Raw genomic sequence first — 109,723 nt, 5'->3', positions numbered from 1 at the left:
GCCAGGGCGGCATGGACAGCTGCCGCGACGCTCCGGGAGAAAGAACGGTCAAGCCAGCCCGGCCTCACGCGCCAGCGCCAGCGCGTCCTCGGCATCGCCGATATCGGACGGCGTCACCGGCGGCGGGTCGAGTTCGCCGAAGGGCTTCAGCCCATAGGGCGAGACCAGTCCGGGCCGCAGTGGATATTCGGCCGTCGCCTCCGCGATTGCCTTCTGCCCCTCCTCGCTCACCATGAAAGCGAGGAATTGCTGCCCGGCCTCCTGCTTCTTGCTCGACTTCAGCATGCCGGCAGCCGCTACCATGATCAGCGCACCGGGGTCCTGATGGCCGATGAAATGCAGCGCCGATTTCATCTTGTCCTCGCCCGTCTCGCGAGCGACCGAATACCAGTAGTAATTGTTGACCAGCGCGACCGGGATCTCGCCCTTCTCGACCGCGAGCATTGCCCCGGAGTCGGAATTGTACGAGACGCCGAAATCCTTCAGGCCCTTCAGCCAGGCCAGAGCCGCGTCGCGCCCCTTCATGATCGAGATCGCCGCGATCTGCGCCTGGAACGCCCCGCTCGTCGGCGCATAGGCGAACTTGCCCTTCCACGCCTCCGCGGCGAAATCGAGCACGGACGCAGGAAGTTCGCTCTCCGTGATCATTGCTTTGTTGAAGGCGACGCTCGGGCACGCGCGGTCGGCGCGAGCCATGTGCCGTCTTTGGCCACATAGGCGGGCGGGATCTCTTTCAGTGTATCAGGCGAGATCGGCGCGAGCAGGCCCTTCTCGGCCAGCGCGACGGCGGGCGGGCTCTCCTCGGAATAGAACAGGTCGGCGGGCGACCGCGCGCCCTCCTCCATGATTTGGTTGGCAAGCTGCGCGCTCGATCCGCGCCGGATGACGATCTCGATCCCGGTCGCCTCAGTGAAGGCGTCGGCGATCGCATCAGTCGGCGGCGCGTGCTGGCCGCTATAGAGCGCCAAAGTCGTGGTTTCCTGCGCGATCGCAGGCATCGGAAAACCGAAACGTCCCATGGCGGCCGTCCCGGCGAGCAGAGTCCCGCCTTTGAGAACGTCGCGACGAACCAGAGTGTTCATTGGAATTACTCCAAACAACCTTGCATTTGTTGTCTGTCGTGACACTCCGAAGGGATGAAACTGTCAACGCAACTTTAGTTCCGGCAAGAAGCTCAGCTTAGACTGCATCTAAACTGACAGATCGGCCTCATGGCGCAACCGGAAGAGACCGTCGCCTAGCGCGACAGACCCTTCTCGGCGAGGTCGTTCAGGTATTTTTCCCAGAGCCGCTCGCGATGGTCTGCCAGATTGCGCAGGTACGACCAGCTGTAGATGCCGGTCGAATGGCCGTCGCTGAAGGTGAGCTTCACAGCGTATGAGCCGATCGGCTCGACGGCCGTGATCGCCACGTTCTTCTTGCCGCTGACGAGCTGTTTCTGGTCGGGCGTATGCCCCTGCACTTCCGCGCTCGGGCTCTCGACCCGCAGATATTCCGCCTCGAGCTCGTCGCTGCGGCCGTCGTCATAGGTCACCGCAAGCGTGTGGCGGTCGCGGCCGAGGCGGATTTCGGTCGGCCAGAACTGTGTATCGGACATGATTTCGAATCTATTTCAGAAGACGCACGGCCTCGGTGGGGATCGCGCTTTCGTCCTGAGATAGAGCATCGAGGAAGGTTCTGCACCACCACGAGACGTCGTGGTCTCGGATTTTCGGGAACATGCTCTGGAAGCGTTCCCGCCGCGCCTCCACCGGCATCGAGATCGCGCGGCCGATCGCATTCGCCGTCGCCTCGATATCGTAGGGATTGACGATCAGCGCGCCGTCGAGCTCCCGCGCCGCGCCGGCAAAGCGCGACAGGACCAGGACGCCGGGATCGTTCGGATCCTGCGCGGCGATATATTCCTTGGCGACGAGGTTCATGCCGTCGCGCAGCGGCGTCACCAGACCGGCCTTCGCGATACGGTAGAGCCCCGCGAGCGCATTCCGGTTCATCGTCTTGTTCACATAGCGGATCGGCGTCCAGTCGACGTCGCCGAGAGCGCCGTTGACGCGTCCGGTCAGTTCCGCGACGTCACGCTGCATGGTCGCGTATTCCGGCACGTCCGAGCGCGATTTCGGCGTGATCTGCAGCAGCGTCACCTGTCCCTTAGCGCTCGGGCTCATCTCGCAGAAGCGTGAGAACGCCTCGATGCGCTGGCCGATGCCCTTGGAATAATCGAGGCGGTCGACGCCGATCACGAGGTCGCAATCGTGCAGGCTCTCGCGCGTCCGTTTGACGATCGGGTTCTTGGCGCCCTCGACCGCCATCTCGACGAAGCTTTCCGTGTCGATGCCGATCGGGAACGCGCCCGCCTGGAAGCGATGGCCGTAGCTCTCGAACCAGCCATTGCCGAGCGCGCGGCCGAAGCCTTCGCGCACCATGCAGCCGGTGAAGTTCTCGACGTCGTAGCTCGTCTGGAAGCCGACGAGATCGTAGGCGGCAAGCCCGCGCATGATCGTGTCCGCCACCGGCAGTGTCGACAGCACGTCAGCGGGCGGCCACGGGATGTGGTGGAAATAGCCAATCCGGTTCTTCACGCCCATGTGGCGGAGTTCTGCGGCGAGCGGGATCAGGTGGTAGTCGTGGACCCAGACGAGGTCGTCGGGGCGGATCAGCGGCGCGAGCAGCCTGGCGAAGGAGCGGTTGACGCGGAAATAGCCGGCCATGTCCTTGCGCGAGAAATCGGTCAGATCGAGCCGGTAATGGCAGAGCGGCCAAAGCGCCCGGTTGGCGAAGCCGGTATAATATTCGTCGACGTCGCGCCGGTTCAGGTCCGCGACCGCATAGGTGACATTACCGAAATCGCGGATTTCCAGCCATTCGATCTCGCGGTCGGTCGAGGTCTTGCCGGACCAGCCGAACCACAGGCCACCATGGCTCCTCAACGCCGCCTCCAGGGCGACGGCTAGACCACCGGCGGCGGCGGTGCCGCCCTTTGCTGACGGAACCGGTACGCGGTTCGATACGACCACCAAACGAGCCAAGGACGTCCCTCTCAACCTGTCGCGGAGCCCCCGGCTCCGCGTACGCCTACACTGTTACACTTTCCAGAACGCTCGCGAGCCAGGCCCGCACCGCCGTTGGATCGAGCAGCCGTGCGGAAGCCTCCGTCGGCCGCGTGTCCCGCCCCACCCTGATCGAAACGCCGCCGCGCGCATTTGCCGTCCGGAACGCCGCCTCGTCCGTCCAGTCGTCGCCGATCACCAGAGGCAGCCGTCCGGCATAGGGCGCGTCCTCCATGAAGAGCTCGATCGCGCGCCCCTTGTCGACACCGTGCGGACGGATTTCGACGACCATCTTGCCCGGCTGCACTTCGAGTCCGGTCTCCTGCGTCTCGACGAGAAGACGGACATGCGCCTCGACCTCGTCGCCGAGCTCCGGCGCCTGCCGATAGTGCACGGCGACAGCACGCGCTTTCCGCTCCAGCAGAAGACCGGGATTGGCGTCGACGAAGACCTGCAGTTCGCTGATGATGCCGGGTAGCGCGGGGCTTATCGGCGTACCCTTGCGGCTGCCGTCGGGCATTCGCAGTTCCGCGCCATGAACGCCCGCGACCGGGAAACAGATCGGGGCGAAGAATTCGTCGACCTTCCTGATCTCGCGGCCGGTGACGAGCGCCAGGGCCCCGCCAGCTTGCTCGCGCAGCGTATCCAGCATGCCCGGCAGGTCGGGCGGGATCCGCACCGCATCAGGACTCGGTGCGATGTCGAGCAGGGTCCCGTCGATATCGAGGAAAAGCGCCCAGCGCGACAGGTCGCGCGGTACGGCAGGCAAAGGCATATCGCTTGGCGGCGCCGACGGGCGCGTCATGTCCTCGGCAAGATCCATCTTCATGCCTTCCGAACGCGCGGGAACCGGATTCGGCTCCTTGAACCGTTCGGGAATGTTCCGATGGACCGCCGATTAGCGCAAGGAATTCCTTGCCCTTATTCGATAACTATCCGCGGGGCGGCCCGCAGGCCCGAGCCGGCATCGAGGCCGGTCCACACCATGTCGGCGATCGCCGAATACGCCTTGGCATGCTCTCCGTCGGGCTCTACGGCAACGACCGGGGTACCGGCGTCCGAGAGCTCGCGGATGCGCGAATGCAGCGGGATTTCGCCGAGGAAGCGCACGCCCAACCGCTCCGCTTCGAGTTCGGCGCCGCCATGGCCGAACAGATCCGTGCGGGTACCGCAGTTCGGGCAGCAGAAATAGCTCATATTCTCGATGACGCCGAGGATCGGCACATCGACCTTGCGGAACATGCCGACGCCGCGTCGCGCATCGGCAAGCGCGATGTCCTGGGGCGTGGAGACGATGACGGCGCCGGACAGCCGGGTCTGCTGCGCCATTGTCAGCTGCGCATCGCCGGTGCCGGGCGGCATGTCGACCACGAGCACGTCGAGCTTGCCCCAATTCACGTCGCGCAGCATCTGGGTGATCGCGCTCATCACCATCGGGCCGCGCCAGACCATCGCGGTGTCGGTGTCGATCAGGAAGCCGATCGACATCACCTTGATGCCGTAGGTCTCGATCGGCTGGATGATCTTGTCCTTGAGATCGGGCTTGCGGTTCACGCCGAACAGCAGCGGCGCCGACGGGCCATAGACGTCGGCGTCGAGGAGGCCGACCTTCAGGCCCTTGCCGGAAAGCGCGAGAGCGAGGTTCGCGGCGGTCGTCGATTTGCCGACGCCGCCCTTGCCGGAGGCCACTGCGATGATATGGCGAACATCGAGGCTCGCGCCCGCCTTCTGCTGCTGCGCCGGAGCATGCGAATGGCCGTGCGCCTGCTGCGGCGCCGGGCCACCGGCCCGCTCCGCGCTGAGCGCGACCAGAACCTGTTTGACGCCCGGCAGCGATTTTACCGCCGCTTCAGCGGCCGCCCGCACGCCTTCGAGCGTGGTGGCCCGCTCCGGCGTCGTCGTGATGAAGAAACTGACCCGTTCGCCGGCGATCGCGATTCCGGAAAGCTGGGAAGAATCCGCTAGACTGCCCGCCCCGTCCGGTGCCGGAACGGCTTTCAATGCGCGGATTACGTCGTCCTTCGTGACTGCCATGGGACCCTCTGCGAACGCGCGGCACCATAGTGCGCGTTTGGAATCGGTCAATTGTTGGCGTGATCAGCTTCGTGCAAGCCTGCAACGCAATATTGCGTGATCCACCAAAGTGACGAAAACTGAACGGACGGACGCATGATTTCGGCATGCAGGAGGACGTCATGAAGATCGTCGCCGCGCTCGTCGCCATGGCAATGGTCGCCCTAACCTCCGCGGCTCATGCCGACGACCATAGACCGCTGCGCATCGGCTCCGAGGGCGCCTATCCTCCGTTCAATTCGCTGGACGCTAACGGCCGGCTTCAGGGATTCGACATCGATGTCGCCAACGCCCTCTGCGCCCAGATGAACAGGACCTGCGAATTCGTCCAGGAAGACTGGGACAGCATTATCCCGGCGTTGATCGCCAACAAATACGACATGATCGCCGCGGCAATGTCGATCACCGACGAGCGCAGAAAATGGGTGGCCTTCTCGAAGCCCTATGCCCGCTCGGCCATCAGCTTCGCAACACGCCGCATCGCCAATATCCGCGACATCACGCCTGCTGCGATGAAGGGCCGGGTCATCGGCGCACAGGCGAACACCGTCAGCGACCGTTACCTGACCGCTGTCTACGAGCCCGCCGGCGCGATCATCAGGCGGTATCAGACCCAGCAGGAAGCGCAGCTCGAGCTCTCCTCCGGCCGGATCGACGTCATCGCCGCCGGAAAGCTGTTCCTTTACGACTGGCTGACGACCAAGCAGGGCGGATGCTGCGTCTTCGCGGGAGACGCGACCACAGACGGGAAATATACCGGTGAAGGCATCGCGATCGCCGTCCGCAACGACGACAAGGATCTGCTGAACAAATTGAACGCCGCCATGGATGCGATCGTCGCCAATGGCACCTTCAAGAAAATCAACGACAAGTACTACCCGTTCAGCGTGTACTGAACCGCATTACTTGTTGTCCCGGCGCCGTATCTCGATTTTCGCCCGCTCTTCGGCCGGCGAGGCCGCTATCGCCCTCGCCGTCGCGCCATGGATCATCGTCTGCAGGTCCGTGGAACGCGCCCGGAGGTCGGCGTAAGCCTTGTCCAGCGCAGCGGCATCAAAAGGCTCGGCCCGCATCGCCATGCGCACCTCGCGACGGGCCTGACGCACTGCATCGATCGCCGAACGGATCGATGAATCGTCCGCGCGGAGCTCCGCATCCATCTTCTCGCGGATCGCCGGCGGCGGATGACCGACGGCAGCGATCGCGAAGATCCGTCCGAGCCACGGTTCCGGCTCCCAGAAAACCCAGCGGGTCAGCACGAAGCCTGCGATGAACAGATTGATCAGCAGCGAAACCGCAAGCACGCCGAGAACGAGCGACGACCGGCGTACCATCAAAGCCCTCCGATAAGGCTGGGTTCATCGACGCTGAGCGCCGCGAGATCGGTTTCGTCCGCCTGCGCCTCGACGACGCCCGCGGTCCAGGCGCCCAGACCAAACATCAGGCAGGCCGCGACGAGCCCGGCCGCCGCTATGCTGCGCGGGGCAAAGGTTTTCCGCCAGTTCGCGTGTGCCTTCCGTGCCGGAAGGCCAGCGATGATCCGGCCGATCTGGGGAGCCGGAAGCGGCCTTGCCTCGATGACACGACGCAGCAGCGCGTCGACGCGGTCGCCCTGGGCGAGCAGCGTCCGGGCTTCGACGCTATCGTCGAGGAGAGCCCGTGCCGCGTCCGTTCGGCCGGCCGGCCATTTCCGGAGATCGGCTCCGTGAAGATCGAGCCAATGCTCGAACTCGTTCAGTGCCATCCGATCGCTCATCGTACGTCTCCTTCGCGAGCGACGAGCTTCGCCCGCAATGTCCTTCGGCCGCGCACAAGAAGTGATTCCACGGCCTTTTCGCTGACGCCGAGAACGATCCCGATCTCGGCGTTCGATTTCTCGCCATCCGCCGACAGCAACAGCGCCGCCCGCTGGCGCTCGGGCAGTGCCTGAAGGTCCTCCATCACGGCGCCGAGCTCCCGGTCGGCTTCGACACGCTGGTCGGAACCGGCCTCGTCGCTTGCAGGCTCCTCGACATCGGCGAACGGCAGCCAGCGCCTGAGCTTCGCGCGCCGCTGGCGGTCGATGCAAAGGTTGACCACGACCCGGTGCAGCCAGGTCGAGAAACTCGCCTCCCCTGGCCGCCATCGCGGCAGCGCGCGCCACGCGCGATAGAAGGCGTCCTGGACCACGTCGTCGGCGTCGTTCCTCGATCCGAGGAAGGACGCCGCCAGTGCATGTGCGCGATCGGCATGGCGGCGCACGAGATGGTTGAACGCGGCCTCATCGCCCGTGCTCGCGGCGGCGATGAGATCGTCGTCGCTCGTCTCGTTGCGCTGCATTTCAACCCGGTCTGCCGATCCTGAAACACGGTGTTACCCGCGATTGCCGTGCCGAGACCAGAGGGTCTTCTGGGCTTCCTCACGAGTCACGCGTCCGTCGCCGTTGATGTCGAACTCCTTGAACAGCCGGTCGGTGCTGGCCTCGACGTCGGCGCGGCTGACCTCGCCTTCCCGCCGAAGTTCCGCCATCAACCCGCGCATCGGCGTCATCGGTCCGCGATCGGCCTTGCGTCCAGGCTCCTCGTCATCGCCACCGCGCCATTCGCTGCGTTCCCAGTGATGATGCCGCGGATGCTCGCCGCGCTCGTCCCAGCCGAAGCGCTCGCGTCGGTCGCGCATCGCCTTGCGGGCGGCGTCGATCTCGCTCTGGTCAAGCTTGCCGTCGTGATTAGTGTCGAGCTTGTCGAAACGCGCTTCGGGACCGGCCAGGAACTCGTCCCGGCTGACCTCGCCGTTGCCGTCGCTGTCGCGACCCATGAGGCCGGCGTGCTTGCGCCATTCCTGACGCATTTCGCGGCGGCTCTCGCGGACTTCCTTGCGATCCAGGAAGCCGTCCTTGTTCTCGTCGGTCGCGTCGATCCGCTGTGCGCGGAAGGCATCGAATTCGGCCTTGTCGACCACGCCGTCCTTGTTGGCGTCGAGCTTGTCGAACATCCGCTCGACGAATTTGCCGCCGCGCCCCTCGCCGGCCTTTTCCGCCGACACGGGAGCGACCGCGCCCGCCGCGACAGGCAGCGCCAGGAGACCCACAATCGCGGTCCCGATCAGAAGCCGCTTCGAAACAGTCTTCATCGTCCGAAACTCCAATACGCGTGAACTAATCCTTGTACGCGCGACGGAGCCGAGCCCTGCGCTCTAAATCTTGGACGTTCGGCTTAAGCAAAAGCTCACCATGTCGGTCAGCCAGCTCTTAAGGTTTTCAATTCCATATGGGGCTAGGGAAAACGCTCAGGATTGCATTCGCTTGTCGCATACCGACCAGATCGACGAAGACGACATGGGACCGGCCCTGCTGGCCGCGGACGACGCTGCCTGGACGGTCAATGAAATCCGCCGCCGTCTGACCGAGGAAACCAGCGACGAAGCCGTGCAGGCGCGCGAGAAGCGCCGCTACACCTCCCAGAAGGTCCGCGAAGCCCGCGAGAAGCTGACCTCGTCTACCGGAACGCGCCCCGAATTCGACCTCGAACTCGCCCGCCTCTACGCCGAGAACCGGTCCTCCGCGGCCTTGTCGATCCTCGCCCTCGAACTGGCGATCGCCGGCGCTCTGACGCTGTGGCTGCCGATGTTCACGGTCGCGACCTGGATCGTGTCGGTACTTTGCTCGCACGGCCTGATGATGTTCTATGCGCACCGCTTCCTGAAAAGCGGCGTGCCGGCGACCTCGCTCAATTCCTGGCGTCGTCGCTTCGTCATGGCCGAGTTCCTCCACGCCACGTCGTTCTCGACGGTCGTCCTGCCGCTCATGCTGATCGGCAGCATCAGCGCGAATGTATTCATCGTCTTTTCGATGCTGCTCGCGACCGCCGTGCAGGTCGTGCTGTCGGCCAGCCTCTCCTCGATTGTCTATGCCGGCTCGATACCAATCACCGTCGCGATCGGCTGCCTGTTCGCGATGATGCCCGACCGCGAGCTTCAGGCCGTCGCCCTCGTCGCGCCGCTCGCCCAGGTCTTCCTCGTCCTGCTCGGCAAGAGGCTGTTCCGCTCGTCGCTGATGACGCTGCATTACCGCGCCGAGAAGGACGCGCTGATCGCGGAGCTGGAACAGGCCAAGCTCAACTCCGACGAGGCTCGCCGCCGCGCCGAGACCGCCAATGTGGCGAAGTCCCGCTTCCTCGCCACGATGAGCCACGAACTCCGCACCCCGCTCAATGCCATCCTCGGCTTCTCCGAGGTGCTCAAGAGCGAGGTCTTCGGCGCGCATACGAACCCGACCTACAAGGAATATGCCGGCGACATCCATTCCAGCGGCGAGCATCTCCTGACGCTCATCAACGAGCTTCTGGATCTGTCGCGCATCGAGGCCGGTCGCTACGAGCTGAACGAGGAGGCGATCAACCTCGCTCACGTCGTCGAGGACTGCCACCACCTCCTCAAGCTGCGCGCGAAGAATCGCGGCATCCATATCCGCGACGCCTTCGCATCCGGCCTGGCTTTGCTTTGGGCTGACGAGCGCGCCGTCCGCCAGATCACGCTCAATCTGCTGTCGAACGCGATCAAGTTCACACCGCAGGGCGGAGAAATCACGCTGCGCGTCGGCTCGACGCCGGATGGCAGCCAGTTCCTCTCGGTCAAGGATTCCGGTCCGGGAATTCCGGAGAGCGAGATCCCTGTCGTCCTGTCCTCGTTCGGCCAGGGAACGCTCGCGATCAAGACCGCCGAACAGGGCGCCGGCCTCGGCCTGCCGATCGTCCAGGGGCTCGTCGATCTGCATGGCGGCACCTTCGAGCTGAAGAGCAAGCTCCGCGAAGGCACGGAAGTCATCGTCACCTTCCCGCCTACCCGGGTGATGACCGCGCTGGCTCCCCTGTCTGAGCAGGACCAGGCCTATTTCCGCCGCCGCGCCTGATCCCGACCCTCTACGGTCGCAGGAGATAAGGTAATCATCGGCAGTTGCATCAGCGGATCGCCGACCTATCCTGCCGCATCCGAACAAACCGTGGTTGGTCCATGAACATCTACTGGCTCGGCTTCGGCGTCGTCGTCGCCGGCATTATCTTCCTCGTTCTGGGAGACAGTCTCTTCGGCCTCGGTCCGGTGGACGCCTCGAAGATCGCCGGCGTCGTCGCCATGGGCGCGCTCCTCGTCGTCTTCCTGCCCGTGCTAACTCGACGCTACGGAGCGGGAGAAGGCGGCAAGCCATTGATTCATCTGCTGATCTGGCTCGCTATCATTGCCCTCGTCGCGGTTGTCTACCGTTTCCGTGAGACGCTCGGGATCGATGTCGGCTGATCAGCTGACCCAGTCGACGATGCTCTCGATCAGGAATCGTCCGCCAAGGATGACCATGAACAGGCCGAGAGCAACCTCGAGCTGACGCCTGCTGAACGCATGCGCGATCCGCACGCCGAGTGGCGCGGTCAGCATGCTCACCGGAGCAATCAGGAGCGCACCGATCGCCGAGACATAGCCGATCGAAAGCGGCGGCAGTTCCGCCATTTCCGGCCAGCCAGCGACCATGAAGCCGATCGCGCCCGGGATCGACACCAGGACGCCGACGCCGGCTCCCGTCCCGACCGACTGATGGATGGAGCGGCCGTGGATCGCATAGACCAGATTGACGATGCCGCCGCCGCCGATGCCGATCAGCGAGGCCAGGAGGCCGATGCCGAGGCCATATCCCGACATTGCGGCCCGGCCGGGAAGATCCTCGGTCATCTGAATCTTCTTCGACCCGAGCAGAAGCATCTGCGAGCCGAACAGGACGCCGAACAGGCCGAAGACGAGCTTCAGTGCTTCCGACGAGACGAACGCGGCGACCAGGGTGCCAAGGATCACGCCGCCGAGAATCGGGAGAATCCAGTTCCGGAGCGTCGCCATATCCACCGATCCCCTTGCCTTGTGGCTCAGGAAGGACCGGATCGAGGTCGGGATGATCACGGCGAGCGAGGTGCCGACGCACAGATGCATCTTGATGTCGTCGTCGACACCGATGACACCGAACAGGTGATAAAGCACCGGCACGATGATGAGGCCGCCGCCAACCCCGAGCAGGCCCGAGAAGATGCCGGTGAAGGCGCCACCCACGAGGAGAACGAGGGCGAGGCGAAGCAATTCGTCGTGGGGGATTCCGAACATGGCCGCGGCTTTGTCGCCCGCCGCTCACGCCGCCGCAAGAATTGAATTCAGTTTTCCGCTATGCGGCCTCGGTCGCCCGTTCGTCGCGAACCATGCTCAGCGCCTCGCGCAGCACCTGCACGCCTGCGCCGGGCTTATGCGCGTTTTCGGCCAGATGACGGCGATAGGCCCGCGCGCCCGGAACGTTCTGGAATAGGCCGAGCATATGGCGCGTCACGTTCGAGAGCTTTCCGCCCTCCGCGATATGGCGCTCGATATAGGGGACCATCAGTTCCGCGGCTTCACTCGCATTTCCGACCGGATTCTCTTCGCCGAACAGGCGGCTGTCGACGTCGAGCATGAGACCGGGGTTGTGGTAGGCGGCACGACCCAGCATGACGCCGTCGAGATGACGAAGATGCTCTTCCGACTGGTCGAGATCGACGACGCCTCCGTTGATGGTGATCGGAAGCTTGGGCAGGCGGGCTTTAAGGCGATAGACCAGCCCGTAGTCGAGCGGCGGCACATCGCGGTTTTCCTTAGGCGAAAGCCCTTTAAGCCAGGCCTTGCGGGCATGCACGATCACCGCGTCGGCACCGGCCGCGACGACGGTGTCGACCAGAGCGTTCAGCGACACTTCCGGATCCTGGTCGTCGACGCCGATCCGGCACTTCACCGTCACCGGAACCGACGCGCTCCGCTTCATCGCAGCGACGAGTTCACCGACCAGGGCGGGCTCGCGCATCAGGCAGGCGCCGAACCGCCCGTCCTGCACACGGTCCGAGGGGCACCCGACATTGAGGTTCACCTCGGCATAGCCGAAGCCTTCCGAGATCTTCGTCGCCTCGGCGAGCTGCCAGGCGTCGGAACCGCCAAGCTGAACAGCGACCGGCTGCTCCTCACTCGCAAAGCCGAGCAGGCGATCGCGCGGACCGTGGATCACGGCCGGAGCTGTCACCATTTCGGTATAGAGGCGCGCACGGCGCGACATCACGCGATGGAAGAACCGGCAATGCCGGTCCGTCCAGTCCATCATCGGCGCAACGGAAAAGCGCAGGTTTCGGGTGGTCAACCTCGTCATGCGCGCTTTTCTATGCGCAGAGGCTCCGTCCGTCGAGCCGCGTGGGGAATTTGGGGTGAACGAAACAAAGCCGATGGCGCGAAAGAGCCATGCCTACAAGACGGTGCAATCTCCCGTCGGCGCGCTCACGCTAGTCGCGACGGATAACGGTCTGGCCGCGATCCTCTGGGAGCACGACAACCCCAAGAGAGTGCCCCTGAACATCGTCGGAGAGAGCGAAGACCACCCAGTGCTGCTTGAGGTCGAGAACCAGCTTGCGAACTATTTCGCCGGAAAGCGAAGGTACTTCGATCTGCCGCTCGACTTCGCCGGCACCGAATTCCAGAAGAAGGTCTGGGCCGCTTTGCTCGCCATACCGTTCGGCGAGACGCGCTCCTACGCACGGATCGCCGAAGAGATCGGCCATCCGAAGGCCGCCCGCGCAGTCGGAGCGGCGAACGGCCGGAATCCCATCTCGATCGTCGTGCCCTGCCATCGCCTTATCGGATCGGCGGGAGGGCTAACTGGGTTCGCAGGCGGCTTAGACGCAAAGAGGCATCTGCTCGACCTCGAAGCAGGCAAACCCGGATGGGCGTTCCCTTCTCTTCAGAACCCAAACGAAGGCTGAGCTGACGACGGCTGGTCTAGGCGAACACCTTCCAGTTCCAGCATCCTCGCCTTTGCCGTCGAGCCGCCTGGCGCCGAGAAACCGCCGATCTTGCCTCCGGCCGCCAACACCCTGTGGCAGGGGATGATCAGCGGAATCGGATTCTTGGCCATGGCCTGACCTACATCCCGCGCGGCCTCGGGTCCGGCGCCAAGCTCCTTCGCCAGCGTTCCGTATGTGGTCGTACACCCCCAGCCGACCTGCCGGACTGCGGCATAGATCTGCCTGAAGAAGCCGTCCTGATCTTCGAGGTCGACTCGGACCGATGCGAAATCGATCTGCTCACCGTCGAAATAGCGCCTCACAGCGGCGATTGCGTCGGCCACGTCCGGCGGGGGCGCACCGGGCTTCGCGCCCGGCGTGCGGCGCAGCAGAAGTCGTTCGGTTCCCTCGGCACTTCGGGTCGGCAGTTGAGAACGGGTGATACCGGCACTGTTCCAGGCGATGCCGCAGAAGCCGCCGGCGGCTTCGAAAATGACGTATTGCGCGATCTCAGCCATCATCTGACCTGCTTATTGCCTTTCGGACAGGAGATCGTCGGCGCGACGCCGAATTCCCACCCGATTCCGATGATCCTTAATTCCGACACTCAGCCGAGGGTTGTCCGTCCTGCATTTCGCGGCCTATGTAAGGTAAACCAATTGCCTGCCGATCAGGAGTAAGTATGCGTTCAGAGGAGCCCCGTGCCGTCCGCCTCGCCGATTATCGCGCCCCGGACTTCCTGATCGACACGGTCCATCTCGACGTCAATTTGGCCGGCCCCGAAACACTCGTCGTATCGCGACTCCGGCTTCGCCCGAACCCGGCAGGCCGCGCTGGCGTACCCCTCGTGCTCGACGGCGATGCTCTCAGATTGTCAGGCACGCCGCTTCTCGACGGCGCCGAGCTCGATGCCGCCAGCTATGCCGCCACCCCGACGGCATTCACGCTTCACGAGCCGCCGGCCGATGCGTTCGAGCTGACGCTGACGACGAAGCTCGACCCGGCCGCGAACACCCAATTGATGGGCCTTTACCGTTCGGGCAGCGCCTATTGCACGCAGTGCGAGGCCGAAGGCTTCCGCCGCATCACCTATTTCCTCGACCGGCCGGACGTCCTGTCCGTCTATACGGTCCGCATCGAGGCCGACCGCGCCGAAGCTCCCGTCCTTCTCGCCAATGGCAATCCGGTCGAAAGCGGCGATCTCGACGGCAACCGCCATTTCGCGGTCTGGCACGACCCCTTCCCGAAGCCCTGCTATCTGTTCGCGCTGGTCGGCGGCGATCTTGCCGTGATCAAGGACGACTTCCGCACCGCCTCCGGCAGGCATGTCGACCTCGCGATCTATGTCGAGCACGGTAAGGAGGAACGCGCCGCCTATGCGATGGACGCGCTCAAGCGCTCGATGCGCTGGGACGAACAGGCCTTTGGACGGGAATACGATCTCGACGTGTTCAACATCGTGGCCGTGTCCGACTTCAACATGGGCGCGATGGAGAACAAGGGCCTCAACGTCTTCAACGACAAATACGTCCTGGCCTCCAGCGAGACCGCGACCGACGCCGATTATGCCGGCATCGAGAGCGTCATCGCGCACGAATATTTCCACAATTGGACCGGCAACCGCATCACCTGCCGCGACTGGTTCCAGCTCTGCCTGAAGGAAGGCCTGACCGTCTTCCGCGACCAGGAATTCACGCAGGACATGCGCTCCCGCCCGGTCGAGCGCATCTCGGACGTGCGCGGCCTGCGCTCGGTGCAGTTCCCCGAGGATGCCGGCCCCTTCGCCCACCCGGTGCGTCCGGACACCTATCGCGAGATCAACAACTTCTATACGGCGACCGTCTACGAGAAGGGCGCCGAAGTTATCCGCATGCTGAAGACCCTGATCGGGGTGGACGCCTTCCGGCGCGGCATGGACCTCTATTTCGCCCGTCACGACGGCGAAGCCGCGACAATCGAGCAGTTCATCGCCTGCTTCGCCGAGGCCTCGGGCCACGACCTCAAGCAATTCCTGCTCTGGTATTCGCAGGCCGGCACACCGGAGGTCATCGTGACCGAACACTGGGATGCGAGCAGCGGTACGTACGCGCTCGATATCCGTCAGCATATACCGGCGACGCCGGGTCAGACCGACAAGAAGCCGATGGTCATCCCGCTCGCATTCGGGCTGCTGGGCTCCGACGGCAATGATGTCGACCTCGGCTCCGACGGTCGGGTCAAGCGGGAAGGCCTGATCGTACTGACCAGCGGCGAACATCGCTTCGAATTCAGGGGCTTGAAGGAACGGCCCGTTCCCTCGCTGAATCGAAACTTCTCGTCGCCGATCCAGCTCAAGATCGACCTATCGGACAACGACCTCCTGTTCGCGGCCCGTCACGACGGCGACCAGTTCAATTGCTGGCAGGCGATGCAGAGCGCCATGACGCGGCTGCTCGTGACCTCCGCCAAGGAGATCCGCGAGGGCGGCAAGCCGCTCGGCGAACCGCGCATCGCCGAGGCCATCGCAAGCGTGCTCAATGCCAACGATCGCGACGACGCCTTTGCGGCGCAGTTCTCGATCCTGCCGACCGAGACCGACCTGACGCGCGAGATCGGCACCAACGTCGATCCTGACGCGATCTACGCTGCCCGGCGCGGCCTGAAGGAGGCGATCTCGGCCCAGATCCAGCCGAGTCTGCTTGCCTGCTACTCAGGGCTTGCCGATCAGGGATCCTATACGCCCGACGCGAAGAGCGCCGGTCGCCGGTCGCTGCGCGGCGTCGCTCTGGACTTGCTCGTGGTCGGCGGCGGCGATGAGGCGATCGCGCTCGCCGAGCGTCAATACGCCGACGCGACGAACATGACGGACCGGATGTCGGCACTCGCCTCGCTGTCCCAGGTCGACCACCCTGTCCGCGAACGCGCCTTCTCCGACTTCGCCGAGCGCTTCGCGAACGAGCCTCTCGTCCTCGACAAATGGTTCGCGCTGCAGGCCGCGATTCCGGAGCGCGGCACGCTCGATCGCGTACGCGGACTGATGAACCATCCGGCCTTCAGCATGGGCAATCCGAACCGTATCCGCTCGCTGGTCGGCGGCTTCGCTTCCGGCAATCCCACCCAGTTCAACCGGCCGGACGGCGCGGGCTACGAATTCCTGGCGGATGTCGTGCTCGAGCTCGATCCGAAGAATCCGCAGGTCGCTGCCCGCCTTCTCGGCGCGTTCCGCAGCTGGAAGACGCTCGAAAACGGCCGCCGCGCGCTCGCCGAACAGGCGCTCCGAAGGATCAATGCCGTCAGCCCGCTATCGGCCGATGTGTCGGACCTCGTGACGCGGGCGCTCGCATAAATGTGTCCCGACTCAAGTAGTTGATCTGATTCTGCTTTCTGCCGCTGGTTAAAAAATGGTATTTTTTCGGCAGCGGTGCACTGGACAAATCAGTGTGCGAGGATTCAAATCCACTTAACCCGAAGCAATCGTTAGCGTTCCTGCCGGGTTGAATCATTTGATTTGAATCTCTGGGGGCAGGGATATGGCGCGTACTCACGCGGCCGGGGGATCGGCGCGTCCGTACACGATTAAAGGTCTGGCGCAGTCTATTGCCTGTCCGACCTATCGACGACTGATCACGGGCGAACCGATCGTCCGGATGTCGGTCCCGATACTGATCTGTGTCTTCCTGTTCGCGGTCGGCGGCGGAAATCTGCTTCATCTCCTGCAGATGCGCGACCGCACGCTTGCCGGCATGGCCGAAATGCTCGATCTCGTCGCCGGCCGTATCGCCCGTGATCTTCAGACCCTCGCCCCGGAGGCCGGTCCCGGCGCGGCTGGCGCCGCCGCGGCCGCCTATATCCGGAGTGATCTGCCTCAGGAGGTGTCGTCCCACGGCCGTGGCTTCCTGCTTGCCGAGCCGGACGGCCGCATCGTGGCGGCGACAGGCACCGGTCTCGGCTCGGTCGGCGGCGACCTCACGACCGCACTCGGTCCGAACCAGATCCTGACGACGTTCGGCGATCGCGCCGGCGTCATGCGCATCTCGACCCCGAACGGCGACATGCTCGCGACCGTTCGCAATCTTGGCGAGCCCTTTGGCCAGTTGGCCGTCGTCCAGCCCGTCTCCGAAGCGCTCGCCGAATGGCAGCACGATGCGCGGATGACGACCGGCTTCCTCGTCATCACCGCTGCGGTCCTGGCAATGCTCGGCGGCGCCTTCCATTGGCAGGCCTCGCGCGCACGCCGCGCCGATCTGATCTACGAACATGTCCAGCAGCGGGTGGACACCGCCCTCTCCCGCGGTCGCTCCGGCCTGTTCGACTGGGACCTCGCACGCGGCCGCATCTTCTGGTCGCGCTCGATGTACGAACTCGTCGGCATGGAGCCGCAGGACAATCTGATCTCCTTTGGCACGTTTCAGACGATCATCCATCCGGACGACATCGATCTGTACGCACTCGCCGACGAGTTGCTGCGCGGCGACACAAACGTCATCGACCAGGCGTTCCGCGTCCGCCACGAAGACGGCTCCTGGGTCTGGCTTCGCGCCCGCGCCGAGGTCGTCCGCCAGATCGAACACGAGCCGCGCGTGATCGGCATCTGCGTCGACGTCACCGAGGAACGCCAGCTCGCGGAGCGCACCGCGACCGCCGATGTCCGCCTGCGCGACGCCGTCGAGACTATTTCGGAAGCCTTCGTCCTGTGGGATTCCGAAAGCCGCCTGGTCCTCTGCAATTCGAAGTTCCAGCAGCTCTATCAACTGCCCGACGGCGCCATTTCTCCCGGCACACCCTACGAGATGGTCATCTCGAATGGCCGTGCTCCCCTCGTCCGCACCCAGGTCCGTCCGGAGGGCCGGCCGGAGGAAGGCGCGCGTACATACGAGGCGCAGATCGAGGATGGCCGCTGGCTGCACATCAACGAGCGCCGAACCAAGGACGGCGGCTTCGTCTCGGTCGGCACCGACATCACCTCGCTGAAGCGTCACGAGGAAAAGCTGCTCGATACCGAGCGCCAGCACATGGCGACCATTTCCGACCTCCGGAAATCGCGCCAGATCCTCGAACTCCAGACCCAGCAGCTCGCAGAGCTTGCCGACAAGTACGCCGAGCAGAAGGCCGAGGCCGAAACAGCCAACCAGGCCAAGTCCGAATTCCTTGCCAATATGAGCCACGAGCTGCGCACGCCGCTCAACGCCGTCATCGGCTTCTCGGAGATCATGACCTCCGGTGCCTTCGGCCCGCTCGGCTCGCCGAAATACGAGGAATATTGCCGCGATATCGGCGACAGCGGGCAGTACCTGCTCGACGTCATCAACGACATCCTGGAGATGGCCCGCATCGAACAGGGCCACCGCAGCCTGCGCATCGAGGAAGTCGATCTCGATGCGACCGTGCTGGATGCCCTCCGCGTCATCACCCCGCTCTCCGAGGAGAAGGGCCTCGCACTCCGCGCCGAAGCAGCGACCGGCATCGTCGCCCGCGCCGACCGCCGCGCGCTCAAGCAGATTCTGCTCAACCTCGTTTCGAACGCCGTGAAGTTCACCCCACCCGGCGGTCGCGTCGCGGTCCGTCTCCGCCAGGTCGGCGGAGCGGTGAACATCTATGTTGAGGACACCGGCATCGGCATTGCCAGGGAGGCGCTCGCCCGCCTGGGTCGTCCGTTCGAGCAGGTCGAGAACCAGTTCACCAAGACCCACAAGGGATCAGGCCTCGGCCTTGCCATCGCCCGCTCGCTGGTCGAACTGCACGAAGGCTCGATGCGCATCCGCTCGACGCCGGGCGTCGGCACCGTCGTCCTCGTCCGCCTGCCGCTTCGCGACATCGAACTCGCCGAGGCCGAGGACGTCCGGGCCGCGAGCTAGAGTCTAGGCCCGTATCACGTCCTCAAGCACTGCCCGCACGCTTTTCTGCACGTCGAGCAGTTCGGCGTTTAGCGCAGGAAAATCGGGCGCGGCGGCCGCTCTCGCCAGAAGATTGGCGACGCCACGCGGCGGATCGGCGGGGTCGAACCTGCCGGTCAGGCAGAGCCGCAGGATTTGGGTCAGGTTGTGCTGGAGTATTGTCGCGCGGTTCAGCACTTCCCATTGCCCGTCGCTGAGCAGTCCGGCCTCGAGCGCATTCCGCAACACGGTCGCCGTCGACGTGCTGAGCAGGCCTGGATGCTCGTGGGCGTGAACGAGCTGAAGATACTGGGCGATGAATTCGAGATCGATCAGCCCGCCCGCCGCGAACTTGATGTCCCACGGATTGCCGTCACCCTTCTCGGACGACAGCCGCTTGCGCATATCCGCGACATCGGCCGTCGTCTTTGCGAGATCGTGAGGCTGGGTAAGAACGTTGACGATCACCGTCTCGATCGTCTCCCGGAACTCGTGCGGGCCCGACACCGCACGGCCGCGCGTCAGCGCCATGTGTTCCCATGTCCACGCCTCGGAAATCTGGTAGTCGCTGAATGCCTTGAGCCGCGTCGCCAGCGGACCCGCTTTGCCCGACGGCCGCAGCCGAAGATCGACCTCGTAGAGCGTCCCCTCCGCCGTCGGTGCGGAGAGTGCCGCGATCAGGCGCTGGGTCAGGCGAGCGTAATATTGGCTCGGCGGGAGCCCGCGCGGCCCATCTGACACATCGGCATCGTCCGGATGCTCGTAGATCAGGATCACGTCGAGATCGGAAGCCGCGGTCATTTCGCGGCCGCCCAATTTGCCCATCGCCAGCACCGAGGATCGCCCGCCGGGCACGCGTCCGTGCGCCTGCGCCATTTCCTCTTCGGCTGCCTCATGAAGGCGCTCGATCAGCACATCGGCAAGGCGCGCGAACGCCCAGCCGGCCGCGTCGGCGCCGACGACACCCGACAGCACCCGCATGCCGATCAGAACCCGCTGCTCCTGCCCGAAGATGCGGGCGCTGTCGAGAATGTCCTCGTAGGAGCGGGCATCTCGCAGCAAATGATCGAGCCGCGCCTTGAGCTCCTCTCGACTCGGCAAACGCGAGAAGAAGGCCGGTTCGAGAACGGCGTCGAGGACGTGCGGATGCTTGCCGACGATCTGCGCGATGCGAGGCGCGGTGCCGAGCGCGTCGGCGATCAGGCCCAGGAAGCCCGGATTGTTGCGCAGGATCGCGAAGAACTGGACGCCGCCCGAAAGCTGGCTGAGCACCCGGTCGAAGGACCTGAGCGCCCCATTTGGGTCCGACGTGTTCGCGAACGTGTCGAGTAGAGACGGCACGAGCTCGGTCAGAAGCTCGCGCGCTCTCGCCGAGCGTGTCGCGGGCACCCGCCCGTGATGCCAGCCTCGCACTAGCGACGAGACCTGTACGGGATCCTTGAACCCCATCGCTTGCAGGGTCCCGAGCGTCTCCTGGTCATCCTCATCGCCGGTGAAGACGAGGCTCCCGGCAGCAACGTCGAGCGCCGGCGCATCCTCGAACAGCCGCGCGTAATGCCCCTGCACGATCTCGAGCTGCCTCCGAAGTTCGTCGGCAAAGGCATCGCGGTTCTCGAACCCGGCGAAGCGCGCGAAGTCCGCCATTTTCTGATCGTCGGACGGCAGTGAATGCGTCTGTTCGTCCCGCACCATCTGCAGCCGGTGCTCGATCGTCCGCAGGAAACGGTACGCGTGGACCAGTTCGTCCCGTGCCTTGTCGTCGATCCAGTTGAGATCGACCAGCCTGTCCAGCGTCTCCTCGGTCGAACGCGACCGTAAAGCGGGATTTCTGCCACCAGCTACAAGCTGTTGAGTTTGAACAAAAAATTCGATCTCACGGATGCCGCCGCGGCCGAGCTTCACATTGTGCCCTTCAACCGCGATCACGCCGTGCCCGCGATGCACATGGATCTGCCGCTTCATCGCATGAACGTCGGCAATGGCGGCGTAATCGAGATATTTGCGCCAGATGAAGGGCGTCAGTTCCGCCAGGAATTCGTCGCCCGCCGCGATATCGCCGGCGCATGTCCGCGCCTTGATCATCGCCGCGCGTTCCCAGTTCTGGCCGACGCTCTCATAATAGCTGAGAGCTGCCGCGGTCGAGATCGCCACCGCCGTCGAGCCGGGGTCCGGCCGCAGCCGGAGATCGGTCCGGAACACGTAACCGTCCTGGGTCCGCTCCTGCATGATTCGGACGAGACGCTGGACGATCTTCACGAAGAACTGCACCGGCTCGACATCGTCCGCCAGCGGCGCCGTATCCCGATCGAACAGGACGATCAGATCGATGTCGGAAGAATAGTTCAGTTCCCGCGCGCCGTGCTTGCCCATGGCCAGGACGAACAGGCCGCAGCCCTTCTCCGGCTCGGCGGGATCGATCCTGATCTTTCCGCGCTCGGCTTCCGCCCGCAGCAGGAATGTCAGCGAGGACGAGATCGCGGTGTCAGCGAGGTCGGTCAGCGCGCCGGTCACTTCCGGCACGGTCCAGACCCGACCGAGATCGGCAAGGCCGGTCAGCAGCGCCATCTCCTGCTTCGCCTTGCGCAGGCGCCGCATCAATTCGGCTTCGTCGGCAACCCCCTCGGCGGCGCCGCGCGCTACGGCCAGTATGCGGTCGCGCGAACTTCCCGGCTCGTCATTCAGAAGACGCCGAAGCCGCTCGGGATCGGACGATGCCAATTGCCAGAGATAAGGAGAACCCTCCGCAACGCCGGCAAGCAGCGTCTCCGCCGGCGTACCGGGTTTCAGCAGATCGGCGAGTTCAGGATGGTCTTCGATCAGCCCGGCGGTCTTCGAACGGCCCGTCTCGCCCGAAAGCGGGCTCGGCCTCACTTCGCTGGCAAGCGAGCCGCTCAAGCAGCACCATTGTCGGTCAGGCGCGGCAATTCCATCGTCACCCGCAAACCGGGGCGGTTGTCGGAAAGAACGAGCTTGCCGCCGTGCTGGATCGCAACCGCATTGGCGAGGCTGAGTCCCAGCCCCGAGCCGGGCCGCGACCGGCTCGATTCAAGCCGCACGAAACGCTCGAGCGCACGCTCGCGGTCCTCCGCCGGAATTCCGGGGCCGCGATCGGCTACAATAAACCTCACCACGTTCCGCTCGCCCTCCACCGCAACCTCGACCGGCCCACCCTTTCCGTCGTCGCCCGTCGAATACTTCAACGCATTGTCGACGAGGTTGGCCAGCGCCTGGCCGAGCAATTCGCGATTGCCGCGCACCCTGGCACCGGCCACCGCACTCACTTTCAGCTCGACTTCGGCGTCCTCGGCCAACGGCTCGTAAAGCTCCGCCACGCTCTCGATCAGTTCCGCCGCATCGACCGGCGCCATGATGTCGACCGCTGTATCGGATTCGGTGCGCGCGATCAGCAGCATGGTGTTGAACGTGCGGATCAGGTCGTCGGATTCGTCGATCACCTGGTCGAGTGTTGCGCGGAACTCCTCCTCGGTCTTCGCCGTGCGCAGCGCCTCCTCCGCGCGATTCCTCAAGCGGGTGAGCGGTGTCTTGAGATCGTGGGCGACATTGTCGGTCACCTGCCGGAGTTCGACCATCAAACCGCCTATCCTGTCGAGCATCTGGTTGGTCGCGGTCGCCAGCCGGTCGAACTCGTCGCCCGTGCCCGCCATCGGCAGGCGCCGCGACAGATTGCCGGCCATGATCGTGCGGCTGGTTTCCGTCATCTCGTCGAGGCGGACGAGAACGCGGCGGGCGACGACGAGGCCGCCCGCAAGCCCGACCAGGGTCACGAGCGCCAGCCCGCCGAGGATCTGTCCCGCCAGCACCTCGGCGAAACGCCGGCGCTCGGCCAGATCGCGGCCGACGAGAAGCCGGAAACCGTTCGGCAGCACGCTCACCTTCACATGCGCGGACGCGTTCGATCGCTGATCATTCAAGGGACCGTATTCGGTCTCGCGGGATCCCGTCTTGTCGATGATGCCGGGAGGCAGGGAGCCGATATTGCCGATCAGCGGCTCGCCGTTCGGAGCCGTGACGAGATAGAGAAACGAGCCGGGCTGTCGGGCCCGCGCCTCGATATCGCGCAGAAGCCCGAGAAAGCCCGAGGAGTCGTAGCGGGTGATGAGATTCGAGGTCTCGGCGTCCACCGTCGAGGCGATCTGCGCCTGAATCACGCGGCCCGACTGCCAGACGACGTAACCCAGACCCAGCACCGCCGCGACCACGAACACGGCAAGCAGGCCGGCGGCGAGCTTGAACGCGGTGGTTCGGAACAGCTTACCGAGCGCCGTCACGGATCATGTATCCGGCGCCGCGCACCGTGTGCAGCAGCGGCCTGTCGAAGCCCTTGTCGATCTTTGAGCGCAGCCGCGAGACATGGACGTCGATGACGTTGGTCTGCGGGTCGAAGTGATAATCCCAGACATTCTCGAGCAGCATGGTGCGTGTCACCACCTGCCCGGCATGACGCATCAGATATTCGAGCAGCCGGAATTCGCGCGCCTGCAGCACGATGTCCTTGCCGCCGCGCTTTACGCTGTGCGCCAGTCGGTCGAGTTCGAGATCGCCGACCCGGTATACGGTCTCGGTCGCCGCAGTCGCGGGTCGCCGTCCGAGCGCCTCGATCCGCGCGAGGAGTTCGGTGAAGGCATACGGTTTCGGAAGATAGTCGTCGCCACCCGCGCGAAGGCCCACGACGCGATCGTCAACCTGTCCGAGGGCCGAGAGGATCAGGGCCGGCGTCTGCAGGCCATTCTTGCGCAATCGCCCGATCATCGACAGGCCGTCGAGCTTCGGCAGCATGCGGTCGACGACCAGCACGTCGTAATTGCCGTCGCCGGCCATGACCTGGCCAAGCTCGCCGTCGGCGGCGTGGTCGGCAACGTGACCGGCCTCCCGCAACGCCCTTACGAGATAGGCGGCGGCGTCCTTGTCATCTTCGACGAGAAGAATGCGCATAGCGCTTCATACACGAAGGGTGTCCGCCGCTGGAAGGTCGGCGGACACCCCGGTTGTCGAGAGGCCGAGATCAGCCCTTCTTGGTGGGGATCGCGACGTAGCGGGTGTTCTGGCCCGACTTCACGCGAAGCAGAACCGAACGCGTACCCTTGTCGCGAGCCTTGTTGACCGCGTCACCGACCTCGCGCGGCGTCGACACCTTGGTGCCGGCCACCTCGAGAATGGTGTCGCCCTGCTTCAGCTTGTCCGCGAGCGGACCACCCTCGTCGACATCGGCCACGGTCACGCCGTCGCCGTCATCGGAGCGCTGGAGCTGGACGCCGAGATCGGCCAGCGAGGTCGGCTTCACCTGCTCCTGCTGGGCATCATCGTCGTCATTGCTCGCCTGCTTCGGCTCGTCCGGCAGGGTGCCGAGCTCGACCGAGATCGTCTTCTCGCCGCCATCGCGCCAGACCTTCAGGTCCGCCTTCGAACCCGGCTTCATGCCGGCGATCGTACGGGACAGCTCCTTCGCGTCCTCGATATCCTTGCCGTTGACCTGCTGGATCACGTCGCCCGCCTTGATGCCGGCCTTGGTGCCGGGGCTGCCCGGCTGCGGCTCGACGACCATGGCGCCGCGGCCTTCCTTGAGGCCGACGGATTCGGCGATGTCGTCCGTCACCGGCTGGATCTGGACGCCGAGCCAGCCGCGCGTCACCGCGCCGTTGGTGCGGAGATCGTTGATGACGTTCTGCGCGACTTCCGACGGCACGGCGAAGGCGATGCCGACATTGCCGCCCGACGGCGAGTAGATCGCGGTGTTCACGCCGACCACTTCGCCCTTCAGGTTGAAGGTCGGGCCGCCGGAATTGCCACGGTTCACCGCCGCGTCGATCTGCAGGAAGTCGTCATACGGACCCGCGCCGATATCGCGGCCACGAGCCGAAACGATGCCCGCCGTCACCGAGCCGCCGAGACCGAACGGATTGCCGATCGCGACGACCCAGTCGCCGACGCGCGGCGAACCGGTGCCGAACGAGACGAACTTGTGGTCCTTGACCGCGTCGGTCTTCAGCAGAGCGAGGTCGGTGCGCGGATCGGTGCCGATCACCTTGGCCGACAAGGTCTTGCCGTCATCGGTCACCACCTCGACCTCGGTCGCGTTCTCTACCACGTGGTTGTTCGTCACGATGTAGCCGTCAGCCGTGATGAAGAAGCCCGATCCCTGCGCCGCGCCATACTGGTGGCCACGGCGTCCCTGCGGGCCCTGACCGTCGCCGCCGTCCGGACGCAGGCCGTATTCGTCGAAGAAGCGGCGGAGCGGATGGCCTTCCGGCAGGTCCTTGAAGAAGCCCGGGAGCTGGTTGTTCTGCGCTACCGGCGTATCGGTCTTCACGCGGACAGACACCACCGCCGGCTTCACCGTCTCGACGATGTTGGCGAACGAAATCTGATCCTGCTGCGGAGAAGTCTGCTGCAGGTTGTTCTCGCGGCTGAGATTCTGGACCTGGGTGATCTGCGCCGAGGCCGGCTGCGTGCCGGCGAAGAAGGTCTCGCCGGCGATGAAGCCGGTGATGCCGAGCGCGACCGCCGAACCGAGAAGCACGCTCTTGTAGCGGGTCAGGCCGGAGCGCTTGGCGCTGTTGTCGTCAGTCTGCATGGATACGTTCCTCTACGAAATTTCGGGCGGGTTCTGACCGCTTCGTCGAGGAAGATGGTGCGGACCGCCTTACCGCTCCATGTCGTCCGCATGAAATGTTCGTAAGGTTTGGACAAATCGCACCTGTCTCGGGAGTTCTCGGGCGTTTCCTGCCTTCGGGCGCTCTTCGCTTCCTCGGTCTCGATCGACCGGCCCAACGGGCGAAACTGGTTCGTCTGTCGACAACGTGACGGCGGGTCGCTGGAAAGCGCACTTCGGAGCGCCACGATGAATAAGGATCGCTCGGGGGCTCTGATTAGGGGAGGCTTTGATGTCAGACTTAGATCGCCGCTCAGCAATCACGCTTGGTCTCGCGGGTGTGTCCGGTATCCTTGCCGGTGCCGCTGCCGCGCAGACATACGCGCCAACGGAGGGCAAGGAATTGGCCCCCGGCGTTCGGCAAGTGGACCTTGGCGAGGTAGAAGCCCACCTGCCCACGTACAAAAGTGTGAAGTTGAGAGACATTGTCTTCCAGCCCGGAGCCAAGCTCTCCGTCCGCGAGATGTCTAATGACATGGTCTGCCACATGACCGAGGGCGAGCTCAGGATCAAGCAGGGAGATCATGACTTCACCGTCAAGAAGAACGATGTCTACGCCTGCACGACAGGCATCTCCGAAGAAGACGTCGCCGGGAGCACAGTGGCAATCATGCGAGTCATCGACCTCCTGCCCAGTTAATCGAGGCTAGGCAGCGCCAGTCAGCCGCGGCTGAGACTGAACGCCGAGCCCTTGGCGGCGCCAACATGCGCTTAACAGTTTGAGTATGAAACAGAATCGACGATTCTTGGCCCGACATGCTAACTGTCGTTATCCAGCATCGTTCGCCTTCAGGGCCTCCAGTCGGCGCTTCTCGTCTTCGCTCAAAGTCTGATCCGCCACGGCGTTCCGCCGACGGAAATTCAACACGACCGCGAAGCCACCGATCACTAACACCAGCACCGGCACCGCCCAGAGCAATGCGGTCTGTTCGTTAAGCCTCGGCTTCAGCAGGACGAAGTCGCCATAGCGCGCGACCAGGAAGTCCTTGATTGCGTCGGGGCTGTCTCCGGCAGCCACCCGTTCCCGCACCAGAATGCGGAGATCCTTCGCGAGCGGCGCGTCGGAATCAAGGATCGACTGGTTCTGGCAGACCATGCAGCGAAGCTCGGAGAACAGTGCCTCGGCCTTCGCCTCCTGAGTCGCGTCGGGCAATTGTTCGCCCGGGTCCATCGCCAGAGCAGGACCCGCGATAAACAGCAGTATGGCGAGCAGCGCCGCGCGCACAATCATTCCGCCGGAACGGCCACTGCCGCCCGCCGCGCCGGCCTCGGCGCGCCCACGCGGTAGCGCCGGTCGGTCAGGGACAGCATCCCGCCGAACGCCATCAGCACCGGCCCAAGCCAGATCAGGAGCACGAGCGGCTTCCACTGCGCCCGCACCGCTACGGCCGAGCCATCCGGCGCGACTTCGCCGAGAGAAACGTAGAGCTGCGAGAAACCGAAGGTCGCGAGCGCCGCTTCCGTGGTCGTCATCTGCCGCGTCCGGAACGTGCGCTTGGCAGGCTCCATCATGGTCTGCACCAGCCCGTCCTTCCGCACCGCGAAGCGCGCGACCACGTCCTGGTGGTTCGGCGCCTCCCGCAGGAAGATGTCGTCAAGCGTCAGAGAACGGCCGGCGATCTCGATCGGCTTTCCCTTGCCGACCATGTCGATATGCTCCTCGCTCCAGGCCGTCGCGGCGACAATGCCAAGGAGCGCCACGCCAAGTCCCGCATGCGCGAGCGCCCCGCCCCAGGCCGAACGTGGGAGGCCGGAGGCGCGGCGAAGCGAATTGCCGAGGGGAACGCGGAACAGCGCGGTGCGCTCGACGAGTTCAGCGAACGAGCCGACGATGACGAAGATCGCCAGCCCCGCGACCGGCGCCGCCAGAACCGATCCCTGCCCCGCCATGAACGCCGCTGCGGCTGCCGCAAGCGCCGCCAGTCCGGCGGCGATCCACAGTCGCTGCACCGCCCAGACGAGATCGCCGCGCTTCCAGGCCAGCAGAGGTCCGAACGGCACGGCGCATAGCAGCGCCACCGCGAGCGGCCCGAAGGTCGCGTTGAAGTAAGGCGCGCCGACCGAAATCTTGTTGCCGTTCAGTGCCTCGAGCGCGAGCGGATAGAGCGTTCCAACAAGCACCGTCGCGGTCGCCGCCGTCAGCAGGAGATTGTTGAGGACGAGAGCACCTTCCCGCGACACCGGCGCGAACAGTCCGCCCTGCTTCAGGTCCCTCGCCCGAAGCGCGAACAGGGCGAGCGACCCGCCGACGAAGACGGCGAGGATGATGAGGATGAAAAGCCCGCGCATCGGATCGACGGCGAAGGCATGGACCGAGGTCAGAACGCCGGAGCGGACGAGGAACGTGCCGAGAAGGGACAGCGAGAAGGTCAGGATGGCGAGCAGCACCGTCCAGACCTTCAGCGCCTCGCGCTTCTCCATCACCAGCGCCGAATGCAGCAGCGCCGTTCCGGCAAGCCAGGGCATCAGCGAGGCATTCTCGACCGGGTCCCAGAACCAGAACCCGCCCCAGCCGAGCTCGTAATAGGCCCAGTAGGAGCCCATCGCGATGCCGAGCGTGAGGAACAGCCAGGCCGTCAGCGTCCACGGTCGCACCCATCGCGCCCAGGCCGCATCGATCCGGCCCTCGATCAGCGCGGCCACCGCGAACGAAAAGGCGACCGAGAAGCCGACATAGCCGACATAGAGAAGCGGCGGATGGATCGCGAGACCGGGATCCTGCAGCAGCGGGTTGAGGTCCTTGCCCTCGAATGGCGCGGGATCGACGCGAGCGAACGGGTTGGAGGCGATCAGGAGAAACAGCAGGAACGCCGTCGCGATCCACGCCTGCACCGCCAGCACATTGGCCTTCAGCGTCCTCGGCAGGTTACCGCCGAACAGCGAAACGGCCGCGCCGACGAGAACGAGGATGAGGACCCAGAGCAGCATCGAGCCCTCATGATTTCCCCAGACGCCGCTGATCTTGTAGATGAGCGGCTTCGCCGAATGCGAATTGTCGACGACGTTGACGACCGAGAAATCGGACGAGACATAGGCCGCCGTCAGCGCGCCGAAGGCGAGGCTGACGAAGGCAAGCTGCCCGATCGCCGTGCCGTCGGCGGTGCTCATCAGGACATTGTCGTTCCGCCTCGCACCCCAGAGCGGCACCACGCTCTGGATCAGCGCCAGAGCCAGCGCCAGGACGAGGGCGAAATGTCCGGCCTCGGCGATCACGAGCCCGGCCCCTTCCAGGTACCGTTGGCCTTCAGCGCGTCGGCCACCTCTTTCGGCATATAGCTCTCGTCGTGCTTGGCCAGCACGCTGTCGGCCTTGAACGTGCCGTCGGCGGCAAGCGTGCCCTCGACAACGACGCCCTGCTTCTCCCGGAAGAGATCGGGGAGCAGCCCGGTATAGTTCACCGTCACGGCCTTGCTGCCGTCGGTCACGCCGAAGCGCACATTGGCGCCTTCGCGCAGAACGCTGCCCTCGGCCACCAGCCCGCCGAGCCGAAGCCTCGTGCCGGGAGCCGGCGGATGCTCGACCACCTGCGTCGGCCCGGTGAAGAAGACGATGGTGTCGTTCAGCGCCGACAGGACGAGCCCCATCGCGATCGCCAGCACGACGCCGGCAACCCCGATCAGGACAAGTCGTCTTCCCTTGCGCGTCACGCGGGTCCGTCCCTCAATCCGAGCCCAAGCATCAGATCGTCTATGCGCCGCACCGCGGCCGCATCGTCCTTCAGCGCGGCACGTGCACTGGCCGCCGCGGCCTTGGCTCGGTCGGCATCGCCGAGCATGGCCCAGGCGCGCACCAGCCGAAGCTGGCCGCCGAGATCGCCGGGCGTCTCCTTCAAGCGGGCTTCGAGCCCTTCGACCATGCCGCGTATCGTCGCGAGCCGGTTTTCCGGTGTCGCAGCCGCGAGCGCCTGCGGATCGACGGCAGGGGCACGGCCCTCCTCGCCAAGCGCGGTTTCCGCCAACGCCTGCCTTGCGACCTCGATCCACGGTGCGTTCGGCGGCGCTTCCGTGACAAGCTCGCGATAGATCGTCGCCGCGCCGACCCGGTCTCCGGACTGGTCGGCGGCGCGGCCCAGATAGAAGCGCGCAAGCGGCATGCCCTGGTCGAGCGCAAGGGCGCGCTGGAATGCCGCCTTCGCCTCCGGCGTCACCATGCCCTCGGCGCTCATCGTCAACGCCTCGCCGAGGCCTGCCTCTCGACCCGCAGTGGGGCCGAGCAGCCGAATCGCATTCGAATAGGCCTTCACCGCATCCTGCGGACGGTCGGTGCGCAGATAAACCGGCGCGATCGCCTCCCAGCCCTGCCCGTCATCCGGGCGCTTCTGAAGCTCGGCCTCGACGCGGCCGATCAGCACCGCGATGTCCTGTTGGTCGGCAGGGGCCGAAAGCCGTGCCGACAGCGGCTGGTCCGGGAGGTCCGGACGGCCGAGTTCCATATAGGCGACGGCGGACACCAGCGGCAGGACGAACAGGGCGATGATCGCGACCACCCGGCGACGTCCCTTGCCGCCTTCCGGGGCAACGGCCTTGGCGCGTTCTGCGGCGGCCAACAGGCGGCGCGACAGCTCCACGCTCGCCGCTTCCGCCTCCTTGTCGCCGATCATTCCACGCACCCGGTCGCGCTCGACCTCGTCGAGCTGGTCGCGATAGACCGCGAGGTCGCTTCCCTCTCCCGCGAGGCGGCGGCGCGACAACGGCCACAGCACCGCCATCACGGCGCCGGCCAGCATGATGATGAACACCAGACCCAAACTCATGCGCGCTTCCTACCACACACCTCGCCGATAGAGCACGGCGCACGGTTGTTTCACTTTCCCGCGCCCAGCGCGCTCGCTAGTCTCCGCCGCACCGCCGCTCCGAATCGAAATCCCACCGATGCGACGTCCCACCCGCCGCTATTCCATCCTGTCGCTTCTGAAGGAAGCGCGGCACGGCCATTCCGGCTGGGTCGAGGCATGGCGTAAGGCCGAACCGCGATCCTCTTACGACGTCGTCATCGTCGGCGCAGGCGGCCACGGCATCGCGACCGCCTATTACCTGGCGAAGCTGCACGGAATTCACAACGTCGCGGTACTGGAAAAGGGCTGGCTCGGCGGCGGCAATACGGCGCGCAACACCGGTATCATCCGCTCGAACTATCTCCGCCGCGAGAGCATGGCGCTCTACGGCCTGTCGCATTCGCTGTTCGAGCACCTGTCGCAGGAACTCGACTTCAACGTCATGTTCACGCCGCGCGGGCTGGTCGAGCTGGCTCACACCCGACAGGAACTGGCCGAGCTGTCGCGCATCGCCGACGCCAACCGCCATTTCGGGATCAAGAGCTGGATGATCCCGACCAGCGAGGTCCACTCGCTGCTGCCGTCGCTCGATCAGGGCTCGCACAAGCGCTTCCCGCTTCTTGGTGCGCTCTACCAACCACGCGGCGGCTTCGCCCGTCATGATGCGGTCGCCTGGGCCTATGCCCGCATGGCCTCCCAGCTCGGCGTCGACATCGTCGAGAATTGCGGCGTCGAGAGCATCATCGCAGACGGCGAGCGTATCGTGGGTGTGCAGACCTCCAGAGGCCGGATAGACGCCGGCACGATCATGGTCGCGGCGGCCGGCGAGAGCCCGCCTCTGCTCGCTCCGCTCGGCGTCAATCTGCCGATCGAGCCCGTGACGCTTCAAGCCTTCGTTTCCGAACCGCTGAAGCCGTTCCTCAATCCCGTCGTCATGTCGGGTGCGGTCCACGGCTATATCAGCCAGACCGCCAAGGGCGAGCTCGTCATCGGCGGAGGCACCGATGCTTATCCAAGCCATTCTCGGCGCGGCGCCTGGCCGCCGATCGAGGACACCGTCGCGGCCATGCTCGAACTCTTCCCCTTCCTCTCCCGCGTCCGACTGATGCGCCATTGGGGCGGCAGCGTCGACATCACGCCCGACCGCTCGCCGCTCATCGGGCCTGCCGGTCCGTCCGGTCTCTATGTCAATTGCGGCTGGGGCACCGGCGGCTTCAAGGCCATTCCGGGCTCCGGATTCGTGACCGCCTCGATGCTCGCCACAGGCAAGGTGCCGCCGATCGCCGTCCCGTTCGGGCTGGAGCGCTTCGCCGCCGGCCGAATGATCGACGAGAGCGCCGCATCGGGAGTGATCCATTGAGCGGAGCCCTCCCATGCTGATGATCCGCTGCCCGGTCTGCGGCATCGCCGCCGACGAGACGGAATTCACCTCGGGCGGCCTCTACGGCCGTTTGGAGGAGACCGAGAACCGGGTCATTCCGCGCGACGTCGTGCGCGAATGGTGGCTTTGCGCGCGCGGCTGCGGCACTTGGTTCGGCATGGCCCGCCACGTCGTCAATCAGCGCGTGACCGCCACATGGGCGGCGGGCGACGAACCTTGGGACGGGCGGCACTGATGGCCAGGGCCCGTCGCAATCTCCGCGTGCCGGAAAAGGAAGGCTCAAACATCGGCCGCCTGATCGACCGCACGCAGCCGATCTCCTTCACCTTCAACGGCCGGGCGATGAAGGGCTTTGCGGGCGACACCGTTGCCTCGGCGCTGATCGCGAACGACGTCCGGCGGCTGACGAGCAGCTTCAAATATCATCGCCCGCGCGGCGTGCTCGGCATCGGCTCCGACGATCCGAACGCGATCGTCGAGATCGGCGTGGGCGACCGCCGCACGCCGAACCTCAACGCGACCCAGGTTCTGCTCGCACCTGATATGCGCATCGCCAGTCAGAACGTCTGGCCCTCGCCGCGTCTCGACCTCGGCGGACTGATCGGACGGCTGAAGCCGCTGATGCCGCCGAGCTTCCAATACAAGACCTTCAAATGGCCGGTTCCGACATGGCGCGTCTACGAGAAGGCGCTCCGTACTCTCGGCGGCATCGGCACCGTCCCGGGCGCGGCCGACCCCGACCGCTACGAGCACATCCACGTCGATGCCGACGTCCTGATCGTCGGCGGCGGCCTTGCCGGCATCGCGGCTGCGGAAGCCGCCTCGGCCGCCGACCTCAAGGTCGTGCTCGTCGAGGAAACACACCGCCTCGGCGGCATCGCCGACGGCTATGACGGCCGCGTGGACGGCAAGCCGCTGCTCGACTGGGTCCAGAACAAGGTCAGGAATCTCGCGGCGTCGCGCGACGTCCACATCCTCACCAATGCCGGCGTCGCGGGCCTCTACGACCATGGCCTCGCGATCATCCACGAACGGCTTGATCCGAACGCGTCCGTCGAACCGGAGAACGCTCCGCGCGAGCGCATCTGGAAACTCCGTACCAAGGCCGTGATCCTCGCGACCGGCGCGCACGAGAAGCCGCTCGTCTTCCCGGACAATGACCGGCCCGGGATCATGCTGGCGACCGCCGCCCGCCTCTATCTCCGCCGCTATGGCGTCCTGCCCGGACAGCGCGTCGTGATCGCGACCACCGGCGACGAAGGCTATCGCACCGCCGCCGATCTTGCGGCCGGAGGCGCGGAAATCGTCCGCGTCGTCGACCTTCGCCTCGATCCCGACGGCTCGCTCTTCCACATCATGAAGGCGCGAGGCACGCCGCTCGCTGTCGGCTCGGCTCCGGTCGGCACGACCAAGGGCAAGAAGGGCGAACTCGCCGGCGTCACCATCGCCAACCGCCTGACGCTCGACGGCCCGGCTCTGCGCTCGCACGCCGACGCCGACACCCTGCTCGTCTCCGGCGGTTGGGGCCCCGCGCCCTTCCTCGCCGGCCATCTCGGTGCCCGGCTTGTCTTCGATGAGGAACTCGGCGGCTTCCGGCCGGGCGAGCTTCCCGGCGGTCTGTTCGTGGCCGGCGCGGCGAACGGCAAGTTCCATGCAGCCGAGGTCCTGGAAGACGGCTGGCGCGCCGGCTCAATCGCGGTCGAGCACGTGCTCGGTTCGTCCTGGTCGTCCGTCGTGCCGTCGCACTCGATCGAGGTCACCGCCGACGACGATGCCGAGCCGGTCGGCATGCTGCCCGACGTCGCCACGGCCGCCGAACGCGCCACCGCCTTCGTCGATCTCCAGAACGACGTCACGATCGGCGATCTCGATATCGCGATCCGGGAAGGCTATTCCGCGCCGGAACATCTGAAGCGCTACACGACGCTCGGCCAAGGCGTGGACCAGGGCAAGCTCGCCGTCGCCAACGCGGCGATGGTGATGGCCAAGGCCCTGCCGAATGCGACGCCCGCGCACACGACCTTCCGCCCACCATGGACACCGATCACCTTCGGCGCCATCGCGGGTACCAGGCGCGGCGTCCTGTTCAAGCCGGTGCGCGAGACGCCCCTCACCGCATTGACCTCCGATGCGCTGCGCGAGCCACTCGGTCTCTGGCGTCCGCCCGCGGTCTTCCCGCGTCCCGGCGAAAGCCGTGAGGAAGCGGTCCGCCGCGAGGCCCGCAGCGTCCGCAATGGCGTCGGTCTGTTCGACGCGACGCTCGGCGTGAAGATCGCCGTGCAAGGACCAGACGCCGCTCAGTTCCTCGATCGCATGAGCGCGACCAACCTGGCCGATCTGGAAGTCGGCCGCTCGCGCTTCGCCCTCTTCCTCGACAATGACGGCTTCGTCCTTGAGGACGCGGTCATCGCCCGCGCCGAGAACGACCGCTTCATCGTCTCCGCCGGTATTGGTCGAGCCGACAATCTCTGTGCCTGGTTCGAGCGCTGGCGCCAGCGCGAATGGCCGGACCTCAATCTGTTCATCACCGACGAGACCGAACGTTGGGGCCAGCTTCTGCTCGCCGGCCCGCGCGTGCCCGAACTCCTCGCCGCCGCGTCCTCGGATATCGACATCGCGGGCTTCGAAACCGACTCCTATGCGGAGGGCGAATTCATGGGCACGACCGCCCGCGCGCTCGCCACCCGCTACACCGCGACCCCGGAAGTCGAGATCGCCGTCCCTGCCGGGCACCTGCCCTCGCTATGGGAACAGATCACCGAGGCAGGCAAGCCGCTCGGCATCACCCATTTCGGCACCGACACGCTGCACCGTCTCCGGCTCGAAGGCGGAGCGTTCGACCTCGATCACGAGACCGACGGCTCGGTCACGCCCTACGACCTCGGCCTCGGCGATCTCGTGAAGGTCGACAAGCCGTTCTTCGTCGGCAAGGAAGGCCTCGAACGCCCCGGCATGACGCGCTCCAGCCGCCGCCATCTGGTCGGCGTGCTGACCGAGGATCCGAGCTTCGTGCCGCCGCCCGGCGCCCATCTCGTCCTCGATCCCGATCACGCGCCGCCGCGCCGCGTCGTTGGCCACGTCACTTCGTCCGGTTATTCGCCGACGCTTCGCCGGTCGCTCGCGCTCGCCCTCATCTCGGCAGGCGAACGCCATATCGGCGACCGCGTCTTCATCGTCTCCTCGGGAGAGGGCTTGCCGGCGATCATCTCCTCGACAGCCTTTTTCTCGAATGGGGAGCCGACATGAACCGCCTCTCCTGGACCGACAGCCTCGCCGCTCCGCGCTCGCTCGCGACCCGCAGCGACCTTTCAGTGGCGATCATCGAGGACCCGGGCGTCCTCGACCTGCAATTCCCTGACGGCGAATATATCTGGCGTACGGCCAATGCCGCGCTTGACGTCGAGCTTCCCCGCGATCCGTGGCAGACCGTCTGGATCGACGGCATGCGCTATGTCTGGACCGGCCCCGGCCGCTGGCGCGTCATCGGCCCCCGCCACCGCATCGGCGATCTGATCGATCGCCTCCGGCATGCCGACCATCGCGGCGCCGTCACCGAACTCACCGGCGCCCTCTCCTGCTTCCGCATCGCCGGCTCCGGTGCGGCCGAACTTCTGATGCGGGTCTGCCCGCTGGCGCTCGGCCCGATCAACCGCGACGAGGCGCGCGGCACCTCGATCTCGGGTGTTCCCGCCCTCATCGTGCGCGAGGCGAGCTCGGTCGGATCGTGGCTGATCCTGCCGGCGCGCTCCTATGCCGAATATGTCGGCCTGTCGCTGGTGGAAGCGGCCCGCACGCCGGAGCGGCTGAGACTGTTCGAACCGGCGAGCCCGCCGCCTGTTTAGGGACGCGCCTAGGCCGAGCGAAGCTGGTTCGCGTTGCGGCTTTCCTGGCTCGCGACCTCCACGGCCTTCTGCAGCTGCGCCGCATAGTCCGCGTTGAAGATCTTCGCCGCCACGCTGACAATCGCGCCGAGGCGCGCCTTCAGCGCCGCCTTCGCGGACGGCTCCGCGCCGCGCATGCGCTCGATCAGCAGCGTCGGACCGGTGTCGAGGATTTCGCGCGCATCGCTATAGGCGCGGCTCGACAGCGCGTTGAGCGCGGTCTCCTCGGCGAAGGTGCGGGTGATGACGAGCAGATCGATATCGGCTTCGAGGCGCGACATCTCATAGCTGTCCGGAACGGCCAGCGCCTCGGAGCCCCGAGGACGGACGAGCGAGCGGATGCGCGGGCCGATATCCTGCAGATCGCCGCGGATCGTCTCGGCCATCTCCTTGCGGAGTGCCGACAGCCGCTTCGCGTGCGTGCATTCCTGCGGCATCTCGATTTCGCTCGAGAGCGCGCGCGCCGTCGCGCCGAAATTCTTCACCGCCGTCAGGAACAGCGGCCGGTCGGCCGTCGAGCCGAACTTGCGGGCCCGCCAGAGCGCCCGTTCCGCCTCGCCCAGCGCGATATCGAGCACCAGCGAATAGGGCGTATCCTTGATCCGCACGAAGTCCTGCGTATCCGTCGCGTAGGCGGCAAACCGGACGAAGATCTGCGGGCTCGCGACGCGCGAGCGGAACAGGTTAAGCGCCGCGGGCAGCGCCTCGGGCGTCTTTGTCGCGATCGGATCGATCGTCGATTTCGCCGCTGACAGGATTTCGTCCACCGGTCCGCCGGCCTGGAGACCGGACGCGATCTTGCGGATGATCTTGCGGTGCTTCAGCACCACGGCGAAGTCGAGGAGGTCCGCCGCGCCGTTGTCTCCGCCGATCTGGAGCGACAGACGACCGCGCTCGCGGTCGGAGCCGGCCTTGTGCAGGATGTCGTCGAGACGCCGCGCCAGCTCACCCTGGGCGGACTCGATCGCATTGCTCACATCTTCGGCAGTGGCGAGCGCCGCCACTTTTTTCCGCAGATTCTCGAAGATGTCCTTGGCATCCTCGCGCTTGAGCCAGGCGAAGAGGCGATCCCGCCCCGCCTGCGACACGACGCCGAGGATCTTGGCTTTGGTTTCTTCGGGAACGACGAAAGGATCGAGCGGCGCCATCAGCTCGTGATCGGCATCGACCTCGGGAGGAAGTTCGCCGAGCTGGCGGCGAGCCGCCTGCAGCGGCCCCGCGATCAGGCTCCGCAGTGGATCGCTCTCGCCCATTCCCTCGAGCGCAGCCGCAAGCCTCCCGCGCGCCACCGCCGGCAGCTCGCGCAGAAAGGCCGTCAACTGATCGTGCTTTGGACCTGCGTCCATCGGCTCTTCAGCGTGTCCGAGTTCAAGGTTCGAACTAGCTGTAGCGCCCTATGTTTAACGCGCTCTGAACCGCACGCCCGACCCGAGAGCTTCCCGGATGCCGATCAGACCGGCGCCCATGAGCCGTCAGGCGTCCGGCACGCGACGCCGCGAGCCGTCTCGGGCTGCCCGTTGATGTAGATCGTGTGGGCATATTCGCGACAGCGCTGATGGCCCGGCCGTTCCGAATACGCGCCCGGCGTCACCGTGCCGTAATAGGCCTGCGACCGCCACGCCACCGGTGTACCCGGCGCGCCGTATTCGAGTGCCCGCGCCTCTGCGAGATAGGCCTCGCGTCGCGCCTGCTCGTCCATCGAATTGCCGATCCGGTTGCCGATCACGCCGCCGAGTACCGCGCCACCGACCGTCGCCGCCACACGGCCGCTGCCGCTGCCGATCGTCGAACCGAGCAGACCGCCCGCGACGGCGCCGGCCACCGTGCCGACACCTTCGCGCGGACCCGGATCGCCGGCCGTCTGATAGCAACCCGCGACGAGGCCCGAGACCAAGCCGAGAACAAGAATTTTTTTGGCAAACATGAGACGCCCCACTCCCCCGAGCAGTACTCGATTGCGACTGTACCGTCAGTTTCGGATAGGAATGAATTTCGGCAAAACTCTGTTCCGAAAAGGGCTAGATCGCGGGCAGGCGAAGTTCTGCACGCAATCCTCCGAGCGGCGCCGATCCGAGGGTGAGCAATCCCCCGTAGATCCGCACGAGATCGGCCACGATCGACAGCCCGAGCCCCGAGCCCGGCTTCGTCTCGTCGAGCCTCTTGCCCCTTTTCAGTGCCGATTCCCTCTGCTCCGGCGTCAGGCCCGGCCCGTCATCGTCGACCGTGATCCTGACCCAATGGTCCTGCGCCGACCGGCGATCGCTCTGGATGCGCACCGATATTCGGCGCGAGGCCCATTTCCCCGCATTGTCGAGGAGATTGCCGACCATTTCCTCGAGGTCCTGCTGGTCGCCGCGGAAGCTGACCGGCTCGGACGTGACCTCGATCGCGATCTTGCGGTCGGCCTGCACCTTTTCGATGACCCGGGCGATCCCCTCGACGACCGGACCGACCTCGGTCGCCGCGCCCACCACGGCGACGCCGGCGCTGATCCTGGCCCGATCGAGATGGTGGTCGATCTGCTGTCGCATGATGTCGACCTGCTGGACGACCTTGTCGGCCATCGAGCCCGGGCTCGCATGCGCCTCGTTGACGATCACCGACAAAGGCGTCTTCAGCGCGTGCGCCAGATTGCCGGCCTGCGTCCGCGCCCGGGCGACGATCTCGCGGTTTGAATCGAGAAGTCCGTTCAGTTCGCGGGCCAGAGGCGCGATCTCGCGCGGCACATTGCCTTCGAGGCGTTCCGCCCGCCCTGCCCTGATATCGGCGATCGCCCGCGAAATCCGGGTCAGCGGCCTAAGGCCGAACCCGACCTGCAATGCGGCGGTCGAGACGAGGCTGATGCCGAGCAGGATGAAGGTCGTGGTTAGCGCCGTGTCGAACGCATGCGTCTCCGCATCGATCTCTCCGGTCGGCCCAGCCACCGCCACGACGTAGCGAGCATCGCCGATCTGTACGACCCGCTCGACCTGCCTGAGCGCCTCGTCGTCGGGTCCCTGCGTATAGGCCTCGCGCGTCGCCGACATGTCCTTCTCGGGATCGGAATCGATCAGGAAAGGAAGGTCGCGGTCGAACAGCGAGGACGAGGAGCGGATCTCCGGCTCCCTGTCCTGGAGCCTTTTGCTGATCTGCCAGTACCAGCCCGAGAGCGGGATTTCGAAGCGCGGCTCGCCGACGGTGAAGACCAATTTTTCGAATTCGCCGTCGCGGGACAGATCGCCGACGAGCGCGCGCAGATAGACGCCGAGCCGCGCGTCGAAGCCGCGCTCGACCAGATCGCGGTAGGTCGAGGAGAGCGTGAAGCCGGCGATGAGCAGGATCGCCATGCTGCAGAGCGTCGCCGCGAGCAGCAGCCGCGAGGCGAGCGAGTTCATGCGCGTGCGGCGGGCTCAGGCGGGCCGAGCACGTAACCGAGGCCGCGAACGGTCTGGATCACGTCGACGCCGAGCTTCTTGCGGACGCGTCCGACGAACACCTCGACCGTGTTCGAATCCCGGTCGAAATCCTGATCGTAGAGATGCTCGACCAGTTCGGTCCGCGACACCACACGCCCCTGATGATGCATCAGGTAGGAGAGCAGCCGGTATTCGTGCGAGGTCAGCCTGATCTGGTTACCGTCGACGAGCACCCGCCCCGACCGCGTGTCGAGATGCACCGGCCCGCAGACGAGATCGCTTTTGGAATGCCCCGCGGCGCGGCGCACCAGCGCGCGAAGCCGTGCCAGGATCTCCTCCATGTGGAACGGCTTGGCGACATAATCGTCGGCGCCGGCATCGAAGCCCTGCACCTTGTCGCCCCAGCGGTCGCGGGCGGTCAGGATCAGAACGGGGAAATCGCGTCCGGCCTTGCGCCAGCTTTCGAGCACGCGCAGCCCGTCCATCTTCGGCAGGCCGATATCCAGGATCACCGCGTCGTAGGGCTCGTTCTCGCCGAGATAATGTCCCTCCTCGCCATCGAGCGCATGGTCGACGGCATAGCCCGCATTTCCGAGCGAGGTGACGAGCTGGCGGTTGAGGTCGGGATCGTCTTCGACGACGAGGATGCGCATTGGCGGGCTACTTGAGGTTCACGACACGGCCGTTTGCCGCGTCGAGCGTGGCATATACCACCTTCCCGCTCTGGCTCAGCACGGTGATGATGTAAAGTAACTGGCCGTCTTTCGCGCAGAGATCGGCATTGATCATTTCGCCCTTCGCCGCCGTCTCGGCCGTTCCGCGGACCTGCCGCAGCGGCATGGCCCGCCCCGCCGCGACAGCCGCGATCGCCTCGCGCCGGGTCAGGCACCCCATGGGCGGATAGGATTGCGCCGCGGCCGGAAGGGCGAACAATTCCGTCGCGACGAAAAGCGCTGTGAGCGAAACCCGCGCGATCATCCCCTCACTTTCACAAGCCCGGCTGAACTTTAGCTGAACAAGCAAGATTGTGAACTCGGTGCGCGGCGGCGAATGGCCGTAACGAAGAAGCCCCGCTCCGACGAAACGGGCGGGGCGAAGTTCAGTCAGGGAGAACAATCATTGATATGTAAAATCAGCGCATTTTACAATGACTGGTTGCTCGCTATCCCGTCACCCGCCTCGGCGTGGCGGCTCCGGCCGCACACCGCAATCTCCCGGGAAGGTTCGTCCTCGTCCTTGCTCATGACCTCACCCGAATACCCTCCGGTCCGGTCGACATAGCATTCACACGCAATGATGGTCAGCGCGACTGATGAGGACAGCCCAGCTTCCATAGATAGCGATTTCCAACATCGTTGACGCTCCAGCCCCGACACAGGCTGAAGAACGCAGTGCACCCACGTTTTATTCCTCGAGCGCCCCAATCCTCGGTCTTGCAGGCGTGGCCGTCGCGCTGGCGTGAGGCATTCGTCATCCTGTGACCGAGTTGGCGCGTCTCGGTTTAATCAGCGACTATTGTCGTCGCGTTGGTAACGACGAGCGATTCGGTGTTCGCCGAGGCCAGCGTCTCGATCGTCGACAGATCACCGCTGTCGCGGATGAGCACGTTGAATGCGCCCGTCGCGGCAGATGTGCGATGCGTTGTGATCGCGCTGCCAGCGGGCGTCGGGGCGCCCGAGCCGAAGCCGGACGGCGCCTGCCTATCCTTGATGAGGATCTTCTTGTCGGCGGTGATTGCGCCCGCCACCACGACGGTGGGGCTTTCGTGGCAACCCCAGACGTTCTGAGTCGTATTCCCGGATACAGCGTGGATCACCGCGCCACGCGTCTTGGAACGGCCTCGGCGATAGGTGTACTCCGCGCAATTGCCGATCACGCCATAGGTCGCACTCGGAAGCGATGCGTCGAGATCGAACCCTGCCGCGCGGTTCTGCGAGCCGACCGAAATTTTCGTCGCCTTGAATGACTCGTAGTTACCGACAGCGGTATCGCCATCAAACTTGGCGAGGACGACCGAGCGATCGACACCACCGTAGTTGGTCGAGATGCTGTCCTGCCGAATTTCAAGACCATTCACCGTTGCCTGACTCCCGCCACCGACAGAGAACAGGGCGCAGGAGTTGGTCGCGTAAGCGACCTTGATGTTGTTGTTGAAGAACTGAACGCCGCTGAAGACAGGCGTCGATATACCAGTGAATACCCGAACGAAGCTCGGATTGGCTCCGGTCGGCTTGTTCCTCTCGAAGTGAACCGAGTTGAAGACGATACCGGGAGAGTTCTGCACGAGCAGGAAAGCCGCGCCAACGCACCACTCGATATTCAACTGATTGAACACGCCTTGGAACGTCCCGTTGATGTTCACGGCAGTGCCGCTCAGAACGACTAGATTTGTATTGCTGCTTTCCGTGGGCGGTAGTGCGCCGCCACCGGCATAAAAGTTATTCCAGATACTGCCAGTGCCATTGACCGTCATGGAATACAGGTTCACCTGCCCAGAGCAGGCTGAAATGGTCTCCATCACATTCGAAAAGAAGTCGCAGCCGGCCATATGAGATATACCGATGCTCGGATGGAAACCGTCGAGATGCTGTATGCTCAGGTTCTGGAATCGCGACTTGAAGTGTGCGCCAAGCAGGATACCGCGCGAATTGGCCGTGCCGGAAACACCGTGATAGACGCCGAAGTCCCTATATTGCCCACCGTAGACTTTGACGTTGCCGGTCTCACCCAGCGTAACGGCGGGATGATCAGCCTCGAACTGCGCGATAAAACTGTATGACTCCCCCGCGCCATACACGCCACGGATGTCGCTCTTGAACTGCAGGCCGAGATTGCTTCCGGCCTCAACGCGCCCGCCTTCGATCTCGATAGTTCCGTTGTAAAGCTCGACGAAGCGGCCGTTCGCGTGCGCGGAATCGAGTGCACCCTGGAGGATCGTGTAGTTTGCCTGGCGCGCGGCCTGGCTGAGCCCTGTTCCAAGGGTCAGCCCAGGGCAGGTTTCGATATCCACCGAACCGCGGATGATCGCCGGCATGGAGGGTGTCCCTGCGGACGAGCGGAGAGCGTCGGAAAGCGTTCTAGTCTCAACCATTATGCAGCCTCCACGACGATGTACGTACCCGCCTCGTCGGTCAGGTAGACGCCGTCGTCATCGGTTAGAAAGGTGAACCCATCTGGTGGGACGAGGCCGTCCGCGCTGCGAACGGCGATCTGGAAAATGGACAGTCCAAGACCGAGCATGGGCCTCCGAAATTGCGATGTGAGAAGGGTCGGGAACCAGGAGGGCTCGACCAGCCGGTGAGCCGATAGATCGCGACGCCGGCTGCCGATGCATGCCGGGTGGCGATACGATGCGTTTAGATGACGAATGCGCCTTGGACTTCCGGCGGCTTCAGGACGGGGTGAGAGTCGTGAACGCGGATGGAAAGGCGGCCGAAACCGGCCGCCTTTCAATTACTTCGCGGTGCCGGTGAAGGCTCCGATCATGTAGCTTTCGTTGCCGATCTCGGTCACTCGGCCCTTCACTTCCCAGGTCTTGGTGTCGATGACCCAGACCACGCCGCTGTTCGGCTTCGACTTCGGCGCGCCGCTGATCGCGGCATAGGTGCCATCGGAAGAGAACGCGATGCCGCGCGGACGCGACGGTTCACCGTTCGGCGTTTCGAGCTTCACGAGCTTCGGCTCGGGCTTCTCGCCGGCGATCGCCTTGGCCGCGTCATGGACCGTGAGATTGTTGCTGCGGAAGGTCGTCGTCAGGATCTGCTTGCCATCAGGGGTGAACGCCGCGACGAACGGCCGGGTCGCTTCCTCGGGATTGGCCGTACCGACGAGCAGGCGGGCAACCTCGGACTTGGCCGGATCCTTGATCGCCTTCTCGACATCGATGATCGAGATCGTGTTGCCCTCGACGCCGGTCGCCGCATCCTCACGCGCGGTAGCGAGGACATATTTTCCGTCCGGGCTAGTCGTTATGCCGAACCCGCCGGACTGCGTCGGGATGCGGCCGATCTCGGCGCCCTTCTCTCCCGCCGTCGCCTTGGACAGGCTGATCACCGAGACGTCGTTCGTGCCGCCGTTGGCGGTGAATACCGTGCCGCCGCCGAGCGGGCTGATCGTCACGCCATTGGTATCGGGGAAGCAGCCGAACGCCTTGTCCGGCGCCTTGTGTGGAATGGTCGCCGGCGGGCAATCGAAGCCCGGCTTTCCATAGGCCTGCTCGACCTTGTGAACGACCTTCTTTTGGGCGAGATCGACGATGTTGATGTGGCGCCCGCCGTCCTCGTTGCCCTTGTCCTCGGCATGGGCGAGCACGCCGAATTTGAGGTCCGGCGAGACGGCGAATCCGGTCGCGCCGAAGCCTTCGGAATCGATATAGCCCTCGACCGCGCCGAGCGTGCCGTTGTTCCTGGTGTCGAGCGCCTTGTCGAGATCGACCACCGTCACGCTGCCCGGCCAGCCGTGCTGGAAGCTGCCGGCCTGCTCCGGCGTCGACTTGCCGGAATGGTTCACCACGAAGGCGCGCCGGAGTTCCGGGCTGATCGTGATGATGATCGGCTGGCCGCTGGCCACGGTGTCGGCCTTGCCGCTGCCGGTCGCATCGATATCGGGGGTCACCCGAAGCCGGTTGATCACCGCCTTGGACGTTCCGTCGTTCGCAGGGTCGATCGCTTTTTTCAGATCGATGACGATGACGGTGTTGTCCCAGCGGCCGCTGGCGAGAAAGAAGTCGTCGGCGATGGCCGGGGAAACGGTACATGCCGTCGCGAGCAGGGCAGCGAGCCCCGCTTTGGTCTTGGCGTTCATGAAATCTATCCTCCCGTTGGTGCTTTTTTTGGCACTCGTTTCTGACCGGGACGCTCGAAACGCTCTCCTTTCGCTGGTCGCGAATACTCCTCCTCCCGGCCCGAAGGCACGGCATCGCGATCACGTCATTTGAATTATGAATTCACTTTGGCCGGGATTTTCGAGCAGCGCAAGCGCTGCCGACAGTTCACCGCCGACAGACGCCACGCCACGCCGCGTTGTGCTCCTTGACCGCCCGAATGGTCGCGTCGCTGTCGTTCTGAGACCAGCCGATAGGCTCGAATGAACGGCAGGCCGCGCCGGGATCAATCCCGGCGGAAGCCGTCATTCTCGCGCAGCCGATCAGGAGCGGCGTCAGCAGCGCGCTGAGCACGGCGAGCCGAAAGAGCCGCGTCGATCGCGTCATCGCTCGCCCTCTTCTGTTCGAGAATGGCCTGGTCCCGCCCGGCCTGGCGTTCGCGGCCGGCGCGAAACATCGCGGTCACGCCGTTGAACGCCTTGAGCAGGGCAAGGACGAGCTGGATCCAACTCAAGCCGGGATCACCTTGTCGCTCGGCACCGCCTGGGCGAGCTTCGGCGTCGTCTGGATCACCTCGACCTCTGACAGCGATGCGGCCTTGCCGACCAGCGCCACCGCGCGGTTGACGTAGAAGCCGTGCGCCACGGCCACGATCGCGATCGCCGCCGCGACGATGCCCTCGACCTGGCCGTCGGCGATCCAGCCCTTGCCGACGAGATAAGCGAGAATGGTGGTGAGCAGCGTCTTCACGACGCTCTGCAGCTGCGTGAGATTCATCCTTGTCTCCGGTCTGTGGAATTGCGCGGCAGGCCGGCCGCGCGCGGTCATTCGATCAGCGAAAGCGCGAGCGCCTCGGTCTCGCGCACGCGTCGCCGCCAACCCCGGCCGAACACCGCGAAGGTCTTGAGGCCTTCGAGGAAGGAGAGGCGTTGGCGGCAATAGGCGGAGACGAGTTCGGGTAACGGCCGCCCCTCGATCGCGGCCAAAGTGACGGATCCGATTCGCCCGTCGGGAACCGTTCCGACGATCACCTGGAGGGTACGTGCCGCCCGGCCCGGGCCGGAGTTCACGCAATAGTCGAACACCGCCAGATCAAGGCCCGGCGGCAGAGCATCTCCGGCGATCTCGTCCCAATAGAAGGCCCGGTAGACGGCAGCCGCCTCGTGGCGCGTCAGCGCCCTCACCTCAGCCTTTGAAACCGCACGGCCCCGCCAGCGGGAAAGGGTCGCCCTCGTCACACCGAGATTGGTCGCGCCGCCGGGATCCGACGGATGATCGATATAGCCGCCCTCGTGGCGCAACACGGCGTCAAGCGCCTGCGCGAATCCCGCAGAAGCCAAATCGTCCTCCATGAACGAAAAAAACCGCCCGAAGGCGGCTGACGGTGAACCGGCCAATGCCGATCAATTATTTTTGAACAGGCCCGATAAGGCCTTAGCGTCGGTCCGGCAAAAACGGCTCGGACGTCTAGAGCCTCAACGCTTCCGTTGATTTCAAGCAACCATGGAGCGAGGAATTTCGAGGGGCGAAAGCCACAGGAAGCCGCCCCGCGACAGGTGGCGGCTGGTACATTCTATGCTAACCCAAAGTTCGGGGGGCGGCGTTATCGGAGCTCATCGAATGAACCCCAAAATGCCGTTCGAAAAAGGGCGCCATATATCCATGGCCACGCTATGGGCGGGGCTGATCGCCAATCTGGCCTGGGTAGTCTTACTCGGCTGGCTTGGTGTTGCCGCTCTTATGTAAAGAGCTTGGTTACAACGACAACAACCATCCCCCAGAGGGCAAGGTTTATCTGTAAGGCAGCCCGACGCAACGCGTACTTGTCCATCGGTTTCCTCCGAGGGTTCTAGCGACCCTTCTGCGTTTACTTTGCCACTGCCTCGGAAACCGTCAACTGATTGATTACAATTTTAGCATTGGTACATGGTCGACCAGAAGGGCGACCTAACCAAGGTGCTGATTTATAATAATTTTCTCAGACACAAAATTGAAAAATATTTGTTCGTAATTGTGCCCTGCCGGGTCCGAAATGAGGCAACTTGCCCGGAATCCGCTCTCAGCCGCCCGAGTCTGTGCAGATGCCCATGGTTTCGGCGTTTCATTTTCCTGCTTTGACTTGAGGCTATTGCGGACAATTTCGGCGAAGTCTTGCGGGTTTCCCCTACCTCTCACAGCGTGGGCGCGGCGTTCCGGTAGGGATGCGCCGAGGGCAACAGCGAAGCCAACCCGGCCTGCCAGCACAGATAGGCTTCCAGCTTCTCGACCTCCGCATCCGTCGGCGCCCGCTTTAGGCGCACGATCTCGCGCACCTTCAACGATGAGATGTTCCCGATCCCGTTGCCGCTCGACCCCTGCCCTCCCAGAGTGGAGCGAGTAAAGGTCTCGGTATTCACCGCGACGCTGGCGGACGCCCGCGTACCGCCATTGACCTTCAGCCTGGACGTCTTCGGCGAGGCTCCCGCATCGAGCGAATGAACCACGCAGACATCCAGCCCGGCCATGGAAATGCCGGACTGCGAGCCGCTTCCCTGGAATCGAACGTTGCCGTTCCCCGAACCCCAGCTCCGGTAAGCGCCCGACGCGTCGGCGTCGGAGAACCAATATTTGAAGCCGCTCGACAGCGATGCGTCGCCATGGATAAGGGCGGCATGCCCGATCGCGTCGGCCACCGCGGGCAGACCCGTGATCACGGTCTGGGTCATATGCTGAGTGCCGTTGAAACTCAGGCATGGCCCGCCGTTCATGCCGGTCGACTCATAGATCGGCTTGGCCGCATCGGATCCCTGATCCATCGACCTGCCATTCCCGGTCTGGCTGATCCACTTCGAGACCCGGTTCGAACCGTCGGTCGTCAGGCTCGCGAGATTGTCCGCCCGCCACCAATCGAGGAGATCGGCACCGAAGGCCGCCGGCGTCCAGAGCGCCTCTGCAACCGTCAGCGTGAACGTCATGGCCCCCGTCAACCCACGCGCTCCGTTCTGGATCGCCGAGACCTCGACGACATGATCTCCCGCGGACAGGCTGTCGGGCGCGGTCAGGTTGGCGCCTGCGATTGCGAACGACGCCGCTTCCGGACCGCCCGAGATCGCGAATGTCGTCGGCACGGGCGAGGTCGTCGCGAGTCCGATCGAGAAGCTGTCCCCCTCATCAACGGTCCCGACCACAGGCGATGTGAAGACCGGCGGCCCGAATTGCTTGCGGAACTCGGCGCCGGTTAGTGGATACTGGTCGCCGCCGAGACGGCACGCCTTGCCGCTATTACTTTCCCAGTAATTCGCATAGAGCGCATTGTTCGCGAACAGAAACGCCGACATCTGCGCCACGTAGTAGGAAGCGTCACGGACGACGTTGCTCGGATCCTTCGAGCAAAGGCCCCATTCGTCGAGCGCGAACCTCTTGCCGTGCGCCACTGCGAAATCCGCCGCCCAGCGCATGCCGAACCCGGTCGGCGAATTGACCTTGTAGTTCCAGACCGCCTGGATGTCGGTGAAACCGGTCCAGTCGGCGGCATTCAGGTAGACGTCCATGCCGATGATATCGACATAGTCGTCGCCGGGATAAGCGAGGCCCGGATCATAGGGCGTGCCGTCGCGATAGTGCCGCTCGTTTGGGCACCAGGAAAAGCGGAAACGGTCCGAGATCGTGCGGAACGCCGAGACCAGCCTCTGCCAGGCGCCGATGAAATCGGCCTCCTTGCCGTAACTGTCCCAGATCTGCCAGCCGCCGTTGAATTCCCACGGGCCGCGGATGACGATCGGCCCGCTCGCCTCGTTGTGGTTGAGAACGATCTGCTGGGCGGCCTGCACATAGTAGGCATCGAAATTCCCCGCCGCCGCCTGCGCCAGAGTCGTGCCGTTGACCATGTTCGGCACGGACCAGTGGAACGGCCGGCCGATCACGGAAGCAGCCGCCGCATCGCTCGAGATATAGTTGATGAAGTTCGCCCAGTTCTCGCGGCGAAGCATCAGCATCACCTGGTCGGCGGGCGCGCCGAGCCAGGCCTCATAGGCAGGACCATCCGCGGCCGAGTTCACGTAGATGCCGAAACGCCTCGACATATCGAACGGCACATTCTGCGGGCAGGCCGAGAGCGCTGCCACTTCGGGCAGGGACAGTCCAAGTCCAATCATCGGTGATACCTCAATATAGGGCCCAGATACTGTCAGCCGTGCCGCCGGGCTTTACCCGGCGTACGACGAGCGGATTGTAGCCGGCGACAAGCGGAACATTGGCCCGCTCGGTGCCGTCGGCTTCGCGCAGATTGGCCGTCCCCGCGGTGCCGACGAGCAGGCCGCGGCATGGGCCGTCCGCCAAATCGGCATCGGCCTTGGTCACCGGCACATAGCTCTTCGCCGCGGCCGACGACGGCTCGGGCCAGCCGCGTTCGATAGTCTTCGCCATGCTTCACCTCATGAAAAAGCCCGCAAGAAGCGGGCCGGTCGTTCGAATTCCTGGGATTGCTCAGACGTATTGGCCGCTGGTCGAGACGGCTCCCACGGCATTGCCGGGCAGATAGTTCGCGCCGCCGCCATTGGTGCGGATCGTGCCGCAGGTGGAGGCCGAATATCGCGTGCCCGTCGCTGAGCCGCTGAACGTGTCGCCACTGACGAGCAGCGACCCGCCAGCAGCCACCGCCGAAAAAGTTGTGAAGGCCGGCGTGCCGGTCAGCGCAATCGTCCGCCCCACCGCCTGGATCGCCGCTCCGGCTTCCGCGACCCAATGGTTCACCGCGCCGCCGGAGATCGTGTAATTCGCCGCGCATTCGGCCCGCGCACCCGGCGCGATCATCGCCACATGCCGTCCTGCACATGCGCTGAACTCAACCGCCTCCCAGACCACGCGTCCCGGCGCATCGCCGCGCAGGCAATCGCCGCTCGTCACCGTGGTCAGCTTCAAATCCTTGATGCGAAGATCGCCCGGCAGCGGCGCGGTCCATTGCACGAGATGCCCGATCCCGCTCAACACCGTTGTCGCCCCCGCTCCGTCCAGCACGACGCTGCCGCCGCCGGTCCAGCCCTTCGCGATCGTCAGACCCGAGAACGTCCCCGCCCCGATCTCGATCGTTGTGGTAAAGCCCGCAAGATCGAGCGTCCCGGCGATGACGTCATAAGCCTTCTGTACCGTGGCGAACGCACCTCCCGCCGTATTGGCGAGGCCGTCATTCGCATCCGAGCCGTCGGCGCGGACATGATAGGTCCGGTTCGCGCTCAGCTGCTCGCGCACGCCGCCCTGCGGAAAACGCGGCCGTCCTGTCGCGCGGTCTATCCGCAAGGCCTCATGCCAGGTCGCGCCGTCGGCCGAGACCTTCAGCACGAAATCCTCGTCGCCGATCAGTCCGAGCTCAGCCCGCCCGCCATAGGCCGACTGCAGCAGGATCGAGAGCACGTCGCCCGCGCCCTCCTTGTTCATCACATAGCGAAGATCGCCGGTACCGCCCGCACCCGCTTCGAGCGCGGTCCAGAGCGCGCTGTTCAGCTTGGCCGAGAAAGGATTGGTCTCGTCGGCCATGGTGCCGAGGCCAAACCGCGGCACATCCTGAAACGTGCCGCCTGCCACCTGCCAAATGCCGCCCGAGAAGGCGACGACTTCTTCCGCCTCGGCATCCCAGGCGATCCAGCCAGTGCCCGGCTCGATGAACACCCATCCGCCGTTCTGGAACGCGGCGACCCGCCCGTCTTTCCCGGCCCAACCACCCGTCGCGCCGGGGCCGACGATATGGCGTTCGCCCTCCTCCGGATCGGGGGGAGGGGCGGTGCGCGTCCGGTCCAGCACCGAGAGCTGGACGATATTGTCCAGCCGCGACAGCGCCTCGTTCACGGTCACATGCTTCTGCGCCTGGCTCGCCGCCAGCAGCGGGAAGCGGAGATTGCTTGTCGTCTCAGACATGAAGGATCGTCTCCGCGGCCCGGCCTGCTCCGGCCAGGGCTGATATCTGCATCACCCGGATTGAAAGGCTCTCCTGCGGCCCGCCAAAATCGGCGGTCTCGTCGGCATTGGTGTAAAGCGCTGAGGGCGACAGGACGTTGATCGTCCGCACCACTTCGCCGCCATCCAGTACCTCGACCCGGTAGGCCTCGCTCTCCTCGGCCAGCGGCACCTCCGCCACTTCCCAGGAATCGCCGCCGCTCCGCGTCCGCCGAATCCATGACATCTCGACCCCGGCCGATGTCCGCCGTCCGCGCAGATGCACCGGCGCGAACGGCATCAGCGCGAGCGAACTCGGCGTCGCCGCGAATTCCACGGCCATCGGGTCGGCATGGTCGGTCGCGGCCGGCGCCGCGCGCCATGTCACCGGCCGTCCGGCGCGTTCCACGCCCTCCGCCAGCGGCACCACCGCCGCGTCGAGCAGGACGAAAACGCTGCCCGCCGGCTTCTCGACACCGGCCTCGATCTCCGTGCCCGATTGCCCGCGCAGAAGCCGCGACAGCCGGTAGGTCCGTTCCGCCACAAGCTCGGCCTCGCCGAATTGCAGCACTTCCCACGCACCATCCGGCCCGCGCAGAGCCGCCAAATTCGCGCCCGCCAGCAGGCGATCCTCCGTCACCGCGACAAGCTCGCCGTCCGAGATCGCGACCGTCACCGAGCCGCCATTGTCGAACCGCCACGGCCGCCCCGGCTTCAGCGCGTCCAGCGTCTCGCCGATCAGGGCCGGCGCGGACACCCGCACCGCCGGCTCGAACGCCCCGCCGCTTTCGCGCCACAGCACGATCGCGCCCGGCCATGGTTTCGCGGCCACCGCCACGCGCGACAGCACCGGCGGCTCGCCGTCCGGCGCGGGCAGGTCGAGCACGACGACCTCCGGCAGCCCGGCCAGCGACGGCACAGGCGCGGCGATCGATGCATCGCGCAGCCTCGGCGCCTCGAAAATCTCCGGCGCCACGGCGCGCGCCGTCACCTGCCGGAGCGGCCCGTCGGCGATCTCCGTGATCTCGAACGTTCGGCCATCAAGCCGCACCAGATCGCCGGGCTCGGGCCCGATCAAAGTCGGAGGCAGCGCGAAACCCGCCGTCTCGCGACCGATCCAGAGATCCTGCAGCCGGATATCCGCTCGGCGCTGCATCTCGGATGGCGCGGCGACGACCGCCGTGTCCATGACGAGGACGCCGCGCGCCTCGGTCTCCCGCCGCCTCGCCGAAGCGACGACCGGCCGGAATTCGGCGAGAACGTCGCCGTGCCCGATCGCGATCTCGACCGGAAGCTCGGTCTCCTGTGCCCGAACGAAGTTCGGCTCGGCGCCGTCCCTCTGGGCGGCCAGATCGTCGAACTCGACGGCCTCCCCTCGGCCGCGCGGCGACAGCACGATCGCGCCGTCGCGCTCGCAGGCGCCGAAGGCATAAAGCTCCCCCAGAGGCTCCAACACCTCGCGCGCCGAGGCCGGCCGGTCGACCGCATAGCCGTCGATGACGCCCTCCAGCGTGCCTGTCTCGAATGCCTCCGCATCCGTCTCGCCGAGCACAGCCGCCGTCAGCTCCGCCAGAGGCGCCTGCCCCAATCTCCCGTTGAGCCAATGGCCCGTCTCGTAAGCCGCGCCGTCGGCCCACACATCGCGCGCTATCGGAAAGGCCGGAAACGGCCGTGCATCCCAGGCCCAGACCGATGTCCGTTCCGGATCGACCATCCGTCCGCCATAGACTGGCGACAACGGATTGGTCGCGGCCTCTCCATAAACCGCCATCACCGCCTCGATGGCGCGTCTCTGGACGAGATCGTCCCGCCCGCCCGACGAGAACGGAGGCAGGGCCGACGCCGACTTCTCGTCCGGAAAGACATTCGGCGCGTTCGCGCCCTTGTCGACCGCCGGACAGCCGATCTCGATCAGCCAGATCGGCTTCGATCCCGGCACCCAGGCCGTGGCGGACGACAGCTCGACGCCGTCGACCCGTTCATGATGCGGATTGCTCCACCAGCCGTGGAGATCCTTGGCCCGGAACGTCCAAGGCTTGCCGAGCCCGTCACTGATGGGCGTCCTGACCTGCGCCGCGCGGTCGGCATCGCTGGCATAAAACCAGTCATAGCTCTCGCCACCGGCGACATTCGCTTCGAGATAGGCGCTGTCGCAGATCGATTCCGCCAGCCCACGGTCGAGATGCTGGGTGCCGTCCCGCCAATCGGCCAACGGCCCATAGAAATCGATGCCGACCGCATCCACCGCCGGATGCGCCCACAGCGGATCGAGCGGAAAACGAACCTCCATGCCGCCGCCGAGCACATGCGAGCCGTATTCGGTCCAGTCGGCGGCATAGGTGATCTTCGTCGCCGGGCCGACGAGCGTCCGCACCGCCGAAGCGAGAGACACCAGTTGCGCCACCGCCGGATAAGCGCCCGCCGCATTCCGCACGCGAGTCAGCGTCCGGAATTCCGAGCCGATCACGATCGCATCGACACCGCCGGCGATCTCGCCGAGCTGCGCCACATGCAGCACGAAGCGCCGCCAGCCCCACTCGCTCGGCCCGGAATAGAATACGGCTCCACCGGCCGACGAGAAGTGACCGGCCGCAGCCGTCCCGAAGAACGCCGCGACCTCCGAGCCTGCCGCCGCGGTCCCGTCACCCACCGCCGAAATCTCGCCACGCCACGGATAGGCCCGCTGCGGAACCACACCCGTCACCGGGTCCGGCAGATCATTGTCCGCCGGCACATCCATCATCAGGAATGGATAGAGCGTCACCTTCAGCCCGCGCGCCTTTATCGCCGCAATGGCGCGCAGCACGCTGCCGTCCGACGGCGAGCCGCCATAGGCCGGTCGGCCGTCATGCTCGGAAACCAGTCGCGCGCCGCCGCGACCGAGCGACCCGACCGACCAGGCCGCACCAACCGTCTGCTTGATTTTCGAATCCACGCGCGGCGCGACCGTGCAATGGCCGCAGCGGAGATCGTCGCCGAACCAGGCGACGACCAGCGAGACGTGTTCGAGGTTCGGGCAAAGCGCGACGAGTTCGTCGAGACTCGCCTCCAAATTCGACCCGGCCACCAAAGTCTGGCGGTTCTCCGCCGCGCTCCGGCCGATGCCGAGCTTCCGCGTGACGGCGATCGTGTCGTAACCGAACTCCGTCGCGCCCGGGATCAGACACACCGATCTGATCTTCGGCTCCAGCATCCCGACCGGCCGGATCACCTCGAACGAGAGCTGTGGAACGCGATTGCCGAACGCTTCCAGCAGCAGGTTCTCGAACACCACATAGGCAAGCCCGCGATAGGCCGGCGCATTCTCCGCGCCCTCCTTCGCGACGATCAGCGGGTCGGCCGCCTGCGCCTCATCGCCGATGTACGTACGCATGTTGACGCGCGTCAGGTCGAGCGGCTTTCCGTCCGCCCACACGCGTCCGACATGCGCGATCGGGCCTTGGCAGAGCCCGAGCGCGACATTGGCGAAATAGCTCGTCGTCTCGACCGAGGGTCCCGACGGCGCGCCCTTTCCGCCCGACGAATTCTCGCGCCGCGTTTTCGCCACCAGTCGCGTCGCCCAGATGATTTGCCCGGATACCCGCACCCGTCCCCAGGCGCGCGGGATCGGCGTTCCTTCGGTCGAGGCGGTGACGTCGAGCTCGCGCAGCCGCCCGCCGCTTTGGGTCGAGCCACCACCGAGGAACGAACGGTCGATTGCCGCGCCGGCCAGTCCGCCGACCGCGCGTCCGACCATCGCCCCGACCGGCCCGAACAGCGAGCCGACGGCGGCGCCCGCCGCCTGAAGAACCAGAGTTGCCATGAGAACCTGTCAGTCGGCCGCGCCGGGAAAGGCGAAACGATAGGCAAGCTTGCGCCGCCACATCGGCGAGATGCCGACTTCGGCGACCGACGCGCCGTCGTGGGCATGGATCATCGTGGCCGGCCCGGTCGCGATCGCGAGATGCTTGGCCGCCACGTTCGGCCGCCAGCGGAAGATCAGCACGTCGCCGGCGGCGATCTCCGAGCCCGGCCGCTGGATCAGATGCCGCGCGGCGGCCTCCGCCAGAGGCTCGCCCCTCCCCGCCTCCGCCCAGTCTGGCGCATAGGGCGGCGCTTCTTCCGGCAGCTCGCCATAGAGCGCCTCCCACACCCCCGTCACCAGGCCCAGGCAGTCGCAGCCGACATGCTTCAGGCTCGCGCGATGGCGATAGGGCGTGCCGATCCAGCTCCGCGCCTCGGTCACGATCATCTCCGCATTCACTGGAAATAGCTCCCGCCGTCATGCTCCTCGTCGCCGGCCGGATAGCCGAGCGCCCGGTCGGTGCCGGGCATGTGCGGGAAGCCACGGAAATTCGCGGCATTGGCGAACCGCTCACGGCAGGTCCGGAAGCGCTTGTCGCAACCGGCCGTCACGACGAATTCGTCGCCCGCCGCCGCCTCGGACGGCAGCCCCTGCCAAAGTCCCAGGCGGTCGCCGCGATGCTGCCTCACCTCGCACCGTCGGCCCTCATTGCCGCCGCTCGTCCAGGTCAGCATTCCGCCGTCGAACCAGCGCTCCTCAAACCCGCCGAGCCCGCTCGCCACGACCTCGAACCGCGTCGCCGAAACGACCGCGCCCTCGCCCCGCAGCAGAGCATTGCCGAGGTCGACCCCGCATCGCGCATCGCCCAGTCCGGCATCGCAGGTCGCCACAAAAAGCCGCCCCTGCCGCGCGTCCAGCCGATGCGCCATCGAGCGCAGTTCGGCGTTGAACGCCGCCCCCATCCGCCGCACTTCGCCGATCTCACCGACCCGCAGACGCAGCCGCTGATCCGGCAACTTCCAGTTAACCATGAAGATTTCGACTTTGGCGCAATCCCATGATCCAGCTGACAAATCCTCTTCCGTCAGGCCATCGGACCCCAGCGCGCCGGCCACTTCTCCGCCGCCGACAGCCAGTCCCAGCGAAGCCGAAGCCTCCGCCGCCTGCAGCCCGCTCGACGCCCGGAACAGCGTGCCGTCGAACGCGATGTCCTCATCGTGGTCGGTAAAGCCGAGCACCACCCCATCCCGCCGCGTCGCCCGCCAGCAATGACAAAGAGTGGTCGCCTCGAAGGCGAGATGCGCCGCGAGTTCGGAAGGGATCTGACGCATGATTTCTCCGTCATCCTCCGACTTGATCGGAGGACCCACAACGGCCTCTCAAAAGAATGGATGCTCCGGTCAAGCCGGAGCATGACGGCAGGACACCCTCTCCCGTTTACGGGAGAGGTCGACTCGCGCAGCGAGCGGGTGAGGGCATGTGTGAGGTAATGAGCATCGTACTGGCCCTCACCCCCGTCGTCTGACGACGACTCGACCCTCTCCCGCTTCGCAGGAGAAGGGTCAGACCCGCACCTCGATCACCGGCACCGACGGGATCGCACCCGCCTCGAACGCCGCCAGATCGACCTCCAGAAAATCGGTATCGAACCGCACCGGAACATCGAACAGAAACCCGGCCGCGACCGTCACCCCGACTGCCGGAGCATCGTCGAACGTCACCGTCCCGGCCGCGTGATCAACCGAAAACCCGGACGCGACCTCCTCACCGGCCACCGCCACGCGAACGCTCCCCGCGACAGGCTTCACGATTGGCCTCAGATACGGATCGTCCATGCCATACGCCTTCACCAGCCGGAACACCGTCCGCTCGCCATCGCCCGTACCAAGCACCTGGTCCCCGGCCGTCACCATCGCCCCATGAGCCGCCGACGAGAAATCCAGCCGGTCCCGCCAGCGGAACCCATGCAGGCGCCCGCGCCGCTCCTCGAAGAACGAAACGACCTCCGACAGCGCGGAGAGCGACTTCACGCCCCAGCCAGCATCCCAGCGCCGCCGTGCATGCGCCCACCGCGCATTCCGCTGCTCGCGTCCCGAACCAAGGGTCACGATCTCGGTCCGCCGCTCCGGCCCACCCCGAGCCCCAAGCGCGACCTCGATGGGAAAGCGGACCTCGTGGAATGTCGTCATGAATTGCTCCCTTGCCTCTCCCGTTTACGGGAGAGGTCGACTCGCAAAGCGAGCGGGTGAGGGCTATGAGGAAACGAAGGCGCCCTCCCTCCCCAGAATGGAGAGGGCCGAGTCGCGCGGAGCGCGAACCGGGGTGGGGCCACGACCTGTCGAAATGCCCGACTCGGGGAAAGTCCGCCTCCCCCACCCCGCTCAGCCTGCGGCTGAGTCGGCCCTCCCCGGGCCGAACGTCGCCGAAAGCAGCCGCGCCACCACATCGAGATGCCCGGCCAGCCCGCCGGGAGCCGACAGCGCCGCGACCTCCTCGTCGCTCATCGCCGTTCCACCGCCGCGCAGCCCGGCGCCCAGGATCCGGATTGCATCCCGCGCCGAAAGCCGCCCGCTCTCGAACCGCGCCGCCAGCGCTAGCAAATCCTCCGCCCCGAACGCCGCCTCGAGCTCGGCCAGCGCGCCGAGCGTCAGGCAGAGCGTGTGGCTCCGCCCGCCAAGCTCGGCGAAAATCTCGCCTCGGTGGTGGTTCGCCATCGATCAACCTCATCGTGCAAAACCGCTTTCGCCGTGTCGCCAAACACTTGGAAACATGGCTAAATCGTTATCGGATTAGGGATGGGGGTCCCCAGGATGAGCGAACAATCAAAGAGCGGATGGCGCGCGGCAAAAGGCGCGTTCGGAGACGTCTTTCGAGCCCTCGCCTTGTTTCCTGTCGCCTACATCGTCTTCTACGCAGTCTCCGCCCTTCAGCAATTCCTCTTGCAGGGGATCGAAACCCGACCACACGAGGAAATTGGGCTGGAGCTCCCCGCCGCAGCTTTGGCCACGCTGATACTTTTTCCGTTTTGTATTTCGCCACTGCGTTATTTCGCGGCCGGCGATACCAACCATCCGTACGGGTTCGGACGTCCCTTCTGGCGAGTGGCAGGCTGGATGGCCTTGATCGGTGTGCTCTCGTTCACCGTGGCGATGACCGCCATCTTTCTTGTGACCTTCCTTTCGGCCGGCTTCGGAGACGCAGGTACGGCGATCGCTGTGGTAATCATGATCGTCGTCTATCTCGGACTGATCTGGTTCAACTTGCGCATCGTCACGATTTATCCGTCGCTCGCCCTCGATGAGAGGGGTCCGATGCTCAAAAACGCCTTCAAGGAAAGCGCGGGATCATTCTGGTTCATCGTGAGAGCAATACTGTCGTCCCTCGTCTTCGCCATCCCCGTTATGCTAGCGATGTCTGCACTCGAGCTAGGGATATTGATCGCGTTATCGCCCTCGGACACCACGGTCGATCCTGACGTAGTCGCAGGGTTCGATCGACAAGCTCTGCGCAACTCGACGGCCGCTTTGGTTGTCGGAATCGGTGGCGCGATTAACATCGTTTATTGCAGCGCCCTGATCGGCCGCATCTTCCGCGCAATCAGAAGTACGAACGTCACGGCAACGGAGTCAGCCGCCGCTGTCCCGGCCTGAGTCCAGTGTCCCGGTCCCCGTGGGCGAAGCCCATCGCGAGAACCGGGACCCAGCGTTCCTCGCGGCGAAGCCGCACTTTATCTGTCGAGCGCCTGCGGCGCACTCAAAACGCTGAACCCCGGAGCGGCGTGCACTCCGCGCACTTGTCCGGAAAACGGCATCAAGCTGTCCCGAACACCACCTCGCCCGCGCTCTCCATCGCCAGGTCGAATGTCACCTCGCCGAGGTGGTCGCCTCGGTAATCCAGGCTAACGATCTGGAACGGCCCCTCGATCGTGCCGAAGCCCGGCACCACGATCTGCCAGGGCCTTATCGTCCCGTTGAAGAACAGCTCCCTCGCCAGCGCATCGGAGGCTGAGTCGCGAAACACCCCCGCGCCCTGCAGGCTCGCCCGTTTCACGCCGGCGCCTTCCAGCAATTCGCGCCAGCGCCCGGCGCTTTCCGCATGCGTCACGTCCACCGCCTCGGCATTCAGCGCCAGCCCTCGGGCGCGCAGCCCGGCCAGAGTGGTGAAGCCGCCGAGACCGTCGCCGATCTTGAGCAGCAGGTCCTTGCCCTTCTGAGCAGCCATCTCGTCCTCGGACATAAAAATGCCCCCGCCGGTGAGGGCGGGGGCAAGAGTCAGGGGAAACATCCACGCCCATTGTGGATTGCTAGTCGGGCTCGGTCAGAGCCCGGAAACGGAGTTGCGCCATCCGGTGGCGACCATCGCCGGCACGCCGCGCGTCTGTCGCAAGCCAGCGGAGATTGGCGAGCCGGTGTCCGGCAACGGTGAGATCGGCACCGTCGAGGGAGGCCGCGATGTGGGCCGCCGCGTTCAGCGCCTGTCCAAGGCCCGCCTCGCGAGACCAGACATTCAGCGCGAACCGGTGCTCCTGCCCATCGGCAAGATCCGATCCGGCTCCGCGGCTCTCGATATCGGCCATCACCACATAGGGCGGGCCGATATTCTCCGGCACGTCGTCATAGACGCGGCCCGCGCCAAGCAGGCCGGCAAGCGCCGCGTCATTCGCCAATCTCGTCCGAACCGCCGCCCGCAGAGCGAGCGCAGCGCTCAACGGCGAACGCTCACCCGGACCGGGATGGCGCCTGGCCAGGCCTCGCCGCCCAGCACGAAGCCGGTCGTCTCGGTGCGGATATTGCGGCTGTCGATACCCATCGCCCGGCGGCCCGAAGCGAGCTTCCGCGTGAAGCTGTCGTACGCTGCAAGTACCTGGGCAATGGTCATGTCTTGATCTCCGAGGTCAGTGCGACAAGGAACCGGCGTTCCATATCGGCGTCGTGAACAGAACGTATTTCATAGACTCGCGTTCCATCGCGAAGCTTGTGGAGCGGAGTCAGATCGTCGCGCCACCGCATCGACAGGCGGTGGGTAATGGTCTGCGCGGCCCTCTCTGAGGCGAAGCGAAAATCGCCGCCGATGGCCTCGATCGACGCCCAGACGGCGCCGCTCTCGACCCAGGTCCGGGTCACGCCGCCCGCCCCGTCGGGCACATCGCTCGGCGCCGCCACGGTGAAACGCTTACGCATCCGGTTGATCGACGGCGGCATCAGAGCCGCACCGCGCGTTCGGGCGCCATGAGTGCCGCCGCCGCGATCGGCACCGCGATCTGGCCGCCGGCAGAATCGACCGCGCGGTTCTCGTACCAGTGCGCGACGAGCAGTCGGACAGCCTGCTTCAGCCCCGGCGGCACGTCATCGGCGCCGCCATATCCGGCTTGAATGTCGATCTCGATCCCGGCGAACGGTCTCAGCACCGACGGTCGCGACGGCACATGCAGGCGCGACGACGCCGGGTCCAAAACCCAGCCTCCCGTGGCAAGCACCGTCGGCGTCCCGTCTCCCGCCCGCAGCCGCGCCGCCTCGACGGCAACCACGGGAGCAAGCGGCAGATGGACCACCCCATCGGCTGGCCAGGCATCGAGCACCAGCCGCCAGATCTGGCTGACCAGCCGCCGCCCGGTCACCGTCTCGACATGCCGCCGCGCGGCCGAGATCAGGCTCCCAACCAACGTGTCGTCCTCGTCGTGATCGAGCTTGAGAAAAAGCTTCAAGTCGGCAAGCGACAGCGGCTCCTCCTCGGGCTCGGTGAGCAGGATCAAAGGCATGGCAGCAATGTCTCGTGGGTTGGATCAAGATTATAGTGAAGGGGAAGGTTGGTTGCCTCTCCCGTTTACGGGAGAGGCCGACTCGCGAAGCGAGCGGGTGAGGGCATGTGTGAGGCAATGAGCATCGTGCTTGCCCTCACCCCGGAGCGCTGACGCGCTCTCGACCCTCTCCCGCTTCGCAGGAGAGGGGAAGAACTCACGACACCCCGAACTTCAGCAGCTTGATCGCATCGAAATCCTGCACGCCGCCGCCGACGCGCTTCGTCGTGTAGAACAGCACATATGGTTTGGCCGAATACGGGTCGCGCAGCACCCGCACGCCGAGACGATCGACGACCAGATAGCCGCGCCGGAAGTCGCCAAACGCCAGCGAGAAGCTGTTCGCCGCAATGTTCGGCATGTCCTCCGCTTCCGTCACCGGGAAGCCGAGCAGGGTGGCGTCGCCGCCCGCCTCGGCCGGCGGCATCCAGAGATAGCGGCCGTCGCCGTCCTTCAGCTTGCGCACCGAGGCCTGCGTGCGGCGGTTCATCACGAAGCGCGCATTCTGCCGGTATCCTGCCTTCAGCGCATAGACGAGATCGACCAGTTCGTCGGCCGGATCGGTCGCGGCGAAGTCGCCCGAGACGCCGGTCGCGATATAGCCGAGATTGCCCCAGCTCCAGCTCGCCTCGGCCACCTTGGTCGCGTTCAGGAAGCCCTTCGGCTTCTTGTCGCCGTCGCCGTTGACGAAGGCCGCGCCTTCCTGCGTCGCGAACGCGGTCTCGACCTCCTGCGCGATCCACTGGTCGAGATCGACCGCGTTGTCATCGAGCAGGGTCTGCGTCGCCGCCGGCATGGCGTAGAGTTCCATGGCCGGGAATTCGAGCTCGGCCAGGTTCGGCGTGTTCGTTTGCGTGCGGGCGTCGGTCTCGCCGACCCAGCCGGTCGAGAAGCCGGTCGTCGCGAACGGCTTCTTGTAGACGTTCGCCGAGATCGTGCGGATGCCGGCGATGGCGCGGATCGGCGAGCTCTGGATCAGCCGCGTGCCGATCTCGCGCTCGGTTTCGTCCGGCACGAGATAGCCGCCGTCCGAGTTCGAGCCGACTGACATCGACTTCGCGTCGAGCCGCGTCAAAGCCGTCGCATCGCGGCGCCGCACATAGACCTCGAACGCCGATTTCCGCTCGCGGGCGCCGAGCGAGAACCGCTCCGGATCGCCGCCCAGCGCCGGTCGCCGCGACTTCAGCACCATCTGGTCCAGCACGCTCTTGTGGCGGTCGAGCACGGCGTCGATCCGCGCCAGCTTCTCCTCGGTCAGGGGGTCCGCGGTGATCCGACTCTCGATCTCCGACAGCCGCTCGTCGTTGACGTCACGATAGCTCTCGAACGCCCGCATGAACTGGTCGTAGGCATCGACCACATCGCCGCTCGACGGCACAAAATCCGCCGCCTTGTTCTCGGGCGCGCGGGGCATGGCATCACTCATTCGTCACCTCGTTGGGCATGAAAAAACCGCCCCACGGGCGGCTGGTTGTTGCCTTCTCCCCGACGAGGGAGGAGGCCGACTCGCAATCGCCAGATTGCGAGCGGGATGAGGGGGACGCCTCCTCAGAGTTCGTGGAGACGTCCCCCTCACCCCGGAGCGCTTCGCGCTCTCGACCCTCTCCCTCGTAGGGGAGAGGGTTAGACGCGCCGAAACACCGCCTCTGCGTCATTCCTCCCGAACGGCCGCCGCTCCGGCCGGAACGCCAGGGGCGTCTCCTTCGTCACACCGATCCTCGCCTCGGGCAGCATCGGGAAGGTCACGACCGAGATCTCCCAGAGATCGATCTTCTCCAGCCGCCTGATCCCGGTCCGCGCATCGCGCCGCGCGCTCACCGCCTTGAAGCCGATCGACAACCCGTCGATCCCGCCGTCCTGGATCAGCGCCCACACCTCGCGCGCCTTCGCGACGCGCAGGCTGAGGCGGCCGCGCACGCGCAGCCCCATCGTGTCTTCGCGGATCTCGTCCCAGACGCCGATCGGCTGCGCCGGGTCGTGCTGGAACAGCATTCTCACCCGCCGCGCGCCGTTCCGGCGCAGCGTATCGGCGAACGCGCCCTTCACGATCAGGTCACCGCCGAGATCGGTCTCGCCGAACAGGCTGGCATAGCCGGAGATCACCCCCGACCCCGAACCGCCAATGATGTTGGGCGGCCGCGACAGCTTCTTGGTCTCGGTGACGGGCGTGAAAACGGGCATCGGCTACTCCAGGACACGCCCCTCCGTCATTGCCGGGCCAGACCCGGCAATCCAGAAGCGGCGGCGGTGATTGAAACTCAGCCTCAGCGTGAGGCGACAATTTGAGCCGTCATCCTCCGGCTTGACCTGAGGATCCACGCGAGGTGGCACGGCCTTGATGGGTCCTCCGGTTCACCGCCAGCGCGGCGAGCACCGCGACAAAGGTGCGGATGATGGTGTCGGCATCCTGCTGCATTCTCAGTCCCCCAGGAACCGGCTGTTGAACCGCGCGAGCTCCCGCACGAACGCCTCGAACCGCCGATTGGCGCGGGCAAGCTCGCGAAAGCTCATCACGAACGCGCCCCAGCCCGCGCTGGCGAACACCAGCGCCAGATGCGCGAGGTCGCCGCGCTGGGCGATGTGATCGATGATGTCGGGCATTGCTGTGCTCCTTCCTCTCTCCCGCCTGCGGGAGAGAGCCGACTCGCGGCAGCGAGCGGAGTGAGGGCAGATACTGAGCCATGGCTTGCCCTCACCCGGTTGCCTTCGGCAACTCGACCTCTCCCGCTGTGCGGGAGAGGCTAAGAGCCACTCCCATACCCCACCGCCTGCCGCTTCTCCTCGTCGGTCAGGAAGCTCGCCGCCTCCACGCGCCGCCAAAGCGCCTCACGATCCGAACTCAGCGCCTCGATCCGGTCGAGATCCGGCTCGACCCTCAAAGCCGCCTCGCCGAACGCCGGCCCCAACCAATGCGCGATATCGCCCAGCACGCGGCCGAGCAGCGGCAGCACGGTCTGCCGCCACAGCGCCCGGTTCGCCTCCTGATAGTTCGCGTATGTGTTGTCGCCCGGTATCCCGAGCAGCATCGGCGGCACGCCAAAGGCCAGCGCGATCTCGCGCGCCGCGCCGTTCTTGGCCTGCATGAAATCCATGTCCTTCGGCGTCAGCGCCATCGCCTTCCAGTCGAGCCCGCCGTCGAGCAGGAGCGGCCGGCCGGCATTGCGCGGCCCGGAGAACTGGCTATCCAGTTCCTCCTTCAACCGCTCGAATTGGTCGTCGGTCAGATTCGCTCCCTCGGGGCCGGCATAGACCAGCGCGCCGGAGGGCCGAGCCGCATTGTCGAGCAGCGCCTTATTCCAGGCCGACGCCGCGTTGTGGACGTCGAGCGCCTGCGCGGCGGCTTCGAGCGGCGAGAAGCCGTAATGGTCGTCGAGCGGATGGAAGAAGGCGAGGTGCAGCACCGGCGGCACAGCCGCGTCCTGCCGGAACCGCACCGTCTCGGCGCCGACCGAATACTCATAGGCCTCCGGCCAGCCGTCCGGCCCCGGCACCACCTTCATCCGGTCGGGCCGCAGTGCATGCAGCTCGCGCGGCGCGCCGTCTACCGCGACCATCTCGGCATAGGCATTGCCCGCCACCAGCAGATGCCCCGCCAGCGCCTCCAGGAACACCGCCCCGCTCTGCCGCGCATTCGGCCGCGCCAAGAGATCGAGCAGCGGATGCTCGTCGAGCGCCTTTCCGTTCTCGTAGAGCACGAGCGGCGCCGAACCCGCCGCCTCCGCGATCGTCCGCACGCAGCGGAACACCACGGCGTTCCGCACGAACCCTTCCCGCGTCAGCGTCGCATAATCACGCGGCGTCCAGACCGGCCGCCCGGCCTGATGCAGCGCGATCACCGAACCCGTGCGCGAAGCCTTCTCCTCCCCGCCCACGCGGCGAAGGAGGTTCTGCAGTCCTGGGAACATTGATTTTCTCCGAGTAACGGCGGTCGCGATGCCTTCGCCCCAACGAGGGAGAAGGCCGACTCGCTGCGGTACGCAGCGAGCGGGATGAGGGGCGCCGCGAAGCGGCTCCTCAAGTATTCAGAGTATGCGGAGAGTTCCCCCTCACCCCGGTCGCGCAAACGCGACTCGACCCTCTCCCTAGTTAGGGAGAGGGGTTACAAACCCCTCACCCGCGGCTCTCCGCCTCGCCCGCTCAGAGCCAGCGACGTCACCGCCCACACAAGCGCATCCAGCCGATCCGGCGACAGTCCCGAACTCAAGCCATCCAACCCAAAGTCACACAACTCGTCCTCGAGCTCCGGCAAAGCCCGCAAATGCCGCACCCGGCCCTGCGCATAGAGGTTCGCCACCGGCTCCGCCCGCAGCCATTTCCCCCGCGTCGCATGGACGAGCGTCACCGGCACGCCCGCATCCGCCTGCGAAATCACCGATCGCACCATCGCCCCGCCCTGGTTCGCCTCGGCCACCAGCGCGTCGGCCTCATGCCGTTTCCACGCCGCCACCGCCTTCGCCGCCCAGAGGTCCGGTCGCGATCCCTCTATCGTCGCATCCTCCAGCACATAGACCATGCCGTTCGCCGCCCGCCCGGCGACCACGATCCCGCAGGCGTCCGATCTTCGTCCGCCTCCAGCCGGCGGGTCCACCGCCACCACGATCCGCCTCAGCTCCGGCGCCTCATCCACCCGCGCCGCCTCGATCATCTCGCGAGACCACAGCGCATCCGCCCGCTCCTCGACGATCTCGCCGTCGAGTTCCTGCCGCCCGAGACGCGTCCCGCCATAGCGGCCGACCACCGTCTCCAGGAAGCGCGGCGCGAGGTTGAGCGCGTTCTTGCGCGTCGTCGCATGCGTCACCGCCGTCTTCGGGTCCGCCATCAGCTTCTTCAGCAGCGTGATCGGCCGTGGCGTCGTCGTCACCATCTGGCGCGGCGCCGTGCCGAGCCGCATCCCGAATTGCAGCATGTCCCACACCTCCTCCGCCCTCTTCCATTTGCCGAGCTCGTCGCACCAGGCCGCGCCGAATTGCGGCCCGCGCAGCGCCTCCGGGTCCTCGGCCGAGAAGCATTGCGCCACCGCGCCGTTCGGCCAGGTCAGCTTTTTGCGCGACGGCTCCCACAGCGGTCGCACCCTGCCGCCGAGCGACAAAATCCCCGACACGCCCTCGATCATCACCTCACGCACATCGGCCGCCGTCTCGCCGATCAGGGCGATGCGTCCGACAGGCTCGCTGGTGAATTCCCTGTCCCCGCAAGCCAGCGCCGAGACCCACTCGGCTCCCGCCCGCGTCTTCCCCGCGCCGCGCCCGCCCATGAAAAGCCAGACGCCCCAGTCGCCGGGCGGCGGTTTCTGGTCTTCGCGGGCGAAATAGCTCCAGTCGTTCGCCCACCGCGCGACCTCGCGCCGTGGCATCAGCGCCAGCGCCTCATCCCTCAGTCCGGCTTCGGTGCAGCGCGTCCAGGCGTGTCGCAAGATCAAGTCGGAACTCGTGGATGTCGCGGGGATCATCGTCCTCCTGTGCCGCGGGCCCCTTATCGGCCTCGTCCAGCTTCTTCAGTTCCGAGAGCGTCTTCACCAAAGTCGCCAGGGTCTTGGCTGAACGCTCCATCTCGCCTGCCCCGGTCAACCTATCCAGCCGTTTCAGGCTCTGGTCGATTTCGGCAATCTCGCGGTCCACCGTTTCGCGGATGCGGGCGATCAGACCCGCGCGGTCGGCGATCGCATCGCGCGGGTCAGATGCCAGCGGCTCGACCGGCGCCGGCTTCGATCCTGCCGGCCCACGTCTTGGCGTCCACCCGAGAGCCTTGATCCTCTTGTGAAACCCTCGTCGGCCGAGCCGCATCAACGCGGCGATCTCGGATACCGGGATCGAGGTCTCCTCGTAGAGCCGCCGCGCCTGCGCCGTGATTTCGTCTTCGACCCCGTTCAACCGCGCCTCCAAACGAAAGCGGCGACCCCGTCGCCGGTGGCCGCCGCCCGCATTTCTCGAACATGGGCCTTATGTACCCGAGCAGCGTCACGGTGTCAAGGTATATTTTCCTAAATCGATGGTGGCGCAGCCGAAAGGCATTCGATTTCGATCATGCGAGACGATGCGTGACATTCTCGTCCGCAACGTCGCTCGTGAAGATCATCGCTTGCCCGCCACCACGGGCAGGCTCGCAATTGCCCTGAGACCAGGCCGCTCGCGCCACCGCACCTGCGACTCCGGCACACCCAGTTCGAGGTTCGGCCAGCGCTCGAACAAAGCTCTCAAGGCGCATTTGCCTTCGATGCGCGCAAGCTGGTGGCCAAGGCAGAAATGGATGCCCGTACCGAAGGCAAGATGCCGGTTGGGCTGCCTTTCGAGATCGAGTCGTTCCGGCTGTTCGTTCGCATCCGGGTCCATATTGGCGGCCGCCAGCATGGCCATGACCTTCTCGCCCTTCCTCACCCGGACACCGTCGAGGTCCATGTCCTGCCGGACGAAGCGCGGCTTCGTGAACTGCACGGGCGAGATGAAACGGAGGAACTCCTCGATGGCCAGATTGAGGCGGCTCCAATCGTCCTTGAGCCAATCGCGAAGCGCCGGATTTTTCGTCAATTCATGGACGGATCCGCTGATCAGGTGCGTCGTGGTCTCCGAGCCTGCCCCAAGCAGCAGAAAGACCATCGCCACCATCTCGCGGGCGCTGATACGGCCGCCCTCCTTCTCGACGCGGACAAGCTCCGCGATCAGCCCCTCGCCGCCATGCGTGCGAGCGATCTCGATGCGCGCTCCCAGGTAGCGCCTCATCCCCACCATTGCGGGAATGAGACCCAGGAAGCCGATGGCGCTGGTGAGGCGTGTGAAGCCGGCCATCCATGCCATGAACCTCGGCCTGTCCTCTTGCGGCAATCCGAGCAGTTCGCAGATGACGGCAAGCGGCAGCCTGCGCGAATATCGCTCGACCAGATCAGCCGGGCTCCCCTCGGAAAAGAGCTGGTCCGCCAGTTCTTGGGCGATGGCGAGGATGTGCGGTTCCATGTCGAGGACCGCCCGTCGCCGGAAGGCTTCATCCACGATGTCCCGCAGTCGGCTGTGGTCGGGCTCGTCCATCGTCAGCATGTTGTCGGCGACGGCCCGTATTACCCCTGGCATCCACCACCGAAGCCCGGCAACCGCGCCATCCTTGCGCAGGGTGAAATTTTCGCTGTCCTTCAGCACGCGGCTGGCCAGTTCCTGTGTCGTCGTGATCCAGACGCTACCCACGATCGGAAACCGGATCCGAACGACGGGCCCGACGGCTCTCAGACGCGCGATCTCGGCCGCCGGATCACGGAAATAGTCCTGGCTGGCGATATCGATGCGCGGCATCATCATTGAACCCTGGCGGTGCCTGTCAGGTCGGCTAATTGGGCCGCAACATGCACCATGGCGAGTTTTCGCCGGGCGACCGTCAGAAGGTCAGACGGAAACCCTCTCGAACAGACACCGCCGAAAGCCATCGGTCCTAGCGAGAATGGGATCGGTGTAGCCGAGCAGCGTCACGCCATCAATGCTTATTTTCCTAGATCGATGAGTAGCTCCGTCTTTAGCAGCATCGCCAGCACCGACCGAAGCGGGCTATTCCCGGTCTCAAAGCGAAACAGAAACGGGGGATTCTCGCCTTGTCCAAGCCCGTCCTCGCGGCCTTCTTCGCCGTGCTCGCAGCCCCGGCGCTCGCCGCCACTCCAGACACCAGGATCAACGCCGAACTGATGAAGCTGTCCCCGGAAGCCCGCCGAGAGCAGCGCTGCGACGGCCGCGCCATGGGCCAGGTCAGCCGCGACCATGCCGGCATGCAGCCGGATTCGATCATCGCCTATGCCTACGGTGATCCGAAAGCCCAAGGCAACAGGATCGTCGCCCCCGGCGGCGCCATCCATATCGGCACGATGTGGTACCACATCTCCTATTCCTGCCAGACCACGGACGACGGTCTCGACATTCAGTCGTTCACCTATAATCTGGGCAAGCCCATTCCGAAGGGCGAATGGGCCGAGCACCAGTTGGTGCAGTAAGGCCGGACAAAAAAATTCGGCGATCATGTCACATCTGCGCACGCTGGCTCGTCACCCCTGCAAGCACGCGCCTTGATCCCCCAACGGTCGCGTGCGGAAAGCATGAGGCTGAGACATGAAAATCGTCATCATCGGCGGCACGGGCCTGATCGGCACCAAGACCGCGAACCAGCTGCGCCAGATCGGTCATGAAGTCGTCCAGTCGTCGCCGTCCACGGGTGTCAACACCCTCACCGGCGAAGGCCTGGACGAGGTCCTGAAGGGCGTCGACGTCGTCATCGACGTCACCAATTCCCCGTCCTTTGAGCCGCAGGCCGTCCTCGACTTCTTCGAGACGTCGACCCGCAACATCCTCGCCGCCGAAAAGCGCGCAGGCGTCCGGCACCACGTCGCCCTCTCGATTGTCAACACCGATCGCCCGCCGGGCAACGGCTACTTCCACGCCAAGGCCGCCCAGGAAAAGCTGATCAAGGCCGGCGGCGTGCCGTGGTCGATCGTCCGCGCCACCCAGTTCTTCGAGTTCGTCGGCGCGATCGCGCAATCGGCTACCGAAGGGCAGACCGTCCGCGTTCCGTCCGCCAAGGTCCAGTTCATGGCGGCCGACGATGTCGCGGCGGCCGTGGCAGAGACCGCGATCTCCCCGCCCCTCAACGGCACGATCGACACCGCCGGTCCGGAACGTGTCCCGTTCGACGAGGTCGTCGGCCGTTGGCTCAACGCGCACAACGACCCGCGCAATATCGTGGCGGACGCCTCAGCCCCCTATTTCGGCACACCGATCGACGACCAGTCGCTGGTCCCGCTCGGCGAGGCGCGCATCGGCAGGATCCGCTACGAGGATTGGCTCGCCCAGTCCCTGGTCGCGGCGTGAGGAGGCGATCCGATGATCAGATATCTCCTCTCCGCCGCGCTGCTGATGGCCATCTCCGCCGGTACAGCCGCCGCCGATGACGGCAGCAAGGGCACGAAAGTGACGCTCGTCTACGAGCACGAGCTTCCCAACGTTCCCGGCAAGAGCATCAGGGGCGTCCTCGTCGAATACGAGCCGGGCGGCGCCAACGCCGCGCACACTCATCCGAAGTCCGCCTTCATCTACGCCACCGTGCTCGAAGGCGAGATCCGGAGCCAGGTCAACGACGGTCCCGAACAGACCTTCGGCCCGGGTCAGAACTGGTCGGAAAACCCGGGCGATCACCATAATGTCAGCGCCAATGCGAGCACGACCAAGCCGGCGAAGCTCTTCGCCGTCTTTGTCGTCGACACCGACGACAAAGTGCTCGTGACGCCGATCAAGAAATAAGACGCCGAGGCGGTCCGGCCGTGCCGGGCCGCCTTTCGCGCGCGCAATCATACCGGTTGCCGAACACGCCGGCTCAGCTACGCTCCTCCCCGGCGGCATCAAGACCGCACCGGGAAACGCTCACATGCTGATAGCTGCCGAACTCTCCGGCCTGCTCTGCCCTGGTCGTCGTCGCGCTGCTTGCCCTCGGCGCGGCTGGCGTCATCTACGGCTTCACCGCCTGATCCGATTCCCGAACCGGCCGAGCTAGGTCGCTGAACGACCTTCGCAATAGGTACTCCGCGAAAACCGGCCCTATAATCCTGTCATTGACGTTCCTTCATGCTGGGGCAGAGGAACACGATGCTTGGCGGAATTCGCATTCTCCTTGCCGCGCTGGCAGCGGCTCTGCTGCTCGGCCAGTCCGTGCCGTCGCGCGCCCAGACGACCGAGGAGAACAAGGCCTTTCTCGAAACTGCGTCCAGGACTCTTCGTTGGGAAGAGCCGGCCGAGCCGGTGAAGATCATCGGCCCGCTCTATTTCGTCGGAACGAAGGGCCTCGGCGCCTGGCTGTTCACCACGACCGAAGGCCTCATCCTGCTTAACACCGGAATGCCCTCGTCGGGCCCGATGATCGAGGCGTCGATCCGCAAGCTCGGCTTCAGTCCGGACGACATCAAGATCCTGCTCACCGGCCACGCCCATATCGACCACGCCGGCGGCCACGCCTACATCAAGCAATTGTTCGGCGCGAAGGTCGCCGCCATGGATTCCGAGGTGCAGAACCTCGAAAGCGGCGGCGAGAGCGATTTCTTCTATGGTCGCGACGTCGACGTCTTGGGCTTCGCCCCGGCCTATGTCGACCGGGTCCTGCGCGACGGCGATCAGGTCAGGCTCGGCGACGTCGTCCTCACCGCCCTGCACACCCCCGGCCACACCAGGGGCGCCACGACCTGGACCACCACGATCGTCGACGGCGGCAAGGCCTACTCATTGGCCTTTCCCGATGGCGGCGGCATCAATCCCGGCTATCGCCTCGCCGACAGACCGTCCTATCCCGGCATCGAGGCCGACTACCGCAACACGCTTCACCGCCTGGAAATGCTGAAGCCCGACATCTGGTTCTCGTCGCATCTGGAGAAGATGGATTTCGACGGAAAGCGCGAACGCGCCACGACCGAAGGCGTCTCGGCCTGGGTCGACCCCGAAGGTTACCGAAAGTTCGTCGCCACCCAGCGCCGCGCCTTCGAGGACCAGATGGACAAGGAAATGGCCCCCGCGCGGAAGAGCGCGGAGGGGCCGTAGCTAGAAGCCGTCATCCTCTGACGACATCATCCTCCGGCTCGGCCGAAGGCCCGCGACTGGATGCTCCGATCAAGCCGGAGCATGACGATCTCCGGGACGTAATTATTACACCTTCGCCGTTCGGCCGGCCTCAGACAGCCGCAGGAATTTCAGCGTCGTGTCCTCGATATGGTTCTCGATGAAGCTCGCCATCGCGATCTCCTCGCCGAGGCTCTGTTCGAGCAGCTTCACATGCGCGGACTGCTTGGTCGCATCGGCCAGCGCGATGAGCGATTTGTAGGCCGCGATCTCGTAATTCTCGAACGCGTAATTGGCCAACGTATTCTTCAGGACCTCGTCGCCCGCCATGCTGTGGCCCAGCGCGGCCAGCCCGCCCATGATCCTGCCGCCGACATCCTTGATCGTCGACGACCCTTCGTCGAAATCCTTCAGGATCGTCTCCAGGCGTTTGATCTGCGCCTCCGTCTCGCGGACATGCTCCTTCAGCCGCGCGAGGAGTTCGGGATAGTGCTCGAGCCGCGATATCTGCGGCTGCATGATCGACAGCGCTTCGTTCTCCAGCGCATGCGCGTTCCGCAGGCCGGTCAGGTAAATATCGAGGGCCGTATCGTTGTCGTGTCGCATCGGAAACTCCCTGAATCGCCAGCCCCGATGGGAAACACTGCGCACAGGATTGCGTTCCCACGCCCCACATGCCGACCGCTCCGGCTTCAAGCCGTCATCCAGCCATGCCGGCTTAGATTCACCGGACGGTGCTAGTCCTTAGGCGCGAGGCCTCAACGCCCAAACAGTTACGTACCGGTTACAGCGCGACGCGGATCGCGGTCACATCACGTCGCGCTTGCGGACCGTCCGTTGCCAGATCCACAGCCCCGTCAATACGATTAGCGATCCGACGAACGCCGAGACCACATCCCTCAGCGAGATCGAGATTCCCTCGAGCCCCGGAAGCAGTCCGAACAGCCTGAACAGCAGCCCGCCGACGAACGCGCCGACCAGCCCCACCGCAAGGTTGCGGAGCAGGCCGAAACCGCGGCGATCCCAGGTGATGACCAGGCCCGCGAGGCTTCCGCCGAGCAGACCGACGAATATCCAGACCACGACCTGATCGACAGACGGCATCATCGACCTCTCCATCGCGCATCGCCGGAATATGCGACCGGCGCGTGCATGCAGCATGTCGCGAACCGCGCCTGTCATCATGATAAGCCAGAACCGGCAGGCGGCGAAGGACCGGCTGGATGCCCGCCTCGATTACGAGACCAATCTCCGGTCCGAGTCCGAGATCGCCGCTCTGCACGAGAAGATCGATACGCTGCAGACCGAGATCGCGCGGCTGGTCGGCATCTCCACGCGGCCCGGGCGGCGGCGAGGCTGACCCGTCACCGCGCCTGCGCCTTTCCGATCTCTCCCGCGAGTTCCACATATTCCGGGCAGAACCTGCCGCAGATCCGCTCGATCTGCGCCAGTTGCTCGCGCGCCAGATCGAACCTGCCCGTGGTGACATAGGCCTCGCCCAGATATTCTCGCGCCTCGGGAAAATCCGGGTCGAGTGCCACTGCCTTGAGATAATGCGCGATCCCTTCGGCGGTCCGGCCGAGCTTGCGGGTCGCGAAGCCGCGGATGTTCAGCGCCTTGGCGGTTTCCGGCGCCTTCAGCAGATCCAGCACGCCGAGCGCCTCCTGGTAGCGTCCGGCATCGGCGAGCGCCCGCGCGTAATCGAGCAAATTTCCGTCGGGCAGGTTCGCGCCCTCGGCCGCGATGCAGACACTGTTCCTCGCATCCCAGAGTTGGCCAGCCTCGCAGACGGGCTCCTCCTCCCGCTCCGTCCACGCCGCCCGGCTCCCGGTCGCGGTCAGGAACGGCAGAAGCCCGAAGAGCAAGAGGGCGGTCACGGTATGGAACGGGATCGCGGTCATCGCATCCTCCTTCGCACACGCCCAGTAGACCCCCGCAACGCGACAGCCGTTTGGCAATCACAGTGATCCATCAGAAATGGTGGCGTCCGGCATCACAGAAATCGGGTTGAACCACGCCGGCAATCCATGCACGACGCACCGTCAAAGGAGTGCCCGTGTCCCCCCTCCCGGCCATCAACCGCACCATGTCCCCGGCGGACTGGGGCCTGCTCCTCGCGCTCTCGGTCCTGTGGGGCGGCTCGTTCTTCTTCGTCGGCATCGCGGTGAAGGAACTCCCGCCGCTCACTTTGGTCGCGCTCCGGGTCAGCCTCGCCGCGATCATCCTCCTCGTGGTCGTCCGTGCCCGCGGCCAATCGATGCCACGCGATCCGAAGGCCTGGTTCGCCTTCACAGTCGCCGGCTTCCTCGGCTCGACTTTGCCGTTCTGTCTTATCGTCTGGGGCCAGACCCATATCGCCTCCGGTCTCGCCTCGATCCTCAATGCCACGACGCCGATCTCGACCGCGATCGTCGCCCACCTCCTGACGAGCGACGAAAAGCTCACCGGCAACCGCGTGCTCGGCGTCCTCGTCGGCTTCGCGGGTGTGGCGCTGATGATCGGGCCGGACGCGCTGGCCGGGCTCGGCAACCATGTCTGGGCGCAGATCGCCGTCCTCTGCGCGACGATCTCCTACGCCCTGGTCGGGGTCTATGCGCGGGTGTTCAAGCGGCTAGGCATTCCGCCGCTCATCGCCGCGACCGGCCAGGTCACCATGGCCGCCGTCCTGCTGTCCCCAGTCGCGCTCGCCCTCGACGCACCGTGGACCCTGCCGATGCCGAGCCTCAAGTCATGGCTCGCCATCCTCGGCATCGCCGCGCTGTCGACCTCGCTCGCCTACGTCCTGTTCTTCCGCATCCTCTCGAGCTCCGGCGCGACCAATGTCGCTCTGGTCACCTTCCTCGTTCCGGTCTCGGCGATTCTCCTGGGCTCGCTCGTCCTCGGCGAGCGACTCGAACCGAAGCATTTCGCCGGCATGGCCTTCATCACGCTCGGATTGGCCGCGATCGACGGACGGGTGTTCAGGTTGTTGCGGGGGTCCGCTTCGGCACGCAGGTGAATATGGGGAAATAGAGGTGCGGACCGGACGCTGCTCCGGTTTCCGGTCCCTCGCCCCAGCTTTGCCGCGCAACGGTCAGGGCTGGTATTTCGAGGTGCATCCTAAGGAAGCGCGCACCGGGACTGTTCCCCGGCAGGACCGGCCTCATTCGCGAGGGCGTGTCTTGCTTTCCACGCCGCCGCAACCTCTTTGTTCAGTTCCCTCGGAACACCCGATTCCCCGCGATCTTTGATGTCGCTTGGTGTCCCCCGGCTTTCGCCTTGTCTCGATGCTGGGCGCGAATGGTTAACGAGGCGTTAATAAAGTGGCGGTTCAACCAATTGATGGTTGAACGCTTCCGTACATTCCCCTTGCCCGAAGCGGAAAACATAGTCACGCTCCGTGAATTGGCTGCGCATAGTCGCGGTCACTCGGAGACAGGCCATGTCGAAATACGTCGTAAAGAAGAACACTAAAGGTGAGTGGCGCTGGACCTTTGTCGCCCGTAACGGCGAGAAGATCGCAATGGCGAGCGAAGGCTATAAGTCCAAGGCGTCGTGCGAGAAGTCGATCGCGCTGCTGCAGGCTTCGGCCAGCGCGCCGATCGAATATGACGAGCCGAAGGCGAAAGCTCCGGCCGCCAAGGCAAAGCCGACCGCGAAGGCAAAGGACTCCGCCAAGAAGGTCGTCAAGGCGATGAAGTCCGCGGCCGAGGCCCTGAAGCCCGCGAAGAAGCCCGCCAAGTCGAAGGCCTAAACCGCCCTTTTCCGCTTCGGCCATTTCTGGGGCCAGCGGACAATCCGCTCGATCGTTTCCTCGATCGTGATGTCGTCCTCGTTTGCCGAAACCCGGCCCCGGACGGACGCACCCGCTTTGTGCGTGCTGTCCGGGTCGCCGGTGACGAGCGGGTGCCAGTCGGGAAGCGGCTTGCCCGACGCCAGCAGACGATAGGCGCAGGTCGGCGGCATCCAGTTCAACCCGGCGAGATTGGTCGGCGACAGCGCCACGCATTCCGGAACGGCCATTTGGCGGCCGGGATAGTTCGTGCACCTGCACTTGTCGGCGTCGAGCAGCCGGCAACCCACGTCTGTATAGGCGATCTCGCCGCTGTCCTCGTCCTCGAGCTTGACCAGGCAGCACCGCCCGCAACCGTCGCAAAGCGATTCCCACTCCCCGACGGTCATCTCGGCCAGCGTCTTCGTCTCCCAGAACCTGTCTGCCACACTGTCTCCTATCCGCCTTCCTGGGCTCTTGCGCCCGGACGCAGGTCGGGTCAAGACAGAGCAAGCGCAAGGTCGCGCGAGGCGAGGAGCGGCGGGTGTTCAATCCGTTTTCCGAAAAGGGGCTTACGAGCGTCAAGCGAGCGCTGCTGTCGCTCGACTCCATGGTCGACGCCGGCGTCTACGCCCTCCGCACCTCGATCGGCGACACCTGGGCCCGTTTCGTCGGCCTGTCGCAGGATCTGCGCGTCCGCGGCTTCCGCCGGCTTCTCAGCGAACTGACCTCGGAATGCTTCACCTGGGGCGTCGTCGGCGCCTTGGGCATGCTGGCCCTCGCCCAACCCGCTTTCCAGGCGACCCGGGAGGACTGGCACAAAAGGATTGATCTCGCCGTCACCTTCATCGACCGCACGGGCGCCGAGATCGGCAAGCGCGGCGTCATGCAGACCGACGCCGTCTCGCTGGAAGAGATTCCGGACAATATGAAGAAGTCGGCGATGGCCATCGAGGACCGCCGCTTCTACCAGCATTTCGGCATCGACGTGCTCGGCACGCTCCGCGCCATCATGGAGAACGCCCGCGCCAACGGCGTCGTCCAGGGCGGCTCCTCGCTCACCCAGCAGCTCGCCAAGAACCTGTTCCTGTCGAACGAGCGCACGCTTGAGCGCAAGGTGAAGGAAGCCTTCCTCGCCATCTGGCTCGAGTCGAACTTCACCAAGGACGAGATCCTCAAGCTCTATCTCGACCGCGCCTATCTCGGGGGCGGCGTCTTCGGCGTCGAGGCCGCGGCGCAGTTCTATTTCAACAAGCCGGCGAAGAACCTGACCCTGGCAGAATCCGCCATGCTCGCCGGCCTGTTCAAGGCGCCGACCAGGTTCGCGCCGCACACCAATCTTTCTGCCGCCCGCGCCCGCGCCAACGTCGTGCTCGACGCCCTCGTCGAGTCCGGTTTCATGACCGAAGGCCAGGTCCATGCCGCGCGCCTCAACCCGGCGACCCCGGCCAACCGCCAGCGTGAATCGAGCCCGGACTATTATCTCGATTGGGCCTTTACCGAGGTGAAGAAGCTCTCCGATGCCGGCAAGCTCGGCGGCGCGCGCTCGGTCACGGTCAGGACGCCGTTCGATCCCGCCATCCAGAAGCGCGCCGAGGAGGCGATCGAGAATACGCTCCGCCAGTACGGCAACCAGTATCGCGTCAAGCAGGCGGCGACCGTGCTGATGGAGCCGCGGGGCGCCGTCCGTGCCATGGTTGGCGGACGCGACTACGGTGCGAGCCAGTTCAACCGGGCCTCAGACGCGCTCCGCCAGCCCGGTTCCTCGTTCAAGGTCTACGTCTATACGACGGCGATGATGAACGGCTACACGCCGACCTCGGTCGTTCCCGACGCCCCGATCACGATCGCCGGCTGGTCGCCGCAGAACTATGGCCGCTCCTACGCCGGCAAAGTCACGCTGATGAGCGCGCTCGCCCATTCCTACAACACCGTGCCCGTCCGCCTCGGCCGCGCGCTCGGCCTCGACAAGGTGATCGCGCAGGCGAAGGCGATGGGCGTGCGGACCGAGCTCCGCATCAACAAGGCGCTGGCGCTCGGCACGTCGGAAGTGACGGTGCTTGACCAGGCTTCCGGCTATTCCTCGCTCGCCAATGGCGGCTTCCGCGTTGAGCCCTATGCGGCGGTGGAGATCAGCGACAACCAGGGCAAGCTGCTCTGGAAGCACGACCGCGACGTGCCGCCGCCCGAGCGCGCGGTTCCGCCGGAAGCGGTCGCCAACATGAACAAGCTTCTCGTCAATGTGGTCGAGGCCGGCACCGGCGGCCGTGCCCGCCTCGATGGCCTCAGGGTCGGCGGCAAGACCGGCACAAGCCAGGATTATCGCGATGCCTGGTTCATCGGCTTCACCGGCGATTACACTTGCGCGGTTTGGTTCGGAAACGACGACTTCACCGGCGCCAACAACATGACCGGCGGCTCGCTTCCGGCCATGGTGTTCAAGGAGATCATGTCGCTCGCCCAGGTCGGCGTCGATCCGAAGCCGATCCCCGGCATCGGCCTGCCGGACGGGCGTGGTGGCGCGGCGATCGCGGACGTTTCGACGACCGCACCGGCGGAAGGTGTAGGTGGCAAGCTTCCCCGCAAGACTTCCATCGTGCTCGACGAGCTCCACTCGCTGATGCGTCAGGCGACCGTCGAGACCTCCGGCGTCAGCACACCCGGCGAGCAGCGCGGCCAAATCCAGACATCCACCGACACCGCCGCGGCAGAGCAACCCGCCCCGGCGGAAAAACGAGTGCAATAGGACTGTTCGTTCTCCTCTGACGCGGCTTCCGTGTCCAAAGCCGGTCTGTTAAGCGGTCACTCGTGCGGCTCATCCTCCAACTCATCGTCATCTGCGCGCTCGCGGCTGGAGCCGGCCTCGGCCTGACCTGGCTCGCGGTCCGCCATCCGCCGTCGCTGGAGACGATCGTCGCCGGCCCGTGGCGCGCCGAGGCGACCGAGGGCTCGCCCGGGGTCGACGCCTATACCCTGGCCGCCCTGGCCCAGCGCGGAGAGGCCCCGCTCGCGGTCGCCGACGGCCTGACCTTCCGCGCCGAGACCGACAGCGACGGCAACCGGCTCGATGGCCGCTGCTCCTATCTCGTCACCGGCGCCATGCCGACGGTGCGGGTCTGGAGCATCTCCGCCTATGACGAGCGCGGCAATCCGCTCGACAATCCCGCCCAGCGTCACGGTTTCACCAAGGGCGAGGCGATGAAGTCCGAGTCCGGCGATATCTCGATCGCGGTCGGCGCATCGGCCCGGGGTGGCGACTGGATTCCGACCGGCTCGGCAGACCGGTTCATGCTCATTCTGCGGGTCTACGACACCACCGCGGGCGCGATCGCCGGCGGCCGCAGCACGCCCGAGCTTCCCGCCATCCGCCGCACCGGGTGCCCGGCATGAGGTGGTTCTTCCTCATCGCCACGGGCCTCTTGATCGGCGGCGTGCTCCACATCGTGTCGCTGCTCGCTGTACCGGTCGTCGCCCCGCGCGATGCCTATTCGCGCGTTCGCGAACTCGGCCCGGAAAACACCTTCGTCAAGATCGACGCCGAGAAGGCCGATGGACTGCCGTTCCTCGACCCCGCATTCCTCCACCTCGCCTGCCGCTTCGATCTTCGCGACGGCCCGATGCGCGTCTCGATCCCGCTGGCCAGCGATTACATTTCCGCGTCTTTCTACACCCGCGACGCCGTCGCCTTCTTCTCGCTGAACGACCGCTCGGCAACGGGACGCATCCTCGAGATCGATCTGCGCGACGCCAATGACGAGGCGTCCAAGGCGACCGAAGTCCGGCCCGGATCGGTGCTCGTCATGTCGCCGGAACCTCTGGGCTTCGTCCTGGTGCGCGCCCTCGCCCCCTCGCCCTCGACGCGCAAGACGATCCAGACCGAGCTCGCCCGCTCCGTCTGCGTGCCAGCCAATTAGCTATTTGCCGTAGACCGGGCCGACGGCGAAACGCTCGGGCCGCACCGCCACCAGCAGGCCGAGATCGCCTTCCAGCGCGACGAGCGCGCTCTCGGCCAGCGCCGCCTGCGCGTCGGGCGTCGCGATCAGCAGCCGCTCCAGCGCGTAGCGATACATCGCGGCCTTGTCGCGGACCGTTTCCTGGACGAGCCAGACCAGAAGCCTGTTCTCCCAGATTCGGCCGATCGCCTCCTGCCGCTCCTCCTCGGTGACGTTCAAGGCTCGTTCAAGCGCGCGCTCGCGCACCCGGTCGTCGACCGCGACGCGGTTCGCGACCGATATGAATTCGCGGATCTGGTAGCGGTTGGCGTCGACATCGCTCATCAGCTTGAGATAGCGCGAGCCGCTCGAGTCATAGTTCTTCGACAACAGGTGCTCGACATAGTCCGCCCGGTCCGGAACCGTCTTCTCCGGCGACATCAGGCGGGTGCGCCGCATCTCGGCGATCCAGCGCTCGAAATATTGCTGCGGCAGGTTCGGCATCAGCAGCGACCAGGAGCGGTTGCGAAGCTCCCTCTCGTGGTCGGTATAGCGATAGAACGATGTCGGTTCGCCGCGGTGCCTGGCGGCGAGCTTGCCGGCGAACGGCAATATCTGGTCGTCGACCGTCGACGGTTGAGGTCGATCAAAATCGCCCAGAGCGGGCGCACAGGCATGGGTTGCGCCGGCGATCAGCCCGGCGGCGATGATCCTTCCGATCTTTGGGGTCAGTTGCGACGCCGTCCGCGCAGACGCTTCATGCCGCTCGCCGGAGAAGCCGAGCCATCGCCCCCATCCCTCTCGTCGCGATCGTAGCGAATGCCCGTGAACAGCAGCAATTTCCCCATCTCGGCGGCCGGAGCGGATTTCCGGACGTCGGTCGAAGGTTGGAAGTGCACAATCGTTCCCATCATCGTTCTCCGCGTTGGGCACGCGGCCCAGCGAGGCCATGAGAAGCTTCCATCGGATGCGCCTCGACACAGTAAGGAATGAGTAAGGTTAACGGATCGTTAGCCCTCCTTTCGTCCCACGGTTAGCGCGGCATTAACGCCACACTTCATATTGTCTCGACCTAACCTCCGACGGCCAGCGTGACCCAGAACAGGCTTCCACTGCCACGTCTCGACAGACTTGCCCTTGAGCACGGTCTGGATATGCGCGCGACCGCGCTCCGCGTCGCGACCGACCTGTTCTGCCAGGCCGCCGCCCCTCTGCAGGCCGATGTCTCGCGCTATGTCGATCTCGCCCTCCCGCTGCTCGACAGCGTCGACCGCGACACGCGCCGCGCCGTCGCCGAAAAACTCGTTCGCATCGAGCATGCCCCGGCCGCCGTCGTCGTGCGCCTACGGAATGATCCTGATCCCTTCGTCTCCGGCGCCATCCTGTCGTCGCCGACGGTGTTCCAGCCGGACGATCTCAGCACCTTCATCTCCCGCTGCACCCCGACCGAGGCCGCCGCCACCGCGCGCCGCGTCGATCTCACTCCGGCGGCGATCCGCACGCTCGCCACGCACCGCGCCGCCTTCGTCGTCGAGGCGCTGATCGAGAACCCGGCCATCGCTCTCCCGGACGACATCGTCGACCACCTGGTCGAAAGGGCCATGGACGAGCCCCGTCTCGTTGTGGCCCTGTTGTCGCGCGCCGACTTGGCGCCGGCCAAACTCGCCCCGCTCTACGCCGAGGCCCCCCGTCCGCTGCGCGAGAAAATCCGCGACGCGCTGGCAAACACCGCCGGGCATTCCGCCTCGGTGCCCGCGAGTTCGCTGGCCGAACTGACCGAGGCCTTCGCCCGACCGACCCGCGACGGCGTCGGCCAAGCCCTCGCCCATGTCCTGAAGCTCCGCCCGCAGCGCCTGCCGAAGCTGCTCGACGACCCGACGGCCGAACTGTTCGCGCTCGCCCTGTCGGCCGCCGGCGCCAAGCGCGCCGCCGCGATCAACATCCTCCTGATCACGGCCCCGGAGGAAGTCAGGACATCGGTCCAGACCATCTTCGACGCGGTGAAGGTTCTCGACCAGACGCACCGCAACGCCGCCTGGCAGATCGTCAACGCGGTCGCGGGCGAACGCCGGGTGTCGCGTCCGGCGGCTGTCTACGAGCCGCACATGCACAACTCGACCACGCCGCAGCGCGTCGCCTCCCGCGTCCGCCGGCTGGCGGCGCAGAGGGACGTGTCGCGCGCCCGTTCATCCGGCTCTTAAGCCGAACGAGCCTTCGTCTTCGTCGAAATATTCAGCGCCACAGCGGCGCGGACAAGCGCCTTCAGCGCCTCCCCCTCGATCTCCTCGCCCTCGCGGATGTCGATGGCGCGCCTGGTATTGCCCTCGAGGCTCGCGTTGAAGAGGCCCGAAGGATCATCCAGCGAGGCGCCTTTGGCGAAGGTCAGTTTCACCACCGCCTTATAGGTCTCGCCGGTGCAGATGATGCCGGAATGCTCCCAAACCGGAACGCCCAGCATCGCGTTCGACGGCTTTCTCCACTTCACCTCCTCGACGATATCGGGGTGGGCCTCCTGGATGAGACTTCGGACCCGAGCAAGCGTCTCGCCGCGCCAGTCATCCAGCGTATTGATACGCGCATCGATCAGCTGGGAGGGAGAGCCTCCTCCCTTTTCGTCCTCCGGGCCGGTCGTACTGTTCTTCATGGTCATCGCCGCTCTCTTCACAGTTGTATCAGCTTCCCTGAGTCTGGACGCCGTCGGCGTCACGAACGGGCCGTTGCCATTCCGGCCAAAGTCTCGGGCACCAAGGTATCAAGTCCCGGAGAAACCTTCCTCCCTCTCGACCCGTTTTGCAGCCGGGGTAGTACGAAATGGAGCTTCAGGTTGGCCGCGCGGCTGTTGAACATCATCGGCGCCGCCACCAGTGCAGGTGCCTATGCGCCGGGGCAGGAACGAGCCCCCGCGGCCTTTCGGCGACACGGGCTCGCGGCGGCGCTCGCGAGCCGGGGCAGAAACATCAGGGATCATGGCGACGTTGTATCGTTCCGGTGGCGACCCGATCGCGCGCGGCCGCAGGCCATGAACCTGGAGGCCGTGCGCCACGCCTGTGAGCAGGTCGCAAGCCGCGTGGCGACGGCTATCTCGGCGCAGGAAGACGTGCTCGTCCTGGGCGGCGATTGTACGGTGGAGCTGGGAACGGTCGCAGGAGCCAACGCGGCCGGCGCGCGGATCGGCCTTATCTACATCGACTTCGACACCGACCTCAACGCACCCGGCACGAGCGACGGCGCCTTGGACTGGACCGGCGTCGCTCATCTGCTCGAACTTCCCGGATGCGAGCCTTCGCTCGCGAGCCTCGGCCCGACCCGCCCGATGCTCGCGCCACAGCAGGTCCTCTATTTCGGCGTCGAGAACATCACGCCGCCCGAGGCCGCCGCGATCAGGGATCACGCGATCCAGGTCATATCGCGCGTCGAAGCTTCGAGCGATATCGAGGCGGCGGCGGCCCACGCGGCCGGATGGGCGGAGCGCTTCGATTGCGTGCTCGTTCACTTCGACGTCGATGTGCTCTCCTTCGTCAATTTTCCGATCGCCGAGAATGTGCGCCGTTGCGACGCTCTCAGACTGGAGCAAGCCGCCATCACGCTGAAGCGATTGGCCGCCCTGCCGCAATGGCGAGGCCTGACCGTCACGGAGGTCAATCCGGACCATGCGCCGGACGAGGCCGCCGCATTTGCACGCTTGAACGAAGTGCTTGCGGACGCGCTTGGCTAGTTCGAGAGCTGGCACTCACCGGGCATCTCGCCGCTCTTCGATCATCTTCCCACCCGTTCCCGATGGATCGCGGAAGCCGGCGTCCACGCTGCCTGGCGGTCCACGGTGCCGAGTTTCCCGTCGTGTGGCCGGTCGCTTTCCTCGCGCCGGAGCTGCCGCCGAGGCACAGATCGGCTGCGTGCAATGCATGAATCGGAATTTATCGAGATCCGTTTTCGGCGGACGGGATCATGCCGAATCGAAAGCTTGACCGCGGCGCACCTGTCTCGCGACATCTACAGCCCTAATGGACGTATTTCGCGTATCAGGTCGATCAAGGCGCGCAAGCCGGCGGGTACGTGCCGACGATTGGAATAGTATATGTGGAAGCCGGGGCCTGGCGAGGCCCATTCCTCAAGCACAAGCCGCGCCGTGCCCGCAGTCAAAAAAGCCTCCAGCACGGGTTCGGGAGCATACATGAGGCCTGCTCCGCCAGCCATCATGGCTGATATGAGCCGCGTCTCATCAAGAGTTAGGCTGCCAGGCACCGTGACCTGAACTTGCTTGTCGCCGCGTTCGAACTCCCAGCGGTACATGCTCCCGTCGCCGAGGCGAACCCGAAGGCAGCGATGCCGCTGAAGATCGTCGGGGTGCTGCGGCGTTCCGAACCGTTCGAGGTAGGCCGGCGATCCCGCCACGACCCAGCGAATGTCCGCCGACAAACGCTGCGTGATCATGTCCTCGGGTACAGTCCCGCCATAGCGGATGCCTGCATCAAAGCCGCTTTCGATGACGTCGATCATATGATTGCTGACGGCAATTTCGATTTCGACATTGGGGTATCGATCGACAAAGATTGGCAGAACGGGCTCGAGTAACAGGGTCGCGGCGTCGCTCGGAACATTCAGGCGGATTCGGCCGGACGGCCCGTCGCGGAAGACGTTGAGGTCTTCGACAGCCTGTCCGATTGCATCGAACGGAGGACTGATCGCCGCCTTCAACTGTTCGCCGGCGGCGGTCAGCGTCACGCTGCGGGTCGTTCGATTGAGCAATCGGACGCCCAGGCGAGATTCGAGCCCCTTTAAAGCATGGCTGAGGGCAGATGCGCTGATACCCAGTTCAAGTCCGGCGCGACGAAAGCTTCGATGCTTCGCGATAGCTAGAAAATAAGCGAAATCCGCCAAGTCTGAGCGGCCAAACTGCATGTGTCGACTTTGACCTATGCGACCACGGTAGGCAACGTCCGGGCCGGACGAGCCGGGTAAGGCTTCACTCAGGCGGCGACACACCGATGATGAGAAGCGCTCATTGCGCAATGCAACGAGGGCGGCTCACTGCCGCGCTGCCCGCGGCATAAGTTCATGACCAGTTGATCGACGAGAGACGGCGGTCGGGAATGCGATCAAGGCTTGGCTACTACGCCGCGCCGGCAAAAGACTCATGAGGAACAGGACATGGTCACCAATCGAGCTCAACGTTTTGCTGGCCAGGTCGCATTCGTCACTGGCGCGACGAGCGGTATTGGACGGGCGACTGCAATCGCGTTCGCGCAAGAAGGTGCCAGCGTCGTCGTGGCGGACATATCTGAAGCGGGCGTTCGGGAAACGGCCCGGCTGATCGAGCAACTCGGAAACCGTGCCCTTGCCGTCAAGTGCGATGTGACCAAGGCCGATGAGGTGAAGGCGGCCCTGGACCGGGCGGTTGAAACTTTCGGACGGATCGATGTGGCTTTCAACAATGCCGGTGTCGAACAGCCGATTACCGCGACGGATGCCATCACCGAGGAGGAATGGGATCGCATCATCACCGTCAATCTCAAGGGCGTGTTTCTGTGCTTGAAGTACCAAATACCGATCATGCTCAGGCAGGGCGGCGGCGCTATCGTCAACACCTCGTCGGGTGCTGGCGTCATCGGTGTGAAGGGACAGGCCGCGTATGCGGCTGCCAAGCACGGCGTCGTCGGCCTCACCAAGGTTGCTGCGCTCGACTACGCGCAATCCAACATTCGCGTGAACGCCATCTGCCCCGGGATCATCGACACTCCGATGATCGCGCGTTTCAGCGGAGGCACGCCCGAGGGCCACGAGCGTATGCTTGCTCAAGAGCCGATCGGGCGATTGGGCAAGCCCGAGGAGATCGCCTCGGCAGTTCTGTGGCTATGCTCTGACGGAGCCGGTTTCACGGTAGGACACGCGATGGTCGTCGATGGCGGACAGACCGTATGTTGACGCAGTAGCGACGACGGCGAGCACGGCGGCGGACCGGTCCGGCCAGCCAATTTCATCTAGATTCAAATGCAGTCCTCGAGCACAGGGACCAAGTGACCCGATGGCATGTTCGAAGCTCATTCTCGCCATTTCGGCCGCAGGCGTCCTGGTACTGACCTGTGCGGCCGGCGCGGCCCAGGACAACCAATCACGTGGGGCTGTTGTGCAGATCCGCATCGATGTAGGTGGCAAGGTCATGATGGCCACCCTGGAAGATAACCCTACGGTCACGGATTTCGTCTCCCTGCTGCCGTTGACCATGACTTTGGAAGACCATGCAGCATTCGAGAAGATCAGCTATTTGCCGCGAAAGCTTTCGACCAAGGGCGCTCCAGAGGGCGTAACCCCTTCCGCCGGCGATGTCGGCTACTACGCCCCTTGGCGCAATCTGGCGCTCTTTCACAAGAATTTCCCTTACTCCACTGGCCTTGTGCGCCTCGGCCGGATTGATGACGCGATCGACGTACTGCGTGTGCCCGGAACCGTGGAAGCCAGGATCGAACTCGTCGACTGACGGTACGACGCGCGTTTGCGTCGCCCCGGCGACAACCCACGCACGCACCTCGCTACTTCCCGTTCACATCCGCTCACCGGGCAATTCACTCGCCTGCTTTATCCAGCTCGCAAGCTGAGCTTCGTCAAACTCGTCACCCTCGCGAATATCCAGATATCGCGTGTCCCGGCTCTTCGACTCCCCCGGCGGCACGGGCCTGAGCGACATCCCACGGAAGAACGCCACCTTCACGTATTTCGAGGAGCAATGCATGCTGAGGAACCAGCCCTCGCCCTCAACCCCGTAGAGCGGAGAGTTCCATTTCACCGCCTTGTGGACGCCGGGAACGGTGCGCTCGATGATCGCGTCCAGCCGCCGCCCGACCTCGCTCTTCCAACCCGGCATCGCCGCGATATAGGCCTGCACGGGCGCATCGCCGTAGCCCTTCGCGATCTGCGGGTTGCCCCCTGAAAGAAGAACCGATCCGCCGGTCTCCGTCGACTTCATGGACGTCTTTCTGGCCATTGCGCTCGCCTCGATCACGGACGGCCAATTATGGATCAGCCGACTAGGTCGAGGAAATGCCGCCCTGCCCTGTCCTCGACGTCGACTACCCAGATATCGGGATCGAATTTCATCTCGCGGGCGAGCCGTTCGACAACCTGGTCGCCGCGCTCGATACCCGGGACCGCCGTGAATACGCGGTCGCCGCTGTCGTCCTCGACCAGCGATTGCGGCGCCGCCGCGAACAGGGTCTGACGTCCGTCGAGCGTGTCCAGCACGATGAAGATGGCGCCCGCTTCGGGCGAGCCGCGACGGCGCAGGGTCGCATAGACGCCCTGACCCTGGCAGCGCCGGACATAGGCGCCGACCCAGAATTCCGATTTGACCCGCATGTGGTCAGGATGGACCGGTCATTGCCGGTTCCCCATCACGGCAGCTTCATGCCGGAAACGGCCGAAAGCTCCGACACCATTGCCTGCGTGATCTCGCCTCGCTGCGGCAACCCACGGCGGGCCTCGAAACGGCGGATCGCGGTGCGCGTGCCGTCGCCCATCAGGCCGTCCGCTTGCAACGGACCGAAGCCGAGCTTGTTCAGCGCGCGCTGGACACCGGCCACGCGCTCGGACGGCTGGGGCGCCACCGGCTGCTTCCGTAGCGCATTGAGCAATTGCGGCGAGGTCTGACCGGTCTGCTGAAGTCCGGACCTGGTCTCGAAAGCGCGGATCGCGGCTTCGGTCTTCGGCCCCATCAGGCCGTCGGCCGGGCCGTCATAGAAACCGCGTCGGCCGAGTTCGGCCTGCGCCTCGCGGACGGACGGGTTCATCACCGGCGCCGCTTGAGTCTGCGCGGTCGAGGCCGGAGCGGCGGGGGCCGAGACGGTCGGGCGCGGCACGGGCGCCTGAATATCGTCCATCGCCCGACTGCGCTGATGCAGCGGCGTCTGCAGTAAGGTCGCGTTGGCGACGATCATTCCCGCGCCGGCGACAGCGAGGAGAATGCCGAACGAATCGAGCGGGCGCTCGCGGACGATCGCCGGCAGCCGCAACGAAAACAGGGATCCGTCGTCACCGAGAGCGTCGATCTGGCGCTTCGTGGGCGCGCGCCGCCGCGCTTTGCTGCTTCCGCCGCGTTCAGCCATTCACCGCTTTCCTCATCTCATCCGCGCGATCGGCGAAGCCGACCACGTCCTGGGCTGGTTTCGCCTTGGTGCCTGCCATCGGGAAACGGACCGTCACCTGCGTTCCTTCGCCGAGCCGGCTCTGCACTTCCAGCGAACCGCCATGCAGTTCGGCCAGGCCCTTCACCACCGACAGTCCGAGCCCGGTGCCTTCATAGGGCCGATCATAGGACGATCTGGCCTGGAAGAAGGCATGGCCGAGCATCGGGATATCGTTCGCGGCGACACCGACGCCGGTGTCGGTCACATCGAACCGCATCGCGCCGCGGTCGACCTGGACGCACACCGAGACCCGTCCGCCCTGCGGCGTGAACTTGATCGCGTTCGACAGCAGGTTGATCAGGATCTGCTTGCAGGCTCGCTTGTCGGCGTTGAGTTCCGGCAGGCCCCTGGCGATCTCGACGGAAACGTCGATGCCTGCCTGCTCGGCCTTGAGCGCGAACAGCTGCATGCAGCTGTCGACGACGGGAGATACCGAGAACGGCTCGGTGACGATCGAGAAATTGCCGCTCTCGATGCGTGACATATCGAGAATGCCGTTCACGACCGACAGCAGATGAAGGCCAGAATCGTGGATCAGCCCGGCATATTCCTTCTGGCGGTCCCGCGTCAGAACGGCCGGGCCGTCAGCCGAAAGCATTTCCGAAAAGCCGATGATCGCGTTCAGCGGCGTCCTCAGCTCGTGGCTCATGCTTGCGAGAAAGCGATTCCTGGCGGCGCTGGCCTTCTCGGTCTCCTCGCGGGCGATGCGGAGGTCGCTTTCCTGGTTCTTCCGCTCGGTCACGTCGCGGATGATCGCTAGCACATGTTCGCGGCTGTCGTCGTCGGTTGCGGCAATCAGGCGGCAGCGCATTTCGACCCAGGCGAATTCGGCGGCGTTCCGGCCGTTCGGCCGCTTGATGCGCAGTTCGAGCACATCGGAACTACCGGTCGGGTTCGCCGACGAGATCGCGGTCAGGAAGGCCGGCCGATCGGCGACATGGACGCGCTCGAACATGCCGCGACCGGACAATTGCCTGGCATCGGTGCGCAGCAAGCATTCCGCCGTCGGCGACAGAAAGAGGACGCTGCCATTGCGCGTAAAGCAGGCCACGACGTCGGTGATGTGCTCCGCGAAAGCGGAGTAGCGCGCTTCCATCGAACGGCCGGCGATAATTTTCATCCGCGCGCGCTCGCGCTTCTCGCCGGCCAGCACGGCTCCGTAGACCAGCGCGGCCAGGGCTGAGACGAGAGCAGCAACCGAAGGCGCGAACGACGTCGCTTGCGCGCCGGTCGCCAGCGCGACGGCTGACAGCAGCAGCACCGCGACCAGGAGAGGACGGCGGATACGGGGAGAGCCCAGAAGCACTGTCTCGACGGCGATCACCGGCAGCCAGACAAGCAGCGCCAGCGAATGACCGGCCGCGAACGACGACGACAGAATCGCCCCAGTCGCACCGACGAAGGAGATGATCAGCGCGCGATCGAGATTGCCGCCGCGACTCAAGTCCAGCGCGGAGAAGATCGGCAGCGTGATGAAGGACAGGAGCAGGATCTCGAACGTGTGCGGCGCGCCCCAACTGAGAAGCAGCAGCGGCAACGAGCCGAGCACGAGCGCGCCGATCGCGAGTCGCGAGCCCAGCACAAGGCGATGTTGCCTTGCCACGGCCTCGTCATCCCGAACGCTGGGATGAACGAGCCCGTTCAGTATCTCGCTCAATGCCTGAAGTGACGCCACGCTACGCAACCCGATGGGCATTGCACACCATGCCCGTGATGGCGCGACTGTGGTCTATTGCGCTTAAGCGATCGCTAAAACGACCGCGGAAACACGGCCTTCCAGCGCGATCGATACAATTTTAGCTAAATCCGATGGTCTGGCTTACGTCAGCCTTAGCGCGGCCGTGCCAAAGTATCGACAATTCGAGTTGGGACAGTTGGGTATGTGGTTCGTCCTTCGGGCAATTTTCTGGCTGGCGGTCGTCTCGGCGTTCATGCCGACGCGCGCGGCCGAGACCACGGGACCGCTCCTCTCGATCAGCGCGAACGACGTCGCCAAGGCGGCCACGGATTATTGCAACCGCAATAATTGCGCCGAGCAGGCCCTCACGGCCGCATCCTCGATCCGCATCCCGCCGTCCGTATTCGCCGCCGTTCTCGCCCAGCCGGGCCCTGCTGCGAACACCGACGCGGTCCCGATGCCGACCCGTCGTCCGGCACCCTAAACCGCAAGCAAACCTATTCAATTCTGGGCCCGCACTACATATTTTGCGTGCTAAGGGTTTGCCATGACGATTGACGACATCATCGAGTCTTTTGCGCTTATCGACGACTGGGAAGAGCGCTACCGCTACCTCATTGAACTGGGCCGTGACCTGCCGCCCTTCCCCGAGGAAGCGCGCATTCCCGAGAACAAGGTCGAGGGCTGCGCCAGCCAGGTCTGGCTCGACATCCACACCGACCGCTCGAACGGCGCGCCGGTCCTTAATTTCGTCGGCGACAGCGATGCGCACCTCGTGAAGGGCCTGATCGCGATCATGCTCGCCCTCTATTCCGGCCAGACGGCGGTGAAAATCCGCCGCACCGACGCCCTCGATGTCCTCGACCGGCTCGGCCTGCGCGAACATCTCACCCCGCAGCGCTCGAACGGTCTCCGCTCCATGGTCGCGCGCATCAATTCGGAAGCCGAGCGGGCTCTGGCCGTGGCGTAGCCCTGCCGCGCCCCACCGCGCAGTCCGAATAGCCGTAGTGCCGCGCCAGCCGCTGCAGCGCGATCGACAGGATGATCTTGGCCGAACGCGCCGGCCAGCGCCGGTCGCGCTCGACCTCCTCCAGCCGCTTCAGGAAGCAGCAGACGTCGAGCAGCACGCCGGACAGCTCCGGCCCAACCGAATCAAGCGCGTTCCGTAATCTCTGCCGCGCCGCGAGCGCGCTGTCGCTCGGCTCCGCCTGCCGGAAACCGCCATCGCCGCCCGTGGCGCTCCAGTTCACCGTCATGCGCGGCGACATCCCGCCATAGGTGAAATCGCTCCTGAGCCGTTCCCCGGCGGCAAACATCGCGTCCCCGATCAACCGCTCCCCCGAACTGTCCTTGCGCCTGTGCAGCCACAGCAGCGGACTCTCCGCCGCGTCCACACTCGCCGATCCATCATTCGCGCGCCGGATATCGCCGTGCTGTGCCCGGAACGGATCGACCGGCGAAGCCTGCCGCCGCGCCCAGGCCAACCCCGCATCGGACGCCACGAGTTCATCCGGCCCCGCCACAACGCCAGCCCGCGCGAGACGAGTTCGGCCGCCTCCGCGAGCGTGATCGTCCGCCGTTCGTCCGGCAGATGTAGCATGCCTGCACGAACGGGATGCGGCCCCGCAGTCCCGCCCCGGTGCACGAGCGCCTCGAGGAAGCGTTCGCTGTTCGACAGGGAGTTCGGCTTTACATGGCTTGGCTTACGAATGGCAGGCATGACTGGTCCCCTCTTTCGAAAAGGACTATTGTCTCTAATGCCTCATATCAAGGATTATTTTCCTACATTATGCCGAAAGAAAAGCGCCGCGAACGACGCCTTCCTTGAAACCGATATCAGCGCTTGCGACGCTGCTGGCCGAGGCCCATCTTCTTCGCCAACGCCGAGCGCGCCTGGGCGTAGTTCGGGGCGACCATCGGATAGTCGGCCGGCAGGCCCCACTTCTCGCGGTATTCTTCCGGGGTCATGTCGTACTGCGTACGCAGATGGCGCTTCAGCGACTTGAACTTCTTCCCGTCTTCCAGGCAGACGATGTAATCTGGGGTGATCGACTTGCGAACCGCGACGGCCGGCTTCGGAGCCTCGGCCGGGGTCTCAACGACGCCGCCGGACACGCGCAGAAGCGCCGCGTGAATGTCACCGATAAGTTGAGGAAGGTCAGAGGTCGCAACTGAGTTGTTGCTGACGTAAGCGGAGACGATGTCGGCGGCGAGCTCGACGAAATTTGAAGAAGCAGTGGTATCCGACATCCGGGCGAATCCTACGGTTCTTTGAATGACTTCCTGAAAAGCGCGACAGAACACGGGCTTCCACACCGTTTCTCACGCCTTCAATTCGATTCGAGTCACAAGAATGACGCTGAATTCGAATCTTGCAGTGGTACGTAACGATATGCGCTGTCGAAGACAAGACTATAAATGATGAATTTCACGCCATTCCTGCAAACTGCGCCGAAAGACTAGTATTCCCCTAGCACCGGAACCCTTGAGTTGCCGGACAAACACACCGGGGCTTTTCCCTAGGAATTGGCAGGAAAACGCCCGCAACTTGCTTTTTCCTCGGCACGATGAGGTGCGATCGTGGGAAAAACTGACCGAACGATCGACAAAAGCGATGAAAAGTGGCGCGCTCAGCTGTCGCCCGAAGAATTCGACGTAACACGCGAGCACGGAACGGAACGCGCCTTCGCCCGCGCTGATCCCGAAGCCGGACGTCAGCTTTCGTCCGGCTTCTCCTTTTTGTCTTTTTTCTTGTCGTCCTGAAGCAAAGCGCGGAACGGTTCGGCCCATGCGCCGGACGGCGGTTGCGCCGCTGCCGGTTCATCGGGTTTCGCCTCTGCCGGCGCGGCCTCGGCCTTGCCGCCTCCCTCCTCGGCGGCGCTGTCCTTGGTCTCGGTTTTCTCGCCATTCTCCTGAATGCGTCCCGCGGCAAGATAGCTTTCCCACGTCACGGGCTTGCGCTGCTTGCGGTCGTCGGACTGGCGCTTGGATGGCGGTCCGGATGGAGCAGACGGAGCGGGATTCGCCACCACCGGCTCTTCGCGGATGGGCGTTTGGAAAATCGGCTGACGCGCGGGGGTATCCGGCTTCGCGTCCGGTGCGGGTTTCACATCCGTGGGCGCCGTTTCCGGCTGCGGCGCGACGGCTTCCGGCTCTTTGGGTGTCGCGTCTTCGGTGGACGCCGGCCGCCGCTCCTGCAGGATCGCCTCGCGCGCTTCATCCATTGACTTGAACCGGCGCACACCCTCCGGCCCCTCGGCCTCGATCGAGCCGTCATCGAAGAACCGATACATCCGCCCGTCGATCATACCCTCGCGGATCAGAGACGGGCCGGCCGGCGGCTCGACGACCTTCGCGGCAGGCGCGGGCGCCACTTCCGGTACCTCCGCCGGTTCCGCGGCAGGCACCGTGATCTCCGGAGCCTCGACCATCGGTTCCTGCAAGGCCGGCTCCGCAGCGGCGACAGGCGCCGGAATGGGGCTGACCGGGAAGACCGGGCTGGTCGCGATATCGAGAGGCGGGAGCTCCAGCTCGACCTCCTCCTCGTCGTCGTCATCCCGAAGCGGGAAGCGCTCGCCCAGGCGGTCGAGCGCACGCGCGATCGCGGCCAGCGCGATCACCACGACACCCGAACTGACGAGGCCCGCGGCGATGTCGAGCGTTGCGACAAATTCGCCGGTGAGCAAAAGCACACCGCCCCAGCCGATAAGCAGAACGCCCAAGACGATCAGCGCCAGCGACACCATCTCTATTCACTCTCCCTTGTTCGTTCTTGTACGTCCTGACATGCGATTCGTTCCCTCTTAGGTCATGGTACTGTTGCCGCAGCAGGGTACGCGCCTTATCTAGTCCCACCGACCGTCGGCCCGGTCAGAAGTCCATCCTTGGGAGGCTGCCTATGTCATTCACGTTGCCTGATCTTCCTTACGCTTACGACGCGCTTCAGCCGTATATGTCGCGCGAAACCCTCGAATTCCATCATGACAAGCATCATAATGCTTACGTCACGACGGGTAATAAGCTCCTGGAAGGCACTGGCCTTGAGAATGCGAGCGTTGAAGAGGTTGTGAAAGCCTCCTTCGGCAAGAATCAGCCGCTCTTCAACAATGCAGGCCAGCATTTCAACCACCTGCACTTCTGGAACTGGATGAAGCCGAACGGCGGCGGCCAGCCTCCGGCCAAGCTCGCCAAGAAGATCGATGAGGATCTCGGCGGCTATGACAAGTTCAAGGAAGACTTCATCGCGGCGGGCGTCGGCCAGTTCGGCTCCGGCTGGGCCTGGCTCTCGGTCAAGGAGGGCAAGCTCATCCTCCAGAAGACCCCGAACGGCGAGAACCCGCTCGTCCACGGCGCGACGCCGCTCCTCGGCGTCGACGTGTGGGAGCACTCCTACTACATCGACTACCGCAATCGTCGCCCGGACTATCTCAAGGCGTTCCTCGAGAACCTGGTGAACTGGGAATACGTCGAAAAGCTCTACGGCGAAGCCGGTCTGTGAGTTTCAAACGGGGCCTTCGGGCCCCGTTTTCTTTGGCGATGATAGACCTCGCGAACCAATCAGGCCGTGCGCTGGAAGACAGCCCGTTGGACGTTTAGTCCTCGCGATCTTCCCAATCACTGCGCAGCAACGTCGTTACATGTTCGATCGTTTGCCTTCCGTCAGCCATGCAACGGCTAGTAACCTCAGCGACGCGTCGATACCCCAATTTGCGCTGCATCGCCCAAGAATTTTCGTTGCCGTCGAAGTAACCGTTGACCAACTTCGTCAGGCCTAATTCACAAAAAGCGAATCGTATCTTCGCCTCAAACGCTTCGCCTCCATAGCCGCGTCCCTGATAATGGTTGGCTATCCAAATTCCTCCACCACCCGTCCCAGCCTGCCAATCAATCTTATTGAGACTGACCCCTCCGATCACTATTCGCTCAGGTCTAAGTTCAACCGCAAATTCGTACGCATTCGGCCGAATGCTTGCGTTCGAAATCTCCTGACATCTCTTGATCCAATTTTTGGCGTGTGACGTCGAATAGGGGTGAGGGACGAAAGCTAGCCACTTTGCGAGCTTGAGATCATTCAAGCCTAGCGTGAGTTGTTCGATGTCTTCCTCACCCCAGGGTCGGAGAGTAAGGCGCGAAGTTTCGATTTTGATGTCCACGACGTAGCAGCCTCCTCTCGCCCCGAAATCATCAGTAAACAGTGATCATCCAGGCTTCTTGGCAGGCTCTTTGGCTTCGCCGTGACAGTCTCGGGATGCGCGTTCGCTACGCGCTTTGGCGCCGCCTCAAACTTTTCTTCGCTCTCGTCGCATTCGAGTCCGCCGGCGACTTCCGGATAATCGCCTTTTCGTTTCAGCCGCGTGGCTTCTTCGGCGCCCACCAGGGTGCGACCGGCGCGCCAGGTGCATATCCGAGGCGGCATTCATTGTATCTTGGCATTTCCTGGAACTCGCTCTTCAGTTCGTAGAGCCAGCGGTCGCAGGCCGGGCGCGCGGCAAAGCAGCGCTCCGATGTCCGAAGCTCGTTGCCATCGAAAATCGGCGACTGACGGGCACCCGAGAACCGGCCCCACCATATCTTCGACGGCCCGTACGTCCCGCTCATCGCGCGACAATCGCCCTCCGCGGTTCGAGGTTGAGCATCGGCAGTTCCGAACTGGGCGACGGCGAAGATCATCGCCGACCCCGCCAGAAGCAAAAATCGTTTCACGTTACTCTCCCAGGGCCAGAATGCGCGGACCGGCTCCGGCGGCGGCCAGTTCGAGAACCAGTTTCCGCCGGATCGCCTCGGCGAAGTTCTCGCGGCCCTGGGCAACCTCGACGAAGGCCCCGGGACCGCCGATCACGTTCAGCCGGTAATAGTCCTCCAACGGTATATTGTTGCTCAGCGCGACGCCGCTTCCAGGCCTGCGGATCGCCAGAGCGTTCACCGTGATGTCCTTGGCCACCGCATCGTCGCGGGCCGCGTGGATGTCGCGTCCGCCGATATTCGGACCGTCGCCCGAGACGTCGATCACCTCGCGATCGGCGGCAACGGGCGCGCCGACGAGCAGTTTCACTCCGAGATCGATCGCGTTCGAGATCGAGTTGTAGCCGAAAGTCAGCTTCGGAGCCTGCCGCAGTTCGTCGGCGAAGCGCTTTGCCGCCACCTCGCCGTCGATGACCGTCCAGTCGATGATCACGTTCTGACTCTCGGGAGCGCCCCACTCGACGAAGACGATCGCGATCTTCTGCCGGGCGTTCGAACGGACCGCCGCCAGCACTTCGGGGCTCGTGATCGCGTCGGCGTAACCGTCCCGCTGCATCCGGAATTCCTCGGGATCGATCGAGCCCGAACCATCGGCAAGCAGGACCAGCGCCACATCGACCGGCTGCTGTGCCCTGGCCGGTGAGTTCTGAAGAAAAATCGCAAGCGCGCCAAAGGCCAGCGCCATCAGGGGAGAGGTCCGCATCCGATCTCCTTTTCCGTGTCTTTCGATCGTCGCTCTTGACGATCATGCCTGAGAGGAGGCGATGTACGATCGCAAAAATCGGGAGGCCGTGTTGGATTTGGAAGACAAGCTCTTCGTCGGCAAGAGCGTGAAGCCCGAATATCTCACCTTCAAGCTGGCCAACCGCCACGGCCTGATCACCGGCGCGACAGGCACCGGAAAGACGGTGACGCTTCAGGCGCTCGCGGAAGGTTTCTCCAACGCGGGCGTCCCGGTCTTCGCCGCCGACGTCAAGGGAGACCTCTCCGGCATCGCCATGAAGGGCGAGCCCAAGGACTTCCTGCTGAAGCGCGCCCAGGAGATCGGCCTCGACCCTTACGTGAACGACTCCTTCCCGGCGATCTTCTGGGATCTTTTCGGCGAACAGGGCGCTCCGATCCGCACCACGGTGTCGGAGATGGGCCCGCTCCTCCTCGCCCGCCTGATGAACCTGAACGACACGCAGGAAGGCGTGCTCAACATCGCCTTCCGCGTCGCCGATCAGGAGGGCCTCCTCCTGATGGACCTGAAAGACCTCCAGTCGCTGCTCAGCCTCGTCGGCGAGACGGCCGACAAGCTGACGCTCCGCTACGGCAACGTCTCCAAGGCGACCGTCGGCGCCATCCAGCGCCAGCTCCTCGTCCTCGAAACCCAGGGCGGCGACAAGTTCTTCGGCGAGCCGGCGCTGGAGCTGTCGGACATCATGCGCGTCTCGAACAGCGGCCGCGGCACGATCTCCGTCCTCGCCGCGGACAAGCTGATGTCCTCGCCGCGGCTCTACGCGACCTTCCTGCTCTGGCTGATGTCGGAGCTGTTCGAGCAGCTCCCGGAAATCGGCGATCCGGACAAGCCGAAGCTCGTCTTCTTCTTCGACGAGGCCCACCTCCTCTTCAACGATGCGCCTCCCGCCCTTCTGGAAAAGATCGAGCAGGTCGTCCGCCTCATCCGCTCGAAGGGCGTCGGCGTCTACTTCGTCACCCAGAACCCGCTCGACGTTCCGGATCGCGTCTCGTCGCAGCTCGGCAACCGCGTCCAGCATGCGCTCCGCGCCTACAGCCCGCGCGAGCAGAAGGCGGTCAAGGCGGCGGCGACCACCTTCCGCCCGAATCCGGCTTTCAGCACCGAGGAGGTGATCACCCAGCTCGCGGTCGGCGAGGCGCTGGTCTCGATGCTCGCGGACAAGGGCGTGCCGGAAATCGTCGAACGGACGCTGATCCGGCCGCCGTCGTCACGGTTGGGTCCGGTCACGGCTCAGGAGCGTTTGGGCATCATCCAGAACAGCGCGGTCGCCGGCCGGTACGACCAGGTCGTGGACCGCGAAAGCGCCTACGAAATTCTCCAGAAACGTGCACAGGCAACCGCCGCGACGCCGGACGAGGCAGGGGTCGCCGAGAACGCCGGCTTCGGCGGCATACTTGGCGGCCTCGTCGGCTCGATCTTCGGCACCGGCGCCTCGCGCGGCAGGCGCCTGTCGCCCGGCCAGGCGATGGCGCGCGAAGTCACGCGCACGGTCACCAATCAGGTCGCGGGCAAGATCGCGGCCAGCATCGGCAAGTCGGTCGCGGGCTCGGTCGGCAGTTCGGTCGGTCGCGCGGTCGTTCGCGGAATGCTCGGCGGCCTGCTCCGCCGCTGATCTCAGGAAAGGGTTTTTGATGTCCGAGGTGGACAAGGTACTGGCCGAGATCGATTCCGGCCTTGAGGGCAGCCTGTCGCGGCTGTTCGACTTCCTCCGCATTCCGTCGATCTCGACGGACCCGGCCTACAAGTCCGAATGCCGCCGCGCCGCCCAATGGGCTGTCGATCAGCTCGCAGGCATCGGCTTCGAGGCCCGCGTCGCCGACACCAACGGCCATCCCATGGTCGTCGCCCATTACCGTCCGCCGCACGCCTCAAGGCACGTCCTGTTCTACGGCCATTACGATGTTCAGCCGCCGGACCCGCTGGCGCTGTGGACCACGCCACCCTTCGAGCCCCGGCTGGAAGACAGCTCCCGCGGCAAGCGCATCGTCGCGCGCGGCTCGTCCGACGACAAAGGCCAGCTCCTGACCTTCATCGAGGCCGCGCGCGCCTGGATGAAGACGACGAACGCGCTCCCGGTCGCCGTCACCGTCCTGCTGGAGGGCGAGGAGGAATCGGGCAGCCCGTCGCTGAAGCCGTTCTTCGACGCCAACAAGGACGAGTTGAAGGCCGATCTCGCCTTCGTCTGCGATTCCAGCCAGTGGGACGCGACGACACCCGCGATCGTCACCCGCCTGCGCGGGCTCGTCGGCGAGGAGATCACGATCACCACGGCCGGCCGCGACCTCCATTCCGGCATGTACGGCGGGCCGGCGCTGAACCCGATCCGCGTCCTCGCCAACCTTTTCTCGTCGCTCCACAACGACGACGGCAGCGTCGCCGTGCCTGGCTTCTACGACGGCGTGTCCGAGCTTCCCGAGGCGACCGCCGCCCAGTGGAAGGGCCTCGGCTTCGACGAGGCGGCCTTCCTCGGCGAGGCCGGCCTTCGCGCGCAATCGGGCGAACGCGGTCGCAGCGTGCTGGAGAAGGTCTGGGCGCGCCCGACCTGCGAGATCAACGGCATCAATGGCGGCTATACCGGCGAGGGCTTCAAGACCGTCATCGCCGCCTCCGCCTCGGCCAAGGTCTCGTTCCGCCTCGTCGGCAAGCAGGACCCGGTGAAGGTCCGCGCCGCGTTCCGCAAATACCTCACCGACCAGCTTCCGGAAGGCGTCTCGATCGACTTCCACGAGCATGGCGGCAGCGCCGCTCTGGAACTTCCCGAGGACAGCCCCGCCCTTCCGCTCGCCGCGAACGCGCTGCGCGACGAATGGGGCAAGGAGCCGATCCTGATGGGGTCCGGCGGCTCTATTCCGATCGTCGGCGCGTTCAAGCGCGATCTCGGCATGGACGCCCTTCTCATCGGTTTCGCGCTCGACGATGACCGCATCCACTCGCCCAACGAGAAATACGAGCTGTCGAGCTTCCACAAGGGTGTGCGCTCCTGGGCGAGGATCCTGGACAATCTGTCGAAATGGTAGTGACGGCGCCCGACCGGATAGTCTTCGCGCGCCACCGCCAGATCGTCCTTGGGCGACGGACGCTCTTGATGGGCGTCCTCAATGTCACGCCCGATTCGTTCTCGGACGGCGGCGATTTCGATGAGCCCCGGTCCGCGCTCGATCGCGTCCGCGCGATGATCGACGAAGGCGCCGACATCATTGATGTCGGCGGAGAATCGACGCGTCCCGGCTCGGCTGAAGTGCACGTGGAAGATGAACTCGCGCGCGTTATGCCGGTCCTCGACGCCCTCAGGGGCGAGATCGACTGGCCGGTCTCGATCGACACCTACAAGGCGATTGTCGCCCGTGCCGCAGTCGATGCGGGCGCAGACATCATCAACGACATCTGGGGCCTGCAGCGCGATCCGGACATGGCGCGCGTCGCCTCGGACACCGGCGCGGCGGTCATCCTGATGCACAACCGCACCGAAGCCGACGCTTCGATCGACATCGTAGCCGACGTGCTCAACTTCCTGAAACGCTCGCTCGACATCGCGGCCGACGCCGGCATCCGCCCGGACTCGATCGTCCTCGATCCAGGCATCGGCTTCGGCAAGACTTGGCAGCAGAGCATCGAGGTCATCGCCCACCTCCCCGACCTCGCCGCCCTTGGTCTCCCCATCCTCCTCGGCGCCTCGCGCAAGAGCTTCATCGGCCGCCTGCTCGGTATCGAGACGCCGAAGGATAGGCTAAACGGCACCCTCGCCGCCCATCTCGCCGGCGCCGCTACCGGAGCGCGGATCATCCGCGCCCACGACATCAAGGCCCATCGCGAGGCGCTCGACGTCTTCGATGCAATCAGGAACGCCGAATGAGCATCGACCGCATCGCCGTCCGCAATCTCGCGCTCTTCGCCTATCACGGCGTCTTCGAAGGCGAGCGCGAGATCGGCCAGCGCTTCTATCTCGACGTCGTCGTCGAGGCCGATCTCCGTCCCGCCGCGGCCTCGGACGCGGTCGAAAAGACCGTCGACTACGCCCGTCTCGTCGAGATCGTCAGCCAGGCCTTCACCGAGAAGCGCCAGAAACTGCTCGAAACGCTGGCCTCCCGCGTCGTCGAGCGCGTCTTCGAGCATTTCCCGATCGTCGTCGCCGCCGAAGTGACCATCCGCAAGCCCTCCGCCCCGATCGAGGCGGTGTTCGATACCGTCGACATCCACATCCGCCGCGAACGCAATGGCTGAGGCGGCGCTCGGCCTCGGCTCCAATCTCGGCGACAAGGCCGCGACGATCGAACGGGCGATCGATCGCGTGTCGAAGTTGCCGGACACGCGGCTCCTCCGCCGTTCGCGGCTCTACCGCACCGAGCCGTGGGGCGACACCGAGCAGGACTTCTTCCTCAACGCCTGCGCGCTGGTCGAAACGACCCTCCCCCCGGAGGATCTGCTCGACTACATGCTCGGCATCGAACTCGTGCTCGGCCGCACGCGCGAGAAGACCCGCCGCTGGGGCCCGCGCTCGATCGATATCGACCTCCTCTTCTACGGCGACGAGGTCAGGGCGGGCGAAAAACTCACCCTTCCCCATCCCCATCTCTTCGAACGGGCCTTCGTGCTGATTCCCCTGGCCGAGATCGCCGGCGGTAAAATCCTCTCGGGACGGCGGCTGGACGACGCCGCAAAAGCCGTGGATTCGACAGGAATTGTGGTTTGGACGCCCTGATTGGCCTTTCAGAGACGCTCTCCCTCTGCAAAAGCTTGCGACGGGCGGGGGGCTTGGCTATGCCGGTGGCGCAATTTGGGACGTCGCCAAGCGGTAAGGCAGCGGATTTTGATTCCGCCATACGGAGGTTCGAATCCTCCCGTCCCAGCCAGTTATCAACCCTTGCACAGGGAGGCTCACCCTCCTAAGGGAGTGGCTGGGTTTGGTTTTGACTTGAATTGGTGAGCCGCTGGTCACGTTGGCCTGCGACCGCACAACCCGGAGGAAAGCGATGGCCAAGACTGCAACAACGACCAAGAAGCCCGCAGCGAAGTCCGCAAGCGGTGCCGCGCGTACGCCGAACGCAGCGTTCATGAAGCCGCTGACACCGTCGAAGGAACTCGGCGCCGTTGTCGGTACCGCTGCAATCCCGCGCTCTGAGGTCGTCAGCAAGCTCTGGGAATACATCAAGAAGAACAACCTTCAGAATCCCGCGAACAAGCGCGAGATCATCTCGGACGACAAGCTGAAGCCCGTCTTCGGCAAGGACAAGGTCACCATGTTCGAGATGAACAAGCTGATCGCCGGCCACCTGAAGGGCTGAGGCATTCCACTGGCCGGGCCTCCTGCCCGGCCAGTGTTTTCCAGGGACTACCGCCTAAGGCGACGGCTTTCTTCTTTGCCGTCAATCCTTTGCTAACGCAGGCCATTTAGGCTCGCGGGCATGAATAGTTCAGCACATCAGACCGAAGAAAAGCGCGGTTCGCCGCGCATGCGCACCCTCAAGGGTGGCCGCGTCGTGCTGCCCAACAATCTCTCGACGTTCGAATGCAAGGTCCGGAACCTCTCCGCAACGGGCGCATGCATCGAAATGCCGTCGACGCTCGGCGTCCCGAACCATTTCACCCTGAAATACGACGACGGCAGCCCGAGCAAGGTCTGCAACGTTATCTGGCGCACCGATAAGCGCATGGGGCTGCGTTTCGAGTCCTGAGCGAACCTCAGGCTCCCGAAACGCAAAAAGGCCGCCCGAAGGCGGCCTTTCGCGTTTTTAGCCTGAAGCCGATCAGCCTTTGAGGACTTCGACCAGAGTCTTGCCGAGTTGAGCCGGCGACGGCGACACGCGGATGCCCGCGGCCTCCATCGCCGCGATCTTGTCCTCGGCGCCGCCCTTGCCGCCCGAGATGATCGCGCCGGCATGGCCCATGCGGCGTCCGGGAGGAGCCGTGCGGCCCGCGATGAAGCCGACCATCGGCTTCTTGCGGCCCTTCTTGGCCTCGTCCTTCAGGAACTGCGCGGCGTCCTCCTCGGCCGATCCGCCGATCTCGCCGATCATGATGATCGACTTCGTGGCGTCGTCGGCGAGGAAGAGCTCCAGCACGTCGATGAACTCGGTGCCCTTGACCGGGTCGCCGCCGATGCCGACGGCCGTGGTCTGGCCGAGGCCTGCCGTGGTGGTCTGGAAGACCGCCTCATAGGTCAGCGTGCCCGAACGCGACACGACACCGACCGTACCCGGCTTGAAGATATTGGTCGGCATGATGCCGATCTTCGACTCGCCAGCGGTCACGATGCCCGGGCAGTTCGGCCCGATCAGGCGCGACTTCGAGGCATCCAGCGCGCGGCGCACCCGCACCATGTCGGTGACCGGGATGCCCTCGGTGATGCAGACGATCAGCGGGATCTCGGCGTCGATCGCTTCCAGGATCGCGTCGGCCGCGCCCGGCGGCGGAACGTAGATCACGCTGGCGTCGGCGCCAGTCTTGTCGCGAGCCTCGATGACGGTGTCGAACACCGGCAGGTTGAGGGTCGGATGCTGGGAACCGCCCTTGCCAGGCGAGGTGCCGCCGACGACCTTGGTGCCGTAGCCGATCGCCTGCTCGGAATGGAAGGTGCCGTTCTTGCCGGTGAAGCCCTGAACGATGACCTTGGTGTCTTTGGTGAGCAGAACGGACATTACGCGGCCTCCTTCACGGCCTTGACGATCTTCTGGGCGGCATCGTCGAGGTCATCAGCCGCGATGACGTTCAGGCCGGACTCCGAAATCAGCTTCTTGCCGGCCTCGACATTGGTGCCTTCGAGGCGAACGACGAGCGGAACCTTCAGGCCGACTTCCTTCACGGCCGCGATCACGCCGTCGGCAATGACGTCGCAGCGCATGATGCCGCCGAAGATGTTGACCAGGATGCCCTTCACGGCCGGATCGGCGGTGATGATCTTGAAGGCAGCGGTGACACGCTCCTTGGTGGCGCCGCCGCCGACATCGAGGAAGTTCGCCGGTTCGGCGCCGTAGAGCTTGATGATGTCCATCGTGGCCATTGCGAGACCGGCGCCGTTGACCATGCAACCGATCGAGCCGTCGAGCGCGATGTAGCTGAGATCGTATTTCGACGCCTCGATCTCCTTGGCGTCCTCTTCCGTCTCGTCGCGCAGTGCGGCGACTTCCGGATGACGGTAGATCGCGTTCGAGTCGAACGAGACCTTGGCGTCGAGCACTTTCAGCTTGCCGTCATTGGTGACGACCAGCGGGTTGATCTCGAGCATCGCCATATCCTTGTCCGTGAAGGCGGCATAGAGCTGCTTCACGAGGGCTTCGGCCTGCTTGGCGAGGTCGCCCGAAAGGTTCAGCGCCTTGGCGACCTTGCGGCCGTGCAGCGGCTGGATGCCGGTTGCCGGATCGACGGAGAAGGTCACGATCTTCTCGGGGGTCGAATGAGCGACGTCCTCGATGTCCATGCCGCCCTCGGTCGAGACGACAAAGGCCACGCGGCTGGTCACGCGGTCGATCAGCATCGACAGGTAGAATTCCTTGTCGATCGCCGCGCCTTCCTCGATGTAGAGGCGGTTGACCTGCTTGCCGGCCTCGCCGGTCTGGATCGTGACCAGCGTGTTGCCGAGCATTTCCTGAGCGGATGCCTTGACGTCCTGGACGCTCTTGACGACGCGAACGCCGCCCTTCGCATCCGCCGGCAGTTCCTTGAACTTGCCCTTGCCGCGGCCGCCGGCGTGGATCTGGGACTTGACGACCCACACCGGGCCGCCGAGTTCGTGCGCGGCCTTTTCGGCCTCGTCCGGCGTGAACGCGGGAATGCCGCGCGAGACCGGAGCGCCGTACTCCTTCAGGATGGCTTTCGCCTGATATTCGTGGATGTTCATCGAGACCCCCCTTCGAGGTTATCGCGAGTTGTCATAAACGCGGCCGCACGCGCACGGAAGCGGTCCGCGTTAATTTTCAAGGATGTAGGAATGGACAAGGACACGCAGGGATCGAACCCTTCGCCGCGGCGAAGGGCCCGTACCTGCTGAGACCTTACTCGGCCGCCTGGCGAACCGGTTCGCCGGTTGCGCCCGAGGCCTTGATCTCGGTGATCTGCTCTTCGTCGAAGCCGAGCACCGAAGCGAGGATCTCGTCCGTGTGCTCGCCGAGCAGTGGCGAACGTTCGACCTGAACGTCGTTGTCCGACAGCTTGATCGGATTGCCGACCGTGATGTAGGCGCCGCGCGTCGGATGATCGACCTCGACAAGCGTACCCGTCGCATAGAGCGACTGATCCTCGGCGATCTCCTTCATGGACAGGATCGGACCGCAGGGGATGTCGTACTTGTTGAGGATGTCCATGACCTCGAACTTGGTCTTGGTCATGGTCCATTCTTCGATCGTCGCGAAGATGAAGTTCAGCTTCGGCAGGCGCTGCGCCGGCTTGGCGAATTCGGGATCGTTGATCCACTCTTCCTTGCCGATGACGGTGCAGACCTTGTCCCAGACCTGGGCCTGGGTGATGAAATAGATGTAGGCGTTCGGGTCGGTTTCCCAGCCCTTGCACTTCAGGATGCGGCCCGGCTGACCGCCACCGGAATCGTTGCCCGCGCGCGGAACGGCATCGCCGAACGGGATGCCTTCGCCGAACTGGCTGTATTCCTGGAGCGGACCGCGCTGGAGGCGCTGCTGGTCGCGCAGCTTGACGCGGCAGAGGTTCAGCACAGCATCCTGCATGGCGGCGAGGACGCGCTGGCCCTTGCCGGTCAGAGTACGCTGGTAAAGCGCCGTGACGATGCCGAGCGCGAGGTGGAGACCCGTGCCGGAATCGCCGATCTGCGAACCGGTGACCATCGGCAGGCCGTCACGGAAACCCGTGGTGGACGCCGAGCCGCCGGTGCACTGGGCGACGTTCTCATAGACCTTGCAGTCCTCGAACGGACCGGGGCCGAAGCCCTTGACCGACGCAACGATGATGCGCGGATTGATCTCCTGGATACGCTCCCAGGTCAGTCCCATGCGGTCGAGCACGCCCGGGGCGAAATTCTCGACCATCACGTCGCAGATCTTGATGAGCTCCTCGAGGACCTTCTTGCCCTGAGGGTTCTTGGTATCCAGCGTGATCGAACGCTTGTTCGAGTTCAGCATGGTGAAATACAGACTGTCGACATTCGGAATGTCGCGCAGCTGTGAGCGGGTGATGTCACCCTCGCCCGGACGCTCCACCTTGATCACGTCCGCACCGAACCACGCCAGAAGCTGCGTGCAGGTCGGGCCGGACTGGACATGGGTGAAGTCGAGAACGCGGACGCCGTCTAGCGCTTTGCCCATCTTCTGTTCCTCTCGACCTTAATTCGAATGGTCCCCGAAGCGGCCTGTCCTTCGTTGAGGACAGGCCGCCTTTTCTTGTTTCCGGCGAACCGGCTTGTTGTTTCACGCCGGCCTTTTGGCCGGTCGTTTTGCTTACGCGCTCTTCTTTTTGACGACGGATTGCGGGTTGAGGTTTCCGATATTGCCGGATTCGGAACCTGCTTCCGGGTCGATGGCGGCGTTGATCAGGGTCGGCTTGCCCGAGTCCATCGCTTCGTCGACGGCGCGCTTGAGCTCGTCGGGGGTGGTGACGTGGACGCCCTTGCCGCCGAACGCCTCCATCATCAGGTCGTAGCGACTGTCCTTGACGAACACGGTGGTGCCGGGATCACGGCCGTGCGGGTCGGTGTCGGTGCCGCGGTAGATGCCGTTGTTGTTGAACACCACGATCGTCACCGGCAGGTCGTAGCGGCAGATCGTCTCGACCTCCATGCCGGAGAAGCCGAACGCACTGTCGCCCTCGATCGCCAGCACCGGCTTGCCGGTCTCGACCGCGGCGCCGACGGCGAAGCCCATGCCGATGCCCATCACCCCCCAGGTGCCGACGTCGAGGCGCTTGCGCGGCTCGTACATGTCGATGATGCCGCGGGCGAGGTCGAGCGTGTTGGCGCCCTCGTTGACCAGGATCGCGTCGGGACGCTCCTTGATCACCGTCCTGAGCGCGCCGAGCGCCGAGTGGAAGTCCATCGGCGCCGAGTTCTTCATCAGCTTCGGCGCCATCTTGGCGATGTTGGCGTCCTTCTTCGAGCGGATCGCCTCGATCCAGTCGGCCGGCGGCGCCTGCCATTTGCCGTCGATGCCATCGAGCAAAGCTGAGATGCACGAGCCGATATCGCCGACCACCGGGGCGACGATCTCGACGTTGGAATCCATCTCCTTCGGCTCGATGTCGATCTGGATGAACTGCTTCGAGCCCGGCTCGCCCCAGGTCTTGCCCTTGCCGTGGCTCAAGAGCCAGTTGAGGCGGGCGCCGACCAAGAGCACGACGTCCGAATCCTTCAGCGCGGTCGAGCGCGCCGCGCCGGCCGATTGCGGATGGGTGTCCGGCAACAGGCCCTTGGCCATGCTCATCTGCAGGAACGGAATGCCGGACTTCTCGACGAACGAGCGGATCTCCTGATCGGCCTGGGCATAGGCGGCGCCCTTGCCGAGGATGATCAGCGGCCGCTTGGCCGATTTCAGGACGTCGAGCGCACGCTTGATCGCCGACGGCGCCGGCAGCTGCGCCGGCGCGGCGTCGATCACCTTGACCAGCGATTTGGCGCCCTTGTCGGCGTCGAGCACCTGGCTGAACAGTTTCGCCGGCAGATCGAGATAGACGCCGCCGGGACGGCCGGAGACCGCGGCGCGGATCGCGCGGGCGACCGCGATGCCGATGTCCTCGGCGTGCAGGACGCGGAACGCCGCCTTGCACAGCGGCTTGGCGATCGCCAGCTGGTCCATCTCCTCATAGTCGCCCTGCTGCAGGTCGACGATCTCGCGCTCCGAGGAGCCCGAGATCAGGATCATCGGGAAGCAATTGGTGGTGGCGTTGGCGAGCGCGGTCAGGCCGTTGAGGAAGCCCGGTGCCGACACCGTCAGGCAGATGCCCGGCTTCTTGGTCAAAAAGCCGGCGATCGCCGCCGCATTGCCGGCGTTCTGCTCGTGGCGGAACGAGATCACCCGCATCCCCTCGGCCTGCGCGAGGCGGCCGAGATCGGTGATCGGAATGCCCGGCACACCATAGATGTTGGTGATGCCGTTCAGCTTCAGCGCGTCGATGACGAGATGGAAGCCATCCGTCAGCTCCTGGCCGGAATCCGCCTCGGCCATCGCCATCTCTTTTACCTTCTCCACAGTCGTCACCATGGACGCCCTCCTTCAAAAACCGTTTCCCTTGGTCCCTGATGCGCTCGGGCTTCGTCGCCCCTGGCCGGAAGCCCCTGCCCGTGCCGCTCGATCCGGACCAGCCGTTCGAAGCGCCGGGCGCGGGGCCGTCAGGCCTCGCTCACTCCGGGAACACTCCATGCCGCTCGACATGAGCGGCCAAGCCCAATGTATGCTCGCGCACCAGAAGCTCGGCGCGGTCGGCGTCGCGCTCTTCCAGCGCCGCGATGATCCCGGCATGCTCGCGCCGCGAGGTCTCGAGCCGGCCCTCCTGGCGCACCGACACCGCCCGGATCGCCCGCATGTGCAGGATCAGGTTCTGCGCCAGGTCGACGATCAGGCTGTTGCCGCCGAGCCGGATCACCGTCTGGTGGAAGGCGATGTTCTTCTGCGAATAATCGTTGACGTCGGCGCCGTCGGGATCGTTCTCCGAGCCGTAGAGCTTGCGCAGGCCCTTGAGGTCCTTGTCGGAGGCCGCCGTGCAGGCGAGCCGCGCCGCCATGCTCTCGAGCGCCGCCCACACCGTGATCGTCTCGAGGATCTCGGCCTTGGTCTTCCTGACCACGAAGATGCCGCGCCTGGGCACCGAGCGGACGAAGCCCTCCTGCTCCAGCAGCGTGATCGCCTCGCGGATCGGGGTGCGGCTGACCCCGAGCCCCTGCGACAGCTGCCGCTCGTCGAGCCGGATCGGCTGTTCGTGGCCGTAGATGTCCATCTCCATGATCGCCTTCTTCAAGGCGTCATAGGCGAGCGTCCGCAGGCTGACGTTGACGCCGAGCGGTTCGATGCGAAGCATGGGTGACGCCAGGTTCTGCAACCGGGTTACTTCCCTAGACCTTCATGGACCGGGCACCGCGCCGCGCGCGGCGGGCACCTGTTAAAATACCGTCTACTGTATGCCAGATGACGGTGCAATGGAGATTTCATCAGCGCGTCACGCCCCGCCCCTCTCCTCGGCGCCGAAGCGCGCGAATCCGCCCCGATATCGGCGTCGCCGCGCCGATTGACAGCCTTTCCGCCGCCGCCCACGCTCGTCGCCGGGCGACCGGCCGCAGAGCCAATGGCGCCAAGGGGATACGACCAAGGGAACCCAGTGATGAGCATGACCGTCGCCGACCTCCTGCGGACCAAGCCGACCCGCATCCTGACCGCGCGCATGGACGAGACCGTCGAGACCGCCGCCCGGCTGATGAGCCGCGAGAACATCGGCGCCCTCGTCGTCAAGGACGAGGTCGGCAACGAGGGCGACACCCTCGTCGGCGTCTTCTCCGAGCGCGACCTCCTCCACGCCATCGTCGCCCACGGCCCCGCCGTCCTCAAACGGCCGGTCGCGGCGCTGATGTCGAAGGGCGTCGTCGCCTGCCGCCCGGCCGACGATCTCGCGACCGTGCTCGCCCTGATGCAGGACCACCAGATCCGCCATGTCCCCGTCGTCGACGGCACAACCCTCATCGGCGTCGTCTCCATCCGCGATTTCATCGGCCTCACGCTCGCCGAGCTGAAGGCCTGAGCCTCGCAAAAAGGGCGCGGATCGCTCCGCGCCCTTCGTCAATCCGGGCCGGATCCGGCCGTCGCTCAGTGGCTGGCGACCGTCTCGACCTCGCCGTCGTCCTCGTCCTTCTTGCCGCGCACCCGGGCGATCAGCATCGAGATCAGCGGCCACACCAGCATCAGCAGCGCCAGGGTCACCAGCGTGCCGACCAGCCAGTTCGACCAGAACACCCGCACATCGCCGTTCGACACCAGCATCGACTGGCGGAACGCCGATTCAGCCATGTCGCCGAGGACGAGCGCGAGCACCAAAGGCGCCAGCGGATAGTTCAGCTTCTTGAACAGATAGCCGAGCACGCCGAACACCAGCATCACCGCGATGTCGCCGAACGCGTTGTGCACCGTGTAGGCGCCGACCGCGCAGATGACCAGGATGACCGGCGCGATGATCGAGAACGGAATGCGCAGGATCGAGGCGAAGATCGGCACCGTCGTCAACACCACGATCAGGCCGGCCAGATTGCCGAGATAGATCGAGGCGATCAGGCCCCAGACGAACTCCTTCTGCTCGACGAACAGCAGCGGACCCGGCTGCAGACCCCAGATCAAGAGGCCGCCGAGCATCACCGCCGCCGTCGGCGAACCGGGAATGCCGAGCGTCAGCATCGGCAGCAGCGCCGAGGTGCCCGCCGCATGCGCCGCGCATTCCGGCGCCACCACGCCCTCGATCTCGCCGGTGCCGAAGAACCGGCCGCGCTTCGAGAACCGTTTGGCCAGACCGTAGGACATGAACGAGGCCGGCGTCGCGCCGCCCGGCGTGATGCCCATCCAGCAGCCGACGATCGAACCGCGGATCGCCGTCGCCCAGAACTTCGGCAGCGTCTTCCAGGTCTGCCACACGATCGTCGGCGAGATCTTCGCCGTCTTGCCCTTGAACGCCAGGCCCTCCTCGATCGTCAGCAGGATCTCGCCGACGCCGAACAGGCCGATCACCGCGATCAGGAAGTCGAAGCCGCGCAACAGCTCGATCGAGCCGAAGGTCATGCGCAGCTGGCCGGTCACCGTGTCGATGCCGACCGCCGCCAGCGCAAAGCCCAGCATCATCGCCGAGATCACCTTGAACGGCGATTCCTTGCCCATGCCGACGAACGAGCAGAACGTCAGGAGATAGACCGCGAAGAACTCCGCCGGACCGAATTCCAGCGCAAAATCGGCGATCACCGGCGCCAGGAAGGTCAAGAGCAGCACCGCGATCGTGCCGCCGAAGAACGACGAGGTGAACGCCGCCGTCAGCGCCTGGCCGGCCTGGCCCTTCTGCGCCATCGGATGGCCGTCGAAGGTGGTCGCCACCGACCACGGCTCGCCCGGGATGTTGAACAGCACCGAGGTGATCGCGCCGCCGAACAGCGCCCCCCAGTAGATCGACGACAGCATGATGATCGCCGACACCGGCGACATCGCGAACGTCAGCGGCAACAGGATCGCAACGCCGTTGGCGCCGCCAAGACCCGGCAGAACGCCGATCAGAACACCGAGCGTAACGCCCAGGAACATGTAGAAGATGTTCATCGGGTCGCCCAGGACCCCGAACCCTTCGATAAGTGACATGAACGCGTCCAACGGCCCCTCCCACGCGCCCGCCCCTCAACGGAGGCCGGGCTGAAGTTTCTTGTGTTGTTGACCTAAGGCGCGGGCGGACGTGAAGCCCGCGCCGTCCTTCTCAAAATCAATAGCCGAGCAGGTTCTCGACCGGGCCCTTCGGCAGCGGAACCAGGAACCAGATCTCGAACAAGACGAACAGGAACACCGGAACCCCGATCGCCACCGGGACGATCGTCACCGGGCCGTATTTGCCGATCCATGCCATGAAGAAGGCGATGAAGATCGCCGACGCCGCGTAAAGCCCGAGGAACGGGATCAGCGCCACGTAGATCACCGTCGGAACGAGCACCTTCAGCACCATGCCGAGCTGACCGCGCTCGACGAAGCTCGACAGGTCCGGCGTCTTCGTCACCACCGCCATCACCGCCGTCGCCGCCGACGACAAAAACATCAACAGACCGATATAGAACGGGAAGTAGCCCGCATCCGGACCGTCCACCCCCCAGACCGCGCCGATCCTCAGCGCGTCCCACATCACCACCGCCGCGACGACCATGAACAGGACCGCCACCACCACGTCCACGGTGCGCACCGACACCGTGTGCTCGGACCGATCGCCCGCTGCTTCATGCGACATCATACGCCCCCTGATCCCGGCTCTTTGAGACCGGTGCTTGGCATTGCAAAACTGGATACTCGAACACAACGCGCCCCGGAGCCGCCCATGAGGCTCCGGGGCGCGGGATCATCAGATCACTTCACGAAGCCGGCCTTGACCATCAGGTCCTTGTGCCGCGTCGCCGCGTCGGACACCCAGGTCTTGTATTCGTCGCCGGTCAGGAACGTCGTGTTGAACGCGCCCTTGGCCATGAAGTCCTTCCACTCCGGCGTCTCGCGCACCTTCTGGAACAGGTCGACATAGTACTTGACCTGGTCCGGCGTCACGCCCGGCGGCATGAAGATGCCGCGCAGCATCAGGTATTCGACGTCGATGCCCGATTCCTTGCAGGTCGGAATGTCGCCCCAGCTCTGGCCGTTCGCCACCTCGTCCTTGTAGTCGAGCCGCTTGCTGTCGAACACGCACAGCGGACGCAGCTTGCCGGCGCGCCAGTGCGCCACCGCCTCGATCGGATTGTTCACCGACGAGGTCACGTGGTTGCCGACCAGCTGCGCCGCGACGTCGCCGCCGCCCTTGTACGGAACATAGGTGAACTTCGCGCCAGACGCCTGCTCCAGCGCCGCCGTGATGATCTGGTCTTCCTGCTTCGAGCCGGTGCCGGCCATCTTGAACTGCTCTTTGCCCGACTTCAGCGCGTCCATGTACTCCGCCGCCGTCTTGTACGGGCTCTCCGCGTTCACCCACAGCACGAACTCGTCGAGCGCCAGCATCGCCACCGGCGTCAGGTCCTGCCACGAGAACGGAACCCCCGTCGCCAACGGCGTCGTGAACAGGTTCGACAAAGTGATGATGATCTTGTTGGCGTTGCCCGCCGAGCCCTTGGCGTCCATGAAGCCCTCGGCGCCAGCGCCGCCCGACTTGTTGATCACCACCAAAGGCTGGTTCATCAGCTCGTGCTTCTGGATCACGCCCTGAAGCATCCGCGCCATCTGGTCCGCGCCGCCGCCCGTCCCAGCCGGTACTATAAACTCAACCGTCTTCGTCGGCTCCCAGGCCAATGCGGCC

117 protein-coding genes and 1 tRNA gene (1 of these 118 cut by a window edge) are annotated in these 109,723 nt (G+C 65.1%); 38 read left to right on the top strand and 80 right to left on the bottom strand.

Translation table 11 applies throughout. The features are described from left to right. The 7 genes from ACFPFW_RS07465 to ACFPFW_RS07435 form a co-directional block, all read right to left on the bottom strand. Positions 1-13 carry the start of an ABC transporter permease gene (locus tag ACFPFW_RS07465; protein WP_114956578.1) on the bottom strand. The gene continues 1,499 nt to the left of window position 1, outside the view, so only the first 13 of its 1,512 coding nucleotides appear in the window; its start codon is at positions 11-13; the stop codon falls past the left edge of the window. Positions 14-48: 35 nt separating this feature from the next. Continuing rightward, positions 49-696 (bottom strand): extracellular solute-binding protein, encoded by a 648-nt coding sequence (locus ACFPFW_RS07460; RefSeq protein ID WP_379770120.1) that lies wholly within the window; start codon positions 694-696, stop codon positions 49-51. Next, on the bottom strand, positions 645-1,082 hold the full coding sequence (locus tag ACFPFW_RS07455; RefSeq protein WP_379770117.1) for an extracellular solute-binding protein: 438 nt from the start codon (positions 1,080-1,082) through the stop codon (positions 645-647). The genes ACFPFW_RS07460 and ACFPFW_RS07455 overlap by 52 nt, the downstream gene beginning before the upstream one ends. A gap of 155 nt (positions 1,083-1,237) precedes the next feature. Beyond that, complete coding sequence (locus tag ACFPFW_RS07450) at positions 1,238-1,597, bottom strand: gamma-butyrobetaine hydroxylase family protein (protein ID WP_114956579.1); 360 nt, start codon at positions 1,595-1,597, stop codon at positions 1,238-1,240. A gap of 10 nt (positions 1,598-1,607) precedes the next feature. Then, positions 1,608-3,026, bottom strand: coding sequence for an alpha,alpha-trehalose-phosphate synthase (UDP-forming) (otsA, locus tag ACFPFW_RS07445; protein WP_114956580.1), 1,419 nt, complete (start codon positions 3,024-3,026; stop codon positions 1,608-1,610). Between the two features lie 46 nt (positions 3,027-3,072). Next, positions 3,073-3,876: a trehalose-phosphatase gene (gene otsB / locus ACFPFW_RS07440; protein ID WP_114956581.1), complete on the bottom strand. Its 804-nt coding sequence runs from the start codon at positions 3,874-3,876 to the stop codon at positions 3,073-3,075. Between the two features lie 92 nt (positions 3,877-3,968). Further along, positions 3,969-5,081 (bottom strand): Mrp/NBP35 family ATP-binding protein, encoded by a 1,113-nt coding sequence (locus ACFPFW_RS07435; RefSeq protein ID WP_114956582.1) that lies wholly within the window; start codon positions 5,079-5,081, stop codon positions 3,969-3,971. A 161-nt stretch (positions 5,082-5,242) separates the two neighbouring features. Here ACFPFW_RS07435 and ACFPFW_RS07430 point away from each other — a divergent pair, with 161 nt between their 5' ends. Continuing rightward, positions 5,243-6,016: a transporter substrate-binding domain-containing protein gene (locus ACFPFW_RS07430; RefSeq protein WP_114956685.1), complete on the top strand. Its 774-nt coding sequence runs from the start codon at positions 5,243-5,245 to the stop codon at positions 6,014-6,016. A 6-nt stretch (positions 6,017-6,022) separates the two neighbouring features. On the opposite strand, the gene ACFPFW_RS07425 is transcribed toward ACFPFW_RS07430, so the two are convergent. The 4 genes from ACFPFW_RS07425 to ACFPFW_RS07410 are packed head-to-tail and all read right to left on the bottom strand — an operon-like array spanning position 6,023 to position 8,231. Beyond that, positions 6,023-6,454: a periplasmic heavy metal sensor gene (locus ACFPFW_RS07425; RefSeq protein WP_114956583.1), complete on the bottom strand. Its 432-nt coding sequence runs from the start codon at positions 6,452-6,454 to the stop codon at positions 6,023-6,025. Beyond that, positions 6,454-6,876: a hypothetical protein gene (locus ACFPFW_RS07420; protein ID WP_114956584.1), complete on the bottom strand. Its 423-nt coding sequence runs from the start codon at positions 6,874-6,876 to the stop codon at positions 6,454-6,456. The genes ACFPFW_RS07425 and ACFPFW_RS07420 overlap by 1 nt, the downstream gene beginning before the upstream one ends. Continuing rightward, positions 6,873-7,439, bottom strand: a complete 567-nt coding sequence (locus ACFPFW_RS07415) for a sigma-70 family RNA polymerase sigma factor (RefSeq protein WP_114956585.1) — start codon at positions 7,437-7,439, stop codon at positions 6,873-6,875. Before ACFPFW_RS07415 ends, ACFPFW_RS07420 begins: the two co-directional genes overlap by 4 nt. 33 nt (positions 7,440-7,472) lie before the next feature. Then, complete coding sequence (locus ACFPFW_RS07410) at positions 7,473-8,231, bottom strand: EF-hand domain-containing protein (protein ID WP_114956586.1); 759 nt, start codon at positions 8,229-8,231, stop codon at positions 7,473-7,475. Positions 8,232-8,436: 205 nt separating this feature from the next. Here ACFPFW_RS07410 and ACFPFW_RS07405 point away from each other — a divergent pair, with 205 nt between their 5' ends. Beyond that, entirely contained in the window at positions 8,437-10,008 is a 1,572-nt protein-coding gene (locus ACFPFW_RS07405) for a sensor histidine kinase (protein ID WP_114956686.1), read from the top strand. 101 nt (positions 10,009-10,109) lie between these two features. Continuing rightward, positions 10,110-10,391: a hypothetical protein gene (locus ACFPFW_RS07400; protein WP_114956587.1), complete on the top strand. Its 282-nt coding sequence runs from the start codon at positions 10,110-10,112 to the stop codon at positions 10,389-10,391. On the opposite strand, the gene ACFPFW_RS07395 is transcribed toward ACFPFW_RS07400, so the two are convergent. Together ACFPFW_RS07395 and dusA are read right to left on the bottom strand one after the other, a co-directional pair. Continuing rightward, entirely contained in the window at positions 10,392-11,237 is an 846-nt protein-coding gene (locus tag ACFPFW_RS07395; RefSeq protein WP_114956588.1) for a sulfite exporter TauE/SafE family protein, read from the bottom strand. It abuts the gene before it with no gap. A gap of 58 nt (positions 11,238-11,295) precedes the next feature. Next, positions 11,296-12,297 (bottom strand): tRNA dihydrouridine(20/20a) synthase DusA, encoded by a 1,002-nt coding sequence (gene dusA / locus ACFPFW_RS07390; RefSeq protein ID WP_114956589.1) that lies wholly within the window; start codon positions 12,295-12,297, stop codon positions 11,296-11,298. 55 nt (positions 12,298-12,352) lie between these two features. Here dusA and ACFPFW_RS07385 point away from each other — a divergent pair, with 55 nt between their 5' ends. Beyond that, a complete protein-coding gene (locus ACFPFW_RS07385) occupies positions 12,353-12,904 on the top strand; it encodes a methylated-DNA--[protein]-cysteine S-methyltransferase (RefSeq protein WP_379770106.1) in 552 nt (183 codons plus the stop codon). On the opposite strand, the gene ACFPFW_RS07380 is transcribed toward ACFPFW_RS07385, so the two are convergent. Further along, positions 12,883-13,443 (bottom strand): methylated-DNA--[protein]-cysteine S-methyltransferase, encoded by a 561-nt coding sequence (locus ACFPFW_RS07380; protein ID WP_114956687.1) that lies wholly within the window; start codon positions 13,441-13,443, stop codon positions 12,883-12,885. The genes ACFPFW_RS07385 and ACFPFW_RS07380 overlap by 22 nt on opposite strands. A gap of 164 nt (positions 13,444-13,607) precedes the next feature. Here ACFPFW_RS07380 and pepN point away from each other — a divergent pair, with 164 nt between their 5' ends. Both pepN and ACFPFW_RS07370 read left to right on the top strand, forming a co-directional pair. Next, entirely contained in the window at positions 13,608-16,250 is a 2,643-nt protein-coding gene (gene pepN / locus ACFPFW_RS07375) for an aminopeptidase N (RefSeq protein WP_114956591.1), read from the top strand. Positions 16,251-16,434: 184 nt separating this feature from the next. After that, positions 16,435-18,759 (top strand): sensor histidine kinase, encoded by a 2,325-nt coding sequence (locus ACFPFW_RS07370; protein ID WP_114956592.1) that lies wholly within the window; start codon positions 16,435-16,437, stop codon positions 18,757-18,759. Between the two features lie 3 nt (positions 18,760-18,762). On the opposite strand, the gene ACFPFW_RS07365 is transcribed toward ACFPFW_RS07370, so the two are convergent. The 4 genes from ACFPFW_RS07365 to ACFPFW_RS07350 form a co-directional block, all read right to left on the bottom strand. Further along, on the bottom strand, positions 18,763-21,672 hold the full coding sequence (locus tag ACFPFW_RS07365) for a bifunctional [glutamine synthetase] adenylyltransferase/[glutamine synthetase]-adenylyl-L-tyrosine phosphorylase (protein ID WP_379770102.1): 2,910 nt from the start codon (positions 21,670-21,672) through the stop codon (positions 18,763-18,765). After that, complete coding sequence (locus ACFPFW_RS07360) at positions 21,669-23,066, bottom strand: sensor histidine kinase (RefSeq protein WP_114956594.1); 1,398 nt, start codon at positions 23,064-23,066, stop codon at positions 21,669-21,671. The genes ACFPFW_RS07365 and ACFPFW_RS07360 overlap by 4 nt, the downstream gene beginning before the upstream one ends. Next, complete coding sequence (locus tag ACFPFW_RS07355) at positions 23,050-23,730, bottom strand: winged helix-turn-helix domain-containing protein (protein WP_114956595.1); 681 nt, start codon at positions 23,728-23,730, stop codon at positions 23,050-23,052. Before ACFPFW_RS07355 ends, ACFPFW_RS07360 begins: the two co-directional genes overlap by 17 nt. Before the next feature lie 70 nt (positions 23,731-23,800). After that, complete coding sequence (locus ACFPFW_RS07350; RefSeq protein WP_114956596.1) at positions 23,801-25,369, bottom strand: Do family serine endopeptidase; 1,569 nt, start codon at positions 25,367-25,369, stop codon at positions 23,801-23,803. Between the two features lie 310 nt (positions 25,370-25,679). Here ACFPFW_RS07350 and ACFPFW_RS07345 point away from each other — a divergent pair, with 310 nt between their 5' ends. Further along, positions 25,680-26,087, top strand: a complete 408-nt coding sequence (locus ACFPFW_RS07345; protein ID WP_114956597.1) for a hypothetical protein — start codon at positions 25,680-25,682, stop codon at positions 26,085-26,087. Between the two features lie 129 nt (positions 26,088-26,216). Here ACFPFW_RS07345 and ACFPFW_RS07340 read toward each other — a convergent pair whose 3' ends face one another. Genes ACFPFW_RS07340 through ccmI form a run of 4 tightly spaced genes read right to left on the bottom strand, consistent with a single transcriptional unit; the run spans position 26,217 to position 30,200 of the window. Continuing rightward, positions 26,217-26,678 carry a cytochrome c-type biogenesis protein gene (locus ACFPFW_RS07340; protein WP_114956598.1) on the bottom strand — a complete coding sequence of 154 codons (462 nt, stop codon included), beginning with the start codon at positions 26,676-26,678 and terminating at the stop codon, positions 26,217-26,219. Continuing rightward, on the bottom strand, positions 26,675-28,660 hold the full coding sequence (locus ACFPFW_RS07335) for a heme lyase CcmF/NrfE family subunit (RefSeq protein WP_114956599.1): 1,986 nt from the start codon (positions 28,658-28,660) through the stop codon (positions 26,675-26,677). Before ACFPFW_RS07335 ends, ACFPFW_RS07340 begins: the two co-directional genes overlap by 4 nt. After that, positions 28,657-29,094, bottom strand: coding sequence for a cytochrome c maturation protein CcmE (gene ccmE / locus ACFPFW_RS07330; protein ID WP_114956600.1), 438 nt, complete (start codon positions 29,092-29,094; stop codon positions 28,657-28,659). Before ccmE ends, ACFPFW_RS07335 begins: the two co-directional genes overlap by 4 nt. Next, positions 29,091-30,200 carry a c-type cytochrome biogenesis protein CcmI gene (gene ccmI / locus ACFPFW_RS07325; RefSeq protein WP_114956601.1) on the bottom strand — a complete coding sequence of 370 codons (1,110 nt, stop codon included), beginning with the start codon at positions 30,198-30,200 and terminating at the stop codon, positions 29,091-29,093. The genes ccmE and ccmI overlap by 4 nt, the downstream gene beginning before the upstream one ends. A 118-nt stretch (positions 30,201-30,318) precedes the next feature. On the opposite strand from ccmI, the gene ACFPFW_RS07320 reads away from it, so the two are divergent. From ACFPFW_RS07320 to ACFPFW_RS07305, 4 genes are read left to right on the top strand one after another with little or no spacing between them, the layout of a single operon-like run. Beyond that, a complete protein-coding gene (locus ACFPFW_RS07320; protein ID WP_114956602.1) occupies positions 30,319-31,581 on the top strand; it encodes a sarcosine oxidase subunit beta family protein in 1,263 nt (420 codons plus the stop codon). Positions 31,582-31,594: 13 nt separating this feature from the next. Further along, positions 31,595-31,837 (top strand): sarcosine oxidase subunit delta, encoded by a 243-nt coding sequence (locus ACFPFW_RS07315; RefSeq protein ID WP_114956603.1) that lies wholly within the window; start codon positions 31,595-31,597, stop codon positions 31,835-31,837. Next, entirely contained in the window at positions 31,837-34,848 is a 3,012-nt protein-coding gene (locus tag ACFPFW_RS07310; protein WP_162799634.1) for a 2Fe-2S iron-sulfur cluster-binding protein, read from the top strand. Before ACFPFW_RS07315 ends, ACFPFW_RS07310 begins: the two co-directional genes overlap by 1 nt. Then, positions 34,845-35,444 carry a hypothetical protein gene (locus ACFPFW_RS07305; RefSeq protein ID WP_114956605.1) on the top strand — a complete coding sequence of 200 codons (600 nt, stop codon included), beginning with the start codon at positions 34,845-34,847 and terminating at the stop codon, positions 35,442-35,444. Before ACFPFW_RS07310 ends, ACFPFW_RS07305 begins: the two co-directional genes overlap by 4 nt. An 8-nt stretch (positions 35,445-35,452) precedes the next feature. Here the strand turns inward: ACFPFW_RS07305 and ACFPFW_RS07300 are convergent, their stop codons facing one another. The 19 genes from ACFPFW_RS07300 to ACFPFW_RS07210 form a co-directional block, all read right to left on the bottom strand. Beyond that, positions 35,453-36,829, bottom strand: a complete 1,377-nt coding sequence (locus ACFPFW_RS07300) for a hypothetical protein (RefSeq protein ID WP_114956606.1) — start codon at positions 36,827-36,829, stop codon at positions 35,453-35,455. Positions 36,830-36,933: 104 nt separating this feature from the next. Then, the gene (locus ACFPFW_RS07295; protein ID WP_114956607.1) at positions 36,934-37,407 is read right to left on the bottom strand and encodes a glycine zipper 2TM domain-containing protein; all 474 of its coding nucleotides are present in this window, start codon (positions 37,405-37,407) and stop codon (positions 36,934-36,936) included. A gap of 94 nt (positions 37,408-37,501) precedes the next feature. Continuing rightward, positions 37,502-38,857: an ATP-binding protein gene (locus ACFPFW_RS07290; RefSeq protein ID WP_114956608.1), complete on the bottom strand. Its 1,356-nt coding sequence runs from the start codon at positions 38,855-38,857 to the stop codon at positions 37,502-37,504. Further along, on the bottom strand, positions 38,854-39,531 hold the full coding sequence (locus ACFPFW_RS07285) for a response regulator transcription factor (protein WP_114956609.1): 678 nt from the start codon (positions 39,529-39,531) through the stop codon (positions 38,854-38,856). Before ACFPFW_RS07285 ends, ACFPFW_RS07290 begins: the two co-directional genes overlap by 4 nt. Before the next feature lie 7 nt (positions 39,532-39,538). After that, entirely contained in the window at positions 39,539-39,856 is a 318-nt protein-coding gene (locus ACFPFW_RS07280) for a PepSY domain-containing protein (RefSeq protein WP_114956610.1), read from the bottom strand. Between the two features lie 523 nt (positions 39,857-40,379). After that, positions 40,380-41,912: a hypothetical protein gene (locus ACFPFW_RS07275; RefSeq protein WP_114956612.1), complete on the bottom strand. Its 1,533-nt coding sequence runs from the start codon at positions 41,910-41,912 to the stop codon at positions 40,380-40,382. Positions 41,913-41,968: 56 nt separating this feature from the next. Continuing rightward, a complete protein-coding gene (locus tag ACFPFW_RS07270; protein ID WP_162799635.1) occupies positions 41,969-42,118 on the bottom strand; it encodes a hypothetical protein in 150 nt (49 codons plus the stop codon). Between the two features lie 213 nt (positions 42,119-42,331). After that, positions 42,332-43,681 carry a YncE family protein gene (locus ACFPFW_RS07265; protein WP_114956613.1) on the bottom strand — a complete coding sequence of 450 codons (1,350 nt, stop codon included), beginning with the start codon at positions 43,679-43,681 and terminating at the stop codon, positions 42,332-42,334. Positions 43,682-43,986: 305 nt separating this feature from the next. Continuing rightward, positions 43,987-44,214: a hypothetical protein gene (locus ACFPFW_RS07260; RefSeq protein ID WP_114956614.1), complete on the bottom strand. Its 228-nt coding sequence runs from the start codon at positions 44,212-44,214 to the stop codon at positions 43,987-43,989. Continuing rightward, a complete protein-coding gene (locus tag ACFPFW_RS07255; protein ID WP_114956615.1) occupies positions 44,211-44,477 on the bottom strand; it encodes a Pam3-gp28 family putative phage holin in 267 nt (88 codons plus the stop codon). Before ACFPFW_RS07255 ends, ACFPFW_RS07260 begins: the two co-directional genes overlap by 4 nt. 47 nt (positions 44,478-44,524) lie before the next feature. Continuing rightward, positions 44,525-45,040, bottom strand: a complete 516-nt coding sequence (locus ACFPFW_RS07250) for a glycoside hydrolase family 108 protein (RefSeq protein ID WP_162799636.1) — start codon at positions 45,038-45,040, stop codon at positions 44,525-44,527. Between the two features lie 831 nt (positions 45,041-45,871). Next, entirely contained in the window at positions 45,872-47,833 is a 1,962-nt protein-coding gene (locus tag ACFPFW_RS07245; protein ID WP_114956617.1) for a glycosyl hydrolase, read from the bottom strand. Positions 47,834-47,843: 10 nt separating this feature from the next. Then, positions 47,844-48,104 carry a spike base protein, RCAP_Rcc01079 family gene (locus ACFPFW_RS07240; RefSeq protein ID WP_114956618.1) on the bottom strand — a complete coding sequence of 87 codons (261 nt, stop codon included), beginning with the start codon at positions 48,102-48,104 and terminating at the stop codon, positions 47,844-47,846. A gap of 60 nt (positions 48,105-48,164) precedes the next feature. Then, positions 48,165-49,589, bottom strand: a complete 1,425-nt coding sequence (locus tag ACFPFW_RS07235) for a DUF2793 domain-containing protein (protein WP_114956619.1) — start codon at positions 49,587-49,589, stop codon at positions 48,165-48,167. Further along, on the bottom strand, positions 49,582-53,409 hold the full coding sequence (locus tag ACFPFW_RS07230; RefSeq protein WP_114956620.1) for a baseplate multidomain protein megatron: 3,828 nt from the start codon (positions 53,407-53,409) through the stop codon (positions 49,582-49,584). Before ACFPFW_RS07230 ends, ACFPFW_RS07235 begins: the two co-directional genes overlap by 8 nt. Positions 53,410-53,418: 9 nt before the next feature. Next, positions 53,419-53,838, bottom strand: coding sequence for an NlpC/P60 family protein (locus ACFPFW_RS07225; protein ID WP_114956688.1), 420 nt, complete (start codon positions 53,836-53,838; stop codon positions 53,419-53,421). Between the two features lie 8 nt (positions 53,839-53,846). After that, positions 53,847-54,722, bottom strand: a complete 876-nt coding sequence (locus ACFPFW_RS07220) for a DUF2163 domain-containing protein (protein ID WP_114956689.1) — start codon at positions 54,720-54,722, stop codon at positions 53,847-53,849. Positions 54,723-54,953: 231 nt separating this feature from the next. Continuing rightward, on the bottom strand, positions 54,954-55,580 hold the full coding sequence (locus ACFPFW_RS07215) for a phage distal tail protein, Rcc01695 family (protein WP_114956621.1): 627 nt from the start codon (positions 55,578-55,580) through the stop codon (positions 54,954-54,956). Positions 55,581-55,772: 192 nt separating this feature from the next. Then, a complete protein-coding gene (locus ACFPFW_RS07210) occupies positions 55,773-56,105 on the bottom strand; it encodes a gene transfer agent family protein (RefSeq protein ID WP_114956622.1) in 333 nt (110 codons plus the stop codon). Between the two features lie 96 nt (positions 56,106-56,201). Here ACFPFW_RS07210 and ACFPFW_RS07205 point away from each other — a divergent pair, with 96 nt between their 5' ends. Then, the gene (locus tag ACFPFW_RS07205; protein WP_162799637.1) at positions 56,202-57,041 is read left to right on the top strand and encodes a hypothetical protein; all 840 of its coding nucleotides are present in this window, start codon (positions 56,202-56,204) and stop codon (positions 57,039-57,041) included. 160 nt (positions 57,042-57,201) lie between these two features. Here ACFPFW_RS07205 and ACFPFW_RS07200 read toward each other — a convergent pair whose 3' ends face one another. The 13 genes from ACFPFW_RS07200 to ACFPFW_RS07140 form a co-directional block, all read right to left on the bottom strand. Further along, positions 57,202-57,612 (bottom strand): phage major tail protein, TP901-1 family, encoded by a 411-nt coding sequence (locus tag ACFPFW_RS07200; protein ID WP_114956690.1) that lies wholly within the window; start codon positions 57,610-57,612, stop codon positions 57,202-57,204. An 82-nt stretch (positions 57,613-57,694) separates the two neighbouring features. Continuing rightward, on the bottom strand, positions 57,695-58,099 hold the full coding sequence (locus ACFPFW_RS07195) for a DUF3168 domain-containing protein (RefSeq protein ID WP_114956624.1): 405 nt from the start codon (positions 58,097-58,099) through the stop codon (positions 57,695-57,697). Next, entirely contained in the window at positions 58,096-58,269 is a 174-nt protein-coding gene (locus ACFPFW_RS07190) for a hypothetical protein (protein ID WP_162799638.1), read from the bottom strand. The genes ACFPFW_RS07195 and ACFPFW_RS07190 overlap by 4 nt, the downstream gene beginning before the upstream one ends. Further along, positions 58,266-58,592 (bottom strand): phage head closure protein, encoded by a 327-nt coding sequence (locus tag ACFPFW_RS07185; RefSeq protein ID WP_114956625.1) that lies wholly within the window; start codon positions 58,590-58,592, stop codon positions 58,266-58,268. The genes ACFPFW_RS07190 and ACFPFW_RS07185 overlap by 4 nt, the downstream gene beginning before the upstream one ends. Beyond that, positions 58,592-59,149: a head-tail connector protein gene (locus tag ACFPFW_RS07180; RefSeq protein ID WP_114956626.1), complete on the bottom strand. Its 558-nt coding sequence runs from the start codon at positions 59,147-59,149 to the stop codon at positions 58,592-58,594. The genes ACFPFW_RS07185 and ACFPFW_RS07180 overlap by 1 nt, the downstream gene beginning before the upstream one ends. A 196-nt stretch (positions 59,150-59,345) precedes the next feature. Then, complete coding sequence (locus tag ACFPFW_RS07175; protein WP_114956627.1) at positions 59,346-60,614, bottom strand: phage major capsid protein; 1,269 nt, start codon at positions 60,612-60,614, stop codon at positions 59,346-59,348. Between the two features lie 197 nt (positions 60,615-60,811). After that, a complete protein-coding gene (locus ACFPFW_RS07170; RefSeq protein WP_114956628.1) occupies positions 60,812-61,369 on the bottom strand; it encodes an HK97 family phage prohead protease in 558 nt (185 codons plus the stop codon). Positions 61,370-61,478: 109 nt separating this feature from the next. Then, positions 61,479-61,604, bottom strand: a complete 126-nt coding sequence (locus ACFPFW_RS07165; protein ID WP_379770072.1) for a hypothetical protein — start codon at positions 61,602-61,604, stop codon at positions 61,479-61,481. 2 nt (positions 61,605-61,606) lie between these two features. Next, a complete protein-coding gene (locus ACFPFW_RS07160; RefSeq protein ID WP_114956629.1) occupies positions 61,607-61,789 on the bottom strand; it encodes a hypothetical protein in 183 nt (60 codons plus the stop codon). 140 nt (positions 61,790-61,929) lie between these two features. Further along, entirely contained in the window at positions 61,930-63,093 is a 1,164-nt protein-coding gene (locus ACFPFW_RS07155; RefSeq protein ID WP_114956630.1) for a phage portal protein, read from the bottom strand. A gap of 194 nt (positions 63,094-63,287) precedes the next feature. Then, positions 63,288-64,541 (bottom strand): DNA-packaging protein, encoded by a 1,254-nt coding sequence (locus ACFPFW_RS07150; RefSeq protein ID WP_114956631.1) that lies wholly within the window; start codon positions 64,539-64,541, stop codon positions 63,288-63,290. Positions 64,542-64,554: 13 nt separating this feature from the next. Continuing rightward, positions 64,555-65,058, bottom strand: coding sequence for a hypothetical protein (locus ACFPFW_RS07145; RefSeq protein ID WP_114956632.1), 504 nt, complete (start codon positions 65,056-65,058; stop codon positions 64,555-64,557). A 201-nt stretch (positions 65,059-65,259) separates the two neighbouring features. Next, a complete protein-coding gene (locus tag ACFPFW_RS07140; RefSeq protein ID WP_114956691.1) occupies positions 65,260-66,468 on the bottom strand; it encodes a cytochrome P450 family protein in 1,209 nt (402 codons plus the stop codon). 290 nt (positions 66,469-66,758) lie between these two features. Between ACFPFW_RS07140 and ACFPFW_RS07135 the strand changes: the two genes are divergently transcribed. From ACFPFW_RS07135 to bla, 4 genes are all read left to right on the top strand, one after another. Next, positions 66,759-67,151 (top strand): DUF930 domain-containing protein, encoded by a 393-nt coding sequence (locus ACFPFW_RS07135; RefSeq protein ID WP_379770067.1) that lies wholly within the window; start codon positions 66,759-66,761, stop codon positions 67,149-67,151. A 115-nt stretch (positions 67,152-67,266) separates the two neighbouring features. Next, positions 67,267-68,022: an SDR family oxidoreductase gene (locus tag ACFPFW_RS07130; protein WP_114956633.1), complete on the top strand. Its 756-nt coding sequence runs from the start codon at positions 67,267-67,269 to the stop codon at positions 68,020-68,022. A 12-nt stretch (positions 68,023-68,034) separates the two neighbouring features. Continuing rightward, the gene (locus ACFPFW_RS07125) at positions 68,035-68,451 is read left to right on the top strand and encodes a cupin domain-containing protein (RefSeq protein WP_114956634.1); all 417 of its coding nucleotides are present in this window, start codon (positions 68,035-68,037) and stop codon (positions 68,449-68,451) included. A gap of 342 nt (positions 68,452-68,793) precedes the next feature. Then, entirely contained in the window at positions 68,794-69,735 is a 942-nt protein-coding gene (gene bla, locus ACFPFW_RS07120; protein ID WP_379770063.1) for a subclass B3 metallo-beta-lactamase, read from the top strand. Positions 69,736-69,840: 105 nt separating this feature from the next. Here bla and ACFPFW_RS07115 read toward each other — a convergent pair whose 3' ends face one another. Continuing rightward, on the bottom strand, positions 69,841-70,359 hold the full coding sequence (locus ACFPFW_RS07115; protein ID WP_114956636.1) for a ferritin-like domain-containing protein: 519 nt from the start codon (positions 70,357-70,359) through the stop codon (positions 69,841-69,843). A 201-nt stretch (positions 70,360-70,560) separates the two neighbouring features. Continuing rightward, complete coding sequence (locus ACFPFW_RS07110; RefSeq protein WP_379770058.1) at positions 70,561-70,860, bottom strand: GlsB/YeaQ/YmgE family stress response membrane protein; 300 nt, start codon at positions 70,858-70,860, stop codon at positions 70,561-70,563. A 28-nt stretch (positions 70,861-70,888) separates the two neighbouring features. On the opposite strand from ACFPFW_RS07110, the gene ACFPFW_RS07105 reads away from it, so the two are divergent. Next, the gene (locus ACFPFW_RS07105; protein WP_379770055.1) at positions 70,889-71,113 is read left to right on the top strand and encodes a DUF1003 domain-containing protein; all 225 of its coding nucleotides are present in this window, start codon (positions 70,889-70,891) and stop codon (positions 71,111-71,113) included. A gap of 4 nt (positions 71,114-71,117) precedes the next feature. Here ACFPFW_RS07105 and ACFPFW_RS07100 read toward each other — a convergent pair whose 3' ends face one another. Continuing rightward, positions 71,118-71,654, bottom strand: a complete 537-nt coding sequence (locus ACFPFW_RS07100) for a tetratricopeptide repeat protein (protein WP_114956637.1) — start codon at positions 71,652-71,654, stop codon at positions 71,118-71,120. A 185-nt stretch (positions 71,655-71,839) separates the two neighbouring features. Between ACFPFW_RS07100 and ACFPFW_RS07095 the strand changes: the two genes are divergently transcribed. Together ACFPFW_RS07095 and ACFPFW_RS07090 are read left to right on the top strand one after the other, a co-directional pair. Beyond that, positions 71,840-72,751, top strand: coding sequence for a DMT family transporter (locus ACFPFW_RS07095; protein ID WP_114956638.1), 912 nt, complete (start codon positions 71,840-71,842; stop codon positions 72,749-72,751). Positions 72,752-73,174: 423 nt separating this feature from the next. Further along, the gene (locus ACFPFW_RS07090; protein ID WP_114956639.1) at positions 73,175-73,486 is read left to right on the top strand and encodes a YegP family protein; all 312 of its coding nucleotides are present in this window, start codon (positions 73,175-73,177) and stop codon (positions 73,484-73,486) included. Here ACFPFW_RS07090 and ACFPFW_RS07085 read toward each other — a convergent pair. Next, a complete protein-coding gene (locus tag ACFPFW_RS07085) occupies positions 73,483-73,953 on the bottom strand; it encodes a YcgN family cysteine cluster protein (RefSeq protein ID WP_379770051.1) in 471 nt (156 codons plus the stop codon). The two genes, ACFPFW_RS07090 and ACFPFW_RS07085, sit on opposite strands and share 4 nt — an antisense overlap. A 95-nt stretch (positions 73,954-74,048) precedes the next feature. Here ACFPFW_RS07085 and ACFPFW_RS07080 point away from each other — a divergent pair, with 95 nt between their 5' ends. The 3 genes from ACFPFW_RS07080 (at position 74,049) to ACFPFW_RS07070 (ending at position 77,418) form a co-directional block, all read left to right on the top strand. After that, positions 74,049-76,250 carry a transglycosylase domain-containing protein gene (locus ACFPFW_RS07080; protein WP_379770048.1) on the top strand — a complete coding sequence of 734 codons (2,202 nt, stop codon included), beginning with the start codon at positions 74,049-74,051 and terminating at the stop codon, positions 76,248-76,250. Between the two features lie 62 nt (positions 76,251-76,312). Next, positions 76,313-76,894, top strand: coding sequence for a DUF1214 domain-containing protein (locus ACFPFW_RS07075; RefSeq protein WP_114956640.1), 582 nt, complete (start codon positions 76,313-76,315; stop codon positions 76,892-76,894). Continuing rightward, a complete protein-coding gene (locus ACFPFW_RS07070) occupies positions 76,891-77,418 on the top strand; it encodes a DUF1254 domain-containing protein (RefSeq protein WP_114956641.1) in 528 nt (175 codons plus the stop codon). The genes ACFPFW_RS07075 and ACFPFW_RS07070 overlap by 4 nt, the downstream gene beginning before the upstream one ends. Here ACFPFW_RS07070 and ACFPFW_RS07065 read toward each other — a convergent pair whose 3' ends face one another. Both ACFPFW_RS07065 and ACFPFW_RS07060 read right to left on the bottom strand, forming a co-directional pair. Then, the gene (locus ACFPFW_RS07065) at positions 77,419-78,048 is read right to left on the bottom strand and encodes a hypothetical protein (RefSeq protein WP_114956642.1); all 630 of its coding nucleotides are present in this window, start codon (positions 78,046-78,048) and stop codon (positions 77,419-77,421) included. Between the two features lie 116 nt (positions 78,049-78,164). After that, a complete protein-coding gene (locus ACFPFW_RS07060; RefSeq protein ID WP_114956643.1) occupies positions 78,165-78,347 on the bottom strand; it encodes a hypothetical protein in 183 nt (60 codons plus the stop codon). Positions 78,348-78,527: 180 nt separating this feature from the next. Here ACFPFW_RS07060 and ACFPFW_RS07055 point away from each other — a divergent pair, with 180 nt between their 5' ends. After that, a complete protein-coding gene (locus ACFPFW_RS07055) occupies positions 78,528-79,637 on the top strand; it encodes a DUF2336 domain-containing protein (protein WP_162799639.1) in 1,110 nt (369 codons plus the stop codon). Here the strand turns inward: ACFPFW_RS07055 and ACFPFW_RS07050 are convergent. Further along, the gene (locus ACFPFW_RS07050) at positions 79,634-80,101 is read right to left on the bottom strand and encodes a DUF1801 domain-containing protein (protein WP_114956645.1); all 468 of its coding nucleotides are present in this window, start codon (positions 80,099-80,101) and stop codon (positions 79,634-79,636) included. The genes ACFPFW_RS07055 and ACFPFW_RS07050 overlap by 4 nt on opposite strands. A 159-nt stretch (positions 80,102-80,260) precedes the next feature. On the opposite strand from ACFPFW_RS07050, the gene ACFPFW_RS07045 reads away from it, so the two are divergent. Then, complete coding sequence (locus ACFPFW_RS07045) at positions 80,261-81,151, top strand: arginase family protein (RefSeq protein WP_162799640.1); 891 nt, start codon at positions 80,261-80,263, stop codon at positions 81,149-81,151. A gap of 275 nt (positions 81,152-81,426) precedes the next feature. Here ACFPFW_RS07045 and ACFPFW_RS07040 read toward each other — a convergent pair whose 3' ends face one another. After that, positions 81,427-82,335, bottom strand: a complete 909-nt coding sequence (locus ACFPFW_RS07040; RefSeq protein WP_114956646.1) for a LysR family transcriptional regulator — start codon at positions 82,333-82,335, stop codon at positions 81,427-81,429. A 249-nt stretch (positions 82,336-82,584) separates the two neighbouring features. Between ACFPFW_RS07040 and ACFPFW_RS07035 the strand changes: the two genes are divergently transcribed. Beyond that, positions 82,585-83,358, top strand: coding sequence for an SDR family oxidoreductase (locus ACFPFW_RS07035; protein ID WP_114956647.1), 774 nt, complete (start codon positions 82,585-82,587; stop codon positions 83,356-83,358). A 100-nt stretch (positions 83,359-83,458) separates the two neighbouring features. Continuing rightward, entirely contained in the window at positions 83,459-83,911 is a 453-nt protein-coding gene (locus ACFPFW_RS07030) for a cyclophilin-like fold protein (RefSeq protein WP_162799641.1), read from the top strand. A 63-nt stretch (positions 83,912-83,974) separates the two neighbouring features. On the opposite strand, the gene ACFPFW_RS07025 is transcribed toward ACFPFW_RS07030, so the two are convergent. Genes ACFPFW_RS07025 through ACFPFW_RS07010 form a run of 4 tightly spaced genes read right to left on the bottom strand, consistent with a single transcriptional unit; the run spans position 83,975 to position 87,216 of the window. Next, the gene (locus ACFPFW_RS07025; RefSeq protein ID WP_114956648.1) at positions 83,975-84,415 is read right to left on the bottom strand and encodes a DUF1801 domain-containing protein; all 441 of its coding nucleotides are present in this window, start codon (positions 84,413-84,415) and stop codon (positions 83,975-83,977) included. A 35-nt stretch (positions 84,416-84,450) separates the two neighbouring features. After that, positions 84,451-84,786, bottom strand: coding sequence for a DUF1491 family protein (locus ACFPFW_RS07020; protein WP_114956649.1), 336 nt, complete (start codon positions 84,784-84,786; stop codon positions 84,451-84,453). A 35-nt stretch (positions 84,787-84,821) separates the two neighbouring features. Next, positions 84,822-85,532 (bottom strand): peptidoglycan-binding domain-containing protein, encoded by a 711-nt coding sequence (locus ACFPFW_RS07015; RefSeq protein WP_114956650.1) that lies wholly within the window; start codon positions 85,530-85,532, stop codon positions 84,822-84,824. Beyond that, a complete protein-coding gene (locus tag ACFPFW_RS07010; RefSeq protein ID WP_162799642.1) occupies positions 85,525-87,216 on the bottom strand; it encodes a sensor histidine kinase in 1,692 nt (563 codons plus the stop codon). Before ACFPFW_RS07010 ends, ACFPFW_RS07015 begins: the two co-directional genes overlap by 8 nt. Before the next feature lie 277 nt (positions 87,217-87,493). Here ACFPFW_RS07010 and ACFPFW_RS07005 point away from each other — a divergent pair, with 277 nt between their 5' ends. Continuing rightward, on the top strand, positions 87,494-87,775 hold the full coding sequence (locus ACFPFW_RS07005; protein ID WP_114956652.1) for a hypothetical protein: 282 nt from the start codon (positions 87,494-87,496) through the stop codon (positions 87,773-87,775). Positions 87,776-87,838: 63 nt separating this feature from the next. Continuing rightward, positions 87,839-88,261 carry a SufE family protein gene (locus tag ACFPFW_RS07000; RefSeq protein WP_114956653.1) on the top strand — a complete coding sequence of 141 codons (423 nt, stop codon included), beginning with the start codon at positions 87,839-87,841 and terminating at the stop codon, positions 88,259-88,261. Here ACFPFW_RS07000 and ACFPFW_RS06995 read toward each other — a convergent pair. From ACFPFW_RS06995 to ACFPFW_RS06985, 3 genes are all read right to left on the bottom strand, one after another. Further along, positions 88,224-88,793, bottom strand: a complete 570-nt coding sequence (locus tag ACFPFW_RS06995) for a DUF6456 domain-containing protein (RefSeq protein ID WP_114956654.1) — start codon at positions 88,791-88,793, stop codon at positions 88,224-88,226. The two genes, ACFPFW_RS07000 and ACFPFW_RS06995, sit on opposite strands and share 38 nt — an antisense overlap. 334 nt (positions 88,794-89,127) lie before the next feature. Continuing rightward, positions 89,128-89,541: a Ros/MucR family transcriptional regulator gene (locus tag ACFPFW_RS06990; protein WP_114956655.1), complete on the bottom strand. Its 414-nt coding sequence runs from the start codon at positions 89,539-89,541 to the stop codon at positions 89,128-89,130. A gap of 464 nt (positions 89,542-90,005) precedes the next feature. Continuing rightward, the gene (locus tag ACFPFW_RS06985) at positions 90,006-91,037 is read right to left on the bottom strand and encodes a hypothetical protein (RefSeq protein WP_114956656.1); all 1,032 of its coding nucleotides are present in this window, start codon (positions 91,035-91,037) and stop codon (positions 90,006-90,008) included. Positions 91,038-91,189: 152 nt separating this feature from the next. Here ACFPFW_RS06985 and ACFPFW_RS06980 point away from each other — a divergent pair, with 152 nt between their 5' ends. Next, entirely contained in the window at positions 91,190-91,789 is a 600-nt protein-coding gene (locus ACFPFW_RS06980) for a superoxide dismutase (protein ID WP_114956657.1), read from the top strand. 94 nt (positions 91,790-91,883) lie between these two features. Here the strand turns inward: ACFPFW_RS06980 and ACFPFW_RS06975 are convergent, their stop codons facing one another. From ACFPFW_RS06975 to ACFPFW_RS06965, 3 genes are all read right to left on the bottom strand, one after another. Continuing rightward, positions 91,884-92,444, bottom strand: a complete 561-nt coding sequence (locus tag ACFPFW_RS06975; protein ID WP_162799643.1) for a GNAT family N-acetyltransferase — start codon at positions 92,442-92,444, stop codon at positions 91,884-91,886. A gap of 193 nt (positions 92,445-92,637) precedes the next feature. Beyond that, positions 92,638-92,994, bottom strand: coding sequence for a hypothetical protein (locus tag ACFPFW_RS06970; protein WP_114956659.1), 357 nt, complete (start codon positions 92,992-92,994; stop codon positions 92,638-92,640). Between the two features lies 1 nt (position 92,995). Continuing rightward, a complete protein-coding gene (locus ACFPFW_RS06965; protein ID WP_379770033.1) occupies positions 92,996-93,736 on the bottom strand; it encodes a DUF1194 domain-containing protein in 741 nt (246 codons plus the stop codon). Positions 93,737-93,797: 61 nt separating this feature from the next. Between ACFPFW_RS06965 and ACFPFW_RS06960 the strand changes: the two genes are divergently transcribed. From ACFPFW_RS06960 to ACFPFW_RS06925, 8 genes are all read left to right on the top strand, one after another. After that, positions 93,798-95,387, top strand: a complete 1,590-nt coding sequence (locus ACFPFW_RS06960) for a helicase HerA-like C-terminal domain-containing protein (RefSeq protein ID WP_114956661.1) — start codon at positions 93,798-93,800, stop codon at positions 95,385-95,387. 19 nt (positions 95,388-95,406) lie between these two features. Continuing rightward, entirely contained in the window at positions 95,407-96,792 is a 1,386-nt protein-coding gene (locus tag ACFPFW_RS06955) for a dipeptidase (RefSeq protein WP_114956662.1), read from the top strand. A gap of 68 nt (positions 96,793-96,860) precedes the next feature. Next, the gene (gene folP / locus ACFPFW_RS06950) at positions 96,861-97,628 is read left to right on the top strand and encodes a dihydropteroate synthase (RefSeq protein ID WP_379771413.1); all 768 of its coding nucleotides are present in this window, start codon (positions 96,861-96,863) and stop codon (positions 97,626-97,628) included. Further along, the gene (gene folB / locus ACFPFW_RS06945) at positions 97,625-97,996 is read left to right on the top strand and encodes a dihydroneopterin aldolase (RefSeq protein WP_114956664.1); all 372 of its coding nucleotides are present in this window, start codon (positions 97,625-97,627) and stop codon (positions 97,994-97,996) included. The genes folP and folB overlap by 4 nt, the downstream gene beginning before the upstream one ends. After that, positions 97,989-98,474: a 2-amino-4-hydroxy-6-hydroxymethyldihydropteridine diphosphokinase gene (gene folK, locus ACFPFW_RS06940; protein WP_114956665.1), complete on the top strand. Its 486-nt coding sequence runs from the start codon at positions 97,989-97,991 to the stop codon at positions 98,472-98,474. Before folB ends, folK begins: the two co-directional genes overlap by 8 nt. Before the next feature lie 76 nt (positions 98,475-98,550). Beyond that, positions 98,551-98,625, top strand: a tRNA-Gln gene (locus ACFPFW_RS06935). 120 nt (positions 98,626-98,745) lie between these two features. Beyond that, the gene (locus ACFPFW_RS06930) at positions 98,746-99,057 is read left to right on the top strand and encodes an SWIB/MDM2 domain-containing protein (protein ID WP_114956666.1); all 312 of its coding nucleotides are present in this window, start codon (positions 98,746-98,748) and stop codon (positions 99,055-99,057) included. A 120-nt stretch (positions 99,058-99,177) separates the two neighbouring features. After that, positions 99,178-99,447: a PilZ domain-containing protein gene (locus tag ACFPFW_RS06925; protein ID WP_114956667.1), complete on the top strand. Its 270-nt coding sequence runs from the start codon at positions 99,178-99,180 to the stop codon at positions 99,445-99,447. A 72-nt stretch (positions 99,448-99,519) separates the two neighbouring features. On the opposite strand, the gene sucD is transcribed toward ACFPFW_RS06925, so the two are convergent. The 5 genes from sucD to ACFPFW_RS06900 all read right to left on the bottom strand — a co-directional run bounded on the left by sucD (position 99,520) and on the right by ACFPFW_RS06900 (position 105,742). Next, on the bottom strand, positions 99,520-100,410 hold the full coding sequence (gene sucD / locus ACFPFW_RS06920) for a succinate--CoA ligase subunit alpha (RefSeq protein ID WP_114956668.1): 891 nt from the start codon (positions 100,408-100,410) through the stop codon (positions 99,520-99,522). Beyond that, the gene (gene sucC / locus ACFPFW_RS06915; protein ID WP_114956669.1) at positions 100,410-101,609 is read right to left on the bottom strand and encodes an ADP-forming succinate--CoA ligase subunit beta; all 1,200 of its coding nucleotides are present in this window, start codon (positions 101,607-101,609) and stop codon (positions 100,410-100,412) included. Before sucC ends, sucD begins: the two co-directional genes overlap by 1 nt. A 154-nt stretch (positions 101,610-101,763) precedes the next feature. After that, positions 101,764-103,041 (bottom strand): formyl-CoA transferase, encoded by a 1,278-nt coding sequence (gene frc, locus ACFPFW_RS06910; protein ID WP_114956670.1) that lies wholly within the window; start codon positions 103,039-103,041, stop codon positions 101,764-101,766. 132 nt (positions 103,042-103,173) lie between these two features. Then, positions 103,174-104,928, bottom strand: coding sequence for an oxalyl-CoA decarboxylase (gene oxc, locus ACFPFW_RS06905; protein WP_379770024.1), 1,755 nt, complete (start codon positions 104,926-104,928; stop codon positions 103,174-103,176). A 139-nt stretch (positions 104,929-105,067) separates the two neighbouring features. Beyond that, positions 105,068-105,742, bottom strand: coding sequence for a GntR family transcriptional regulator (locus ACFPFW_RS06900; RefSeq protein ID WP_379770021.1), 675 nt, complete (start codon positions 105,740-105,742; stop codon positions 105,068-105,070). 300 nt (positions 105,743-106,042) lie between these two features. Between ACFPFW_RS06900 and ACFPFW_RS06895 the strand changes: the two genes are divergently transcribed. Next, a complete protein-coding gene (locus ACFPFW_RS06895) occupies positions 106,043-106,456 on the top strand; it encodes a CBS domain-containing protein (protein ID WP_379770018.1) in 414 nt (137 codons plus the stop codon). A gap of 65 nt (positions 106,457-106,521) precedes the next feature. Here the strand turns inward: ACFPFW_RS06895 and ACFPFW_RS06890 are convergent, their stop codons facing one another. The 3 genes from ACFPFW_RS06890 to ACFPFW_RS06880 all read right to left on the bottom strand — a co-directional run. Further along, positions 106,522-108,045 (bottom strand): tripartite tricarboxylate transporter permease, encoded by a 1,524-nt coding sequence (locus tag ACFPFW_RS06890; protein ID WP_379770015.1) that lies wholly within the window; start codon positions 108,043-108,045, stop codon positions 106,522-106,524. Between the two features lie 118 nt (positions 108,046-108,163). Further along, entirely contained in the window at positions 108,164-108,676 is a 513-nt protein-coding gene (locus ACFPFW_RS06885; protein WP_114958763.1) for a tripartite tricarboxylate transporter TctB family protein, read from the bottom strand. 116 nt (positions 108,677-108,792) lie between these two features. Further along, positions 108,793-109,723: Bug family tripartite tricarboxylate transporter substrate binding protein (locus ACFPFW_RS06880; RefSeq protein WP_162799819.1), on the bottom strand; the 931-nt coding region annotated here is incomplete at its 5' end.

The sequence above is a fragment of the Flaviflagellibacter deserti genome (genome assembly GCF_042652085.1).
Taxonomy (GTDB): Bacteria; Pseudomonadota; Alphaproteobacteria; order Rhizobiales; family Methylopilaceae; genus Flaviflagellibacter; species Flaviflagellibacter deserti.
Note: the sequence above shows the minus strand (reverse complement) of the source record. Positions and strands in the feature narration are given on the sequence as shown.

Excerpts from the sequence above, each read along its gene's own strand:
- ACFPFW_RS06930 (WP_114956666.1), top strand. The coding sequence starts at position 98,746 with ATGGCCAAGACTGCAACAACGACCAAGAAGCCCGCAGCGAAGTCCGCA.
- ACFPFW_RS07130 (WP_114956633.1), top strand. The coding sequence starts at position 67,267 with ATGAAAATCGTCATCATCGGCGGCACGGGCCTGATCGGCACCAAGACC.
- ACFPFW_RS07400 (WP_114956587.1), top strand. The coding sequence starts at position 10,110 with ATGAACATCTACTGGCTCGGCTTCGGCGTCGTCGTCGCCGGCATTATC.
- folB (WP_114956664.1), top strand. The coding sequence starts at position 97,625 with ATGAGCATCGACCGCATCGCCGTCCGCAATCTCGCGCTCTTCGCCTAT.
- ACFPFW_RS07255 (WP_114956615.1), bottom strand. The coding sequence starts at position 44,477 with ATGAATCTCACGCAGCTGCAGAGCGTCGTGAAGACGCTGCTCACCACC.
- ACFPFW_RS07090 (WP_114956639.1), top strand. The coding sequence starts at position 73,175 with ATGTCGAAATACGTCGTAAAGAAGAACACTAAAGGTGAGTGGCGCTGG.
- ACFPFW_RS07170 (WP_114956628.1), bottom strand. The coding sequence starts at position 61,369 with ATGCCCGTTTTCACGCCCGTCACCGAGACCAAGAAGCTGTCGCGGCCG.
- ACFPFW_RS07455 (WP_379770117.1), bottom strand. The coding sequence starts at position 1,082 with ATGAACACTCTGGTTCGTCGCGACGTTCTCAAAGGCGGGACTCTGCTC.
- ACFPFW_RS07115 (WP_114956636.1), bottom strand. The coding sequence starts at position 70,359 with ATGCGACACGACAACGATACGGCCCTCGATATTTACCTGACCGGCCTG.
- ACFPFW_RS06885 (WP_114958763.1), bottom strand. The coding sequence starts at position 108,676 with ATGTCGCATGAAGCAGCGGGCGATCGGTCCGAGCACACGGTGTCGGTG.
- ACFPFW_RS07005 (WP_114956652.1), top strand. The coding sequence starts at position 87,494 with ATGTGGTTCGTCCTTCGGGCAATTTTCTGGCTGGCGGTCGTCTCGGCG.
- dusA (WP_114956589.1), bottom strand. The coding sequence starts at position 12,297 with ATGACGAGGTTGACCACCCGAAACCTGCGCTTTTCCGTTGCGCCGATG.
- ACFPFW_RS06890 (WP_379770015.1), bottom strand. The coding sequence starts at position 108,045 with ATGTCACTTATCGAAGGGTTCGGGGTCCTGGGCGACCCGATGAACATC.
- ACFPFW_RS07450 (WP_114956579.1), bottom strand. The coding sequence starts at position 1,597 with ATGTCCGATACACAGTTCTGGCCGACCGAAATCCGCCTCGGCCGCGAC.
- ACFPFW_RS07035 (WP_114956647.1), top strand. The coding sequence starts at position 82,585 with ATGGTCACCAATCGAGCTCAACGTTTTGCTGGCCAGGTCGCATTCGTC.
- ACFPFW_RS07205 (WP_162799637.1), top strand. The coding sequence starts at position 56,202 with ATGAGCGAACAATCAAAGAGCGGATGGCGCGCGGCAAAAGGCGCGTTC.
- sucC (WP_114956669.1), bottom strand. The coding sequence starts at position 101,609 with ATGAACATCCACGAATATCAGGCGAAAGCCATCCTGAAGGAGTACGGC.
- ACFPFW_RS07410 (WP_114956586.1), bottom strand. The coding sequence starts at position 8,231 with ATGAAGACTGTTTCGAAGCGGCTTCTGATCGGGACCGCGATTGTGGGT.
- ACFPFW_RS07300 (WP_114956606.1), bottom strand. The coding sequence starts at position 36,829 with ATGGACGCAGGTCCAAAGCACGATCAGTTGACGGCCTTTCTGCGCGAG.
- ACFPFW_RS07110 (WP_379770058.1), bottom strand. The coding sequence starts at position 70,860 with ATGATGCCGTCTGTCGATCAGGTCGTGGTCTGGATATTCGTCGGTCTG.
- ACFPFW_RS06895 (WP_379770018.1), top strand. The coding sequence starts at position 106,043 with ATGAGCATGACCGTCGCCGACCTCCTGCGGACCAAGCCGACCCGCATC.
- ACFPFW_RS07235 (WP_114956619.1), bottom strand. The coding sequence starts at position 49,589 with ATGTCTGAGACGACAAGCAATCTCCGCTTCCCGCTGCTGGCGGCGAGC.
- ACFPFW_RS07200 (WP_114956690.1), bottom strand. The coding sequence starts at position 57,612 with ATGGCTGCTCAGAAGGGCAAGGACCTGCTGCTCAAGATCGGCGACGGT.
- ACFPFW_RS07240 (WP_114956618.1), bottom strand. The coding sequence starts at position 48,104 with ATGGCGAAGACTATCGAACGCGGCTGGCCCGAGCCGTCGTCGGCCGCG.
- ACFPFW_RS07030 (WP_162799641.1), top strand. The coding sequence starts at position 83,459 with ATGGCATGTTCGAAGCTCATTCTCGCCATTTCGGCCGCAGGCGTCCTG.
- ACFPFW_RS07415 (WP_114956585.1), bottom strand. The coding sequence starts at position 7,439 with ATGCAGCGCAACGAGACGAGCGACGACGATCTCATCGCCGCCGCGAGC.
- folP (WP_379771413.1), top strand. The coding sequence starts at position 96,861 with ATGGGCGTCCTCAATGTCACGCCCGATTCGTTCTCGGACGGCGGCGAT.
- ACFPFW_RS07280 (WP_114956610.1), bottom strand. The coding sequence starts at position 39,856 with ATGATCGCGCGGGTTTCGCTCACAGCGCTTTTCGTCGCGACGGAATTG.
- ACFPFW_RS07040 (WP_114956646.1), bottom strand. The coding sequence starts at position 82,335 with ATGCAGTTTGGCCGCTCAGACTTGGCGGATTTCGCTTATTTTCTAGCT.
- otsB (WP_114956581.1), bottom strand. The coding sequence starts at position 3,876 with ATGAAGATGGATCTTGCCGAGGACATGACGCGCCCGTCGGCGCCGCCA.
- ACFPFW_RS07295 (WP_114956607.1), bottom strand. The coding sequence starts at position 37,407 with ATGTTTGCCAAAAAAATTCTTGTTCTCGGCTTGGTCTCGGGCCTCGTC.
- ACFPFW_RS06955 (WP_114956662.1), top strand. The coding sequence starts at position 95,407 with ATGTCCGAGGTGGACAAGGTACTGGCCGAGATCGATTCCGGCCTTGAG.
- ACFPFW_RS07275 (WP_114956612.1), bottom strand. The coding sequence starts at position 41,912 with ATGCCGGCGATCATCCGCGGTTCGGTGGATATCGAAACCTGCCCTGGG.
- ACFPFW_RS06900 (WP_379770021.1), bottom strand. The coding sequence starts at position 105,742 with ATGCTTCGCATCGAACCGCTCGGCGTCAACGTCAGCCTGCGGACGCTC.
- ACFPFW_RS07265 (WP_114956613.1), bottom strand. The coding sequence starts at position 43,681 with ATGAACGCCAAGACCAAAGCGGGGCTCGCTGCCCTGCTCGCGACGGCA.
- ACFPFW_RS06965 (WP_379770033.1), bottom strand. The coding sequence starts at position 93,736 with ATGCGGACCTCTCCCCTGATGGCGCTGGCCTTTGGCGCGCTTGCGATT.
- ACFPFW_RS07105 (WP_379770055.1), top strand. The coding sequence starts at position 70,889 with ATGCGACCGGCGCGTGCATGCAGCATGTCGCGAACCGCGCCTGTCATC.
- ACFPFW_RS07225 (WP_114956688.1), bottom strand. The coding sequence starts at position 53,838 with ATGATCGTGACCGAGGCGCGGAGCTGGATCGGCACGCCCTATCGCCAT.
- ACFPFW_RS07435 (WP_114956582.1), bottom strand. The coding sequence starts at position 5,081 with ATGGCAGTCACGAAGGACGACGTAATCCGCGCATTGAAAGCCGTTCCG.
- ACFPFW_RS07215 (WP_114956621.1), bottom strand. The coding sequence starts at position 55,580 with ATGACGACATTCCACGAGGTCCGCTTTCCCATCGAGGTCGCGCTTGGG.
- ACFPFW_RS07370 (WP_114956592.1), top strand. The coding sequence starts at position 16,435 with ATGGCGCGTACTCACGCGGCCGGGGGATCGGCGCGTCCGTACACGATT.
- ACFPFW_RS07140 (WP_114956691.1), bottom strand. The coding sequence starts at position 66,468 with ATGATGCCGCGCATCGATATCGCCAGCCAGGACTATTTCCGTGATCCG.
- ACFPFW_RS07015 (WP_114956650.1), bottom strand. The coding sequence starts at position 85,532 with ATGGCTGAACGCGGCGGAAGCAGCAAAGCGCGGCGGCGCGCGCCCACG.
- ACFPFW_RS07285 (WP_114956609.1), bottom strand. The coding sequence starts at position 39,531 with ATGCGCATCCTCGTCGTCGAAGACGATCCCGACCTCAACCGCCAGCTC.
- ACFPFW_RS07420 (WP_114956584.1), bottom strand. The coding sequence starts at position 6,876 with ATGAGCGATCGGATGGCACTGAACGAGTTCGAGCATTGGCTCGATCTT.
- ACFPFW_RS07290 (WP_114956608.1), bottom strand. The coding sequence starts at position 38,857 with ATGAACTCGCTCGCCTCGCGGCTGCTGCTCGCGGCGACGCTCTGCAGC.
- ACFPFW_RS07405 (WP_114956686.1), top strand. The coding sequence starts at position 8,437 with ATGGGACCGGCCCTGCTGGCCGCGGACGACGCTGCCTGGACGGTCAAT.
- ccmI (WP_114956601.1), bottom strand. The coding sequence starts at position 30,200 with ATGAGTTTGGGTCTGGTGTTCATCATCATGCTGGCCGGCGCCGTGATG.
- ACFPFW_RS07345 (WP_114956597.1), top strand. The coding sequence starts at position 25,680 with ATGTCAGACTTAGATCGCCGCTCAGCAATCACGCTTGGTCTCGCGGGT.
- folK (WP_114956665.1), top strand. The coding sequence starts at position 97,989 with ATGGCTGAGGCGGCGCTCGGCCTCGGCTCCAATCTCGGCGACAAGGCC.
- ACFPFW_RS07185 (WP_114956625.1), bottom strand. The coding sequence starts at position 58,592 with ATGCCGCCGTCGATCAACCGGATGCGTAAGCGTTTCACCGTGGCGGCG.
- ACFPFW_RS07125 (WP_114956634.1), top strand. The coding sequence starts at position 68,035 with ATGATCAGATATCTCCTCTCCGCCGCGCTGCTGATGGCCATCTCCGCC.
- ACFPFW_RS07160 (WP_114956629.1), bottom strand. The coding sequence starts at position 61,789 with ATGCCCGACATCATCGATCACATCGCCCAGCGCGGCGACCTCGCGCAT.
- ACFPFW_RS07230 (WP_114956620.1), bottom strand. The coding sequence starts at position 53,409 with ATGGCAACTCTGGTTCTTCAGGCGGCGGGCGCCGCCGTCGGCTCGCTG.
- ACFPFW_RS07180 (WP_114956626.1), bottom strand. The coding sequence starts at position 59,149 with ATGCCTTTGATCCTGCTCACCGAGCCCGAGGAGGAGCCGCTGTCGCTT.
- ACFPFW_RS06980 (WP_114956657.1), top strand. The coding sequence starts at position 91,190 with ATGTCATTCACGTTGCCTGATCTTCCTTACGCTTACGACGCGCTTCAG.
- ACFPFW_RS07220 (WP_114956689.1), bottom strand. The coding sequence starts at position 54,722 with ATGCGTCAGATCCCTTCCGAACTCGCGGCGCATCTCGCCTTCGAGGCG.
- ACFPFW_RS06925 (WP_114956667.1), top strand. The coding sequence starts at position 99,178 with ATGAATAGTTCAGCACATCAGACCGAAGAAAAGCGCGGTTCGCCGCGC.
- ACFPFW_RS07350 (WP_114956596.1), bottom strand. The coding sequence starts at position 25,369 with ATGCAGACTGACGACAACAGCGCCAAGCGCTCCGGCCTGACCCGCTAC.
- ACFPFW_RS06960 (WP_114956661.1), top strand. The coding sequence starts at position 93,798 with ATGTACGATCGCAAAAATCGGGAGGCCGTGTTGGATTTGGAAGACAAG.
- ACFPFW_RS07175 (WP_114956627.1), bottom strand. The coding sequence starts at position 60,614 with ATGAGTGATGCCATGCCCCGCGCGCCCGAGAACAAGGCGGCGGATTTT.
- ACFPFW_RS07430 (WP_114956685.1), top strand. The coding sequence starts at position 5,243 with ATGAAGATCGTCGCCGCGCTCGTCGCCATGGCAATGGTCGCCCTAACC.
- ACFPFW_RS07245 (WP_114956617.1), bottom strand. The coding sequence starts at position 47,833 with ATGATTGGACTTGGACTGTCCCTGCCCGAAGTGGCAGCGCTCTCGGCC.
- ACFPFW_RS07305 (WP_114956605.1), top strand. The coding sequence starts at position 34,845 with ATGAACCGCCTCTCCTGGACCGACAGCCTCGCCGCTCCGCGCTCGCTC.
- ACFPFW_RS07320 (WP_114956602.1), top strand. The coding sequence starts at position 30,319 with ATGCGACGTCCCACCCGCCGCTATTCCATCCTGTCGCTTCTGAAGGAA.
- ACFPFW_RS07380 (WP_114956687.1), bottom strand. The coding sequence starts at position 13,443 with ATGGCTGAGATCGCGCAATACGTCATTTTCGAAGCCGCCGGCGGCTTC.
- ACFPFW_RS07095 (WP_114956638.1), top strand. The coding sequence starts at position 71,840 with ATGTCCCCGGCGGACTGGGGCCTGCTCCTCGCGCTCTCGGTCCTGTGG.
- sucD (WP_114956668.1), bottom strand. The coding sequence starts at position 100,410 with ATGTCCGTTCTGCTCACCAAAGACACCAAGGTCATCGTTCAGGGCTTC.
- ACFPFW_RS07155 (WP_114956630.1), bottom strand. The coding sequence starts at position 63,093 with ATGTTCCCAGGACTGCAGAACCTCCTTCGCCGCGTGGGCGGGGAGGAG.
- ACFPFW_RS07060 (WP_114956643.1), bottom strand. The coding sequence starts at position 78,347 with ATGGGAACGATTGTGCACTTCCAACCTTCGACCGACGTCCGGAAATCC.
- ACFPFW_RS06985 (WP_114956656.1), bottom strand. The coding sequence starts at position 91,037 with ATGGTGTCGCTGGCGCTGATCGTCTTGGGCGTTCTGCTTATCGGCTGG.
- ACFPFW_RS07025 (WP_114956648.1), bottom strand. The coding sequence starts at position 84,415 with ATGGCCAGAAAGACGTCCATGAAGTCGACGGAGACCGGCGGATCGGTT.
- ACFPFW_RS07315 (WP_114956603.1), top strand. The coding sequence starts at position 31,595 with ATGCTGATGATCCGCTGCCCGGTCTGCGGCATCGCCGCCGACGAGACG.
- ACFPFW_RS07270 (WP_162799635.1), bottom strand. The coding sequence starts at position 42,118 with ATGCTCGGTCTTGGACTGTCCATTTTCCAGATCGCCGTTCGCAGCGCG.
- frc (WP_114956670.1), bottom strand. The coding sequence starts at position 103,041 with ATGGGCAAAGCGCTAGACGGCGTCCGCGTTCTCGACTTCACCCATGTC.
- ACFPFW_RS07000 (WP_114956653.1), top strand. The coding sequence starts at position 87,839 with ATGACGATTGACGACATCATCGAGTCTTTTGCGCTTATCGACGACTGG.
- oxc (WP_379770024.1), bottom strand. The coding sequence starts at position 104,928 with ATGGTGACGACTGTGGAGAAGGTAAAAGAGATGGCGATGGCCGAGGCG.
- ACFPFW_RS06990 (WP_114956655.1), bottom strand. The coding sequence starts at position 89,541 with ATGTCGGATACCACTGCTTCTTCAAATTTCGTCGAGCTCGCCGCCGAC.
- ACFPFW_RS07100 (WP_114956637.1), bottom strand. The coding sequence starts at position 71,654 with ATGACCGCGATCCCGTTCCATACCGTGACCGCCCTCTTGCTCTTCGGG.
- ACFPFW_RS07355 (WP_114956595.1), bottom strand. The coding sequence starts at position 23,730 with ATGCGCATTCTTCTCGTCGAAGATGACAAGGACGCCGCCGCCTATCTC.
- ACFPFW_RS07190 (WP_162799638.1), bottom strand. The coding sequence starts at position 58,269 with ATGACCATTGCCCAGGTACTTGCAGCGTACGACAGCTTCACGCGGAAG.
- ACFPFW_RS07150 (WP_114956631.1), bottom strand. The coding sequence starts at position 64,541 with ATGCCACGGCGCGAGGTCGCGCGGTGGGCGAACGACTGGAGCTATTTC.
- ACFPFW_RS07210 (WP_114956622.1), bottom strand. The coding sequence starts at position 56,105 with ATGGCGAACCACCACCGAGGCGAGATTTTCGCCGAGCTTGGCGGGCGG.
- ACFPFW_RS07070 (WP_114956641.1), top strand. The coding sequence starts at position 76,891 with ATGAGGTGGTTCTTCCTCATCGCCACGGGCCTCTTGATCGGCGGCGTG.
- ACFPFW_RS07395 (WP_114956588.1), bottom strand. The coding sequence starts at position 11,237 with ATGTTCGGAATCCCCCACGACGAATTGCTTCGCCTCGCCCTCGTTCTC.
- ACFPFW_RS07165 (WP_379770072.1), bottom strand. The coding sequence starts at position 61,604 with ATGCAGCAGGATGCCGACACCATCATCCGCACCTTTGTCGCGGTGCTC.
- bla (WP_379770063.1), top strand. The coding sequence starts at position 68,794 with ATGCTTGGCGGAATTCGCATTCTCCTTGCCGCGCTGGCAGCGGCTCTG.
- ACFPFW_RS07460 (WP_379770120.1), bottom strand. The coding sequence starts at position 696 with ATGGCTCGCGCCGACCGCGCGTGCCCGAGCGTCGCCTTCAACAAAGCA.
- ACFPFW_RS07310 (WP_162799634.1), top strand. The coding sequence starts at position 31,837 with ATGGCCAGGGCCCGTCGCAATCTCCGCGTGCCGGAAAAGGAAGGCTCA.
- ACFPFW_RS07340 (WP_114956598.1), bottom strand. The coding sequence starts at position 26,678 with ATGATTGTGCGCGCGGCGCTGCTCGCCATACTGCTGTTTATCGCGGGT.
- ACFPFW_RS07425 (WP_114956583.1), bottom strand. The coding sequence starts at position 6,454 with ATGGTACGCCGGTCGTCGCTCGTTCTCGGCGTGCTTGCGGTTTCGCTG.
- pepN (WP_114956591.1), top strand. The coding sequence starts at position 13,608 with ATGCGTTCAGAGGAGCCCCGTGCCGTCCGCCTCGCCGATTATCGCGCC.
- ACFPFW_RS07020 (WP_114956649.1), bottom strand. The coding sequence starts at position 84,786 with ATGCGGGTCAAATCGGAATTCTGGGTCGGCGCCTATGTCCGGCGCTGC.